The 110,902-nt window shown below is 74.5% G+C and carries 101 protein-coding genes and 3 pseudogenes (2 of these 104 running past the window's edge); 52 read left to right on the top strand and 52 right to left on the bottom strand.

Translation table 11 applies throughout. From position 1 onward, the window contains the following. The 3 genes from ACNJ93_RS01100 to ACNJ93_RS01090 form a co-directional block, all read right to left on the bottom strand. A protein-coding gene (locus tag ACNJ93_RS01100) for a terpene synthase family protein (RefSeq protein WP_418955385.1) crosses the window boundary here: on the bottom strand, positions 1-1,631 show its 5' portion. Its footprint begins 565 nt before the window's first position; the window shows 1,631 of its 2,196 coding nt (coding positions 1-1,631); it begins with the start codon at positions 1,629-1,631; its stop codon lies off the left edge, out of view. Positions 1,632-1,781: 150 nt separating this feature from the next. Beyond that, positions 1,782-3,704, bottom strand: a complete 1,923-nt coding sequence (locus tag ACNJ93_RS01095) for an N-acetylmuramoyl-L-alanine amidase (RefSeq protein ID WP_418955384.1) — start codon at positions 3,702-3,704, stop codon at positions 1,782-1,784. Positions 3,705-4,043: 339 nt separating this feature from the next. Further along, positions 4,044-5,165, bottom strand: a complete 1,122-nt coding sequence (locus ACNJ93_RS01090) for an aminoglycoside phosphotransferase family protein (protein WP_418955383.1) — start codon at positions 5,163-5,165, stop codon at positions 4,044-4,046. Between the two features lie 232 nt (positions 5,166-5,397). On the opposite strand from ACNJ93_RS01090, the gene ACNJ93_RS01085 reads away from it, so the two are divergent. Beyond that, a complete protein-coding gene (locus tag ACNJ93_RS01085; RefSeq protein ID WP_418955382.1) occupies positions 5,398-6,894 on the top strand; it encodes a hypothetical protein in 1,497 nt (498 codons plus the stop codon). Positions 6,895-7,025: 131 nt separating this feature from the next. On the opposite strand, the gene ACNJ93_RS01080 is transcribed toward ACNJ93_RS01085, so the two are convergent. Then, positions 7,026-8,450 carry a PP2C family protein-serine/threonine phosphatase gene (locus ACNJ93_RS01080; protein ID WP_418955381.1) on the bottom strand — a complete coding sequence of 475 codons (1,425 nt, stop codon included), beginning with the start codon at positions 8,448-8,450 and terminating at the stop codon, positions 7,026-7,028. Between the two features lie 219 nt (positions 8,451-8,669). On the opposite strand from ACNJ93_RS01080, the gene ACNJ93_RS01075 reads away from it, so the two are divergent. The 3 genes from ACNJ93_RS01075 to ACNJ93_RS01065 are packed head-to-tail and all read left to right on the top strand — an operon-like array spanning position 8,670 to position 13,619. After that, a complete protein-coding gene (locus ACNJ93_RS01075) occupies positions 8,670-11,834 on the top strand; it encodes a hypothetical protein (protein ID WP_418955380.1) in 3,165 nt (1,054 codons plus the stop codon). Continuing rightward, positions 11,831-13,057, top strand: a complete 1,227-nt coding sequence (locus ACNJ93_RS01070) for a threonine synthase (protein WP_418955379.1) — start codon at positions 11,831-11,833, stop codon at positions 13,055-13,057. The genes ACNJ93_RS01075 and ACNJ93_RS01070 overlap by 4 nt, the downstream gene beginning before the upstream one ends. A 1-nt stretch (position 13,058) precedes the next feature. After that, entirely contained in the window at positions 13,059-13,619 is a 561-nt protein-coding gene (locus ACNJ93_RS01065; protein WP_418955378.1) for a GNAT family N-acetyltransferase, read from the top strand. Between the two features lie 10 nt (positions 13,620-13,629). Here the strand turns inward: ACNJ93_RS01065 and ACNJ93_RS01060 are convergent, their stop codons facing one another. The 4 genes from ACNJ93_RS01060 to ACNJ93_RS01045 form a co-directional block, all read right to left on the bottom strand. After that, positions 13,630-14,208 carry a YdeI/OmpD-associated family protein gene (locus ACNJ93_RS01060; protein ID WP_418955377.1) on the bottom strand — a complete coding sequence of 193 codons (579 nt, stop codon included), beginning with the start codon at positions 14,206-14,208 and terminating at the stop codon, positions 13,630-13,632. A 37-nt stretch (positions 14,209-14,245) separates the two neighbouring features. Then, positions 14,246-15,520, bottom strand: a complete 1,275-nt coding sequence (locus ACNJ93_RS01055; protein WP_418955376.1) for an ATP-binding protein — start codon at positions 15,518-15,520, stop codon at positions 14,246-14,248. A 253-nt stretch (positions 15,521-15,773) separates the two neighbouring features. Continuing rightward, a complete protein-coding gene (locus tag ACNJ93_RS01050; RefSeq protein WP_418955375.1) occupies positions 15,774-16,136 on the bottom strand; it encodes an SPW repeat protein in 363 nt (120 codons plus the stop codon). A gap of 252 nt (positions 16,137-16,388) precedes the next feature. Continuing rightward, positions 16,389-16,778: a VOC family protein gene (locus tag ACNJ93_RS01045; protein ID WP_418955374.1), complete on the bottom strand. Its 390-nt coding sequence runs from the start codon at positions 16,776-16,778 to the stop codon at positions 16,389-16,391. A gap of 213 nt (positions 16,779-16,991) precedes the next feature. Here ACNJ93_RS01045 and ACNJ93_RS01040 point away from each other — a divergent pair, with 213 nt between their 5' ends. Next, entirely contained in the window at positions 16,992-17,357 is a 366-nt protein-coding gene (locus ACNJ93_RS01040; RefSeq protein ID WP_418955373.1) for a cupin domain-containing protein, read from the top strand. Here ACNJ93_RS01040 and ACNJ93_RS01035 read toward each other — a convergent pair. After that, positions 17,339-18,316, bottom strand: coding sequence for a hypothetical protein (locus ACNJ93_RS01035; protein WP_418955372.1), 978 nt, complete (start codon positions 18,314-18,316; stop codon positions 17,339-17,341). The two genes, ACNJ93_RS01040 and ACNJ93_RS01035, sit on opposite strands and share 19 nt — an antisense overlap. Further along, positions 18,313-18,696, bottom strand: coding sequence for a hypothetical protein (locus ACNJ93_RS01030; protein ID WP_418955371.1), 384 nt, complete (start codon positions 18,694-18,696; stop codon positions 18,313-18,315). The genes ACNJ93_RS01035 and ACNJ93_RS01030 overlap by 4 nt, the downstream gene beginning before the upstream one ends. Positions 18,697-18,767: 71 nt before the next feature. On the opposite strand from ACNJ93_RS01030, the gene ACNJ93_RS01025 reads away from it, so the two are divergent. Next, positions 18,768-22,550 carry a CHAT domain-containing protein gene (locus ACNJ93_RS01025; protein ID WP_418955370.1) on the top strand — a complete coding sequence of 1,261 codons (3,783 nt, stop codon included), beginning with the start codon at positions 18,768-18,770 and terminating at the stop codon, positions 22,548-22,550. A gap of 40 nt (positions 22,551-22,590) precedes the next feature. Here ACNJ93_RS01025 and ACNJ93_RS01020 read toward each other — a convergent pair whose 3' ends face one another. Together ACNJ93_RS01020 and ACNJ93_RS01015 are read right to left on the bottom strand one after the other, a co-directional pair. Further along, complete coding sequence (locus ACNJ93_RS01020; protein WP_418955369.1) at positions 22,591-23,919, bottom strand: serine hydrolase domain-containing protein; 1,329 nt, start codon at positions 23,917-23,919, stop codon at positions 22,591-22,593. Between the two features lie 163 nt (positions 23,920-24,082). Then, positions 24,083-25,249, bottom strand: coding sequence for a winged helix DNA-binding domain-containing protein (locus tag ACNJ93_RS01015; protein WP_418955368.1), 1,167 nt, complete (start codon positions 25,247-25,249; stop codon positions 24,083-24,085). Between the two features lie 133 nt (positions 25,250-25,382). Between ACNJ93_RS01015 and ACNJ93_RS01010 the strand changes: the two genes are divergently transcribed. The 6 genes from ACNJ93_RS01010 (at position 25,383) to ACNJ93_RS00985 (ending at position 31,519) form a co-directional block, all read left to right on the top strand. Next, the gene (locus tag ACNJ93_RS01010) at positions 25,383-26,729 is read left to right on the top strand and encodes a 6-phospho-beta-glucosidase (RefSeq protein WP_418955367.1); all 1,347 of its coding nucleotides are present in this window, start codon (positions 25,383-25,385) and stop codon (positions 26,727-26,729) included. A gap of 187 nt (positions 26,730-26,916) precedes the next feature. Then, entirely contained in the window at positions 26,917-27,708 is a 792-nt protein-coding gene (locus ACNJ93_RS01005) for an ABC transporter substrate-binding protein (protein ID WP_418961277.1), read from the top strand. 2 nt (positions 27,709-27,710) lie between these two features. Beyond that, positions 27,711-28,499, top strand: coding sequence for an amino acid ABC transporter permease (locus ACNJ93_RS01000; protein WP_418955366.1), 789 nt, complete (start codon positions 27,711-27,713; stop codon positions 28,497-28,499). 9 nt (positions 28,500-28,508) lie between these two features. After that, on the top strand, positions 28,509-29,249 hold the full coding sequence (locus ACNJ93_RS00995) for an amino acid ABC transporter ATP-binding protein (protein ID WP_418955365.1): 741 nt from the start codon (positions 28,509-28,511) through the stop codon (positions 29,247-29,249). A gap of 141 nt (positions 29,250-29,390) precedes the next feature. After that, a complete protein-coding gene (locus ACNJ93_RS00990) occupies positions 29,391-30,155 on the top strand; it encodes an alpha/beta fold hydrolase (protein WP_418955364.1) in 765 nt (254 codons plus the stop codon). 167 nt (positions 30,156-30,322) lie between these two features. Then, complete coding sequence (locus tag ACNJ93_RS00985) at positions 30,323-31,519, top strand: FAD-dependent monooxygenase (RefSeq protein WP_418955363.1); 1,197 nt, start codon at positions 30,323-30,325, stop codon at positions 31,517-31,519. Positions 31,520-31,543: 24 nt separating this feature from the next. Here ACNJ93_RS00985 and nadE read toward each other — a convergent pair whose 3' ends face one another. Beyond that, complete coding sequence (gene nadE / locus ACNJ93_RS00980) at positions 31,544-32,374, bottom strand: ammonia-dependent NAD(+) synthetase (protein WP_418955362.1); 831 nt, start codon at positions 32,372-32,374, stop codon at positions 31,544-31,546. A gap of 166 nt (positions 32,375-32,540) precedes the next feature. Next, entirely contained in the window at positions 32,541-33,269 is a 729-nt protein-coding gene (locus tag ACNJ93_RS00975) for a tyrosine-protein phosphatase (protein ID WP_418955361.1), read from the bottom strand. 70 nt (positions 33,270-33,339) lie between these two features. Between ACNJ93_RS00975 and ACNJ93_RS00970 the strand changes: the two genes are divergently transcribed. The 4 genes from ACNJ93_RS00970 to ACNJ93_RS00955 all read left to right on the top strand — a co-directional run bounded on the left by ACNJ93_RS00970 (position 33,340) and on the right by ACNJ93_RS00955 (position 36,681). Further along, a complete protein-coding gene (locus ACNJ93_RS00970) occupies positions 33,340-34,548 on the top strand; it encodes a hypothetical protein (protein ID WP_418955360.1) in 1,209 nt (402 codons plus the stop codon). A gap of 44 nt (positions 34,549-34,592) precedes the next feature. Then, entirely contained in the window at positions 34,593-35,078 is a 486-nt protein-coding gene (locus ACNJ93_RS00965) for a GNAT family N-acetyltransferase (RefSeq protein WP_418955359.1), read from the top strand. An 86-nt stretch (positions 35,079-35,164) separates the two neighbouring features. Beyond that, on the top strand, positions 35,165-35,746 hold the full coding sequence (locus ACNJ93_RS00960; protein ID WP_418955358.1) for an RDD family protein: 582 nt from the start codon (positions 35,165-35,167) through the stop codon (positions 35,744-35,746). Between the two features lie 44 nt (positions 35,747-35,790). Then, a complete protein-coding gene (locus tag ACNJ93_RS00955; protein ID WP_418955357.1) occupies positions 35,791-36,681 on the top strand; it encodes an ATP-grasp domain-containing protein in 891 nt (296 codons plus the stop codon). A 1-nt stretch (position 36,682) separates the two neighbouring features. On the opposite strand, the gene ACNJ93_RS00950 is transcribed toward ACNJ93_RS00955, so the two are convergent. After that, positions 36,683-37,501, bottom strand: coding sequence for an isocitrate lyase/PEP mutase family protein (locus tag ACNJ93_RS00950; protein ID WP_418955356.1), 819 nt, complete (start codon positions 37,499-37,501; stop codon positions 36,683-36,685). A gap of 173 nt (positions 37,502-37,674) precedes the next feature. Here ACNJ93_RS00950 and ACNJ93_RS00945 point away from each other — a divergent pair, with 173 nt between their 5' ends. Next, entirely contained in the window at positions 37,675-38,322 is a 648-nt protein-coding gene (locus tag ACNJ93_RS00945; RefSeq protein WP_418961276.1) for a DUF6197 family protein, read from the top strand. Between the two features lie 49 nt (positions 38,323-38,371). On the opposite strand, the gene ACNJ93_RS00940 is transcribed toward ACNJ93_RS00945, so the two are convergent. The 5 genes from ACNJ93_RS00940 to ACNJ93_RS00920 form a co-directional block, all read right to left on the bottom strand. Then, positions 38,372-39,175, bottom strand: a complete 804-nt coding sequence (locus ACNJ93_RS00940) for an endonuclease I family protein (protein ID WP_418955355.1) — start codon at positions 39,173-39,175, stop codon at positions 38,372-38,374. Between the two features lie 253 nt (positions 39,176-39,428). Further along, positions 39,429-40,226, bottom strand: coding sequence for a hypothetical protein (locus ACNJ93_RS00935; RefSeq protein WP_418955354.1), 798 nt, complete (start codon positions 40,224-40,226; stop codon positions 39,429-39,431). Then, entirely contained in the window at positions 40,226-41,524 is a 1,299-nt protein-coding gene (locus tag ACNJ93_RS00930; protein WP_418955353.1) for a VWA domain-containing protein, read from the bottom strand. The genes ACNJ93_RS00935 and ACNJ93_RS00930 overlap by 1 nt, the downstream gene beginning before the upstream one ends. A gap of 58 nt (positions 41,525-41,582) precedes the next feature. Further along, positions 41,583-42,584, bottom strand: a complete 1,002-nt coding sequence (locus ACNJ93_RS00925; RefSeq protein WP_418955352.1) for a GNAT family N-acetyltransferase — start codon at positions 42,582-42,584, stop codon at positions 41,583-41,585. 41 nt (positions 42,585-42,625) lie between these two features. Next, positions 42,626-42,790 (bottom strand): hypothetical protein, encoded by a 165-nt coding sequence (locus tag ACNJ93_RS00920; RefSeq protein ID WP_418955351.1) that lies wholly within the window; start codon positions 42,788-42,790, stop codon positions 42,626-42,628. A gap of 132 nt (positions 42,791-42,922) precedes the next feature. On the opposite strand from ACNJ93_RS00920, the gene ACNJ93_RS00915 reads away from it, so the two are divergent. The 4 genes from ACNJ93_RS00915 to ACNJ93_RS00900 all read left to right on the top strand — a co-directional run bounded on the left by ACNJ93_RS00915 (position 42,923) and on the right by ACNJ93_RS00900 (position 46,390). Beyond that, positions 42,923-43,477 carry a hypothetical protein gene (locus tag ACNJ93_RS00915; protein ID WP_418955350.1) on the top strand — a complete coding sequence of 185 codons (555 nt, stop codon included), beginning with the start codon at positions 42,923-42,925 and terminating at the stop codon, positions 43,475-43,477. Between the two features lie 250 nt (positions 43,478-43,727). Further along, positions 43,728-45,287 (top strand): M4 family metallopeptidase, encoded by a 1,560-nt coding sequence (locus ACNJ93_RS00910; protein WP_418961275.1) that lies wholly within the window; start codon positions 43,728-43,730, stop codon positions 45,285-45,287. 124 nt (positions 45,288-45,411) lie between these two features. Further along, positions 45,412-45,873, top strand: coding sequence for a membrane protein insertion efficiency factor YidD (gene yidD / locus ACNJ93_RS00905; RefSeq protein WP_418955349.1), 462 nt, complete (start codon positions 45,412-45,414; stop codon positions 45,871-45,873). A 43-nt stretch (positions 45,874-45,916) separates the two neighbouring features. Continuing rightward, positions 45,917-46,390 (top strand): SRPBCC family protein, encoded by a 474-nt coding sequence (locus tag ACNJ93_RS00900; protein WP_418955348.1) that lies wholly within the window; start codon positions 45,917-45,919, stop codon positions 46,388-46,390. Between the two features lie 24 nt (positions 46,391-46,414). Here the strand turns inward: ACNJ93_RS00900 and ACNJ93_RS00895 are convergent, their stop codons facing one another. Next, positions 46,415-47,509: a hypothetical protein gene (locus tag ACNJ93_RS00895; protein ID WP_418955347.1), complete on the bottom strand. Its 1,095-nt coding sequence runs from the start codon at positions 47,507-47,509 to the stop codon at positions 46,415-46,417. 169 nt (positions 47,510-47,678) lie between these two features. Between ACNJ93_RS00895 and ACNJ93_RS00890 the strand changes: the two genes are divergently transcribed. Next, entirely contained in the window at positions 47,679-48,761 is a 1,083-nt protein-coding gene (locus tag ACNJ93_RS00890; RefSeq protein ID WP_418955346.1) for a dihydrodipicolinate reductase, read from the top strand. Further along, complete coding sequence (locus ACNJ93_RS00885; RefSeq protein WP_418955345.1) at positions 48,758-49,237, top strand: carboxymuconolactone decarboxylase family protein; 480 nt, start codon at positions 48,758-48,760, stop codon at positions 49,235-49,237. The genes ACNJ93_RS00890 and ACNJ93_RS00885 overlap by 4 nt, the downstream gene beginning before the upstream one ends. Positions 49,238-49,244: 7 nt before the next feature. Here the strand turns inward: ACNJ93_RS00885 and ACNJ93_RS00880 are convergent, their stop codons facing one another. From ACNJ93_RS00880 to ACNJ93_RS00870, 3 genes are all read right to left on the bottom strand, one after another. Continuing rightward, complete coding sequence (locus ACNJ93_RS00880) at positions 49,245-50,891, bottom strand: GMC oxidoreductase (protein WP_418955344.1); 1,647 nt, start codon at positions 50,889-50,891, stop codon at positions 49,245-49,247. A 175-nt stretch (positions 50,892-51,066) separates the two neighbouring features. Then, on the bottom strand, positions 51,067-53,823 hold the full coding sequence (locus ACNJ93_RS00875) for a SpoIIE family protein phosphatase (protein ID WP_418955343.1): 2,757 nt from the start codon (positions 53,821-53,823) through the stop codon (positions 51,067-51,069). Beyond that, positions 53,820-55,916: a SpoIIE family protein phosphatase gene (locus ACNJ93_RS00870; protein ID WP_418955342.1), complete on the bottom strand. Its 2,097-nt coding sequence runs from the start codon at positions 55,914-55,916 to the stop codon at positions 53,820-53,822. Before ACNJ93_RS00870 ends, ACNJ93_RS00875 begins: the two co-directional genes overlap by 4 nt. A 208-nt stretch (positions 55,917-56,124) precedes the next feature. Between ACNJ93_RS00870 and ACNJ93_RS00865 the strand changes: the two genes are divergently transcribed. Beyond that, complete coding sequence (locus ACNJ93_RS00865) at positions 56,125-56,505, top strand: STAS domain-containing protein (protein WP_418955341.1); 381 nt, start codon at positions 56,125-56,127, stop codon at positions 56,503-56,505. Between the two features lie 29 nt (positions 56,506-56,534). Here ACNJ93_RS00865 and ACNJ93_RS00860 read toward each other — a convergent pair whose 3' ends face one another. Genes ACNJ93_RS00860 through ACNJ93_RS00850 form a run of 3 tightly spaced genes read right to left on the bottom strand, consistent with a single transcriptional unit; the run spans position 56,535 to position 57,321 of the window. Next, positions 56,535-56,687, bottom strand: a complete 153-nt coding sequence (locus ACNJ93_RS00860; RefSeq protein WP_418955340.1) for a DUF6126 family protein — start codon at positions 56,685-56,687, stop codon at positions 56,535-56,537. A 53-nt stretch (positions 56,688-56,740) separates the two neighbouring features. After that, on the bottom strand, positions 56,741-57,085 hold the full coding sequence (locus ACNJ93_RS00855; RefSeq protein ID WP_418961274.1) for an ArsR/SmtB family transcription factor: 345 nt from the start codon (positions 57,083-57,085) through the stop codon (positions 56,741-56,743). A gap of 5 nt (positions 57,086-57,090) precedes the next feature. Further along, complete coding sequence (locus ACNJ93_RS00850; RefSeq protein WP_418955339.1) at positions 57,091-57,321, bottom strand: hypothetical protein; 231 nt, start codon at positions 57,319-57,321, stop codon at positions 57,091-57,093. Between the two features lie 222 nt (positions 57,322-57,543). Between ACNJ93_RS00850 and ACNJ93_RS00845 the strand changes: the two genes are divergently transcribed. After that, positions 57,544-59,595: an ATP-binding protein gene (locus ACNJ93_RS00845; protein WP_418955338.1), complete on the top strand. Its 2,052-nt coding sequence runs from the start codon at positions 57,544-57,546 to the stop codon at positions 59,593-59,595. A 62-nt stretch (positions 59,596-59,657) separates the two neighbouring features. Here ACNJ93_RS00845 and ACNJ93_RS00840 read toward each other — a convergent pair whose 3' ends face one another. The 3 genes from ACNJ93_RS00840 to ACNJ93_RS00830 all read right to left on the bottom strand — a co-directional run bounded on the left by ACNJ93_RS00840 (position 59,658) and on the right by ACNJ93_RS00830 (position 63,743). Continuing rightward, on the bottom strand, positions 59,658-61,703 hold the full coding sequence (locus ACNJ93_RS00840) for a hypothetical protein (RefSeq protein WP_418955337.1): 2,046 nt from the start codon (positions 61,701-61,703) through the stop codon (positions 59,658-59,660). A 124-nt stretch (positions 61,704-61,827) separates the two neighbouring features. Beyond that, positions 61,828-62,460, bottom strand: a complete 633-nt coding sequence (locus tag ACNJ93_RS00835; protein WP_418955336.1) for a DUF4232 domain-containing protein — start codon at positions 62,458-62,460, stop codon at positions 61,828-61,830. A 23-nt stretch (positions 62,461-62,483) separates the two neighbouring features. After that, a complete protein-coding gene (locus tag ACNJ93_RS00830) occupies positions 62,484-63,743 on the bottom strand; it encodes a cytochrome P450 family protein (protein WP_418955335.1) in 1,260 nt (419 codons plus the stop codon). A 281-nt stretch (positions 63,744-64,024) separates the two neighbouring features. Between ACNJ93_RS00830 and ACNJ93_RS00825 the strand changes: the two genes are divergently transcribed. From ACNJ93_RS00825 to ACNJ93_RS00815, 3 genes and pseudogenes are all read left to right on the top strand, one after another. Next, a complete protein-coding gene (locus tag ACNJ93_RS00825) occupies positions 64,025-66,862 on the top strand; it encodes a hypothetical protein (protein WP_418955334.1) in 2,838 nt (945 codons plus the stop codon). A 196-nt stretch (positions 66,863-67,058) separates the two neighbouring features. Next, positions 67,059-68,305 (top strand): annotated as a pseudogene (locus tag ACNJ93_RS00820) (amidohydrolase); the annotation flags it as partial. A gap of 225 nt (positions 68,306-68,530) precedes the next feature. Next, positions 68,531-69,226 (top strand): PP2C family protein-serine/threonine phosphatase, encoded by a 696-nt coding sequence (locus ACNJ93_RS00815; RefSeq protein ID WP_418955333.1) that lies wholly within the window; start codon positions 68,531-68,533, stop codon positions 69,224-69,226. A 13-nt stretch (positions 69,227-69,239) separates the two neighbouring features. Here the strand turns inward: ACNJ93_RS00815 and ACNJ93_RS00810 are convergent, their stop codons facing one another. From ACNJ93_RS00810 to pstS, 3 genes are all read right to left on the bottom strand, one after another. After that, positions 69,240-69,989: a hypothetical protein gene (locus tag ACNJ93_RS00810; RefSeq protein WP_418955332.1), complete on the bottom strand. Its 750-nt coding sequence runs from the start codon at positions 69,987-69,989 to the stop codon at positions 69,240-69,242. Positions 69,990-70,193: 204 nt separating this feature from the next. After that, positions 70,194-70,667, bottom strand: coding sequence for an N-acetyltransferase family protein (locus ACNJ93_RS00805; protein ID WP_418955331.1), 474 nt, complete (start codon positions 70,665-70,667; stop codon positions 70,194-70,196). 75 nt (positions 70,668-70,742) lie between these two features. Further along, on the bottom strand, positions 70,743-71,870 hold the full coding sequence (gene pstS / locus ACNJ93_RS00800; RefSeq protein WP_418955330.1) for a phosphate ABC transporter substrate-binding protein PstS: 1,128 nt from the start codon (positions 71,868-71,870) through the stop codon (positions 70,743-70,745). 230 nt (positions 71,871-72,100) lie between these two features. Between pstS and ACNJ93_RS00795 the strand changes: the two genes are divergently transcribed. Together ACNJ93_RS00795 and ACNJ93_RS00790 are read left to right on the top strand one after the other, a co-directional pair. Continuing rightward, complete coding sequence (locus ACNJ93_RS00795; protein WP_418955329.1) at positions 72,101-73,132, top strand: phosphotransferase; 1,032 nt, start codon at positions 72,101-72,103, stop codon at positions 73,130-73,132. Positions 73,133-73,184: 52 nt separating this feature from the next. Continuing rightward, positions 73,185-74,468, top strand: coding sequence for a cytochrome P450 (locus ACNJ93_RS00790; RefSeq protein ID WP_418955328.1), 1,284 nt, complete (start codon positions 73,185-73,187; stop codon positions 74,466-74,468). 66 nt (positions 74,469-74,534) lie between these two features. On the opposite strand, the gene ACNJ93_RS00785 is transcribed toward ACNJ93_RS00790, so the two are convergent. From ACNJ93_RS00785 to ACNJ93_RS00775, 3 genes are all read right to left on the bottom strand, one after another. Next, positions 74,535-74,927 carry a VOC family protein gene (locus ACNJ93_RS00785; protein ID WP_418955327.1) on the bottom strand — a complete coding sequence of 131 codons (393 nt, stop codon included), beginning with the start codon at positions 74,925-74,927 and terminating at the stop codon, positions 74,535-74,537. Beyond that, positions 74,917-75,204 (bottom strand): hypothetical protein, encoded by a 288-nt coding sequence (locus ACNJ93_RS00780; RefSeq protein WP_418955326.1) that lies wholly within the window; start codon positions 75,202-75,204, stop codon positions 74,917-74,919. Before ACNJ93_RS00780 ends, ACNJ93_RS00785 begins: the two co-directional genes overlap by 11 nt. 107 nt (positions 75,205-75,311) lie before the next feature. Beyond that, positions 75,312-75,779, bottom strand: coding sequence for a DUF6336 family protein (locus tag ACNJ93_RS00775; RefSeq protein ID WP_418955325.1), 468 nt, complete (start codon positions 75,777-75,779; stop codon positions 75,312-75,314). A 107-nt stretch (positions 75,780-75,886) separates the two neighbouring features. Between ACNJ93_RS00775 and ACNJ93_RS00770 the strand changes: the two genes are divergently transcribed. Genes ACNJ93_RS00770 through ACNJ93_RS00750 form a run of 5 tightly spaced genes read left to right on the top strand, consistent with a single transcriptional unit; the run spans position 75,887 to position 82,758 of the window. Further along, complete coding sequence (locus ACNJ93_RS00770; protein WP_418955324.1) at positions 75,887-77,044, top strand: acyl-CoA dehydrogenase family protein; 1,158 nt, start codon at positions 75,887-75,889, stop codon at positions 77,042-77,044. Then, positions 77,044-78,708 (top strand): thiamine pyrophosphate-binding protein, encoded by a 1,665-nt coding sequence (locus tag ACNJ93_RS00765; RefSeq protein WP_418955323.1) that lies wholly within the window; start codon positions 77,044-77,046, stop codon positions 78,706-78,708. The genes ACNJ93_RS00770 and ACNJ93_RS00765 overlap by 1 nt, the downstream gene beginning before the upstream one ends. Then, positions 78,705-79,889 carry a Glu/Leu/Phe/Val dehydrogenase dimerization domain-containing protein gene (locus ACNJ93_RS00760; protein ID WP_418955322.1) on the top strand — a complete coding sequence of 395 codons (1,185 nt, stop codon included), beginning with the start codon at positions 78,705-78,707 and terminating at the stop codon, positions 79,887-79,889. Before ACNJ93_RS00765 ends, ACNJ93_RS00760 begins: the two co-directional genes overlap by 4 nt. Beyond that, positions 79,886-81,958, top strand: coding sequence for an acetate--CoA ligase family protein (locus tag ACNJ93_RS00755; RefSeq protein ID WP_418955321.1), 2,073 nt, complete (start codon positions 79,886-79,888; stop codon positions 81,956-81,958). The genes ACNJ93_RS00760 and ACNJ93_RS00755 overlap by 4 nt, the downstream gene beginning before the upstream one ends. Beyond that, the gene (locus ACNJ93_RS00750) at positions 81,955-82,758 is read left to right on the top strand and encodes an SDR family oxidoreductase (protein ID WP_418955320.1); all 804 of its coding nucleotides are present in this window, start codon (positions 81,955-81,957) and stop codon (positions 82,756-82,758) included. The genes ACNJ93_RS00755 and ACNJ93_RS00750 overlap by 4 nt, the downstream gene beginning before the upstream one ends. Positions 82,759-82,823: 65 nt before the next feature. Here ACNJ93_RS00750 and ACNJ93_RS00745 read toward each other — a convergent pair whose 3' ends face one another. Then, entirely contained in the window at positions 82,824-84,377 is a 1,554-nt protein-coding gene (locus tag ACNJ93_RS00745; protein WP_418955319.1) for an APC family permease, read from the bottom strand. 135 nt (positions 84,378-84,512) lie between these two features. Here ACNJ93_RS00745 and ACNJ93_RS00740 point away from each other — a divergent pair, with 135 nt between their 5' ends. The 6 genes from ACNJ93_RS00740 to ACNJ93_RS00715 all read left to right on the top strand — a co-directional run bounded on the left by ACNJ93_RS00740 (position 84,513) and on the right by ACNJ93_RS00715 (position 89,759). Then, positions 84,513-85,133 (top strand): TetR/AcrR family transcriptional regulator, encoded by a 621-nt coding sequence (locus tag ACNJ93_RS00740; protein WP_418955318.1) that lies wholly within the window; start codon positions 84,513-84,515, stop codon positions 85,131-85,133. A gap of 86 nt (positions 85,134-85,219) precedes the next feature. Continuing rightward, positions 85,220-86,602 carry a flavin monoamine oxidase family protein gene (locus ACNJ93_RS00735; RefSeq protein ID WP_418955317.1) on the top strand — a complete coding sequence of 461 codons (1,383 nt, stop codon included), beginning with the start codon at positions 85,220-85,222 and terminating at the stop codon, positions 86,600-86,602. 43 nt (positions 86,603-86,645) lie between these two features. Further along, positions 86,646-87,602 (top strand): TetR family transcriptional regulator C-terminal domain-containing protein, encoded by a 957-nt coding sequence (locus ACNJ93_RS00730; protein ID WP_418961273.1) that lies wholly within the window; start codon positions 86,646-86,648, stop codon positions 87,600-87,602. Positions 87,603-87,712: 110 nt separating this feature from the next. Then, entirely contained in the window at positions 87,713-88,480 is a 768-nt protein-coding gene (locus tag ACNJ93_RS00725) for an NPP1 family protein (RefSeq protein WP_418955316.1), read from the top strand. Between the two features lie 12 nt (positions 88,481-88,492). Continuing rightward, positions 88,493-88,879 (top strand): hypothetical protein, encoded by a 387-nt coding sequence (locus tag ACNJ93_RS00720; RefSeq protein ID WP_418955315.1) that lies wholly within the window; start codon positions 88,493-88,495, stop codon positions 88,877-88,879. Between the two features lie 190 nt (positions 88,880-89,069). Next, positions 89,070-89,759 (top strand): DUF4232 domain-containing protein, encoded by a 690-nt coding sequence (locus ACNJ93_RS00715; protein ID WP_418955314.1) that lies wholly within the window; start codon positions 89,070-89,072, stop codon positions 89,757-89,759. Between the two features lie 22 nt (positions 89,760-89,781). On the opposite strand, the gene ACNJ93_RS00710 is transcribed toward ACNJ93_RS00715, so the two are convergent. After that, a complete protein-coding gene (locus ACNJ93_RS00710) occupies positions 89,782-90,375 on the bottom strand; it encodes a GNAT family N-acetyltransferase (RefSeq protein ID WP_418955313.1) in 594 nt (197 codons plus the stop codon). An 80-nt stretch (positions 90,376-90,455) separates the two neighbouring features. Here ACNJ93_RS00710 and ACNJ93_RS00705 point away from each other — a divergent pair, with 80 nt between their 5' ends. From ACNJ93_RS00705 to ACNJ93_RS00690, 4 genes are all read left to right on the top strand, one after another. Beyond that, a complete protein-coding gene (locus ACNJ93_RS00705) occupies positions 90,456-90,941 on the top strand; it encodes a GNAT family N-acetyltransferase (protein WP_418955312.1) in 486 nt (161 codons plus the stop codon). Further along, positions 90,938-91,132 carry a hypothetical protein gene (locus tag ACNJ93_RS00700; RefSeq protein WP_418955311.1) on the top strand — a complete coding sequence of 65 codons (195 nt, stop codon included), beginning with the start codon at positions 90,938-90,940 and terminating at the stop codon, positions 91,130-91,132. Before ACNJ93_RS00705 ends, ACNJ93_RS00700 begins: the two co-directional genes overlap by 4 nt. 31 nt (positions 91,133-91,163) lie before the next feature. Then, positions 91,164-91,727: a TetR/AcrR family transcriptional regulator gene (locus ACNJ93_RS00695; RefSeq protein WP_418955310.1), complete on the top strand. Its 564-nt coding sequence runs from the start codon at positions 91,164-91,166 to the stop codon at positions 91,725-91,727. A gap of 222 nt (positions 91,728-91,949) precedes the next feature. Continuing rightward, entirely contained in the window at positions 91,950-92,507 is a 558-nt protein-coding gene (locus ACNJ93_RS00690; protein WP_418955309.1) for a GlcG/HbpS family heme-binding protein, read from the top strand. 130 nt (positions 92,508-92,637) lie between these two features. On the opposite strand, the gene ACNJ93_RS00685 is transcribed toward ACNJ93_RS00690, so the two are convergent. Then, positions 92,638-92,901: a hypothetical protein gene (locus ACNJ93_RS00685; protein WP_418955308.1), complete on the bottom strand. Its 264-nt coding sequence runs from the start codon at positions 92,899-92,901 to the stop codon at positions 92,638-92,640. Positions 92,902-93,136: 235 nt separating this feature from the next. Between ACNJ93_RS00685 and ACNJ93_RS00680 the strand changes: the two genes are divergently transcribed. Continuing rightward, on the top strand, positions 93,137-93,895 hold the full coding sequence (locus tag ACNJ93_RS00680; RefSeq protein ID WP_418955307.1) for a beta-glucanase: 759 nt from the start codon (positions 93,137-93,139) through the stop codon (positions 93,893-93,895). On the opposite strand, the gene ACNJ93_RS00675 is transcribed toward ACNJ93_RS00680, so the two are convergent. Beyond that, positions 93,834-94,421 (bottom strand): DUF2867 domain-containing protein, encoded by a 588-nt coding sequence (locus ACNJ93_RS00675; protein WP_418955306.1) that lies wholly within the window; start codon positions 94,419-94,421, stop codon positions 93,834-93,836. The two genes, ACNJ93_RS00680 and ACNJ93_RS00675, sit on opposite strands and share 62 nt — an antisense overlap. A 208-nt stretch (positions 94,422-94,629) precedes the next feature. Here ACNJ93_RS00675 and ACNJ93_RS00670 point away from each other — a divergent pair, with 208 nt between their 5' ends. Beyond that, positions 94,630-95,373: an SDR family oxidoreductase gene (locus ACNJ93_RS00670; protein ID WP_418955305.1), complete on the top strand. Its 744-nt coding sequence runs from the start codon at positions 94,630-94,632 to the stop codon at positions 95,371-95,373. A 21-nt stretch (positions 95,374-95,394) separates the two neighbouring features. Here the strand turns inward: ACNJ93_RS00670 and ACNJ93_RS00665 are convergent. The 4 genes and pseudogenes from ACNJ93_RS00665 to ACNJ93_RS00650 form a co-directional block, all read right to left on the bottom strand. Next, positions 95,395-96,319, bottom strand: a pseudogene (locus tag ACNJ93_RS00665) (IS5 family transposase); the annotation flags it as partial. A 194-nt stretch (positions 96,320-96,513) separates the two neighbouring features. Beyond that, positions 96,514-97,053 (bottom strand): hypothetical protein, encoded by a 540-nt coding sequence (locus ACNJ93_RS00660; protein WP_418955304.1) that lies wholly within the window; start codon positions 97,051-97,053, stop codon positions 96,514-96,516. A gap of 201 nt (positions 97,054-97,254) precedes the next feature. Beyond that, positions 97,255-97,497 (bottom strand): hypothetical protein, encoded by a 243-nt coding sequence (locus ACNJ93_RS00655; RefSeq protein WP_418955303.1) that lies wholly within the window; start codon positions 97,495-97,497, stop codon positions 97,255-97,257. Next, the gene (locus ACNJ93_RS00650) at positions 97,494-97,739 is read right to left on the bottom strand and encodes a hypothetical protein (protein WP_418955302.1); all 246 of its coding nucleotides are present in this window, start codon (positions 97,737-97,739) and stop codon (positions 97,494-97,496) included. The genes ACNJ93_RS00655 and ACNJ93_RS00650 overlap by 4 nt, the downstream gene beginning before the upstream one ends. A 258-nt stretch (positions 97,740-97,997) precedes the next feature. On the opposite strand from ACNJ93_RS00650, the gene ACNJ93_RS00645 reads away from it, so the two are divergent. Then, complete coding sequence (locus ACNJ93_RS00645; protein WP_418955301.1) at positions 97,998-98,273, top strand: isoamylase early set domain-containing protein; 276 nt, start codon at positions 97,998-98,000, stop codon at positions 98,271-98,273. Between the two features lie 117 nt (positions 98,274-98,390). Here the strand turns inward: ACNJ93_RS00645 and ACNJ93_RS00640 are convergent, their stop codons facing one another. Then, entirely contained in the window at positions 98,391-99,815 is a 1,425-nt protein-coding gene (locus ACNJ93_RS00640; RefSeq protein WP_418955300.1) for a sensor histidine kinase, read from the bottom strand. Between the two features lie 24 nt (positions 99,816-99,839). Beyond that, complete coding sequence (locus ACNJ93_RS00635; RefSeq protein WP_418955299.1) at positions 99,840-100,775, bottom strand: RNA polymerase sigma-70 factor; 936 nt, start codon at positions 100,773-100,775, stop codon at positions 99,840-99,842. Between the two features lie 212 nt (positions 100,776-100,987). On the opposite strand from ACNJ93_RS00635, the gene ACNJ93_RS00630 reads away from it, so the two are divergent. Further along, positions 100,988-101,473 (top strand): carboxymuconolactone decarboxylase family protein, encoded by a 486-nt coding sequence (locus ACNJ93_RS00630; protein ID WP_418955298.1) that lies wholly within the window; start codon positions 100,988-100,990, stop codon positions 101,471-101,473. Positions 101,474-101,495: 22 nt separating this feature from the next. Here ACNJ93_RS00630 and ACNJ93_RS00625 read toward each other — a convergent pair whose 3' ends face one another. Next, a complete protein-coding gene (locus ACNJ93_RS00625; protein WP_418955297.1) occupies positions 101,496-102,275 on the bottom strand; it encodes a lysophospholipid acyltransferase family protein in 780 nt (259 codons plus the stop codon). Between the two features lie 340 nt (positions 102,276-102,615). Here ACNJ93_RS00625 and ACNJ93_RS00620 point away from each other — a divergent pair, with 340 nt between their 5' ends. Next, entirely contained in the window at positions 102,616-103,011 is a 396-nt protein-coding gene (locus ACNJ93_RS00620) for a nuclear transport factor 2 family protein (protein ID WP_418955296.1), read from the top strand. A 78-nt stretch (positions 103,012-103,089) separates the two neighbouring features. On the opposite strand, the gene ACNJ93_RS00615 is transcribed toward ACNJ93_RS00620, so the two are convergent. Continuing rightward, positions 103,090-103,737, bottom strand: coding sequence for a DUF305 domain-containing protein (locus ACNJ93_RS00615; protein ID WP_418955295.1), 648 nt, complete (start codon positions 103,735-103,737; stop codon positions 103,090-103,092). Between the two features lie 124 nt (positions 103,738-103,861). Next, positions 103,862-104,335, bottom strand: coding sequence for a DUF6153 family protein (locus tag ACNJ93_RS00610; protein WP_418955294.1), 474 nt, complete (start codon positions 104,333-104,335; stop codon positions 103,862-103,864). Between the two features lie 204 nt (positions 104,336-104,539). Here ACNJ93_RS00610 and ACNJ93_RS00605 point away from each other — a divergent pair, with 204 nt between their 5' ends. Continuing rightward, positions 104,540-105,286, top strand: coding sequence for a class I SAM-dependent methyltransferase (locus ACNJ93_RS00605; protein WP_418955293.1), 747 nt, complete (start codon positions 104,540-104,542; stop codon positions 105,284-105,286). A gap of 8 nt (positions 105,287-105,294) precedes the next feature. Beyond that, a pseudogene (gene mgt / locus ACNJ93_RS00600) lies at positions 105,295-106,579 on the top strand (macrolide-inactivating glycosyltransferase). 15 nt (positions 106,580-106,594) lie between these two features. On the opposite strand, the gene ACNJ93_RS00595 reads toward mgt, so the two are convergent. The 3 genes from ACNJ93_RS00595 to ACNJ93_RS00585 form a co-directional block, all read right to left on the bottom strand. Further along, positions 106,595-107,551: an immunity 49 family protein gene (locus tag ACNJ93_RS00595; RefSeq protein WP_418961272.1), complete on the bottom strand. Its 957-nt coding sequence runs from the start codon at positions 107,549-107,551 to the stop codon at positions 106,595-106,597. 162 nt (positions 107,552-107,713) lie between these two features. Continuing rightward, a complete protein-coding gene (locus ACNJ93_RS00590) occupies positions 107,714-110,731 on the bottom strand; it encodes a hypothetical protein (protein ID WP_418955292.1) in 3,018 nt (1,005 codons plus the stop codon). Further along, on the bottom strand, positions 110,731-110,902 hold the 3' portion of the coding sequence (locus ACNJ93_RS00585; protein ID WP_418955291.1) for an HSP90 family protein. 1,691 nt of this gene lie beyond the right edge of the window; the window shows 172 of its 1,863 coding nt (coding positions 1,692-1,863); its start codon lies beyond the right edge, outside the window — the gene reads right to left on this strand; the stop codon is at positions 110,731-110,733. The genes ACNJ93_RS00590 and ACNJ93_RS00585 overlap by 1 nt, the downstream gene beginning before the upstream one ends.

Genomic DNA, 110,902 nt, shown 5'->3' with positions numbered 1-110,902 from the left:
TCGGGCACCCGGTGCTGGGCCATGTTGTGCAGCTCCCACAGCCAGCTGTCGAGCATGACGTCCAGGGCGTTGCGCAGCTGCCCCCGCGCCTCGGGGCTCATCGGCGTCGCGGTCCGGGCCCACAGGTCGGCGAGCGAGCGTTCGAGCGGGGCGACGGCGAGCGCGAGCCCGGCCGCCGGCTCCTCCACGGGCATGCACGCCTTGAGGCGCTCGTTGCACTCCTTCGCACCGGCGAGATTGCGCGGCCGGCCGAAGACGACCGGGTAGTAGTCGTCGCCGTACGTGCCCCAGGTCAGCCACTCGGCGCTGAGCTCCAGCTCCTCCAGGGTGGCGTCCGGGTCGAGGCCGGACGAGCACAGGGCGAGGTCGAAGCCCTCGCACATCTCCCGGTCCCAGATGTCGTCGAGGAGCCCCATCCGCTCGGCCCAGTCGACCGACAGCCGCTTCGCCTCGGCGTGGTGCGGGCTCAGCGACAGCGGGTACGGCAGGTCGAAGTCGGGCAGCAGCGAGGGTCCGACCTTCTGGTGCGGCACATGCGTGTGGGCGCGCTGCCGGGCCGCCGCCGGACGGCCGAACAGATTGCGGATGTCCAGCGCGGAGGTGCCGAGCACGCCGTCGAGCCGCGAAGGCCCGGTGTCCAGGCCCTCGTTCATGTACCGGCTGGAGCGCATGTGCCACTCGTGGCCGCCGGACTGCCAGTCCTGCAGGCCCTTCGCGTAGGCCGCGACGGCCGCGCACTCCTCGGGGCCGAGCCCCTGCTCCACGCAGAGCGCGGGCACCTCGGTGAGCGCGGTGTTCTCGAACTGCTGCAGCCGCGAGGTGAGCAGGTCGTTGACCGCCTCGGCGGCCTCCTGCGTGGAGCAGCCGAGGAACTTCTCCAGGACGAGCACGCCGTTGCTGTTCTCGCCCTCGTCCTCGACCTCGCGCTGGTACGAGAACAGGTCGTTGCGCAGGTGCACGGCGTCCGAGAACGCGTCCCGCAGCACCCGCAGCGGCCGGGAGTGCGCCACCCGCGCCGGCACCTCGGCGCCCGCGGCGTACTCCACGAGCCCGGCCGACCAGGGCGCGCCACCGACCTTGCGGCGCATCTCGATGTACTCGACGGGGTTGGCGATCCGCCCCTCGTTGATGTTGTCGAGCTCCCAGAGGGACTCGTACAGCAGGGCCTCGGTGGCCTCGGCGAAGCGCTCCCGCCAGGACTCCGACATCGCCGGCACCGTCCGCCGCCACAGGTCCGCGAGCCCGGCCTCCACCGGGTTCGTCGGCTCCGGCATCCCGGCGGCCGGGTCCGTGGGCATGAACAGCGGCAGCCGGTCGAGGTACGCCTTGCTGCCGGGCCGGTCCTGGGTGCGCTTGAAGACCTCCAGGAAGTGGTCGTCGAAGAAGAAGACCCAGACGTACCAGTCCGTGACGAGGGACAGGGCCTCCGAGTCGCAGTCGGGGTGGGTGTAGGAGCACAGCAGCGCGTAGTCGTGCGCCTCGAGATCGCTCTCCTCCCAGACGCCGGACCCCTCCAGCATCCCCATGGCCCGCGCCCACTCCCGGGTGTGGGTGCGGGCCTCCTCCAGATGGGGATTGAGCCGTGCCGGATACGGGACGTAGAAGTCCGGCAGAACGAAGGGCTGTGCCATGGCCAGCGGGGCCTTTCGGTGTAGGAGGCGATCTTCCGGGCCAGCCTTACCCGTCGCTCGGGAGGCGCACGCGAACCCCGTATTAGTCATATGAACGGCAAAGGGTGTCGAGGGGCGCTCCCGCCCGCCGACACCCTGCCGCCCGATCCGTCAGCCGGCGAAGACCCGCACGTCAGCGGCCTTCACGAAGGCCACCCGGTGCCCGAACTGGATCTCGTAGTACTCCTCCTGACCCCGCACCACACGATGCCCCGTGGTGTCGAACGTCGGAGCGAAGTAGTACTCCCCGGGGGTCCGGTCGCCCACCACGTACCGCTGCCCCGCGAGCAGCTTGTACGGCAGCGGCGACACCGACTGCACCGGCACGCCCGCCGGGTACGCGGCCGCCTCCGGGTACGCCCTGCCGTACACCGGGACCTCCGCCAGGCCCGCGCGCGGCGTGAGCAGCAGCCCGCGCGCGTTCACCGCCGTCGGCCGCTCCACCGGGTTGCGGAACCACGCCTTCTGCCCGAGGTACCAGATCGCCGTCCAGTCGCCCCGGCGCTCCGCCACCGCGTACTGCTGTCCCGTCGACGCCCGCGCCCCCGTGTCGTTCACCCCCGTCGTGGAGTCCTGGCCGCCCGGCCGCAGTCCCACGTCCTTCACCAGCGGCGCCGCGTCGCTCGGCGCGGTGTGCAGCCGCACCGCACCGCTGCCGTGCGGCGCGCATGCCTCCCCGGCCTTCGCGCAGCCGGTGTACACCGGCTGGTGCGCCGCGTACTGCGGCCGGATCGTCACCACACCGGCGTCCGGGCCCGCGCTCGGGGTGAACGGCCGGCCCAGCAGCCTGAAGTAGTGCGCCCAGTCCCAGTACGGGCCCGGATCCGTGTGCATGCCCCGGATCGTCGCGGCCGTCGTGCCCGGCACGTTGTCGTGCCCGAGGACGTGCTGCCGGTCGAGCGGGATGTCGTACCGCGCCGCCAGGTACCGCACCAGGCGCGCCGACGTCCGGTACATCGCCTCCGTGTACCAGGAGTCCGGCGCCGTCAGGAAGCCCTCGTGCTCCAGGCCCACCGACTTGGCGTTGACGTACCAGTTGCCCGCGTGCCAGCCCACGTCCTTCAGCGGCAGGTGCTGCGCGATGTGCCCGTCCGAGGAGCGCAGCGAGTACTGCCACGACACGTACGCCGGGTCCTGCACCAGCCGCAGCGTGACGTCCCAGGTCGCCTCCGTGTCGTGCACCACGATGTACTCGATCTTCTGGGAGACCGGCCGGTCCGCCTTGTCGTGGTTGCCGTAGTCCCCGTCCCCGAACTCCTCGTACGGCGCCGGGATCCACTCGCAGGCCACCGTCGGCGGGCACTCCGAGGGCCCCCGGTCGGCCGTGCGCAGCCCCAGCGCCGCCGCCTGCGCCGGGTCCGGGGTCACCTCGGGCGCCGGGGCGAGCTCGACCGTCTGACCGCTGTCCGTGGTCCGCCGCTCGCCGGTCCGCAGCACGTCGAACACGTCGTTCGCGTACGTCGTCGCCGTCGCCGTGTCGTCCGCGCCCGAGAACCGCGCCACCGCGCCGAACCAGTCCGCCGGATCGGCGCTCGGCGGTCGCCCCGACTCCCGCTGCGCCGCCGCCAGCAGCGCCGCACCGCCCTGGATGTTCGCCGCGGCGCTGGTCCGCAGCTCGTCGGGCGACAGCCCCGACAGCGCGGCCGCCCGCTCCAGGGTCCGCAGCCGCGCCGGCAGCTCGGCCGGCTCCGGCAGCCCCGCCGGCTCCGCCGCCACCCGCACCGGACGGGACTCGTCGCCCCGGGCGTCCTCGTCGGCGTCCGCATGGTGCTGCGCACCGGCCAGCGCGGAACGCAGGTCCGTCAGGTGCATCGGACCGTAGCCGCCCGACACGCTCGGCGCACCGCCGTGCCCGTCCCAGCGCGACTGCAGGTACGACACGGCCAGGAGCACCCGCTCCGGCACCCCGTACCGCTCGGCCGCCGCGGCGAACGCGCGCTGCAACGCCCGCGGATCGGGCGGCTCCTCCGCGGTCGCGGCCGGACCGGACGACAGGAGCGGGAACAGCAGAGCGGCGGAGGCCAGGGCCCCCACCGCTCGACGGGCACGTCTGCGGGACGCGGTACTGGGCAATGCAGCCTCCGGGGACGAGGGGGACGGTGGGGCGTGCGGTGCCTGACCCGTACAGGGGTAGCGGCTCCCCGACCATCCGTCAATCACCCCTCCCGACCGGCGATTTGCCACGTCAGAGCGGTCGCCGCGGACTTTCGCGTCGGCGGCGCGCGGGCCTGCGGCGCGTCAGTGGAGTGGACCAATGCCGCGCCTGGCGAGGCAATTCCGGCCGCACACACGACAGTGCGCCGCGCCCCCGGTGTGTCGGCACCGGGCGCGCAGCGCACTTCCCCCTCGTCGGCGGCGGGCCCGCCCGTCGCGCTAGCGCGTGCCCACCGCGGCGCGCACGGCCCGCCGGGCCAGCGCGCAGTCGTCGTGCAGCCGCCGCAGCAGCAGCCGCTGCTCCTCGCCCGGCGACAGCGCCCCGGACGGCACCGGAGCCGAACCCGCCGGCGGGGCCTCGCGGATGGTCCGCTGCACCGCCGTCTCGTACGTCCGGATCTCCCGGGTCAGCACGATCATCAGGTTCACCAGGAACGCGTCCCGCGAGTCCGGGCCCGCCTGCTGCGCCAGCTGACTGATCTGCCGCCGCGCCAGCGGAGCGTCGCCCAGGATCGTCCACAGCGTCGCCAGGTCGTAGCCGGGCAGGTACCAGCCGGCGTGCTCCCAGTCGACGAGCACCGGACCCGTCGGCGACAGCAGGATGTTCGACAGCAGGGCGTCACCGTGGCAGAACTGCCCCATGCCCTGCCGCCCGCCCGCGTGCGCCAGGCCGTGCAGCAGCTTCTGCAGGTCGTCCCGGTCCCGGTCGGTGAACAGTCCCAGCTCGTGGTAGCGGGAGATCCGGGAGGCGTAGTCCAGCGGGGCGTCGAACGTCCCGGCCGGGGGCCGCCAGGCGTTCAGCCGGGCGACCGCCCCCAGCGCGGCCCGCACGTCGGCGCGCGGCGGGGCCTCCACCGGATGCCGGCTCAGGGCCGCGGCCCGGCCCGGCATCCGCTCGATCACCAGGACGCAGTTCTCCGGGTCGGCCGCGATCAGCCGCGGCGCGCGCACCGGGGGCCGGTGCCGGACGAACGTGCGGTAGGACGCTATTTCGTGGCGGAACCGCTCGGTCCAGGCCGGCGAGTGGTCCAGTAAACACTTGGCGACGGCGGTGGTGCGTCCGGTCGTCCCCACGATCAGCACGGAGCGTCCGCTGCGGCGCAGCACCTGGACCGGGTTGAACTCGGGGCAGATCCGGTGGACGGAGGCGATCGCCATCCGCACCTGGGCGCCCTGCGGGCCCGAGAGGTCGATCCTCCCGCTGAGCTGCTGGGGCGCCGTCGTCCCCGGCCGCCGCCGGGCCGGGCCCGCCTGCACGGGAGCGAGATACGGTCCGCTGCCGGCCGGGACGGAACGGTAGGGCCGGGGCGGGGCGGACACGGAGGACGATGCTGTGTACATGGGCGAGACAGATCCCTTCGTGTGCCGACAGTCGCGTGCGTCGCCCCGCCCGGCTCCCGTCCGCACCCTGGGGAATGAGGGCCGGTCGCCGGGGCGGGGTGGCGCGTTCCTACCTGACACCGAGTGACCCCTGGCGGAACATCGGGCGTGCCCTGGCGAACCCTGGCGAATAGTCGCCAGCCCTATGCCATGGGGCTACTGTCAACTCAGCCGAGAACCTGGGGGCTTAGACGTGACAGGGCAGACCAACACCCGCCTGGCAGACCTCTTCGGCCTCGCCGGCTGGTCCAAGGGCGAGCTCGCGAGGCTCGTGAACCGGCAGGCGGCGGCCATGGGCCACCCGCAGCTGGCGACCGACACCTCCCGGGTCCGGCGCTGGATCGACATGGGGGAGATCCCACGCGATCCCGTACCGCGGGTGCTGGCGGCCCTGTTCACTGAGCGACTCGGCCGTGTCGTGACCATCGAGGACCTCGGGTTCGTACGACACGGGCGCGCCGGACGACGGCGGAACGTCAGGTCCACCGAGAATCCTGACGGGCTGCCCTGGGCGCCCGACCGTACGGCGGCGGTCCTCACCGAATTCACGGGAATGGACCTCATGCTCAACCGACGCGGCCTGGTGGGCGCGGGCGCCGCGCTCGCCGCCGGCTCCGTACTCAGCAGCGCCATGCACGACTGGCTCCACGCCGACCCCGCACTCGCCAAGGACGCCCCCCGCTCCATCGATCCCCTGCACGCCGACCCCGCTGGGTTCGACCGCTACGAGGCCGCCCCCATCGGGTCGCAGGAGATCGAGGCGCTGGAACGCTCCGTCGAGGTCTTCCGCGCCTGGGACGCGGCCCGCGGCGGCGGACTGCAGCGCAAGGCAGTGGTGGGCCAGCTCAACGAGGTGGGCGGCATGCTCGCCTACCGTCACCCCGACCATCTGCAGCGCCGCCTGTGGGGCGTCGCCGCCAACCTCGCCGTCCTCGCCGGCTGGATGTCCCACGACGTCGGCCTCGAACCCACCGCCCAGAAGTACTTCGTCATCGCCGCGCACGCGGCCCGCGAGGGCGGCGACCGGCCCCGGGCCGGCGAGGCGCTCTCCCGCGCCGCGCGCCAGATGGTCCACCTGGGCCGGCCGGACGACGCCCTGGACCTGATGCAGCTCGCCAAGTCCGGCTCCGGCGACGAGGTGCTGCCCCGGACGCAGGCCATGCTGCACACCATCGAGGCCTGGGCACAGGCGTCGATGGGGCGCGGCCAGGCGATGCGGCGCACCCTCGGCGAGGCCGAGGAACTGTTCGTCTCCGACAAGGGCGACGTCCCGCCACCGAGCTGGATGCAACTGTTCGACGAGGCCGACCTGCACGGCATGCAGGCCCTCGCGTACCGCACCCTCGCCGACCACGACCCGGCCGCGGCCGTCCCCGCGCAGCGACACGCCAAGCTGGCGCTGGAACTGCGCGAGGGCGGCCGTCAGCGGTCCATGCTGTTCGACTACATCTCCCTGGCGTCCGCCTGCTTCATCGCGGACGACCCCGAACAGGCCGACCGCTACGCCCGGTTGGCGCTGGTGTCGATGGGCGAGACGTCCTCGCACCGGACGTGGGACCGGCTGCGCGAGATGTACCGGCTCACCGGTCAGTACGCGGGCTACTCGAAGATCGAGGACCTCCGCGAGGAGATCCAGCTGGCGCTGCCGAACGACCCGACGTCCCGGAAGCCGGGCAGCAGGAGGGTCTGAGCGGAAACCGACTGACAGTCAAGCCCCGGAGTTCGAAACCGAGGGCCTTGTCGAACCGTGCCGCGAGTCAGGAGGACCGCACGAGACCGAACCCGGAACCTGGCCGTGACGCCCGCGTGCGGGCAGGGAGCTCAGTGCCCCACACGCACGGCCATCACACAGGCGTCGTCCTCGCGGGAGGACTCGCCGCACTCCTCCACCACCGTCCGTACGCAGTCCTGCGCGTCCCGCGCCCCGGTCAGCCGTGGCGCGAGCCCCAGCAGGCGGCGCGTACCCGAGTCGTCGTCCGGGCTGCCACGCGTCAGACCGTCCGTGTGCAGCAGGAGCAGGTCGCCGGGGAGCAGGCGCACCGAGGCCTCCTCGTACACCCCGCGCGGCGTGGCGCCGAGGAGCACGCCCTCGGGCCGCCGGAGCGCCCGCCCCGTCCCTCCGCGGAACAGCAGAGGGGCGGGGTGTCCGGCCTGCGCCCAGGTCAGGACCTGGTCCACCGGGTTGTAGCGGCAGCACATCGCGCTGCCCAGGGCGGGCTGGCCCGACGTCTCCAGGAGCCGGTTGAGGTGTCCCAGCAGGGCCGCCGCCCCGATCCCCGCGATCGCCATGCCGCGCAGCGCGCCGAGGAGCATGGCCATCGAGGACGTCGCGGCGACGCCGTGGCCGGTCAGGTCGCCGACGGTCAGCAGCGCCTCGCCGTCGGGCAGGGCGAGGGCGTCGTACCAGTCGCCGCCGATGAGGCCGGTCGTGGTGGAGGGGAGGTAGTGGCCGGCGACGTCCAGCGGGGCCGGGCCTTCGTGCGCGAAGCGCAGCGAGCCGCGCCACGGGGGCAGGACCGCCTCCTGCAGTTCGACGGCGACGCGGCGCTCGGTGTGCTCCATCTGCCGCCGCCACCGGAACGAGTCGCGGGTCTCGCTCAGCGTCCGCTCGCTGCGCCGCAGTTCGCTGACGTCGCGTAAGACGGCCCACATGGAGGCCGTGCGGCCGTCGGGGTCGAGGACCGGCTCGCCCATCATGTGCACCGTGCGGACCAGACCGTCGCGGCGGACGATGCGGAACTCGCCGTCGATCGGACGCCCGTCCACCAGACAGCCCGTCACCATGCCCTGGAGCAGCGTCTGGTCCTCGGCGTGCACGACGGAGGGCAGCTCGTCGAGGGTCATCGGGCCCTTGGCCGGGGTGCGCCCGAAGATCTGGTACAGCTCCCCGGACCAGCTGACCTCGTCCGTGAGCAGGTTCCACTCGGCGCTGCCGACCCGGCTGAGGAGCGATCCGGTACGCGCTGCCGAGGCAGGGGGAGCGGCGGGTGCGGGGATCGCCGGCGGTTCGTCCGGCACGCCGGCTCTGAGTTGCCCCAAATGGCCATCGACGTCGTCGAGGTGATGCATCGCCAGCTCGCACAGGGCCCGGTGCCAGCGGCCCTGCGGGGTGTCCTCGTCCGTCCCCGCGCCCCGGCGCACCGCGTCCACGTCGCCCCGCAGGCGGCGCGTCCGCGAGATCAGCGCGTCCACCGTGCCGGGGTCCGGGTGCTGCGCGGAAAGGTCCGCGGACAGATGGGACGGCATGACGTACTCCGATACAGGCGGCACGGCGGCACGGGCCGGGTCCGGGGGAGGAGACAGGACCGGCTATGACTTTCGCACAGGGCGGGACCGGCCGTAAGCCGTTTGGCAACACTCGATCCGGTGGTGCTTCTGGCATATGTCAACGGCTCGCCGGTAATCGGCCACGCGGACGACATCAGGAAACGATGGCGATGCGCCGGCGGGCGCTACCGTGCACGTGTGGCGGATGCACTGATCGAGGAACAGGACGAGGGCACGGTCGTGCTGCTCGCGGCGGCGCCGACGGGGCGGGGGAGGCTCGTGGACGCGACCGCGGTGTCGCAGGCGTTCGCGGCCGTGCCGCCCGCGGCGCTGGCCGGCACGAGGGTCGCGACCGTCGTCGAACTCGTGGACCCCGTGGACCCCCAGGCCGTGCTGACCCGGCTGCGCGCGGCGGCGGACGGCGCGGGGCGGCTCACGGTGTACCTCGCCGGGCAGTTGCACGTCGACCAGCGACAGCACCTGCCGCATCTCGCGCTCGCCCGTACGTCCGCCTCCACGCTGCGGTACACGGCGCTGCCGTGGCACTGGCTGGCCGACACGGTCAAGGAGCGCCGCCCGGGCACGACGAGGGTCGTGGCCGACCTCGTGGCGGACGCGGGGACCTGGCGGGCGCTGCAGGAGACGCCTGCACTCCTCGAACTCCCGTCGGGTACGACACTGTACGGGCGCGTCGTCCCGCCGCCCGGGCGGCGCGCGGGGCGGGCGACCCCGGAGTACCTCCGCGCGTACGCCACGATCTGGCGCGGCGGCGACCGGCCGCCGCTCGCCTCCCTCCACGCCCAGGCCGCGGCCCGCGCGGCGGCGGACCCGGCGGTGTGGCTGGCCCGCGAGGCCGAACCCCCGGCCGGCCCCCGCCCGGGGTACGTCCGCCCCGCGGGCGGCGAGGCATGGACGCCGCGGCGCACGGAGCCTCGCCCGGCGGAGGCGGACCCGTTCCCCCTGCCCCGCTCCCTGGCCCACCCGGCAGAGCCCGCCCCTGCGGTCGCCGCCGAGGCGTCGGCACGACCGGGCCCCCTGGCCGAGGCGCCCACCCCTATGACCCCACCGCACTCCGTGGCGCCTCCGACGGGCCAGGCGCACCGAGAAGTCCCGCACCCGACCCCAGAGCCGGTCACCGCGTCCCCCGTTCTTGCGGCCCCCGCGGCAACGCCCGAGGCCCACCCACGGGCCGAGGGCGACGTGCCCGAGCCGCAGCCTCAGGTCGCCCGCGAGTCCCTGCCTTCGGCGGAAGTGCCGGAGGTCCGGCCCTCGGCCGAGGGCGACGTGCCCCAGTCGCGGCCTCAGGTCGCCCGCGAGTCCCTGCCTTCGGCGGAAGTGCCGGAAGTCAGGCCCTCGGCCGAGAGCGGGACAGCCCATCCGCAGCCCGACCTCGTCGCGCCTCTGACTGCCCCCGAGCCACAGGCCCCGGCGGAAGTGCCCGAGGTCCGGCCATCGGCCGACAGCGACGTGCCCCAGCCGCGGCCTCAGGCCGCCCGCGAGCCCCTGCCCTCGGCGGAAGTGCCCGAGGTCAGGCCATCGACCGAGAGCGACGTGGCCCAGTCGCAGCCTCAGGCCGCCCGCGAGCCCCTGCCCTCGGCGGAAGTGCCCGAGGTCCGGCCATCGGCCGAGAGCGACGTGCCCCAGCCGCGGCCTCAGGCCGCCCGCGAGCCCCTGCCCTCGGCGGAAGTGCCCGAGGTCCGGCCATCGGCCGAGAGCGACGTGGCCCAGTCGCGGCCTCAGGCCGCCCAGGAGCCCCTGCCCTCGGCGGACGTCCCGGACACCGGACAGTCGCTGGTGGCTGCGATGCCCGCTCCCGGTCCGCGCCGACAACTGGCCGACGGCGACGACTCCGCCCCGGCGCCCGCGGCCGGCCTGGCCGGAGTCGGGCAGCCGACGGGGGCGGGGGTTCCCGTTGCCGGTCCGCGCACGCGTCCACTGAACCCGCCCACCGCGCCGTCTGCGGCGGACCTGCCGGAGGGGGGACAGCCGGCCGACGGCGAGGGCTCCGCCGCGGCTCGTCTGTCCGGCGTCGGGCAGGCCGCCGAGGCCGCGCCGCGCCCGCAGCCGGTCGTCCCGTCCGCCGTTCCCGACTTGCCGCCTTCGGGCGAGCGACAGAAGGTTGACGGCGATGTCTCCGCGACGGTCGATCCGCCGGTCGTCCCCGAGTCGGCGTCCTCGCCGGACGGGTCCGATCCCGGGCAGCCGGATGTCGTCGTCGTGCCCGTCCCGGAACTGCGCCCACGTCCCGTGAACCCGCCGGTCGCCGACGGCTCTGCGTCCTCGGCGGACCTGACCGACGGCGAGGCGGCAGCGCCGCAACTGCCTCCCCAGCCGGTCGCCCCGCCGGGCATCCCCGAGCCGTCGCTCACGGCGGGTGTGCCCGATGCCGCGGAGTCGACCGGGGCCACCCCGCCCGCCCCCGAACTGCGCCCCCGGCCGGTCACCCCGCCTCCCGTGCCCGACTCGCCGCCTTCCGCGGGTGCGGCCGGCGGCCGACAGTCGGCCGAGGGGGACCTTCCCGGCCCCCACCCGCGCCCCCGGCCCGTCACCCCGCCTCCCGTCCCCGGCTCGCCGCCCTCCGTGGAGGCGCCCGGGGACGGGCAGTCGGTCGGCGGGGACCTCCCCGGGCCCCAGTCGCGGCCCCGGGCGGTCACCCCGCCCGCCGTCCCCGCCGGGCTCACCGATACCCGCCGGCCGGCCGATGTGGCCGCCCCCGACGCACGGCCCCGGCCCGTCGACGCGGCCGGCGGGGGCGAGGTCCCGCCTGCTCCGGACGTGCCGCGGCGGGCCGTCGGTGCGCCCGCTTCGGCGCAGGTGCCCGGGACTCGGGGGGCCTGGGGGAAGGTGCGGGCCGTGGCGCGGGCGTGGCGGGGCGGGCGTGAGGACGAGGCGGCCGACGGGCCCGCCGCGCCGGCGCTCGCCGCGCCTGGGCAGGGCGACCCGCACCCCGGAATCCTCGCTGCCGCGCAGGCCGGGCGGCACAGCGAGGCCGCGGCGGCGGCCGCCGCGTGGGAGCTGGACGCGCTGCGCCGGCACGGGGCCGGGTCCGGTGCGGCGATCCACTGGCTGGAGGTCCGCGCGGACCTCGCCCGGCTCGCCGACGAACCCGCCCGCAGCTGCGAGTTGTGGATCGCCGCCGCCCGCGCGCGGATCGGGCAGTGGCAGGACCTCGGCCACCCCGACGTCGAGGGTGCCGTCGACCGGGCGCATCATCAGTGGGAGCAGGTCTCCGACGAGGCGAGGGCGCGTGCGCTCGCGCCCGAACTCATCGAGCTGCGGCGGCAGGTGCCGGGGCGTCGGGCCGGGGCCCTGCAGGCGATCCGGCGAAGGCTGGACCGCTTTCCACGAGAGGACCCCGCATGACGTCGTCGCTCGCCACCGCCCAGCGCTCCCTCGCCGATCCCGCGGTCCGCCACCCCCTGTGGCCGCCGCTCACCGCCGGCTGCCCGGTGACCTCGACCGACGAGGTCGCGTACCCGCTGGACGTCGACTACGACTACGCACGCGTCCCCGCCGGCCTGTTCACCGATCCCCTGCCGCCCGGTGCCGCGCACGGCCTGGACCGCTGGGCCCCGCTGCTGCCGCCGCTGGCGTCGCCCGGCCTCGGGGAGGGCGGCACGCCGCTGGTCCGGCTCGCGGACGGCGTGTACGTCAAGGACGAGTCCCGCAACCCGACATGGAGCCACAAGGACCGGCTCAACCGGGTGGCCGTCGGCGCGGCCAAGGCCGCCGGCGCCCAGGGCATCGCCGTCTCCTCGTCCGGCAACCACGGCGCCTCCGCCGCCGCGTACGCGGCCCGCGCGGGGCTCCCCTGCGTGGTGTTCGCCTCCCCGTACGCCCCGCCCGCCGTCGCCTCGTTCGTGCGGGCGTACGGCGCGGCCGTGCTCACCGTCCCGTTCGAGGCGACGCGTTCGCTGATGCGGCGCATGGTCACGGAGCTCGGCTACCAGCCGGTCAGCAACCTCACCGACTCCGCCCACACGGGCCACCCCTTCGGCCCCGAGGGCTACAAGACCCTCGCCTACGAGCTGTTCCTGGACCTCGGCCGCGTCCCCGCCGCCGTCTATCTGCCCACCGGCTACGGCGAGTTGCTGTTCGGCGTGACGAAGGGCTTCAGGGAGCTGGTCACGCTGGGCCTCGCCGACTCCGTCCCGCGCGTGTACGCCTGCGAGCCCGCCGCCCGCGGCCCGCTCGCCGCCGCCGTGCGGACCGGCCGGCCCGCCGCGCACGTCGAGTTCGCGCCGACGGACGCGTACGCCATCGGCTGCACCGTCGGCAGCTACCGCGGGGTCGTCGCCCTGCGCGACAGCGGCGGCGCGGCGCTGACCGTGACCGACGAGCAGATGGCCGCCGCGCGGGACGAACTCGCCGCCCAGGGCCTGTGGTACGAGCTCTCGTCCGCCGCCGGGCTCGCCGCGCTGCGCGCCCACGGCTCCGCCGCCGACGCGGACGGCCCGGTGGTCTGCGTCGCGACGTCCAGCGGCTTCAAGGACCTCGCCACCGCCCGGCGGGACGTCGCCCATGAGCTCATGGCGGGGGATTGGGACAGTGTGCTCACCGCCCTCAAGGCCGCGGGCCACGCCTGAGATGACCGAGGCCACCCCCACAGCCCCCGCCGCCCCGGCCCCCGTCGGCCCCGTCGCCCCGGTCGCCTCCGCCCCGCCGCTGCCCTGGCCGGTGGTGCTCACCACGGAGCGGCTCGTCCTGCGGCCGGTGGAGCGGGGGGACGTCCCGGTGCTCACCCGACTGTGGACCGACCCGGAGGTCCGGCGCCACCTGGGCGGACCGGTCGCCGCGACCGTGGTGGAGATCAGACGGCGCCGCTGCGTCGGCGCGCGCGGGGTCTTCGCGGCCGTCCGCTGCGACGACGGGGAGGTCGCCGGTCTGGTGACCGTCGGCTGGGACGCCGGGCGCGGCGAGCGGGAGGTCTCGTACCAGTTCCTGCCCGAGCAGTGGGGCCGCGGGTACGCGCGGGAGGCGGTGACCGCGGCGGTCGGCTGGGCGCTCGCGGACGCGCCCTCCGTCGTCGCGGTGACCCAGCAGGCCAACACCCGCTCGCGCCGGCTCCTGGAGGCCATCGGCATGGCGCACGTGGAGTCCTTCGTCGAGTGGGACGCCCACCAGGTGCTCTACCGCGTCCGCGCCTGACGCGGCCGGCTCAGAGGGGCCTGCGGCCCTCGGCCAGGGCCGCCGTCATGCGCTCCAGGCGCTGCCGGCGGCCCTTCGGCGTCCGCGCCTGCCAGAGGCGGAGGATCACCAGGTACCGGTCGGTCTTCCCGAGCGCCTCGAACGCCTCGCGCGCCCGCTCGTCCGCCGCCAGCGCGGCCGCCAGGTCGTCCGGCACCGTCGCGTCCGCCTGCGCGGGGTACGCGTCCGCCCACCGGCCGTCCGCCTGCGCCGCGCGGACCTCCGCGAGGCCCGGCTCGCGCATGCGCCCCGCGGCCAGCAGCGCCTCTACCTTGCGCACGTTGACCTGCGACCACAGCGCCCGGGGCCGTCGGCGCGTGTACTTCTGCAGGTAGTACTCCGTGTCCTGGGCCCGGCGCTGCCCGTCGATCCAGCCGAAGCAGAGCATGCAGTCGAGCGTGTCGGCCAGGGAGAGGGAGCGGCCCGCCGAGCCCTTCCGGGCGATGCGCAGCCACACCCCGGGCGCGTCCGCGCCGTGCTCCTCCAGCCAGCCCTCCAGCTCCGCCCGTTCCGTGAACCGCATGACCGGAAGGCCCTCGAACTCGTCCATGGTGCCACCCTAATGACGCCCGCCGGCACCCGCCGGGTCAGAACCGCGCGTGCGTGGTGATGTCCGACTCGAATTCGCCGATCATCTCCGGCGTCACCGTCGGCCGGCACTGCCCGATCGCCGCCAGATAGTCGGCCGTCGTCGCGCCCGGCGCGCGGTCGTCGGCCGCGGCCAGGTCGCGTTCGAAGGAGTTCTGCGCGGCGATCCGGGCCGCGTGCTCGATGTCCGCCGGGGTGAAGAGCTCGCTCGCGGCGACCAGTTCGTCCACGTCCACCTCCGGCCGGCCGTCGGTGTACCGGGCCCAGATCGCCGCCCGGGCCGCCTTGTCGGGCGTACCGATCGGGATCAGGTAGTCGAACCGGCCGGGCCGCAGGAACGCCGGGTCCAGCGAGCGGATCGAGTTGGTCGCGCAGACGAGCAGCCGCTCGTCGCGCTCGCGGAAGCCGGGGATCAGCTTGAGCAGTTCGTTCGTCACGCCGTGCATCCCGCCGGGCTGGGCCGGCTCCGAGCGCACCGGGGCGATCTCCTCGACCTCGTCGATGAAGACCAGCACCCGCTCCAGCTCGGCGATCCGGGCGAAGGCGCTGCGCAGCGCCGCCGCGAGGTTGCCCTCGTCGGCGAGGCGCGAGGGCAGGATCTCCACGAACGGCCAGCCGAGCCGGGAGGCGATCGCCCGGGCGAAGGTGGTCTTGCCCGTGCCGGGCGGCCCGAACAGGCCCACCGCCCGCGGCGGCCGCACCCCGTGCCGGGCCGCCCGCTCCGGCTCGGCGAGCGGCAGCACGACCCGCCGCTCGATCAGGTCCTTCTCCGCCTCCATGCCGGCCACCTTGGCCCACAGGTCGGTCGGCAGGAACCGGCCCCCGAGGTCGTCGAGCAGGCCGGCGGCCGGTCCGTGCAGCGGCTCGGCCTTCTCGAAGTACGCGACGGCCGGCTGGCGCGTGTACCCGGCGTTGAGCAGGCCCTCGCCGTGCAGCTCCTCCTCCGGCAGCACGTACGCGATCCGGCCGACGCGGGCGGCGAGCAGCCGCCGCTCCAGCTCCACGAGCAGCGCGCTGGCCAGTCCGCGGCCGCGCCAGCCCGGCTGGATCGCGATCCGCATGACCCAGGCCCGCTCGCCCGCGACACAGGCGAGCGCCGCGCCGATCGGCGCGCCCTGGTGGACGGCGACGACGGCGGGCTGCCGGGAGGTGAGGGCGCCGATGCACTCGGCGAGGGAGAAGACCGACTCCTGCCCGAGCTCGGCCGTGGTGTCGATCAGGTGGACGACCGCGGCGAGATCGCTCTCGCGGTAGTCGTGGATGAGCCAGTTCACCGGTACCGCCCCTCGTTCGTGCAGCACGCACGTGCTGTGCTGATGCGGTGACGCTAGGGGGCGGCCGGGTCGGCGGTCCTCCGCCACCGTGCACAATCCGCGCGGTTCGAACGCTACGAACCGTCACTGGCGGTGGGCGCGGAGAACACGCAGGGCACGGCAGCAGGGGAACGGCGCCGCGCCCGGAACGGCGGACGGCGCCGCCGCTCCACCGGGGAGGGCGACGCCGTCGGGATGAGGGAACCTCCGGTCGTCAGCCTGCTCTGCGCTTGCTCATCAGCAGGCCGCCCGCCGTGAGGGCGAACAGACAGACGCAGGCTCCGGTGATGACGTTGGAGAGGATCGCGCCGGTACCGGCGTCCCGGGAGACCACCCAGGGGGCGATGATCAGCCATACACCGAGTGCGAGGACGACGAAGTTGAGGTCCTGCGACCTTTCCGGGGCCATCGACATGCACAGGCCCAGCGCCGCGATGGTCAGTCCGACGACCAGGTTGCTGATGGCCAGTTCGGGCTTGGCGGCGGAGAAGTGGACCGTCCATGCGGAGACCGCGGCCCAGAGTCCGGCGAGGATCACGAGTTCCTCGACCGCTGCGACACCTCGGGTCTCGAGCATACGGGCGTAACGCTGGCGCATTTCCGGTGCGTCGGGGTGTCCTGCGATATCTCCTGGACGGTGAGAGACGTCGGCCATACGACTCGCCTCCTTCGGACGTCGGACCGTGTGGCCGTGGTGCGGCATGGTGCCGCCGTTTCATTGTGCCCTTATCTACCCTTTATGTGTAGATCTGGGCCCTGGGGGATTCATACAGAGTTGCGGCGGCGATTCTGCGCTCACCGGCCAAACCGTGCACCGCCGGCCACCCCCTCACGAGGAGGAGGACCCGTAGGGCCGGGTCATGATCTCCATGTTGTGCCCGTCCGGATCGTCGAAGTACGCGCCCCGGCCGCCGAAGTGGTGATTGATCCGGCCGGGCTGCGTGTGCGAGGGATCGGCGTAGTACGGCACGTCCGCCGCCCTGATCCGCTCCATCATCGCGTCGAACTCCTCCTCGGAGACGAGGAACGCGTAGTGCTGGCCCGTCACCGGCCGGCCGGGGTTCTCGTAGTAGTCGAGCGTCACCTCGTTGTCCGTCGCCACCGGCAGGAACGGGCCGAACGGGGCGCCCACCTCCAGGCCGAGGATGTGCGCCAGGAACTCGGCCGAGGCTCGTTTGTCGGTGGCGTGCACGATCGTGTGGTTCAGCTGGACGGCCATGCGTGGTCCCTCCCTGTCCGTCGGGCGTCACCGCGCGTGTCCGCCGGACGCCCTCTCGCGTGAAGGTCTCCGCCCTCATCCCAAGATCCTTCGGCGCGGCCGTATTCCCGCCCGCGGGACCCGGGGCGTCCGGACCGCCGCGCGGCAACTCCCGGGCGTAGCCTGGAAATGGACTCGGGGGTCCGTACGTCCACCGCCGGGAGGCGGATGACCATGACCGGAATCGTGACCCGGAGTTTCGACTCCGCCGACGAGACCCGCCCGTTCCAGGAGGACAAGGGCAGGATGGACCTCATCGTCTCGGAGACCGGACCGGTCGGCCGGGCCGTGTTCGAGCCGGGCTGGCAGTGGTCCAAGCACGTCAAGCCGATCGTCGGCACGGATAGCTGCATGACCCACCACGTCGGCTACGTCGTCAGCGGCCGGATGAAGGTCGTCATGGACGACGGCGCGAGCGGCGAGATGGGACCCGGGGACTTCATCGACATCCAGCCCGGACACGACGCCTGGGTCGTCGGCGACGAGCCCTGCGTCGCCATCGACTGGGCCGGGGCCGCGCACTACGCCAAGTCCGGCTGACCCGCCGGACCGGGCACCCCGGCCCGCCCCTCGGCGCCGGGGTGCAATGCCTCGTCCTTGCGCAGCAGCGCGCTCACCGCGTCGCCCGAGACGCGGTCCAGGCCCTCGTCGGCCGGCAGCACCCCCAGCGCGGCGGCGACGTCGCGCCCGTACAGGTCGACCGCGCCCTCCACGAGGTCCGCCAGCGACTCCGCCGCACCCCGCGCCCGCACCCAGGCGGTGCCGGACGTGACGACGGCGATCACCACCGCGGGCCACCACCAGAAGGCCACCAGCAGGTACAGCAGCCCCCAGCCGGTCAGCCGGGCACTCGCCCGGTACGCGGCGTACGCCTCCGTCAGCTCGGCCCGCGCCGGGTCCGGCAGCGCCAGCCACAGCCGCGGCCACAGCGCCGCCAGGTCGACCCGGTACGCGTGGTGCACCCGCAGGTCCGCCGCCCGCAGCCGGTCCCCGATCCAGGTCGGCCGGTCGGCCGGCACCGGACAGATCCGCCGGCACCGCTCCAGCGCCGCCCGCAGCGCCGCCCGGGCCTCCGGGTCGGCCCCGTGCGGCGGCACGGCGCTCAGCGCCACCGCCCGGCGCGCCGCGACCACCTCCGCGTACGCCCGCCGCCACCGTTCCCGTCGCCGCGCGGCGAGCCGGCGCCCCGGGCCGCGCCGCCCCTCCGCCGCCCACAGCAGCGCCACGCCCTCGCCCAGCGCCGCCGCGGCGAGCCCCGTGCCCGCCGCGGCCGCGAGGCCGCCGGCCGCCACCAGCACCACGATCCCCGGCTGCCCCGCGCCCCGGGAGGCGGCCAGCCCGTCGATCCAGGCACTCAGCCCGCGCAGGTCCAGCGCCCGCCCGTGCCCCAGCACGGACGCGACCGTCACCACGGCCACGAACAGTGCGCCCGGCAGCAGGAGCAGCGTCACCCAGCGCTCGGCGAGCCGCCTGCCGAGCTCCCCGAGAAAGGCGTTCACAGCGGGATCTCCACCCCGACCAGCGCGGTCCCCAGCGCCTCGCACACCGGCCCGGCGGCGCCCTGCTCGTGCTCGGTGAAGCGGGAGCAGCGCCGTGCCGCCGGGCACACCCAGCCCCGCAGCACCGGATGCCCGACGGTCCCCGACAGCCGCTGGTAGGCCCGGGTCCGGGTGGTGAGCCCGTCGACGCCGTGCCGGGCGAACCCCTCGTCCAGCGCGTCGAGATCGGCCCGCATCCGCTCCGGATCGGTCCCACCGCGCACCGCACCGAGCACCCGCTCCAGCTGCTCCGCCACCCCGTACTCCTGGGCCCGGCGGGCGAGTTCACCGCCGCCGAGCAGGCGGCACAGCCGGTCCAGCCGGTCCGCAACGTCGTGCATGCGCCCTCCCGTCCAAGGTCGTCATGCCAGAGAATGGCAGATCGCGGCCGACGAGGGGACGGGAGCGACGCATGGCCATCGAGTTGAGTCTGTACGCCGAACTGCGCTCCCGCGTCAGTCACTTCGAGGACACCGGAGACCCCGGTCCGCTGCTCGACCCCACGACGGCCCGGCTCCTGGAGCTCACCGACCAGGCGTTGAAGGACCATCCGCCGCCCGAGGCCGACATGGCGCTCACCGTCGCCGTCGCGTGCTGGCGGCTCCACCGCGAGGCCGTCCCGCCGCTCGGCGGCGCACGCGCCCTGCGGAAGCGGGCGCTGGGGCTGTGCGCCTGGCTGGACGCCCTCACGCCCCGGCTCGTGCCCGACGACGTCCGGGCCGAGGTCCGCCGCCTGCCCCGGCTGCCGCGGAACCTCGCCCGTCTCGTCCGCGACCCCGACCTGCGGCTGGAGGCGCTGTACGACCACGCGGCCATCGCCGTCGAGCGGTACCGCGTCATCCGCGACCCGGCGACGCTCGGCGTGGCCGTCGCCCTGCTGCGCGACCTGGTCGCCGCCACCCCCGGGATGTTCACGATCCTGCCCGAGGAGCAGCGCTCCCGCAGCGTCCGGGCCCGCACCGCGCTGGGCGTCGCCCTCCAGATGGAGCTCGCCCGCACCGACGACCTCCGCTTCCTGGAGGCGGCGCGCGGGTGCAGCGAGGAGGCCGCCCTGCTCTGCGCACAGCACGATCCGCAACGGCCCCTGGTGCTGTTCAACCACGGCTCGCTGCTGATGGACGCGTACACCCGCACCGGCGACGAGGCGGCCCTGGAGGAGAGCCTGAAGGTCAGCGTCGTCGCGCTGAACCTCACGCCGCCGCACGATCCCCTGCGCGCCGTCCGCCTCTGCCACGTCCAGAACCTGTACGCGGCGCTCTACCGGCGCTCCGCCGACCCCGACGTCCTGCGCTCCGCCGTCGACTTCGGAGCCCAGGCCGTGCGCAGCGTGCCCGACCGCGAACCGCAGCGGGCGGCGATCTTCTTCAACTACGGCAAGGACCTCCAGGACCTCTACCTGGAGACACGGGACCCGGAACTGCTGCGCCGGTCCGCCGACGCGCTGCGGGTCTCGGTGGCGGGGTCCGCCGCCAACGACCCGAAGCGGCTCAACCGCCGGCTGCTCCTGACCCGCTGCCTGATCGGTCTCGCCGAACGGGAGCCGGCCGGCCCCGACCCGGCGCTCCTGCGCGAGATCCTGACCGTCGCCGAGGACACGGTCCGCCTCGCACCGCCGGGTCACCCCTCGTACGCCGACGCCGTCGACCTGCTGCGGGAGGCCGAGCAGCTGGCGCGGCGCGGGCAGGTCCCGGTCGACCCCGTGGAGGAGGCGCGGTGGCAGGTACGGACCGAGGCGCCCGGGCCGCGGCTGCGGCAGGCGCGGCGGGTGCTCGCCGAGCGCCTGTTGGAGCGCCACGAGGACACCGGCGACCTGGCGGCGCTCAGCGAGGGGATCGAGCTGCTGCGGGAGCTCGACGACGGCCCCGGCAGCCCGGACCCCGACCTCGGCGCCGCCGGGCGGCTCACCGCGCTCGCGAAGTTGAGCGAAGGGCTCTTCCTGCTGTATCAGCACCGCCGCGACCTCGACGCGCTCCGTGACGCGGAGGCATACGCCCGGCGCGCCGTGGCCGCCTCGCCCCCGTCGGGCGTGCGGCGGGCCGCGGCGCTGGCCCACCTCGGCCAGGTGCTGCTGCGGGGCGCCGACCGGCTCTTCGACGAGGACGCCTACACCGAGCGGATGTCGGAAGGCGTCGCGTGCTGCCTTCGCGCGAAGGAGACCTGCCCCGACGACCATCCGCTCAGGCCCTCGTTCGCCTGCCAGGCCGGCCAGGCGGTCATGGAGCTGTGCCGCGGGCCCGAGCCCCAGCCGGCCCTGCTCGAACTCGCCCTCCTCCTGCTGCGCGAGGCCGTCGCGGAGATCCCGCTCGACGCGCCCAACGGACCCATGGCGCGGATGGCCCTCGCCGGATGTCTGCAGGCCCGTCACCGGGCCGCGGCGGTGCTGGAGACGCCGGAGCCGGACGCCCTCGGTCAGGCTGCCGCGCTGGCCCGCGAGGCGGCGGCCGCCGTGCCCGAACAGCACCCGGACCGCATCGAGTTCCTGCTGACGCTCGCGGAGGTCCGCCAGGACGACGCCCGGGACGCACGGGCCGACGACGACGCGGAGCGCACCGCACGTGCGGCGGAGGAGGCCGAGGAGGCCTACCGGAAGGCGGCCGCCATCGGTGCGGCCCGGCCCGCGGCGCGCCTCCACGCCGCAGCCGGCGCCGGGAACCTGGCGATGGACCGCGGAGACGCCGCGGCCGCGCTCGCCGACTACGAGACGGCCGTCGCTCTGCTGCCGCTGGTCGCGCCGCACGAACTCACCCGCCCGGATCGGCAGTACACCCTGGTCCGCACCGCCGGACTGGCACCGTCCGCGGCGGCCGCCGCCGTCGCGGACGGCCGCCCCGAACGGGCCGTGGAACTCCTCGAACGCACCCGGGGGGTCCTGGCGGCGGACGCGCTGCGCCTGCCCGACTCCGCGCCGGCCGCCCTGCGGCGCGATCATCCCGAACTCGCCGCGGAATTCGAGGAGCTGAGCACCGCCGCACTGACCACGTTCGCCGCCACGGCCGAAGAGCGGCTGCGGCACGGCGTCCGCTGGACGCACCTGCTCACCCGCCTGCGCGCGTTGCCCGGCCACGCCGACTTCCTGACCGGGCCGACGATCGACGAGCTGCGGGAGGCGGCGGACGAAGGCCCGGTCGTGCTCGTCTACAGCGCCGCCTGGCGCTCCGACGCCCTGATCCTCGACCCCGGGGCGCCGGTCGCCGTCGTCCCGCTCCCGGACCTGGTCGCACAGGACGCGGCCGCCCGCACGCTCCGGCTGCGGGACGCGCTGCGGGCGAGCGAGGACTCGGGAGACGACCCGTTCGCCGTCTTCGCCGCCCAGGAGCGTGCGCAGAGCGAGCTCCACGACACCCTCGCCTGGCTCTGGGACGCCGTCGCCGCCCCCGTACTCGACCGGCTCGGCGTCGACGGTGCGGCCGACCGGCCCGCGCCCCGCATGTGGTGGTGCCCGGTCGGCTTCCTCGCCGCGCTGCCGCTGCACGCGGCCGGCCGCCACCGCGAACCCCCGCCCCCCGGCCGGCGTCGCGCCACGCTCCTCGACCGGACGGTCTCCTCCACCACCTCCACCCTGGGCGCCCTGACGCGGGCCCGGTACTGGCCGGGCGCGTCCCCGGCCGCCGGGACGCTGGTCGTCGCCGTGCCGGAGGCCCCGGGCGCGCGGCCCCTCGGCCATGCCGAGACGGAGGCCGCACGGGTGGCCGAGCTGCTGCGGCCCGCCGGCCCCGTCACCGTGCTCAGCGGCCCGGCCGCCACCGCGTCCGCCGTGCTCGACGCCCTGCCCCGGCACGGCGCGGTCCACTTCGTCTGCCACGGCCTGACCGAGCTCGATCCGTCCGCGAGCCGGCTGCTCCTCGCCGACCACCGCGACCACCCGCTCACCGTCGAGACGCTCGCCGGGCTGCGGATGCGCGACACCGAGCTGGCGTACCTGTCCGCGTGCAGCACCGGCGTCACGGCCCCCCGGCTCGCCGACGAGTCCGTGCACATCACCGCGGCCTTCCAGCTCTGCGGCTACCGCCAGGTCGTCGGCACCCTGTGGCCGGTCACCGACGCGGCCGCCGCCGCGGTCGCCGAGGCGTTCCACGCGCGGCGCGCCGCCGGTCTGCCCGGAGCCCAGGCCCTCACCGAGACGCTCCGGGACCTGCGCGACCGCTACCCCGCCACCCCCACCCGATGGGCCGCGCACGTCCATACGGGCGCCTGAAGCGCCCGGGACGTGCGGGCCCGCCGGGCGGTACCCGCGGCTAGCGCCGCGCCGCCGCCCGCAGCTGCTCGGGGGCGACCGGCGCGTGCGCCGGCGAGGGGCGCACGACCCCGGCGGCCTTCGGGGTCCCGGCCGGGGCGCCCAGTGCCTTGTCCATGTACGCCACGAGCGCGTCCGTGACCGGGTCCGGCTTCGGCTTCCCGTCCTCCTCGAAGCGCTGGTACTTCATCAGGTTGTAGGCGATGGCGACCTGCCGCCGGCCGTCCTCCGTCGACAGCGCCCACGTGCCCGCGCCGAACACGCCGCCGTCGTGGCCCCAGTACCAGCCGCCGCTGGGCATCTTGAGCGCGTACAGGCCGAGCCCGTACCGCATGGCCGGCTCCTCCCCGGGCTCCGTCTCGTACGCGGGCACGGTGGTCTTCATCTCCTTCAGCTCGGCCGGAGCGAGCAGCCGGCCGCCGAGGAGCTGCCGGTAGAACGACACCAGGTCGGACGGCGTGGACACCATCGCCCCGGCCGTGCCGGCCCACGACATGTCGTAGACGCTGTAGTCGCGGGCCGGTTCGATGGCGCCGAAGAACGACTCGTACATCTTCGGGTGCGGACCGGACAGCCGCGGCGAGGCGGGGAAGTACGTGTGCTGCAGCCCGGCCCGGCGTATGACGTTGCGGGTGATGTACGCCTCGGCGTCCTGGCCGGTCACCTTCTCCAGGAGCAGTCCGGCAAGGACGTAGTTGGTGTTGGAGTAGGCGTGCTTGCCGAGCGGCTGGGCGGCCGGGGCGGCCAGGCCGAGGCGGACCAGCTCCTCGGGCTCGACGTGCCGGAACCGGCCCGCGTCCAGGGCCTTGCCGGGGTCCTCCAGGATGCCCGGGAAGGCGGGCAGCACGTAGTCGCCGATGCCGCTGGTGTGGTTCAGCAGCATCCGCACGGTCACCGTGCGCCCGCGCTCGCCGGGCACGAGCTCCGGCAGGTAGCGGCCGATCGGCGCGTCGAGGTCGATCCGGCCGCGGGCGGACTGCTGGAGCAGCGCGACGGCCGTGAAGGTCTTCGTGATGCTGCCGATCCGGTGCCGCATGTCCGCGCGCATCGGCTGCTTCGTGTCGATGTCCGCGTAGCCGGTCGCCCCGCGCCAGCGCGCGTGACCGTCACGGACCGCCGTGTGCGCGCCGTACATGCCCGCCTCGTGGAAGGCGTCCAGTGCGGCCCGCAGCATGGCCCGGTCCAGCGGGGCGGACTGGGCCACCGCCACGGCGGCGGCGGTACGGGCCGGGGCCTCGGGCCCGGCGGCCTGCGCGGGCAGCGGCCCGAGGGCCAGGGATGCCAGGGTGACCGCGGCGACGGCCGCGAGGCGCGGAGAGGTCAGGCGCATGGAACGGGTCCTGTTCTCGTGGGGAGTGGACTGTGCGTCCATCCTCACCGCGCCGACCCGGCCCGTACGTCCGCCTCCCGGACGATCCGACACCCGGGTATCCGATGACAAATGTCATGCGGTGGAGCCGGGGTGACGCGTTATCAGGAGCCGCCGACGTCTGTCAGGCCGTCAGTTCCTTGGTGAGCGGGGCCGGGAAGCGGGCAGCCATCCGGTAGTGCGCCAGCCACTCCTGCAGCGCCGCCGCCTCGGCCTCCACCGCCGCCCGGGCCTCCGCGCCCCGGTCGGCCAGCAGCCGCCAGGCGATCTCGCCGTCCGCGCGCTGCGCCCAGGCGCCGACGATCTCGCCGTTCCACCACACCGTCGGACCGCCGTTGCCCGCCGTGTCGTACAGCAGGGGCCGGTGCTCGGGGTCGACGTACCAGTCGCGATGCTTCCAGCCCATCGTCGCCGGGTCCAGACCCGGGAGGAACGCCGCCCACGGCGCGTCGTCCCGCGACAGCGCCTCGTCGAGCCGGTGGTCGGCGAGGACCAGACCCGTGCCCTCGTCCAGCTCCACCTCGGCGGTCGGGATCCGGCCCAGCGCCTCGCGCACCTGACCGTTCGGCCAGCCCGTCCACCACGCGAGGTCGTCGGCCGTGCCCGGCCCGTAACAGGCGAGCCAGCGGCGCACCAGCTCCGCCCGCGCCTCGGCCGGGTCCATCGGCGGCATCTCCGGGGCCACCGAGTAGCGGAACTGGTTCGACGTCCAGCCGCCCAGCGGCCGGCCGCGCCGGATCCGCCCCTCCATCGCCAGCAGCCGCAGCACCCACCCGCCGACCCGCTGCGTCGCCTGGTACGGCTTGCCCGGCGAGAGCACGATCGTCTCCTGGAGCGCCGGGACCTCGGCCGTCAGCTCGACGGCCCCGGCCTCGCCCAGCCGGGTCAGCGCCTCCAGGGCGGCCTTCTCGGCGGTGTCCAGCCAGCGCCCGTCGCGGGCCGGGCCGGTCGCCGCCAGGTGCTTGAGCAGCGCCGCGCGCTCCCGCCGCGCGATGGCCTCGGAGGTCGAATGGTGGAAGACGGGCACGAGGTCGGTGGGCACGACGAACAGGGTGCGCCGCATGCAGTGCATCCGCAGCAGCGTCCGGTCCTCGTACAGCGCCCGGTCCACGTCCGCCGGCGAGGGCTCCCGCACCCGCGCCCGCGCCGACAGGACCACGCTGGCGGCGTCGGTCGCGTGCAGCCCGACCAGCGTCTCGGCGACGTCCTCGACGAGCCCGGCCCGTTCCCCGGGGGCCAGCAGATGACGGTGCCCGAGCAGTCGCCGGCGTTCGGCAGGGGTGATCCGCATGCTCCCAGCGTAGGCCGCGGGGGCCCCGGCGCGCCGTCCGCCGCCGCCCGCCCGCGTCGGCGTGTCCGCCGCTCCGTGCGGCGCGCGGACCGGCAGTAGGGTGCACGGTGTGCTTGCCGAACGACGACACCGGGTGACCCTGACCATCCTCGGCGGAGGCGGCTTCCGCGTCCCCCTCGTGTACGGGGCGCTGCTGCGCGACCGGCGCGAGGGCCGGGTCACCCACGTCACCCTGCACGACGTCGACCCGGCCCGGCTCGCGGCCGTGGCCCGGGTCCTGGCCGAGCAGGCCGCCGACGTGCCCGACGCTCCCGAGGTCAGGGTCACCACCGACCTCGACGACGCCCTGCGCGGCACCGACTTCGTGTTCTCCGCCATCCGCGTGGGCGGCCTGGAGGGGCGCGCCGCCGACGAGCGCGTCGCGCTCGCGGAGGGCGTGCTCGGGCAGGAGACGGTCGGCGCCGGGGGCATCGCGTACGGGCTGCGCACCCTGCCGGTCGCCGTCGACATCGCGCGCCGGGTCGCCCGGCTCGCGCCCGACGCCTGGGTCATCAACTTCACCAACCCGGCCGGCCTGGTCACCGAGGCCATGGCCCGGCACCTCGGCGACCGCGTCATCGGCATCTGCGACTCGCCCGTGGGCCTCGGCCGGCGGCTCGCGCGGGTGCTCGGCGCGGACCCGGACCGGGCCCGCGTCGACTACGCGGGCCTCAACCACCTGGGCTGGGTGCGCGGCCTGTACGTCGACGGCCGCGACGAGCTGCCCCGGCTGCTCGCCGACCCGAAGCTGCTCGAATCCTTCGAGGAGGGGCGGCTGTTCGGGGCGGACTGGCTGCGCTCGCTCGGCGCGGTCCCCAACGAATACCTGCACTACTACTACTTCAACCGGGAGGCCGTCCGCGCCTACCAGGAGGCCGAGCAGACGCGCGGCGCCTTCCTGCGCGACCAACAGGCCCGGTTCTACGCGGAGATGGCCGACCCCGGGGCGCCGGCCCTGCGGACCTGGGACCGGACCCGCGCCGAGCGGGAGGCCACGTACATGGCGGAGAACCGGGACGTCGCGGGCGCCGGCGAACGCGCCGAGGACGACCTGGAGTCGGGCGGCTACGAGCAGGTCGCGCTGGCCTTGATGCGGGCCGTCGCCCGGGACGAGCGGACCACGCTCATCCTCAACGTCCGCAACCGGACCACCCTCGCGGGCCTGGACGCCGACGCCGTGGTGGAGGTGCCGTGCGTCGTCGACGCGAACGGCGCCCGACCGCTGGCCGCCGAGCCGCTGCCGTACCACGCCGCCGGTCTCGTCACCGCCGTGAAGGCGGTGGAGCGGGAGGTCATCGCCGCGGCCGCGAGCGGCTCGCGCGCCGCGGCCGTGAAGGCGTTCGCGCTGCACCCGCTGGTCGACTCCCTGGCCGTCGCCCGCCGTCTGCTCGACGGCTACACCGCGGTCCACCCGGGTCTGGCGTACCTCCGCGAGCGGTAGGGGACGCGGGGCGGGGCCGACGGTGCGTCCGGAGAGATCGCGGACGCCCCCTGGCGTTTCCTGATCGACTCCGACATTCTGTGCGTCATTCGCGCACGCGGACCGTCGCCGATCCGCACCGTTCCGGCTTTCAGCGCAAGGGGAATGCATGAGCTCGTTCCGCCTGTCCTACCGCCGTATCGCTGTCATGTCCCTGCCTTTCGTGCTCGCCGCGCCGCTCACCGGCTGCGGCAGCGGCGACGAGGGCGCCACCGTCAAGGGAGCCGAGCTCGTCAAGGCCGGTCAGCTGACCACCTGCACCCATCTCCCGTACGCGCCCTTCCAGTCCGAGAAGGACGGCAAGGTCGTCGGCTTCGACGTCTCCATGATCGACCTCGTCGCCGAGGACCTCGGCGTGAAGCAGGTCGTCGTCGACAAGTCCTTCGAGACCATCAAGACCGGCGCGGACCTCAACGCGGGCGTCTGCGACGTCGCCGCCGCGGGCATGACGATCACCGACGAACGCAAGAAGAACCTCGACTTCTCCGTCCCCTACTTCGACGCCACCCAGGCGCTCCTGGCCCGCAAGGGCGTCAAGGCCGCCACCGTCGAGGACATCGTCGCGCAGAAGCTCAAGCTCGGCTCCCAGTCGTCCACCACCGGCGAGGACTTCGCCCGCGAGCACGGCGCCGACCCGCAGTCCTTCGAGAGCTCCGACGCCGAGCTCAACGGACTGCGCACCGGCCAGGTCGACGTGATCGTGCAGGACTACCCGGTCGTCCAGAACTGGCTCAAGGACCCGGCCACGGCAGCCAAGTTCGAGATCGTCGGCAACCTCGACACCGGCGAGCAGTACGGCTTCGCCGTGAAGAAGGGCGGCAACCCCGAACTGCTCAAGCTGATCGACAAGGCCATCACCGACGCCAAGGCCGACGGCACCTACAAGAAGCTGTACGAGCAGTGGATCGGACCCATGCCGAACGGCGCCGACGCGTCGTGACCATGTCGCCCCGTCGCCGGCGGCGCCTCGTCCGTGCCGTCCAGTACGCCGTCTTCGCCGCGGTCCTCGCGGCCGTCGTCGCGCTGGCCGACTGGCAGCGGCTCCAGGAGCAGTTCCTGGAACCGGACGTCGCCCGCCGGCTGTTCCCCGACCTGATCACGGTCGCCCTGCTCAACACCGTGGTCTACACGCTCAGCGGCTTCGCCGTCGGCCTGGTGCTCGGCCTCGTCGTCGCCCTCATGCGGCTGTCGTCGGTCGGTCCGTACCGCTGGCTCGCCATGGTGTACATCGAGCTGTTCCGCGGCCTGCCCGCCCTGCTGATCTTCATCTTCGTCGGGGTCGGCGTCCCGCTCGCCTTCCCCGGGCTGACGTTCCCCGGCGGCACGTACGGCCAGGTCGCCTGCGCCCTCGGCCTGGTATCCGCCGCGTACATGGCCGAGACCATCCGGGCCGGGATCCAGGCCGTGCCCCGCGGCCAGCTGGAGGCGGCCCGCTCGCTCGGCATGTCGCAGTTCACCGCGATGCGCTCGATCGTCATCCCGCAGGCCTTCCGGATCATCGTGCCCCCGCTCACCAACGAACTGGTCCTGCTCTTCAAGGACTCCTCGCTGGTGCTGTTCCTCGGCGTCACCCTCCAGCAGCGCGAACTCACCAAGTTCGGCCGGGACCTGGCGAGCACCACCGCCAACACCACCCCGATCTTCGTGGCCGGCCTGTGCTACCTGCTGGTGACGGTGCCGCTCGGCCAGGTGGTGCGCCGGCTGGAGGCCAAGCATGCGAAGGCGAGGTGAGCGGCGGCCATGACCGCGGCCATCGAGATCAGAAACCTGCGCAAGTCCTTCGGCGACCACGAGGTGCTGCGCGGCATCGACTTCACCGTGGCCGCCGGCGAGGTCGTCTGCGTCATCGGACCCTCCGGCTCCGGCAAGTCGACGCTGCTGCGCTGCGTGAACCTCCTGGAGGAGCCCACCGACGGCAGCGTCACCGTCGACGGGGTCGACCTGACCGACCCGAACGTCGACCTCGACGCCGTCCGCCGCCGGATCGGCATGGTCTTCCAGCAGTTCAACCTGTTCCCGCACCTGAACGTGCTGGAGAACCTGACCATCGCCCAGCGGCGCGTCCTCGGCCGGGGCAAGGAGCGGGCGGCCGCCGTCGCCCGCGACAACCTGGCCCGCGTCGGTCTCGCCGACCGCGCCGACAGCTACCCGGCCCAGCTCTCCGGCGGCCAGCAGCAGCGCGTCGCCATCGCCCGCGCCCTGTCGATGGGCCCCGCGCTGATGCTCTTCGACGAACCCACCAGCGCCCTCGACCCCGAACTCGTCGGCGACGTGCTCGCCGTCATGCGCGCCCTCGCCGCCGAGGGCATGACCATGATGGTCGTCACCCACGAGATGGGCTTCGCCCGCGACGTCGCCGACCGGGTCGTCTTCATGGACGACGGCCGCGTCGTGGAGGAGGGACCGCCCGCGCAGGTCCTCGGCGACCCGGCGCACGAACGCACCCGCGCGTTCCTGGCCCGCGTCCTGCACACCGGCTGAGGCGCGCACCGCGCACCAGCGCACCGCGCACCGGCGCACCCCGCGACGCGCTCCCCGGCGCGGTTGACCCGACCCGGGGAGCCCGCGAGACTCGGGCCGCCGGGCACTCCGCGCCGACCACCGCAACCCCAGGGAGCCTTGATGGCAGGTCAGATCCTTCCGCACGACGTACACGGCACCGGCCCGGCCCGGGTGATCGTGCTCCACAACTGGTTCGCCGACCGCTCCAGCTTCGACGCGTTCCGCGCGCACGCCGACCCCGAGGCCCACACCTACGCCTTCCTGGACTGCCGCGGCTACGGCGACGCGATCGACGCCGAGGGCGCGTACACCATGGAGGAGGTCGCCGAGGACGCCCTCGCCGTCGCCGACCACCTCGGCTGGGACGAGTTCTCCGTCCTCGGCCACTCCATGGGCGGCAAGGCGGCCCAGTGGATGCTCCTCCGGGCCCCCGGGCGGATCCGCTCCCTGATCGGCGTCGCCCCCGTGCCCGCCGCCGGCTTCCCCTTCGACGAGCAGAGCTGGGAGCTGTTCAGCAAGGCCGCCGAGGAGCCGGGGAACCGCCGCGTCATCATCGACCACACCACCGGCGGCCGGCACGACGACGCGTGGCTCGACGCCATGGTGGAGCGCTCGCTCGCCCGCTCCTCCCAGACCGCGTTCCGCGCCTACCTGGACTCCTGGTCCGGCACGGACTTCCATGAGCAGATCAAGGGCAACCCCACCCCCGTCCTCCTGGTCGCCGGCGCCCACGACCCGGCGCTGGGCGCCGCCACCATGGAGGCCACCTGGCTGCAGTGGTATCCCAACGCCCGCCTCGAGGTGTTCGACGAGGCCGGCCACCACGCGCCGGAGGAGACCCCGGCCGAACTCGCGACCGTCGTCGAGCGTTTCCTCGCGAACTGACCGGCGCAGCGACCCGCCGACCGGCCGGCGAACGGACCCGTGAACCGGCCGGCGAACGGACACGCGAACGGACCCGGCGCACCCCGTGCCGCAACGCCGTCGACGCCCGGCCGGACTGCTACCCTGCGCTGTCGATTACTCACCACGTGTCATCGCCGGGAGCATCCTTGAAGGTCGCCTGCGTCGGCGGCGGTCCCGCCGGCCTGTACTTCTCCATCCTGATGAAGCTGCAGGACCCGTCCCACGACATCACCGTGTACGAGCGGAACCCCGCCGGATCCACCTACGGCTGGGGGGTGACCTACTGGGCCGGGCTGCTCGACCGGCTCACCGCGCACGACCCGGAGTCGGCCCGGGCGATCGCCGAGAGTTCCGTGCGCTGGAGCGACGGGACCGCCCACGTCGGCGGCGTCACCACCACGCACCACGGCGACGAGGGCTTCGGCATCGGCCGGCACCGGCTCCTGGACATCCTCACCGAGCGCGCGCGGTCCCTCGGCGTCCGCGTCGCCTTCGAGCACGAACTCGGCCCGGACGACGTGCCCGACGCCGACCTCGTCGTCGCCGCCGACGGCATCAACAGCCGGCTGCGCGAACGGCACGCCGACCACTTCGGGGCGCGGATCGCCGTCGGCCGCAACGTCTACACCTGGCTCGGCACCACCCGCGTCTTCGACTCCTTCACCTTCTCCTTCGTCGAGACCGAGCACGGCTGGATCTGGTGCTACGCCTACGGGTTCAGCGACGACCACAGCACCTGCGTCGTCGAATGCGCCCCCGAGACGTGGACCGGCCTCGGCCTGGACGCGATGAACGAGGCCGACGGACTGCGGTCCCTGGAGAAGCTGTTCGCCGACGTTCTCGACGGGCACCCGCTGATCGGCCGGGCCCAGGCCGACGACGCCGTGCAGTGGCTGAACTTCCGTACCCTGACCAACGACACCTGGCACCGCGGCGACCTCGTGCTGCTCGGCGACGCCGCACACACCACGCACTACTCCATCGGCGCCGGCACCACCCTCGCCCTGGAGGACGCCGTCGCCCTCGCCGAGGCGCTGCGCACCACCCCCGAGCTGCCCGCCGCGCTCGCCCGCTACGAGCGGGAACGGCGCGACGCGCTGCTGTCCGTGCAGAGCGCCGCGCGCCACAGCGCCCAGTGGTACGAGAACCTTCCGCGGTACATCCACCTGCCGCCCGCGCAGATGTTCGCGCTGCTCGGCCAGCGGCACTCCCCGCTGCTGCCGTACGTGCCGCCACAGCTGTACTACCGGATCGACCGGGCCGTCGAGCGGCTCGACGGCCTGCGCCGGCTCAAGCGCCGGCTGGGCCCCCGCGTCGCCCGCGCCCTGCACGCGCGACGCTGAGGCCCGCCGGCCGGAGCGGACGGATCAGGGCGCGATCGGCAGCTGCCGCTTGTGCTCCGTGAGCCGGTACCGGCGCACGATCGACGCGTACGCCGCCTCGGAGACCGGCTTGCCCTCCAGGAAGTCGTCGATGTCGTCGTACGTCACGCCCAGCGCGTCCTCGTCGGGCTTGCCCGGGTCCAGGGTCTCCAGGTCCGCGGTCGGGGTCTTCCACACCAGCTCGGCGGGCGCGCCCAGGGCGTCCGCCACGGCGCGCACCCGGCGCTTGGTCAGGCCCGTCAGCGGCACCACGTCGGCCGCGCCGTCGCCGAACTTCGTGAAGAAGCCCGACACCGCCTCGGCCGCGTGGTCCGTGCCCACCACCAGACCGTCGTGGGCGCCGGCCACCGCGTACTGCGCGATCATCCGCTGCCGGGCCTTGATGTTGCCGTGCACGAAGTCCTGGTGGTGCGCGTTCCGGAAGGTCAGGCCGCCCGCGACCGCCGCGTCCAGGGCCGCGTCCGAGGCCGGCTTCACGTCCACGGTCAGGACCTGGTCGGCCCGGATGAAGGAGAGCGCGAGCTGCGCGTCCCGCTCGTCCGCCTGCACGCCGTACGGCAGGCGCATCGCGTAGAAGACGGCGTCGTGGCCGGCCTCCCGGGCCCGCTCCACGGCGAGCTGGCACAGCCGGCCCGTCGTCGTGGAGTCCACACCGCCGCTGATGCCGAGGACCAGGGAGCGCAGCCCGGTCGACGTCAGCCGGTCGGCGAGGAACGCGACCCGGCGCTCGATCTCGGCCGCCGCGTCGAAGACGTCGGCCACCTGGAGTTCTGCGGCGATCTCCTGCTGCTCTGCGGTGGGGACCGGCTCGGTCACGGATGCTCCTCGGGGTACGTCGGTGCTGGTACGTCCCCGACTCTATGCGCCCCGTCCCGCACCCGGCCCCGGCCCTCCCGTGACCCCCGTCACGAGCGGGCCGGCGCCCGCGGTCGAGGGGCCCTCACGCGCCCATGCCGCCGCCGAAGAAGCCCCGGCCCGGTGCTCAGTCGGTCAGCAGGCGGGCGCGCAGTCGGTCGACCGTCTCCTCGTCGGCGCCCACGTGGTCCCGTACGTATCCCTCCACCGAGCCGTACGTCCGCCGCAGATCGCCGAGGAACAGCCGGATGACGTCCTCCGGGGCGCGCCCGTAGCCCGGCCAGCGGAGCTTCCGGCCCGGGTGCGCGGCCTGCCAGTCGGCGACGAGGCGCTCCGTCGCCAGCTCGGTGAGAGCGAAGTCCGCCGCGACGGTGTCCTCGTCCACCCCGACGAGGGTGAGGACCAGCGCGGCCAGCAGACCCGTGCGGTCCTTGCCGGAGGCGCAGTGGAACACCTGCGGCCCCTCGCCGTCCGCCAGGAGCTCCAGCGCCCGGCGCAGCTCCACCGCCCCGTCGAGGGCGACCTCCGCGTACCGGTCCGCGAGGTACCGCCACGGGTCGAGCGCCGGATCGATCTCCGCCTGGTCGTAGGGCCGGTGCTCGATGCTGAGATTCGCGTACGCGAGCCCCTCGGCCTCCGGAACCCGCCCCTTGGCCTCGATCTCCCACGGGTACCGCAGATCGATCACCGTCCGCACGCCCAGCTCCAGGAACCGTTCCCAGTCCTCGCCGCGCAGCTTGCCGAGCGAGTCGGCGCGGTACAGCCGCCCCCACCGGACACTGCGGCCGTCGCCGGTCCGATAGCCGCCCAGGTCACGAAAGTTGTGCAGCCGCGCGAAGGGTATGTGTCGTCTCATCCGGTCACCCTAGACCGGCTCGTCCGACCTGCGGCCGAAGGGCGCGCGGGGGCGTGGTTAGGGTGTGGCCATGCCTCTCCCCGAAGACTTCGCCGAGCTGACCGCACACCCCGACTTCTGGGGGGTGTACCTCTTCGAGGGCGAGGACGCCGGTCCGTTCGAGGACGACGACGAGGACGGCGACGGCGACGGCGTCGAGGCCGTGTCGGCCGCGTTCGGCGCCGGGGGCGGGCACGCGCTCGTGCTGGACGTCGACCTGGGTGCGGAGTCCGTGGAGCTGGGGCTCGCGGTCCCCGGCCGCGAGGAGGCCGCCGAGCTCGGCTGGGACGACCGGGCCCACTGTCATCCCCACGTCATGAGCTGGGCCGAACTCGACCTGTTGGCCCGCGCCGTCGCCCTGCACGACCCGGAACTCCGGCACCCCGGCCCCGTGCTGGCCCTGCTCGCCCGGTTCGCCTTCCTCACCGAGGGCGACGACCCCGACGGCGTCGTCCCGTACGTCGACGCCGCCTTCGGCGCGGTCCGCCCGGGCGGGGAGTGCGGCGTGCGCGCCGACACCCGGGACTGGTTCGAGGCCCGCGACCTGCGCGACGAGCCGGTGCGGTGGACGGCCGGCCCCGGCGGCGTGCCGGCCGCCCTCGCCGAGGGCGAGTCCTCGCTGGACACCCTGCGCACCGCCGACTCCGACTTCCCCTTCGCCGCGTGGGGTGCCCTGCTCGCCGAGGCCGAGGAGACCGTCGCCGCCGCCGTCCGGCAGCCCGCGCTCGCCGACCCCGCCGTCCGCGAGGCGCTCGACCGCGCCTCCGCACCCGGCGGGCACGAGGCGGCCGCACCGCTCGCCGACGCCCTGCGCACGGCGGGCTACGAGCAGCCCGTGCTGCTCCGCGCCCTCACCGAACCCGTCGGCCGCGCCGAGACCGCCTGGGCCGTGGCGACCCTCGCGGGGCTTCCCACCGGGACCGTCGCCGGCCGCTGGTACGGCCGAAGCCCGCTGACCGGGGCCCGCTCCTGGGACCTCGTGCTGCGCCTCGCCACCCCGGAGCCGGTCGTCGGCCTGGCCGAGACGCTGGACGAGGCGCTCAGGGAGGCGCGCCTCGGCAGGGCCGAGATCGCGGGCGGCGGCAGCGACCACACCTCCCTGGACGTCCTCGTCCGTGACGACCTCGACGGCGGCGTCTCCCTCGTCGCCGAGTCCCTCGTCCGCCACGGACTGGCCCCGGTCGCCCGGCTCCACCACGCCGCCGCGCCCCACGAGCCGGTCGCGCTGCCCTCGCCCTGAATCTCCTTGGCCCGGAGCCCGCTCCAGGACGTAGCCTGCGCCCCATGCCCGAACTCCAGCGTCTGCGCGCCGACCACGCCCCCGCCCTGCTGGCCTTCGAGCGGGAGAACCGCGCCTACTTCGCCCGCTCCATACCCGACCGGGGCGACGCGTACTTCGCCGAGTTCGCGGAGCAGCACCGGGAGCGGCTCGACGAGCAGGACGCCGGCGGCATCCACTTCCACGTGCTCGTCGCCGAGGACGGAGAGATCCTCGGCCGGGTGAACCTCGTCGACGTGGCGGACGGCTCCGCCGAACTCGGCTACCGCATCGCCGAGAAGGCGAGCGGCCGCGGCCTCGCCACGGCGTCGGTGCGCCGGATGGTGGAGCTGGCCCGCACCGCGTACGGGCTCCGCCGGCTCACGGCCGTGACCACCCTCGACAACCACGCGTCACGCGCCGTGCTGGCGCGCGCGGGCTTCGTGCCGACCGGCGACCTCGTCCTCGACGGCCGTCCCGGCACGGCGTACGAACTCCTGCTGGACGCCTGAACGCGCGGCCGATTGGACAAGGAGGCGGCCGTACGGGAACGATGACCGGCCGTCCCGTACCCGAGAACCCATGGAGGGGCAGCGCCATGAGCTTTGGCGACCCGAACGATCCCTACAACCAGCAGCCGCCGCAGGGGCAGCCGCCCTACGGCTACCCCCAGCAGGCCCCGCAGGGCGTCCCGCCGCAGTACGGCTACCCGCAGCAGCCCGCCCAGCCGTACGGCGCGGCGTACCCGCCCGTCATCGGCGGCTTCCCCGAGCTCGCCCACTGGGGCCTGCGGGTCGGCGCGTACATGCTCGACGGCCTGATCATCGCGGGGCCGATGTACGCCCTCGGCTTCACGGAGCTGGCCCTCAACGGGAGCGACGAGCCCGGCCCCATCTTCGCCGTCGGCGTCGTGTACGCCCTCTGCATGGCCTTCTTCCAGCTGTACCGGGAGGGCAGGACCGGCCAGTCCACCGGCAAGAAGGTCATGGGCATCAGCCTGCTCCGTGAGCGGGACGGAAGCCCGCTCGGCTTCGGCATGGCGTTCGTGCGCAAGATCGCCCACATCGTCGACTCCCTCGCGTGCTACCTCGGCTGGCTGTGGCCGCTCTGGGACGAGAAGAAGCAGACCTTCGCCGACAAGATCTGCGGCACCGTCGTCGTCCGCGCGAACCGGGGCTGACCTTGCCGTACGGCGCGCCTGTCGGAGACCGTAGAGTCTCCGGCATGCCGCCGTCGCTCCTCTACTGCGCCGACCCGCTCGACCCCCGCCGCGCCGACGCCCATTTCGCGGCCGAGGCGGGCGCGGCGCGGGCGGGCGGCGGCACGGTCGCCCTCGTCGACCACGACGCCCTGCTGGCCGGCGAGCCGGAGCGGGCCGTGGCCCGCGTGCCCCGGGGCCTCGGGCCCTGCTGGTACCGCGGCTGGATGATCCCCGCGGACCGCTACCGGGATCTCGCCCGCGCCCTGGAGGGGCGAGGCGCCTCGCTGCTCGTGACACCCGAGCGGTACCGGGCGGCTCACGAACTGCCCGGCTGGTACGAGGAGTTCGCGGAACTGACGCCGCCCAGCGTCTGGACCGAGGGGGTCTCCCTCGCGGACGTCGGCGCGCTGGCGCGGCGGCTGCCGCCCGGTCCCGGGATCGTCAAGGACTACGTGAAGTCCCGCAAGCACGAGTGGGACGAGGCCTGTTACGTCCCCGACCTCCACGAGCCCGCCGGACTCGCCCGCGTCGTGGGGCGGTTCGCGGAACTGCAGGGCGAGTGGCTGGCCGGCGGCGTGGTCCTGCGGGTCTTCGAGCCGTACGAGCGGCCCGCCTCCGTGGCGACCGAACTGCGGGTCTGGTGGCTGGACGGCGCGCCCCGGCTGGTCACCCCGCACCCGGACGGCCCCGCCGCGCATGATCCGGTCCCCGCCGCCGCACTCGACCGGTACGCCGACGCCGTGGCCCGGCTCGGCTGCCGGTTCGTCACCACCGATCTGGCGCGCCGCACCGACGGGGTGTGGCGCGTGGTGGAGGTGGGCGACGGACAGGTCAGCGACGCCCACGCCGCCACCGACCCGGGCCTGCTGCCGCGCCTCCTGCTCGACGTCCCGGAAAGCGGCGGCCCCCGCTGAGTCAGACCTCCGGTCCCGGGGCGAACGCCTCGGCGAGGCGGTCGGCCTCGGCGTAGCCGGGGACCCCGTCCACCGCGAGCGGCGTCCCCTCGGCGACCGCCCGCGCGGCGGCCACGGCTCCGTGCAGGGCCGTGCGGAACAGCAGTGAGCCCGTGCTGACCCGGCCCACGCCGAGACCGGCCAGCTCCGGCACGGAGGCGCCGCCGGGGGAGTACAGCACGTTCAGCGGGACGCGCAGCACCGAGACGAGCCCGGCGAGCGCCGGCCGGTCCTGGAGACCGGGGACGAACAGGCCGTCCGCGCCCGCCTCCTGGTACGCGAGCGCGCGGGCCTCGGTCTCGGCGGCGTGGCCGGGGAGCCAGTACGTGTCGGTGCGGGCGTTCAGGAACAGCGCGGGGGCCGCCGCCTTCACCGCCCGGATCAGCGCGCACTGCTCCTCCGGGCGGGCGAGGGAGCCGTCCGGCCGGCCGTCCTCCAGGTTCACGCCGACCACGCCGAGGGCGGCCAGTTCGGCGGCCAGCGCGCCCACCTCGTCCGGACCGCCGCCGAACCCGCCCTCGATGTCGACGCTGACGAGCGCGTCCAGCCGGCTCAGGCCCCGGGCCAGGGCGAGCGTCTCCGCGCGGGTGTCGCCCGTGGCGTCCGGTTTCCCGGCCGCGGCGGCCACGCCCAGACTCGTCGTGCCGACGGCCCGGAACCCGGCCGCGACGAGCGCGGCGGCCGAGGCGTGGTCCCACGCGTTCGGCAGGACGAGCGGCGCGCCGGGCCGGTGCAGGGCGCGGAACTCCGCGAAGCGGTCGGTGGCGTGTGTGTCGTTCATGCCGTCGACGGTAGGCCCACGACCGTTCGGCGTTCGCCGAAGCGTGGCCGGGGCGGGCGGACGGTGCGGGCAGCGTGCTCAAGCCAGGGCGGGAGATAACCGACATTCTCCTCATAAGGGACGACCCTGGAGGAGTACGCGTGCCGACCGACATCCAGATCCTGACCGACACCCTGAGTCCCACTGACGCCCTGAGTCCCACCGGCACTCTGTGCCCGACCGACGCCCTCGACCGCGAAGCGGCCGCGCTCTACGACACCGCGGCCTGGCGGGAGCTCGTCGCCCACTGGGAGCTGACGGCTCCCGAACCGGCCCCCCGCGCGCCGGAGCCCCAGCCGGCCCCCGGCGACGACTGGCGGGCCCTGCTGTCCGTCCCCGTCGAGCGGCTCGTGGCCTCCGCGCTCGACGCGCTGCCGCCCGCCCCGCCCGCCGAACGGCCGCTCCCCGGCCGGCTCGGGGCGATCCTGCCCGACCGCCTCCATGCCTGGCGCCGCATCGGCCAGCCGGACGTGCGGCCGTCCGTCCACCTCGGCCACGCCCGCCGCGTCCTCGTCGAGTGGGGCTGGCAGAACCGCCCGTACAAGCTGCGCGACGTCCGCGGCGCCCGCTGCGTCTGCGGTGCGCTCCTCACCGCGCACCGCCTCGGCTACGGCAGCGCCGACACCATGAACCGCGCCGCCGCCTGGATCGTCACCGAACTCCGCGCGCAGGGCTGGACGGACCTCATCGGCCCCTGGAACCGCGCCCCGGGCCGTACGGCCGCCGACGCCCTGTCCCTCGTCGACGCCACGATCCGCCGCGCCGCCCTGGCGGGGGAGTGACAGGGCTGCGCCGGGCCCCTGGGGAGCCCGGCGCACCCGGCGTCCGGGTCTACCAGATCGCCTCGACCCACTCCGGGTGGTCGATGAACGGGTTCCGGTTGCCCTGGTACGAGTTGTGGATGACGTCGTTGCGGCGCTTCTCGAAGGTGCTCGGCGGGTCCAGCTCGTTCCACTGCTTCAGGACCGCGAGACGGCCGTGGAACGGCACGCTGCCGTTGGTGGTCGACTCGTTGGGCTCCAGGTCGGCCCAGGCGTCGTCGCCCTCGTAGCGGACGGCCATGTACAGGATCATGCGGGCCACGTCGCCCTTGTCGGCGTTGCGCGGCTCGAACGAGTTGGAGTCCGTGTAGCTGCCGGAGGCGCCGCTGACCGGGCTGCCGCCGAAGTCCCAGTCCTTGTTGCCGCGGATGCTGTTGACCTGCACGTCGCACGCGCGCAGGTGGTGCAGGTCCGTGCCGGGGCCGGCAGAGGTGCCGAAGCTGCCGTGGGACTGCGCCCACACGTGCTCGCGGTTCCAGTCGCCGAGGTCCCCGCCGCTCAGGGACTTGCTGCGGGAGACGCCGCTGTACATGAGGAGGACGTTGGCGGTGTTGTTCGGGTCCTGGTCGGTGACCTTCAGCGCGTTCCACACCGCGTCGTACGAGATCTTCGACTGGTTGCGGATGATTCCGTGCAGCGAGGACTTGAGGGCGGTGCCCGTCTTGCCCATCGCGCCCGCGTAGTAGGTGTCGTCGTACGGGGTGGTCGTCGCGGCGGCCGGGGTCGCGGTGACGGCCGGCAGGGTGAGGCCGACCAGCACGGCGGAGACGGCGGCCGCCGTCGCCTTCCAACTGCGTATGCGCGCAGCGAACATGGGGGGTCCCTCTCTCGGGGGCGGGGGGTGCGCGGACCCCGGCGCTCGGCTCGGCGCGCCGCGATCTACGCGTGTTGACATGTACCGCCAGGCAGGGTGGCACGCGGAAAGGGCCGCCTGTGTGACGCGCAGGAGTTTTTTCTGTGACGTTCTCGCATACGTCGCCGCGCCCCGCGCGGCGCAGAACGCCCGAGGGCGGCGCATCCGGACGTATCACCGGACGCGCCGCCCTCCAGCGCGCGTTGTCGTACCGTCAGGCCGTCGGCGGCACGTGCGCCGGCCGGCCGCGGCCACGCGTGAGCGCGTAGCCCGCGACGCCGGCGAGCGCGCCCAGCACGCCGCCCGCGGCGGTCCACAGCCAGCGGTCGGACCACCAGCCGGCCGACCAGCCCTTCGCCAGCGCCCGTTCCTCGGCGCGGGCCGCCGACCCGGCAGGGCCCAGCGGGGCGGCCAGCGCGCCGTCCACCGCGTACGCACCGCCCGCGTCGGCCGCGTCCGCCTCGACCTGCGCCGAGATCGGCAGGCCGTGGTCCTGCTCGGGGAGCCGGGTGACGGTCAGCCGGATGTAGTAGCTGCCGGGCAGCGGCTCGTTCGACCAGGTGTCGGCCCAGGCGCGGACCGGCCGCAGGGTGCAGGAAAGCTGCACCGTGGCGGCGTCCGCGGCGGCCGTGCGGGTCTGCATGCCGTACATGCAGGGCTGGCGGCGGCGCAGCCCGTCGTACACGTCGACCTGCCAGGTCGACGCGCCGTGCCGGGCGGCGGACTCGGGCAGCTTCACGGTCGCGCGGACCGTGGTCCGCTGTCCCGCGTCGGCCGGGAACACCCAGTACAGGTAGTCGCCCGCCGAGGCGTCGGCGGTGGCCCGCTGCCCCTGCGTGAACGCGGCGGCGGTACGGAAGGTGGTGCCGGCCTCCGTGGGGCCGGCCGTCGCGCCGTCGGCGCTCGGGTCCGGCGACGGGGCCGGGGTGTCCGCGAGGGCCGCCGGGGCGGCCGGGGCGAGCAGGGCCGCGCCCGCGAGGAGCGCGGCGGTCACCAGACGTGCGGTGCGCATCAGTTCGTCCTCCAGACGGCGATCCGCCAGCGGGACAGCCAGCCCCAGACCAGGCCGGCGAGGAGTCCGGCGAGCACCAGCACGCCGAGCAGCCACCAGCCGCGGCCGAGGCCGAACGAGGCCACGTCGGAGGCCGCGTCCGGCGCGTCGACCAGGTCGACGGTCAGCTCGACCGGCATACCGGGGGTGGTCTTCACGGACGGCGGGGCGGCGAAGGCGTTCGAGACCTCCAGGCACACCGTCTCGGCGGCCGGCTTGACCTCGGCGTCGTCGTCCTCGTCCGGGTCGAAGTCGATGCCGTCACGCGGAGCCTTGGGGTAGCGCAGGCCCGTCGAGATCGCGTCGGTGCGGCCGTGACCGGACTCGGAGCCGCGGACGATCTCCCGGCCGCGGACGGTCACGGCGCGCAGCATCACGCCGTAGTCGTTGTTGACGGCCCGGTCGGCGGAGACGGTCACCGAGGCGCGCAGCTCCTGGCCGGGCAGCACGTCGACCCGGTACCAGCGGTGCTGGCCGAAGGAGGCGCGGTCGGTGTACAGGCCCGGCTGCAGCTGGGGCGCGTCGGTGCACCGCTCCGCGCCCCGGGTGGCCACCGGGGTGACGACCGGGTCGGCCGCCCGCTTCACCAACTGCCGGACGCGGCCGGACAGTTCGTCGGTGTGCTGCACGGTCGTGTACGTGCCGCCGGTCGCCTCGGCGATGCAGGTCAGCTGCTGCCGGGTCTTCGCGTCGGGCACGAGGCCGAGGGTGTCGATGACGAGGTGGATGCCCTGCGCGGCGATGTCCCGGGCGACCTGGCACGGGTCGAGCGGGGCGCAGGTGTCCTCGCCGTCGGTGATCAGCACGATCCGCTTGGTCGCCGCACCGCCCTTGAGGTCCTCGGCGGCGCCGAGGAGCGCGGGGCCGATCGGCGTCCAGCCGGTGGGCGCGAGCGTGGCCACCGCGGTCTTCGCCTCGGTCCGGTCCAGCGGGCCGACCGGGTACAGCTGCCGGGTGTCCTTGCAGCCGCGCTTGCGGTCGTCGCCGGGGTAGTCCGCGCCGAGGGTGCGGATGCCGAGCCGCACCTCCGCGGGCACCGCGTCCAGGACCTCGTTGAAGGCCTGCTTCGCGGCGGCCATCCGCGTCTGCCCGTCGATGTCGCGGGCCCGCATGGACCCGCTGACGTCGAGCACCAACTCCACTTTGGGGGCTTCCTTCGCGGCCGGCTCGTCGGCGGCGGCGCTCACCGGGACCGGCCCGGCGCCCAGGACGGCGAGCAGGATGCAGACCCTGGCCGCCCATCGTCGTTTCGTGATCACCGGCGGATCGTATTGATGATCGTCCGACAATCCCAAACCGGCGGCCCCGTGCGGGGCTTCAGACGGCGGCGACCGGCGCGCGTTCGGGCTCGTCGGTCCACAGCAGCGACTCGATGAGCCAGGCGCCGTCCGCCGACGCCCGGAACTGCAGCACCTTGCGGCCCCAGGCGGAGAACGGCTCGCCGTCCCGGACGCCGTACGTGACGTACTGCGAGGTGCGCACCGCGCGCGGACCGGCCACGAGGGTCGTCGCCGCGGCCTCCACCTCGCGGAACTCCGTCAGCGAGGGGCCGTTGAGCAGGGCGAGACGGGGGGCGAGGAAGGCGTCCACGTCGCCGCGGTCCACCGTCCCGTCCGCGGCGACCCGCTCGATCACCGCGTCCGGCGCGAGGACGCGCCGCGCCGCCGCCAGGTCGACCGGCTCGCCGGGGCGGCGGGTGAAGGAGGCGAAGAAGGCGCGGGCGGCCGCGTCGACGGCCCTCTCGGCCGGTGAGGGCGGCGGGGTGCGGCGCCATTCGGCCGCGAGCACGGCGAACTGGAGGGAGTCGTGCCAGCGCTCCTTGTCGAAGCCGTCCTTGCGCCACACCCCTTCGAGCCGCATCCCGACGCGTCGCATCAGGTCGGCGGAAGGGGTGTTGAGCACATCGCAGATCCCGATGACCCGGTGCCAGCCGAAGCCGTCGAAGGCGAGGTCCAGGGCGGCCGTGACGGCCTCGGTGGCGATGCCGGTGCCGTGCACGTCCGGGTGGAAGGCGTAGCCGACCTCCCCGGTGAGCGGCGCCGCGTCCCGCTTGAGCAGCACCTCGCCGACGACCCGCCCGGACGGGTCCTCCACGGCCAGGTCGAGCCAGTCCCCGGGCTCGGCCAGCGCCTCACCGGCGATCACGCGGCGCAGGGTGTCCGCCGTCATCTCGCGGGTGTGCGGCTCGTGCGGCAGGTACAGCGCGACCTCGGGCAGCGAGCGGTGCGCGTGGATCGCGTCGAGGTCCTCGACGCGCACCGGCCGCAGCGTGAGCCGCTCCGTGCGGATCGGGTACGACGGGTGGGCGGGGCCGGTCATGGGTGCTCCTCCGGAGTCCGACGAACAGTCCGAATGGCCGGTCAGCGGTGCTGCCCGTCCACGGAACGGCCCAGCGGCGGCAGGACCATGACCCGCCCCAGGTCCGCCTGGATCTGTTCGGCGGCCCTCCGCACCTCGGCGGGCACGTCACCGCGCTCCTTGACGAGGCGGTAGTAGATCGGGGCGCTGGACTCGAGCGTGTTCATGATGTCCGTACCTTCTGGGCGAGCGACCGGCCCTTGCCGGCCGGTCCGGAGGACCGCGAGTCTACGGGCCCGCACAGACACTCCCCGAACTGGTTTCCGCCACAGGGGCCGTCCGGGGTCATACTGCCCGCCGTGACCACAGATGGAGCGCGCCGGACGTACACCTACCTCGGACCCCCGGACCTCGTCCCGGCCCGGCCGGGCGGCGGGGGCCGCGCGGTGCCCTCGCCCGCCGCCTTCGCGCAGTGGGCCGCCGGCCGGGCGGCGGGGGAGTGGGAGGAGCCCTTCACGTACGTGGTGGGAACGGACGGTGTCCTTCGCCTGGCCCCTCGCCGGAGCGAGCACGTGGACTGTGCGGGCGGCGCGGCCGTGCTCGCGGCGGGGGAGCTCGGCTTCGGCCGGGCCGGCGACGGCCGGTGGACGGTGACCGAGGTGAGCAACCTCTCCACCGGCTACTGCCCCGACCCCGACTGCTGGCCGGCCGTGGAAGAGGCCCTGGACAGGGCCGGTTTCGGACGGCGTGACCGGCCCGACGGGTTCACGCAGCCGATCGTGTTCCGGCGCTGCGCGTCCTGCGGCGAGCGGAACGTCGTGCGGGAGGGCTTCTTCGTCTGCGCGGTCTGCGACGCGGATCTGCCGCCCGACTGGAACCTCGGCCGGTGCAGCGGGTCCCGCCCCGCGCGATGACGCGCTGGGCGAGTCGGCCGAAGCGTACGTATATCGGACCGAGTTGGCCACCCAACGGACAAGTCATGGTCAAATTCTTGTTGCAGACCTGTCAATCGCGGGCCGACGCTGGCACGCTCGCTGCCGCTGTGCCAACCCCCACACCTCCAGTGAAGGAGCCTGCGTGACCCGCCAGCAGTCCTCGCCCCGCACCCCCGCCCGGAACCGCGCGCGAACCGCGCGTGCCGCCGCGCTGCTCGCCTCCGCCGCCATGGTCGTCGTCGGCATCCAGAGCGGATCGGCCACCGCCGGCACCGCCGGAGAGTCCGTCTCGGCGCGCGAGGCCGCCGCCACGCCCGTCGTCCTGACCGCCTCCGAGCGCACCGCCGCGCTCAAGGGCGCGCAGGCCGGCGCCGCCGCGACCGCCCGCGCGATCGGCCTGTCCGCGCACGAGGGCCTCGTCGCGCGCGACGTCGTCAAGGACGCCGACGGCACCGTGCACACCCGCTACGAGCGCACCTACCAGGGCCTGCCCGTCCTCGGCGGCGACCTCGTCGTGCACCAGAAGAAGAACGGCGCCCGCTCCACCACCAAGGCGACCTCCGCCCGGATAGCCGTCGCCGGCACGGAGGCCGCCGTTCCGGCCGCCGCGGCGAAGAAGTCCGCCGTCGCCTCCGCCGAGGCGGAGAACGCCGCCGCGACCTCCGCCCGCAAGGTGATCTGGGCCGCCTCCGGCAAGCCCGTCCTCGCCTGGGAGACCGTCGTCACCGGCGTCCAGGCCGACGGCACGCCGAGCGAGCGCCACGTCGTCACCGACGCCGCCACCGGCAAGGAGCTGTACGCGTACGAGGCCATCGAGACCGGCACCGGCCACAGCCAGTACGCCGGCACCGTCACCCTCGGCACCTCCCCCTCGTACAGCCTGACCGACGCCCTGCGCGGCGGCCACAAGACGTACGACCTGGGCGGCGGCACCAGCGGCACCGGCACGCTGTTCACCGACGCCGACGACACCTGGGGCGACGGCTCGCCGACGAACCGTCAGACCGCCGCCGTCGACGCCCACTACGGCGCGGCCCTGACCTGGGACTTCTACAAGAACGAGCTGGGCCGCAACGGCATCCGCGGGGACGGCGTCGCCGCCTACTCCCGCGTCCACTACGGCAACGCGTACGTCAACGCCTTCTGGTCCGACCAGTGCTTCTGCATGACGTACGGCGACGGCGCGGGCAACGCCAAGCCGCTCACCTCGATCGACGTGGCCGGCCACGAGATGACCCACGGCCTGACCTCGGCCACCGCCGGTCTGCGCTACAGCCGCGAGTCGGGCGGCCTCAACGAGGCCACCTCCGACATCCTCGGCACCTCGGTCGAGTTCTTCGCGAACAACGCCTCCGACGCCGGCGACTACCTCATCGGCGAGAAGATCGACATCCGGGGCAACGGCACGCCGCTGCGGTACATGGACAAGCCCAGCCGCGACGGCAACTCCAAGGACTACTGGGACCGCAACCTCGGCCGCCTCGACGTCCACTACTCCTCCGGCCCCGCGAACCACTTCTTCTACCTGCTCTCCGAGGGAAGCGGCGCCAAGACGGTCAACGGCGTGAGCTACGCCTCCCCGACCTACGACGGCTCCACCGTCACGGGCATCGGCCGGGTCGCCGCGTACAAGATCTGGTACAAGGCCCTGTCCACGTACATGACCTCGTCCACCGACTACGCGGGCGCCCGCACGGCGACCCTCCAGGCGGCGGCCGACCTGTACGGCGCGGGCAGCGCCCAGCACACCGCGGTCGCGGCGGCCTGGAAGGCCGTCAACGTGAACTGACCCGGCACACCGCCGAACCGGCAGGGCCGCGCACGAGCGAGCGCGGCCCTGCCCCACGGCCGACCCCCGGCCCCGCCCCTTCTCCCGGCCGTCGTTAAGATCCGGACGAACGGGAGGATCGGACGTGTCGAAGGACGAGCGCCGGCCGCGCGCCGCGCGCCGGAAGGAACGCGGGGACGACGAAGAGGGCTGCTGCGCCGGCGCGTTGGACACCTGCACGCACCCCTGCTGCGCGGGCTGGGCGTCCACCGCCCTGCTGATGGCGCTGGTCCGCCCCGGGCGCACGGCCCGCGGGACGCAGCACGACCCGGTCGCGCCGCGGCCCCAGGGCCGGGTGGCCGGGCGGATGTACGACGCCCTGCGGTACTACCGCACCGAGGTGAGCCCCGCACGGCCCGCCCGCTGCCCCTACACCCCCACCTGCTCCACCTACGCCGTCCGGGCGCTGCACCGGCACGGTGCCCTGCGGGGCGCCCGGCTGGTGCTCGGCCGTCTGCTGCGCTGCCGGCCGGCGGTCGTCCGGCGCCGGGGCCCGCACGATCCCGTGCCGCACCGGACCTCCCCGGACCGGGCCTCCGGCCGATAACCTACCCGCGAGTAAGCCGGGGCGGCGGAAGGGGAGCAGGGGCATGGAGCGGTTGCGGAGCCTGGAGGAGAGCGCGGTCGTCGACGCGTCGCCGGAGGCCGTCTACCGGCTGGTGTCGGACCTGCGGAACATGGGCCGCTGGAGCCCGGAGTGCCGCAAGGTCCTCGTGTCGTCGCCGCCCGCGCGCCGCGGCACGCGCTTCGTCGGGCTCAACCGGCGCGGGCCCTTCGTCTGGTTCACCACCGGACGGGTCACGCAGGCCCGCGAGGACCGCGAATTCACCTTCGAGGTCAGCGCCTTCGGCCTGCCGCTGGCCCGCTGGGGCTACCGCTTCGAACCCGAGGGCGCCGGCACCCGCGTCACCGAGTTCTGGCAGGACCTGCGGACCGGCAGGCTCGGCGACACGCTCGGGGCGGTCTTCGCGGGGACGAACCCCGAGCGCCGCGTCGCCGTGAACCGGGCGGGCATGCGCACCACCCTGGAGCGGATCGCACGCGAGGCGGCGCAACGGGGATGAGCCCACGAACGCCGCCTCACACGCTCAGGGCGCCTCGGAGGAGGCCTTCCGCAGCGCGCTGATGCAGCTCGCGATGGCCTGCTGCAGCGCCTCCAGGCGCTCGACCATGTCGTCCTCGTAGATGGCGTCGAAGTCCATGGCGTCGTCGAGGGTCAGCTCCTCGAAGACCTTCGTGGCCTTCTGGAGACTGCTGTAGAACTTCGTCCGGCGCTCCTGGACGCGGAGTTCGGGGTCCTCGTCGACCGCCTTCGCCACCAGGCCCTTCATCGTCTCGTACGCCTCGCCGGCCCACTCGCCGGCCTCCTCCGAGTCGTCGAGCTCGTCGATCAGCGACAGGTGCCGCTCGGCCTCCGCGCGCAGCTCGGCCGGAGCGGCCACCGTCTGGCCGGCCGGGGTGCGGATCTGGCCCTGCTCGGCGATCTGGCGCACGTACCCGATGCGGTCCGCCGCCTTGCTCTCCTGCGCCACCGCCTTCTTCAGGCCGTCGGCGCGGGCGAGGGCGCGGGCCATCTCCGTCTGCAGCGCCGGGTCCTCCTTCATCCGGTCGAGCAGGGCCGTTCGGGCGGCCTCCGCCGTGCCCGGGTCGGCGAGGATGGCCGCCCGCAGCGCGGTCGGGTTCTCCGCCACCTCCAGTGCCTTCGTCGGCCGGATCCCCTCCGCCTCGGCCGCCGCCGTGATCGCGTGGCCGCGGACCGTGCCGGCGCTGGAGCGGGAGGAGTAGTACGACAGCCACACGTCCGCGTCCGGGAGCTCGACCTCCTCGCCCGGCACCAGCGCCTCGAACTGCGGGACGAGGCCGTCGTCCGCGGCCAGGTCCCACGCCTTGTAGTAGCGCAGCACCCGCTCCGCCGAGCAGCCCGCCAGCTCCCCGAACGCCTTCGCCGAGACCTTGGGGGAGTCCGCCGCGGACTGCCCGCCGGGCCGGACGCTGCGCGCCACCTTCAGCGCGAAGGTCCAGCCGCCGGTCCGCGCGTACGCGCCGAACTCGCGGGCGTCGCGCACGATGACCTCGGGCACGGGACGGGCCTCCGGCTCCACCCACTCGTCGGCCTGGGCCGGGACCGAGGCGGACTCCGACGGCACCGCGGCGGACTCGGACGGGTCGACTGCGACACTCACCGATGACTCTCCAGAAGGCTCGGGGAAACGAATCTGCCCCGACACCCTATACGCACCCAATGCGACGATAGATCCGAATCCCCCGTGCGCGTCCCCGGCCGAGCCGAGCCGTCCGGAATCCCCGTGCACGGCTCTGGGAACCTCGGCCCCCCGCGGCTATCTTCCGCGCATGATTTCCACGGTGGTGTGGGGCACGGGCAACGTCGGCCGCGCGGCGATCCGCGCCGTCGCCGCTCATCCGGCGCTCCGGCTGGACGCCGTCCTGGTGCACAGCCGCGCCAAGGTCGGCCGGGACGCGGCCGAACTCGCCGGTCTCGACGGGAAACTGGGCGTCGGGGCCACCGACGACGTGACCGCGACGCTGGCCTCGAAGCCGCGCGCAGTCGTCTACGCGGCCTCCGGCGACCTGCGGCCCGACGAGGCCCTGGCCGACGTCGTCCGCGCGGTCCGGGCCGGCGCGGTGGTCGTCACGCCCGCGCTGTACCCGCTGTACGACCCCCGGAGCGCACCGCCCGAGTGGCGCGGGCCGGTCGAGGCGGCCGTCGCGGAGGGCGGCGGCTCCCTCTTCGTCTCGGGCGTCGACCCCGGATGGGGCAACGACGTGCTGCCGCTGCTCGTCAGCGGACTGGGCACGACCGTCGACGCGGTCCGCTGCCAGGAGATCTTCGACTACTCCACGTACGAGCAGGAGCAGTCCGTCCGCGACCTCATCGGCATGGGCCACCCCCTGGCGTACGAACCGCCGATGCTGCTGCCCGGCGTGCCGACCATGGTGTGGGGCGGGCAGCTGCGCCTGATGGCCCGCGCGCTCGGCGTCGAGCTGGACGAGATCCGCGAGACCCTGCTGCGCCGCCCGCTCGACACCACGGTCACCACCCGCACCATGGGCGTCTTCGAGGCCGGCACCCAGGGCGCGGTCCGCTTCGAGGTCCAGGGGATCGTCGCCGGAGAGTCGCGCCTCGTCATCGAGCACGTCACCCGCATCCACCCGTCCTGCGCCCCCGACTGGCCCGCGCCCCCGAACGGCGCCGGGGCGCACCGGGTGATCGTCGAGGGTCGTCCGCGCATCGAGGTGACCGTCGAGGCCGTCGACGAGGACGCGAACCGTTCCGCCGGCGGCAACGCCACCGCCGCCGGCCGCCTCGTCGGCGCGATCGACTGGCTCGCCGCCGCTCCGCCCGGGCTCTACGACGCCCTGGACGTCCCGCTCCGCCCCGCCGTCGGCCGACTCGGAAGGAAGCCGCAGTCATGATCATCGACATTCCCGAGGGCAAGGACCCGATCCTGTACGTGTGGGGCGAGATGGTGCCCGGCATCGGCCCGGCCGCCTCCGCCTTCTCGCTCGCCGTCTACGAGCACACCACCCTGGGGCTGCGCGAGTTCGAGGCCGCCCGGCTGCGGGTCGCCCAGCTCAACGGCTGCGCCTTCTGCCTGGACTGGCGCACCGAGCGGGACGGGGAGAAGGTCGAGGAGGAGTTCGCGGACGCGGTGAGCGCCTGGCGCACGACGGGCGCCTTCGACGAACGGACCCGGCTGGCCGCCGAGTACGCCGAGCGGTACGCGCTCGACCACCACGGCCTGGACGAGGAGTTCTGGTCCCGGATGTCCGGGCAGTACAGCCAGACCGAGATCGTGGAGCTCACCATGAGCATCGGTTCCTGGCTGGCGTTCGGCCGGCTCAACCGCGTCCTCGGCCTCGACACCGTGTGTGTACTGCCCGGGCATTGACGGCCGCTCAGAGGTCGGCGGCGATGATGTGCTCGATGTTGCGTTCCGCGAGGGCGGTGATGGTCACGAACGGGTTCACGCTGGTGTTGCCGGGGATCAGCGCCCCGTCGATCACGTAGAGGCCCGGATGGCCGTGCAGGCGGCCGTAGTTGTCGGTGGCCCGGTTCAGCACCGCGCCGCCGAGCGGGTGGTAGGTGAGGTGGTCGCCCCAGATCTTGTACGCGCCGAACAGGTCGGTGCGGTAGATCGTGCCCTCCTTCGCGTTGATCGGGTCGAAGATGGTCTTCGCCGCGTCGATGGACGGCTGCTTCCACGCGGTCTGCCAGTCCAGCTCCACCCGGTTCGCCGCCGCGTTCCAGGAGAACCGGGCGCGGTGCGGGTTGCGGGTGATCGACAGGTAGAACGAGGCGTAGGTCTCGATGCCCGTCGGCAGCGGCGCGACCTCGGCGAACGCCCCGCCCGCGGCCCAGTTGTCGATGCCCGCGGTGGGCATGGACGCCTGGAGTTTGCCGGTCGGGTCCCACATGTGGTTGGCGCGGCCGCACATCACGTTGCCGTTGTCGCCCCAACCCTGGCCGATCTCGTCGTTGAGACCCGGCAGCGCGCCGGTGGCCTTCAGCCGGGTCAGGAGCTTGCTCGTGCCGACGCTGCCCGCCGCGAAGAAGACCCGGTCCGCGGTCACCGTCTTGGTGGCGGTGACGGCCCCGGCGGTGTCGAGCTGGTCGATCAGGACGGTGTAGCCGCCGCCGGCCGCCGGGGTGACCGTGGTGACCTTGTGCAGGGGTGAGACCGTGACCCGGCCGGTGGCGCGGGCCTGTGCCAGGTAGGTCTTCTGCAGGGTCTTCTTGCCGTGGTTGTTGCCGTACAGCACCTCGCCGTCGAGCGCCGAGCGCGGTACGGCCCCGGCCGCCTCCTGCTTCATGTACTCCCAGTCGTACACGTTGGGCACGAAGACGAAGGGGAAGCCGGAGCGCTGGGCGTGCTTGCGGCCCACCCGCGCGTACTGGTAGCAGGCCGCGCCCTCCCACCAGGCCGGGTCGACCGGGGTGACGCCCAGGCCGGCGTTGGCGCGCGGGTAGTACACCGCGTACATCTCGGCGGGGTCCACCGACGGCAGGATCGCCGGGAAGTTCTCCCGCCGGGGCGTGACCGCCATGCCGCCGTTGACGAGCGAGCCGCCGCCGACGCCGCGGCCCTGGTAGACGGTGATGCCGGCGAACTCCTCGGCGTCGAGGATGCCGGTGTAGCAGGGGATGTCCTTGTCGAGCGGATAGCCGAGGAACTGGCTGAGGGGCTGCCGGGTGCGGGTGCGCAGCCAGAAGGACCGGTGGTCGGGGCGGGTGGTGTTGGCGAAGATCTTGCCGTCGGCGCCCGGGGTGTCCCAGGCCATGCCCATCTCGGCCATGTGCACCGGGACGCCCGCCCGCGCGAGGCGCAGCGCGGCGACGGAACCGCCGTACCCGGTGCCGATCACCAGCACCGGGACCCGGTCGCCCGAGGCGAGCGCCGGGGCCTGCGCGGGGGCGGCCTGGGCGCCGGTCGGAAGGAGAGGGCCGGTCAGCGCCGCGGCACCGAGAAGAGAACCTGTTCCTGTGATGAGTCTTCGCCGTGAGACGCCCGTCGGGCGCTCGTCGTGCAAGGTGGAGTCACTCATGTGACCTTCCTCACGTGCGACGGAATGGGAGCCCGTTCTACTTCTGTGAGCATGCGAAGTCACGACAAACCGACCGGTAACTTATGGCGGGATTCCGGCTGTCGTCATGCGGGCGTACCGGGTAATGGGCCGGATCCGTGTCGCCGGTCCCCACGCCCCCGGCGCGCAGGGCCGGTCACCAGGCCAGGTTCTCGAAGGCGTCCAGATCCGGTACCGGCCCCTCCGCGCCGCCGCCCCCGTCACCGGTCTCCATCTCGGCCCAGATCACCTTGCCCCGCTCCGTGTACCGCGTGCCCCAGCGCTCCGCGAGCTGCGCCACCAGGAAGAGCCCGCGTCCGCCCTCGTCCGTCGTCGCCGCGTACCGCAGGTGCGGGGAGGTGCTGGAGCTGTCCGAGACCTCGCAGATCAGACCGCGGTCGTTCAGCAGCCGCACCCGGATCGGCTCGCCGCCGTACCGGATCGCGTTCGTGACCAGCTCGCTCAGGATCAGCTCCGCGGTGAACACTACCTCGTCAAGACCCCAGGCGGCCAACTGCGCCGACGCCTCCTGACGGATCCGGGCCACCGCCGCCGGATCCGCCGGCACGTCCCAGTGCGCGATCCGGTCGGGCTCCATCAGCCGCGTCTCCGCGACCAGCAGGGCGATGTCGTCGCTCGGCGCCGGCAGCAGCAGGTTCGCCAGCACGTCCACGCAGGTCTCCTCCGGCGTACGGCCCGGCCGGGCCAGCGCCTCCCGCAGCAGCCGCAGCCCCTGGTCGAAGTCCCGGCCCCGGTCCTCGAGCAGCCCGTCGGTGAACAGCACCAGCCGGCTCGCCTCCGGCAGCGTCAGCTCCACCGACTCGTACGGCACCCCGCCCACGCCCAGGCCCAGCGGCAGCCCCGCCGGCAGGTCCGGGAACTCCACCCGCCCGTCCGGGCGGACCAGCGCCGGCCCGGGATGGCCCGCACTGGCCATGACACAGCGCCCGTCCGTCGGGTCGTACACCGCGTACAGGCAGGTCGCGCCGGTGATCCGGCCGCGGATCATGGCCTTGTCCGCCCCCCACTCCTCGTCCGCCGCGGGGGACGAGTGGTCGATGTGGTCGATCCGGTCGATCAGCTCGTCCAGATGCCCCAGCAGCTCGTCCGGCGCCAGGTCCAGGGTCGAGAAGTTCACCACCGCCGTCCGCAACCGCCCCATCGTCGCCGCCGCGTGCACCCCGTGCCCCACCACGTCGCCCACCACCAGCGCCACCCGCGCCCCGGGCAGCGGGATCACGTCGAACCAGTCGCCGCCCACGCCCGCCTCCGCCGGCAGGTACCGCGAGGCGACCACGACCGCGTTCTGCTCCGGCAGCGCCCGCGGCAGCAGACTGCGCTGCAGCGCCACCGCCATGGAGTGCTCCCGGGTGTACCGGCGGGCGTTGTCGATCGACACCGCCGCCCGCGCCGTCAGCTCCTCCGCGAACGACAGGTCCTCCTCGCCGAACGGCTCCTGGGTGTCCGCCCGCCAGAAGTTGGCCATGCCCAGGACCACCCCGCGGGCCTGCAGCGGGGTGGTGATCAGCGAGTGCAGCCCGTACGCCAGCGCCTGCGCGGCGCCCTCCGGGTCCTGCATCCGCCAGCCCTCCGCCGTCGTCAGATCCGCGACCAGCACCGCCCGCAGACTGTCCAGCGCCACCGCCATCGGCGTCGTCGGCACCACGAACCGGATGACGTCCCCGACCGGCTGCAGCGGGGTCTCCTCCCGCACCCCGGACAGCGCCGCCCGCCGCATCTCCGTGTACGCGCCCGACGGCTCCTCGCCGCGCAGCACCGGCTCCAGGAGCTCCACCGTGACGAAGTCCGCGAACCGCGGCACCGCCACCTCCGCCAACTCCTCGGCGGTCCGCGCCACGTCCAGCGTGGTGCCGATCCGCACCCCCGCGTCGTACAGCATGTGCAGCCGCCGGCCGGTGACCTCCGCCCGCCCGGACACCGCCGCCAGCTCCGTGGAGTCCCGCAGCGTCATCACCGTGCCGGTGTGCCGGCCGCCCAGGCCGTGCGTCGGACGGACGTTCACCGCCAGCAGCCGGTCGCCCGACAGGTGCACCTCGTCCGTCGCCTCGCGCCCCGACGCCAGCAGCGCCGCCGTACGCGGCTCCAGGCCCAGCTCCGTGACGTGCCGGCCCTCCGCCTCGGGCGTCAGGCCGAGCAGCCGGCGCGCCTCGTCGTTGGCGAGCATCAGCCGACGGTCCGGGCCGATGATCAGAACGCCCTCGCGGACCGCGTGCAGCACCGCCTCGTGGTGCTCGTTGATCCGCGACAGCTCGTCCGGCCCCAGGCCGCGGGTCTGCCGCCGGAGCCTTCGGCTCACCAGGAACGCGCCGCCGATGGCGAGCAGCAGCGTCACCACCCCGGCGCTGACGATCAGCGGCAGCTGACCCTCCACCACGTCCGAGATGTTCTCCAGCTCGATCCCCGTCCCGACCAGGCCGATCACCACGCCATGGGTGTCGCGCACCGGCACGAGCGCCCGCACGCCGTCCGCCGGCGCGCCCGTGTACAGCTCCGTGAACGACTCGCCGCCCGCCGCGCGATGGATGTCGCCGGCGGCGCGCCGGCCGATCAGCTCCGGGCGGGCGTCGGTGTAGCGCAGCCCGTCCGGCGTCATCACCGTGATGTAGTCCAGGCCCGACGCCAGGCGCGCCGCCTCGGCCCGCGGCTGCAGCACCGCCGTCGGATCCGGCGACTTCAGAGCCGCCTCCAGGCCGGGGGAGTGCGCCAGGGCCTCAGCCGCCGCCAGGCACCGGTTGCGGGCGTCGCGCTCACTGTCGTACCGCGCCTGGAGGACCAGCGCCGCCACCGCCGCCGTGCTCAGCAGCACCACGATCACCGCGGTCAGCACGAAGACCTGGCCGGCGACGCTGCCCAGCAGGCCGGGTCCCTTCGCGCGCTCACTGCGCATGATCATCCGGCCCCACCTCCCGGCGGCCGGGTCCGGGCCACCAGCAGCGCCACGTCGTCCGGGTCGTCCGGGCGGCGCATCGCCTCGATGAGCCGGTCGCAGGTGGCCTCCAGCGGGCGGTGGCCGTCGTCGAGCAGCGCCACCAGGGCGGCCATGCGCTCGTCGAGCGGATCGTCGCGGGTCTCCACCAGTCCGTCCGTGTACAGCACCAGTTCGTCGCCCGGGGCGAACGGCACGCGGGTGGTCTCGAACTCCACCCCGCCCACGCCCAGCGGCGCGCCCGTCGGCAGGTCCACCAGGGCGGCCGGGCCGCCCGTCGCCGGCACCAGCACCGGCGGGAGATGACCGGCGTTGGCCATCAGCAGCTCGCCGAGCCGGGGGTCGTAGACCGCGTACAGGCAGGTCGCGATGTAGTGCTCCAGCTCCTGCGTGATCCGGTCCAGATGCAGCAGCACGTCCGCCGGATCCAGGTCCAGGTCCGCGAACGCGCAGGTCGCGGTCCGCAGCCGGCCCATCGTCGCGGCCGCGTCGATGCCGCTGCCCATGACGTCGCCCACCACGAGCGCCGTCTTGTCGCCGGACAGCCGGATCACGTCGTACCAGTCGCCGCCGACCTCGCTGGACGCGTGCGCCGGCACGTAGCGGGCGGCCACCTCCAGACCGGCAGCGTCCGGCGGGCGGCCGGGCAGCAGACTGCGCTGCAGCGTCACCGCGGAGTTGCGCACGCTCTGGTACCAGCGGGCGTTGTCGATGCTCACCGCCGCCCGCGCGGCCAGTTCCCCGGCGAGCAGCACGTCGTCCTCGTCGAACGGCAGCGGATTGTCGGTCCGCTTGAGATCGAGAGCCCCCAGCACCTCGCCCCGGGCGATCAGCGGCACCGCCAGGTACGAGTGCACCCCCGCGCGCCGCAGCAGCTCGGCGGCCTCCGGGCTGCGCGCGATCCGCCCCAGGTCGGCGGGCTCCACCCGCGCCACCAGCACCGGCCGGCCGGTGCGCGCGCACTGGGTGACCAGGCGGTCGGCCCCGTACATGGCGGGGCTGCCGACCGGGTCCGCCGCCGCCAGCGCCTCCCGCCGCCCGTCGCCCTTCACCGCCAGCGCCCGGAACAGCTGCGGGCCGCCGTCCGAGGCGCCCGTGCGGCGGCGGGACAGCACATGGTCCAGGATGTCCACCGCCGCCACGTCGGCCAGCTCGGGCACGGTCACGTCCACCAGCTCCCGCGCCGTGCGCTCCACCTCCAGCGTCGTGCCCACCCGCACGGACGCGTCCGCGATCAGCGCCAGCCGGCGGCGGCTCCGCTCCGCCTCCAGGGACGCCCGGTGGCGTTCCGTCACGTCCACGACCGAACCCGCCACGCCGAGGACCTGCCCCTGGCCGCCCTCGAGCCGGTAGAACGACACGGACCACGTGCGGTCCTCGTCGGGGTTCGCGGGCGTCCGGCCGGCGATGTACCGCTCCACGGTCGGCACCCCGGTCGTCAGGACGTCCTGCGCCAGGCCCTCCAGCAGCGCGGTGTCCAGGTCCGGCAGGACCTCGCCGATGCGGCGGCCGATGTGCGCCTCGGCCGGGACCCCGTTCATCCGCGCCAGCGCCGGATTGACCAGCGCGTACCGCAGGTCGGCGTCCAGCATCGCCAGACCCGTGGGGGACTGGGCGACCAGCTGCTGGGAGAGCGCCAGATCCGTCTCGACCCGCGTGACGGTGGAGTGGTCGACGGCCATGCCGAGCGCGTAGAAGTCCCCGAGGTCGTCCTGGAGCCGCATGTTGCGGAACTCGACCAGCCGCTCCTCGCCGTTCTTGTGCCGTATCGGGAAGGCCCCCGCCCAGCTCTCGCCCCCGGCGAGCACGCGGGTGAACAGGTCGACCACCTCGTCGAGGTGTTCGGGCCCCACCAGCAGCCGGGCGCCGTACTGGCCGAGGGCCTCGGCGGCGCCGTACCCGAACAGCGTCTCCGCCTGCGGGCTCCAGAACACGATCCGCCCCTGCACGTCCAGCACCACGGCCGCGACGCCGAGGACGTCCAGCAGTCCCTTCGGTGCCGGTGCCGACGGCACGCCCGGCCTCCCCTCCTCCGGCGCCCGGAAGGACTCGGCCGTCACCGTGACTCCCTCCGCCCGCCGACGCGTGTGCTAACTCCATGCTGCGCCCCTTCCCCGCCCTTGCGCAGCACGGCTTGGGCCGGGCGCGGGGTCGGCGGGCACGCGGGCGGGGTTCGGCGATCAGGCCACCCCCGGGGTTCGGCGAGCAGGCCACCGGCGTCCGTGGTCGAGTGGAGGGGGAGCGCACACGGCGGACGGAGGCGACGCGATGACGCTCGAATGGCGCTACACCACCCGCACCGGGCTCGGCGTGCTCTCCCTCGCCGGGCACCTGGGCGCGGCCGCGGTGCCGCGGTTCACCGGGGCCGTGGGCTGGGCGCTGGCCCGGGGGAAGGGGCCGGTGATCCTGGACCTGGCCGAGCTGCGGGGCTGGTCGGAGACGGGTCAGCTCGCGGTCGCCGAGGCGGCGCGGCGGCTCGCCGCCGAGGGGCGGTCCCTCGAACTCGCGGCCGTCCCCGAGGGCTCCCTCGTCCCGGACGGGGCGGGACCGCCGGTGAAGGTCCACACCGACCTCGCCGCGGCGCTGGCCGCGCACGAGGACTGCGGCCAGGAGCAGCGGGAGTGGCGCAGCGACGCCTGGCCGGAGTGAGGGCCCGCGTCCGCTTCCCGGTCCGGGGCCTACTTCTGGGCGTTCTGCCCGACGTAGAAGAGCAGCCACACGAACCCGGCGAAGGCGTGCGTGGCGAAGACGTACACGAAGACGCGCAGCATCACCCCGCGCTCCTTCCAGCGCTCGACGTCCTTCGCCCGTGCGCTCTCCTGCTCCGTCATGCCCGTGTCCTCGTCTTCGTTCTCGTTCGTCGTCGGTCGTCCCGGTGCGGGGCTCATCGGCCGTCCCGGGGTTCGGGGGTGCGCAGTTCGGCCAGCAGTTCCTGCTGCCCGGCGAGCAGGTCGGACAGGATCCGCCGGGCGGCGGCGAGGAGCTCGGCGACGTCGCCGCCGGCCAGCTCGTACACCACCGTGGAGCTCTCGCGGGTGGCCGTCACGATGCCCGAGCGGCGCAGCACGGCCAGCTGCTGCGAGAGGTTCGACGGCTCGATCTCGATCGCCGCGAGCAGATCGCGCACGGGCATCGGCCCGTCCTGGAGCAGTTCGAGCACGCGGATGCGCACCGGGTGCCCCAGCATCCGGAAGAACTCCGCCTTCGCCTGGTAGAGCGGAACCGGCACCGCCTTCACGCCTCACCCACCTCTTCCTCGGCCGAGCCGGCGCCGCCCGCGCCGCCGGCTCCGGCGTCGCCCGGCGCGTCCGGGTCGATGCCGTGCTTGCGGGCCAGCCGCAGCGCGTCGTCCAGTTCGTCCTCGGCCAGGGCCGCGTCGTACGCGTCGCCGGCCGCCCGCGCCTCCTCCAGCCGGGAGCGCGCCGCACGGACCCGCTGCCGCACCGCTTCGCCGAACGTGCTCACGACACCCCTCCAGCTGACGAATTGAAGAACTCTTCAAGTGTAGGGGGCGGGCCAATCGGTCGGACGTTCGGGCAATCCGTGACACGAGTGGTCCTCGGCGTGCGGACGACACCCCCCGGGCCGCTGCGGCGTTGGGGTTGCCGTGACGCCCGTGCAGTGACGGTTCTGCAGAGGTGGCGTCACTGATCGTCGACGCGAGGCACAGCACGGGGAGTGGCACACGTGGGGACACCGCAGCGCGGGCAGAGGGCGCCGCACGGCCTGGTGGGCAGGGACGAGGACACCGCGGAGCTGCGCCGGCTCCTGGAACGGCACCGCCTCGTCACGCTCGCCGGTCCGGTCGGCATCGGCAAGAGCCGGCTCGCCGCGACCGTACGCGCGGCCGGCGCGGGGCCCGCGCCGCGGGTCGGACGCCCGGCGCGGACGGCGCGCCCCCGGGGGCGGCGCATCGTGCTCGTCCACTGGCGCGGCACCCGCCCCGGCGCGCCCGGCGCACTCGCCGCCGCCGTCCTCGACGCGGCCACCGGCAGCCGCCGGCCCCGCCCGAGCGGCGCCGCGTCCCGCCGGCCCGGTCCCCGCCCCGGCGCGCCGGCCGCGGCCCGCCCCGCCGGGCGGCCCGACGTCCGGGTCCTCGCCGCGCACTGGCGCGACACCGACGTCCTGCTCGTCCTCGACGACATCGACCCCGTGCACACCGAGTGCGTCGGACTCGTCCAGACCCTCCTGGAGCACGTGCCGTCCCTGCGGGTCCTCGTCACCGCCCGCAAACCCCTCGGCCTGGGCGGCGAGGCCGTGCTCCGCCCCGCGCCCCTCGCCGTGGAACCGGCCCCCGGCCGCCGCCTCGCCCCCGCCGTCGAACTGTTCCTCGCCGGGGCGCGCGCCGCCGGCGTCGACGCCGGCTCCGTCGACCTGGGCGCCGCCACCGACATCTGCCGCGCCCTCGACGGCCTGCCGCTCGCCGTCGAACTCGCCGCCGCCCAGCTCGACCGCCACGACGCCACCGACCTGGCGCACCGCCTCGAAGGCCACCAGGTCTGGCTGAGCATCCCGCACGCCGCCCTGCCCCGCCACCGGTCCCTGCGCGACGCCCTCGCCGCCGCCTACGTCGTGTGCGACCGGGAGGAACGGATCGCCTGGGGCCGGGCCAGCATCCTCGCCGGCGCGTTCGACGAGTCCACCGCCGTCTTCGTCTGCTCCGGCGGCGGCCTCGACGCCTCCCGCGCCGCCGCCTGCCTCGCCCGGCTCGCCGCCGTCGGCGTCCTCACCCACGAACGCGACCCCGGCGGCATCCGCGAACCGCGCTACCGCATGACGGCCGCCGCCCGCGACTTCGGCCGCGAACGGCTCGCCGCCGCCCGCGAGTCCGAGGTCGCCGCCGAACGCCGTGCCATCCACGTCCAGCGCACCGCCGCCGTCGCCGAGAGCCTGTGGAGCACCGGCAGCCAGCGGCAGGCCGTCCTCCTCCTCCAGGACGAGGCCGAGGACCTGCGCGCCGCGCTCGCGCACGCCCCGCAGCAGCCCGACCGCGCCGAGGCCGCCCTGGAGACCCTGCTCGACCTGTGGTTCTGGTGGGTGGTGTACGACGCCCGCGACGAGGGCCGCCGGCACCTGACGCACCTCCTGCCGCTCTGCCGCCCCGACAGTCCGCTCACCGCCCGCGGCATGTGGCTCGCCGCCTGGCTCGGCGCCGCCGGCGGCCCCGAGGAGGCGGCCGAACTCCTGCGGCGCGCCTGGCCGCCGGCCGTCCTCGCCGGCGACGACGCCACCGTCGGACGCATCGCCCACGTCCAGGGCCTCCTGGCCCTCTACGGCGGCGACCCCGAACGCGCCGCCGACTGCTTCCGGGCCGCCGCCGACACCATCCCGCCCTCGGCCCCCGGCGGACTGTCGCCCGCCGTCAGCCTCGCCGCCCTCGCCGTCACCCTGGCCGGCCACGCCCCCGAGGCCGCCCGCCGCACCGCGCGCCGGGCCCTGCGCCAGCCCGGCATCCGCTCCGACGCCTGGGCCTGTCTGGTCGCCCGCTACGCCCGCGCCTTCGTCGACCACAGCGAGGGCCGCAGCAGCCGGGCCTGGCGGCGTGCCCGGCGCGCCCTCGCCGGCCTGGACGAGCGGCTGCCCGAGCCCGACGGCACCGCCGCGCTGCGCCAGTTGCTCGCCGACGTCGAGTCGGGCGCCCCGAGCGCCGTCCACGTCCCCGCCGGCCCGCACGCCCTGCCCCCGCCCCCGCTGCCCGCCCTGGCCGCGACCGGCACCGCCGACCCGGCGCGCACCTGACGGCGCGACGCCGACCGGCACCGCCGACCCGGCGCGCACCTGACGGACGGACGGATACGCCCTCACGCCCCGTCGTGCAGGCCCAGCCAGGCTCGCGCCCGCGCGACCTCCGCCTCGGTCGGCGCGGGGCGGGCCCGCTCGGGGGCCCGGACCAGGCAGTGGGCGCGGGCGACGGCGAGCGCCATCTCCCGGGCCCCGGCGGAGAGCCGGGCGTCCTCGGCGACCTCCCGCGCCCGCAGCCACCACGACAGGGAGCCGTCGTCGACGCTGTAATGCCACAGCGGCTGCGCCGGATCGGCCGCCCCGAGCAGCGCGCGCTTCAGCGCGTGGTCGGGCAGCTCCCCGGCCGCCACCAGACGGTCGGCGACGAGCAGCGGGTGCACGCCGTCCAGCCGGGCGCGCAGCAGGACCCACGTCAGCAGATGGCCGGTGTCGTGGCCGCGGCCGGTGACGAACCGCCACAGCTCGTCCGCCTTCGCCTCGTCCGGCGCGCCGAGGTGGGTGAGCAGCCGCAGGTCGTTCTTCCACAGCGGCTTGGGCTTCGCCCACCAGGCGAGCAGTTCCCCGGCGACCGGGTGGCCGAGCTCCTGGGCCAGGCAGGTCAGCGTGACCAGCGGGTGCCGCCACTCGGTGTACGTCGTCCGGTACTGCTTGGTGAGCGTCTTCTTCCAGCGCGGCACCAGCGCGTCGACCTCGGCGGCGCCCGCGAGGCCGTGGGCGTACAGCAGCTCCAGGCAGAAGCCGAGCCCCTCCATGCCGGTGCGCCCGTCGGCCACTCGGGCGCGCAGCCACTCCACGTCCGGCTCGCTCGGCGTCCGGTACCGGTGCCAGGCGGAGGTCAGTGCGCTCAGGTCCGTGAGGTCGGGACCGGTGCCCGCGAGCAGGTCGTCCCGGGCGGCCTCGTACCGGTCCGCGACGGCGAGCGCGTCCTCGGTCTTCGTGCCGGTGAGGTCCTCGTAGGCCGGGCCGAGCCGGAGGGCCTCCTCGCGGACGTGGCCGAGCCGTTCGCCCGCCGTCGACGCGATCAGCACGCGCAGTGCGCGGGGGAGCCGCTCGTCGGTGCTGAAGCGGAGCCGCGCGAGAGACGTGAAGGCCCGGCTCTCGTGGTGGCCGACACCCGAGGCCCCGCGCCACTCGTCCGTCGCGGCCGCGGCGAGCGCCACGGCCAGCGACCGCAGCGCGCCCTCCGGGGCGTCCGGACCGGCGAGCTCCGCCGCGACGGCGGCCGCGGCCGCCGACCAGTCCGGCTCGCCCAGCGCGTGGCGCAGCCGCAGCCAGGGCGCGACCGCCAGGAGGTCGCCGGCGAGGGCCCGCTCGCGGACGAACTCCAGCCCGCGCGCGGACGGCACCTCGGCGACCACGGCGGACGCCCGGTACCCCACGGCGGCCGCCGTGTCCCAGGCGTCCGGGTGCCCGTGGCGCAGCAGGGCGCGCAGCACACCGGACCAGCCCGTCCACTCGGCGAGCCGGCCCTCGTACGCGCCCCGCCACGCCTCCAGCAGCCGGGACGCCTCGTCGGCGGTGAGCGCGTCCCGGTGCTCCAGGGCGAGGGCGTACCGCGCGGCGGCGGGCAGGTCCACCGGCCCGCGCAGCCGCTCGTGCAGCCAGCCGGCCTCCGCGCCGGTGAGCGGCGCGTACCGCGGCGGCCGCAGGCTCGCGTCGAGCGGTGCGCCGAGCCGGGCGAGGAACTGCCGTACGCCGGCCGGGTCCTCCGGGTCGGGCAGCCCGTCCGCGTCCCGGCGCGTCACGAGGTCCAGCCGGAAGGCCTGTCGGGGCCCCGCGTCGACCAGCCGGTACCCCTCCGGCACCGGACCGAGCCCGGCGGCGACGGCCGCGTGGTCCCCGCCCCAGTGCAGCAGCAGCTCGCCGGTCAGCGTCCCGGAGCGGTCGAAGGCCGCCTTGTGGGACGGCCACAGCCAGTACGCGAACGAGGTCGCCTCGTCCAGGCCCCGCTCCGCGCACAGGTCGGCGGCCTCCACATGCCCGTCCTCCTGCAACTCCCGGCCCCGCCTCGGCGGGGCCAGCACCACGAACCCGTCCCCGCCCAGCGTCCGCCACCAGGCCGTCAGGGTCTCGAGATCGGACGGCGCGCCGGCTCGAACGGGCATGGGTGTGCTCCTCGGGGTGTGCGGTGTGAAGCGCTCAGCCTAATCAGGCCGCCCGCAGACCCCCGCGATCAGGCCGCCCGCAGATCCCCGCGCGGCCTGATCGCGGGGGGATCTGCGGGCGGCCCTACTCCACGACCTTCTGCCAGGCGGTCGTGCCGAGCAGCCCCGTGGTGCCGATGTCGAGGCCGCCCTCCGGCTGCACCGTCTGCCGGGCCTCGCCGACGGCCGGGGCGATCTCGACGTACACGCCGCTGCCGTGGAGGTCCGCCGGGTCCACGGCCGCGTACCGCCAGACGAACACGCTGCGCGCCGCCTCGCCGGGCCGCAGGGTCACCGGGCGGGGGCCGGGGTCGTCGAGCGTGGTGATCGGACCCGGGCCCTTGAGGACCGTGACGTCCATGGGGCGGCGCTCGACGTCGCGCACGCGGACGTCCGGGTAGCCGTTCACCTTCCGGTGCGTGCCGCCGCAGTTCGTGAGCGTCACCGGCATGGCGCGCAGGCCCATCGCCGCGTTCACCGCACCCGTCGTCACCCGCACGCCCGTGGCGGGGCAGCCGGCGGGGCTCGCCGCCGGCGCCGGGGGCGTGCCGACGGCGCCGGGGGCGGCGGAGGACGGCGCGGCCGGGGAGGGCCGCAGCGCCGCCGCCGTACGGGCCGGGTCGGCCTCGCGGTCGAGTTCGGCCGAGAGCCCGCACCCGGCGGCGAGCAGGGACAGCGCCGCCAGGAGCGTGGCGTGCCGCGGAGAGATGCCGGTCATGCGGCGATCATAGGGACGGCGGTTCAGCCCGCGTCAGGGCCCCTGCGCGGCCGGAGCCGGACCGGCAGCGTCTGGTGCCCGTTGCTGATCAGCGAGGGCAGCGGCCGCAACTCCTCCGGGGTGACGGCCAGTTCGGCGTCGGGGAAGCGCTCGAAGAGCGCCCGCAGCGCCGTGGCGACCTCCAGCCGCGCCAGTGGCGCACCGAGGCAGAAATGCACCCCGTGGCCGAAGGCGAGGTGGTCCGTGTTCAGCCGCGTCACGTCGAAGTCGTCGGCGTCCGGGCCGTGCCACTCGGGATGCCGGTTGGCGGCGGCGTACGAGGCGAGGATCGCCTCGCCCGCCGCGATCCGCCGCCCGTCGGGCAGCGCGATGTCGGTGACGGCGTAGCGCAGCGGCAGATGGGCGACGGCCGGCTCGTGACGCAGCGTCTCCTCGACGACGTCCGTCCAGTCCGCCCGCCCCGCCCGGACATGGCGGAGCTGATCCGGGTCGAGCAGCAGGGCGGTGATCGCCTGGTCGATGACGTTCACGGTCGTCTCGTACCCGGCGCTGATCATCAGCAGCAGCGTGTCGAGCAGTTCGGCGTCGGTGAGTCCGGAGCCCTTCGCCTCGCCCTCGCCCTCGTCGTCCCGTGCCGCGATCAGCAGCGACGTCATGTCGTCGCCCGGCGAGGCCCGCTTCGCGGCGACGAGCGCCTCCAAGGCCCCGTACAGGCGAGCCGTGTTCGCCGTCTGCTCCTCGTGCGTCAACGTCGTGTCGAAGACCGCGTCGACCAGTCCGCCGAAGTCCCGCCGCTGCTCCGCCGGGACGCCCATCAGGAGGCCGATCACCGCGATCGGCAGCGGCCGCGCGAACGTCGCCCGCAGGTCCACCGTCTCCCCGGGCGGTACGGCGGCCAGGGCGTCCAGCAGGTCCGCGGCGAGGTCCTCGACCGTGCCGCGCAGCGCGGCCACCCGGCGGGCGGCGAAGGCGGGGGCGATCAGCCGGCGCAGCCGCCGGTGGTCCGCCCCGTACGCCGTGAACATGTTCCGCACCGCGACCCACAGGGCGAGCGGCCAGGTCTGCACGACCTCCTCGAACGCGGGCCAGTGCGCGCGGGCGTCCTTGGAGACGTCGGGGCTGGTGAGCAGCCGCTTCAGGAGCACGGGATCGGAGACCGCCCAGGCCGTCACGCCGAGCACGTCGACCCGTGCGGCGCCGCCCCGCGCGTTGAGCAGCCGGTGTTCGACGTGCCGGCCGACGCCGGTGGGGTCGAGGACGAGGGGAGTCTCGGACTGCGTCACGGCGGTCTCCTTCGGGCGACGGGAGCGGACCCCGCGGGTCGTCGGCCGCAGTCTGACCCGCGGCCCCGCGCCCGGCAAGGAGGGGCATCCGGCCACGCCTGGCCGACGACGGACCGTCAACCGGCTTGCGTGACAAGCGCGATGGTCTCTCCGACCGTCGGATTCCGCTTCCTGCCCGCCGCGTGAGGCAACCGCGTCCCGGCCCGCGTCATCTCCCGGAAGGAGAGGGGCGCCGGGGGAACAGGCGCGCCCCGACGAGACCGAGGACGAGGAACCCCATCTTGATACGTGTGACACGTGCGGCTGCCACCGCGGTGGCCCTGCTCGCACTGGCGACGGCGGCGCCCGCGCCGGCGTTCGCACAGCCGGCGCCCGAGCCCCCGCCCCTCGGGTCCGCCGCGACGAACCTCCCGAAGGGATGGCGGATCACCACGGGGACCGGCGGCGAGCGGCAGCTCGTCTGGACCGCGCCGAAACGCGTGCCGATGGGCGACGCGCGCATCGAGTTCCACAGCGGCGACCGCCTGCTCGGCCGCCCCCAGGCGGCCCCCGACGGCCGGACCTTCCGGCTCCCGCTGACCGGCGCCGAGGCGGGCGCGCCCGGCGACCTGCGCGTGGTCGCCGCCGGCCGCCGCCTCGACGCGAACGCCCCGACCCCGCCGCCGCGTTCGGGCTTCGGCGCTCCCGGCGTCCCGCGGCAGCAGGCCCCGCTCCCGGCCAACGACGTCGACCCGGGCCTCCCGGGCACGTACCGCACCGCCGCCGGCGAGTACGACCTCCCCGCCGTCCGGCTGCCCGGCTTCCCGAACCCGGTCGAGATGCGCGCCCACGTCGTCGGCCCGACCGACGCCCCCGGCAAGCGCCCCGTCGCCCTCTTCCTGCACGGCCGCCACTACACCTGCTTCGCCGCCGACGGCGAACGGGCCATGGGCTGGCCCTGCCCGTCCGGTTTCAAGCCCGTGCCCGGCCACCGCGGTTACCGGCAGAGCCAGCAACTCCTGGCCTCCCAGGGGTACGTGACCCTGTCCGTCTCCGCCAACGGCATCAACGGCCAGGACGACGTCGCCGAGGACGGCGGCGCCCAGGCCCGCTCCTCCCTCGTGCGGCAGCACCTCTCCCGCTGGGCGGACTGGGCCGCCGACCCGGCCGCCGCCCCCGCCGCCGTACGCTCCGTCGCGCCGGCCGACCTGACGCGCGTCCTGCTCGTCGGCCACTCCCGGGGCGGCGAGGGCGTCAACCGCGCCGCCCTCGACAGCGTGTACGCGCCGCCCGCCGACCAGGACGGCGCACCGGGCGCGGCCCGCTGGACGATCCGCGGCAACGTCCTGATCGGCCCCACCGTCTTCGGCCACAACCCGGCCCCCGACGTCCCGTCCCTGACCCTGCTGCCCGGTTGCGACGGCGACGTCTCCGACCTCCAGGGCCAGATCTACGCCGACGGCACGCGCGGCGTCAGCACCGGCGCGGCCCTGCACAGCGCGGCGTACGTCGTCGGCGCCAACCACAACTTCTTCAACACCGAGTGGACCCCCGGCCAGGCCGAGGCCCCCGCGGACGACGACTTCTGGTCCGACGACACGCCCGACAAGGTCTGCTCGCCCGGCACCCCCACCCGGCTGACCGCCGCCCAGCAGCAGACCGCCGGCGCCACGTACATCGCGGCCGCCGCCCGGCTGTTCGTCGCGGGCGACGACAAGGTCCGCCCGCTGCTGGACGGCACCGGCCGCCGCGCCCCCTCGGCGGGGCCCGCCCGGGTCCTCACCCACGCCGTCGGCGCGCACCGCACCGCCGCCTTCCTGTCCGGCCCGGACCTCAAGGTGAACGGCGCCGGACGGCTCTGCGCCCAGATCGCCGCCGAGCCGGCCCGCGCCTGCCTGCCCTCCGGGGACCAGGGACAGTCGCCGCACTTCGCCGGCTGGGAGGTGAGCCCGGAGCCCGGCCGCGACGCCGTCGCCATGGTGTGGCCGCGACCCCGGCCCACCCCCGGCACGACCACCCCGCCGGCCGGCGCCCGGCCCACGACCGGACGGCCCGTCACCGTACGCGCCGCCGCCCCCGTCCCGCTGGCGTCCGCCCAGGCGCTCGCCCTGCGGGTGATCGTGCCGCCGAACGCCACCGGCTCCGCGTTCGACGTCGCCCTGGCCGACGCCTCCGGCCGGCGCGCCGCCCTCGGCCGGTACGCCGTCGAGGGGCTGCCCGGCACCGACCGCACCGCCTCCTTCTGGGCGCGCGAGGTCCGCGTCCCGCTCGCGAAGGCGCGCGAGGCCGGACTCGACCTGACCAGGATCCGGACCCTGGAGCTGACCCCGCACGGCACTGCCGGCCGGGCCTGGCTCATGGACGCCTGGGGCTGGCGCCCCGGCACGCCCGCCGTCCGGCCCGCGGTGCTGCCGCGTGTCGACGTCGGGCGCACGACCGTCGCCGAGGGCGACTCCGGCGAGCGCGTCCACCGCATCCCGGTCCGCGTGACCGGGTCCGGCACCGGCCAGATCCGGCTCTTCGTGCCGCAGCCCGGCACCGAGGGCGCGTACACCTCGCGGCTCGTCACCGTCGGCGCGGGCGGCACGACCATCGACCTGCCGGTGACCGTGCGCGGCAACACCCGCTACAGCTACGGGTCGCGCCACGACGTGCTGGTGAAGGCCGTCCGGGGCGCGGTCGTCGGCGCCCACCGCGGCGGGCTGACCGTCCGCGACGACGACCCGATGCCGACCGTCACCCTCAAGCCGGTCGCGTCCGACGTCACCGAGGGCCGCCCGCTCGTCTGGCGGATGACGCTGTCCGCGGCCGCGGACGTCGACCTCACGGGCGACCTCGGCTTCCTGCCGGCCGCCTCGGGGACGGAGCTGTCCACCCGGGACGTCGACCCGGTCTGGCTGGGCGAGCAGTTCGGCCAGTCGCCCGATCCGGCGCGGCCGCTGTCCGGCCTCGGCGAGGGCGCGTCCCTGTGGGTCTCCGTGCCGGCCGGCCGGCTCACCGCCGACGTCGGCGTGCCGACGATCGCCGACCGGGTGCGCGAGCCCGCCGAGACGGTACGGGTCCGGCTCACCACGTACGACGAGGAGTGGCAGCCGCAGCACGGCCCGGCCCTCACCGGCACCGTACGGGACGCTTCCTGACCCGGCGGCCGCCGGAGGTGTGACGTGGCGCCGGTTCCCGTACGGGGGCCGGCGCCACGCGGCGTCTATCCTCGCCGGAGGCGGGATCCGGTGGACGGAGGACGGACGAGGTGGCGGAGAACAGCAGGCGCGGCACGGCGACGGCCCCCGCGGACGGCGCGGCGCGCACCGCGTCCACCTCGCTCAGCCGAGCCGCACGGGGGCCGCGGCCGGAGCGGCCCCCGGCGCCGCGACCGGCGCCGACGCCCGGCAGGGCAACGGCCGTCCCGGTGGGCCGGTCGTCTTCAAGAACGTCCGCCCGCACGGCGCGGCGAAGGCCGTGGACCTGGTCGTCGTCGACGGGCGCATCGCCGCGGGCCCCGCGCCGCGCATGTCGTCGACGGCGGCGGCCGCATCGCCCTGCCGTCCCTGATCGACGCCCACATCCACCCCGACAAGACGACCTGGGGCGGCTCGTGGGTGTCGCGCAAGCCGGCGAGCTCCCTCGCCGACTTCGTCGCCCAGGACGTCGAGCTGTTCCGCGCCCAGACCCGTTCGGTCGCGGACCGCGCGTACGGTCTGATGTCCCACGCCGTCACCCGCGGCACCCGCGCCATGCGCGCCCACGCGGACATCGCCCCCGCCTACGAGCTGGCCGGCGTCGAGGGCCTGGCCGAGGCCCGCCGGCGGCTGAGCCACGCGCTCGACGTCCAGATCGTGGCGTTCCCGCAGCACGGCGTCGTCCGCACCCCCGGCACGGCCGAACTCCTGGAGGAGGCGGCCCGCTCCGGCGTCGTCGACATGATCGGCGGCATCGACCCGATCGGCTTCGACAAGGCGCTCGACGAGCAGCTCGACCTCGTCTTCGGCATCGCGGACCGGCACGGCATCGGCGTCGACATCCACCTCCACGACCGCGGCGAGACCGGTCTCACGACGCTGCGCGCCATCATCGACCGCACCCGCGCCCTCTCCCTCCACGGCAAGGTGACGGTCAGTCACGTCTTCTGTCTGCCCGCCCTGTCCGACAAGGACCTCGGCGCGATCGCCGCCGACCTCGGCGCTCTCGACATCGCCCTGACCACCGTGGCCTACTCCGGCAGCCTCGTCCTGCCGATCGCGCGGCTGCGCGAGCACGGCGTGACCGTCGGCCTCGGTTCCGACGGGGTGCGCGACTCATGGAGCCCGTTCGGCAACGCCGACATGCTCCACCGCGCCCACATCCTCGGCTGGGTCGACGACGTCCGCCTCGACGACGAGCTGATGGACTGTTACACCACCGCGGCCCCCGGGGGCGCGGACGTCATGCACCTGCCGCACGCCGACCTCCGGCCCGGCGCGCCGGCCGACTTCGTGCTCGTCCGCGCCGAGTGCCTGCCGCAGGGCGTGGTCGACATGCCGCAGCGCGACCTCGTCGTGCGCGGCGGCCGGATCGTGGCCCGCGACGGCGAACTCGTCGACTGACGAACGGTCGCCGGACGGACAGCGGCTGCGCGTCCTCCCGGCACGCCCCGGCGTGTCCCCCGCCACGGCCCGACGCGGCCCGGCTCGCACCCGGCGCGAGACCCGGCACGCCCGCCGCGACGCCGCGCGGCGGGCGTGCTGACGCTCCCCGTATGCCGGGGATGACACAGTTGTCCTGTGTCCTGTGCCCCGAGGGCGGGCAGCCCGCATCCACCAGGGAGCGTCATGCGTACTCACGCGACCGCACAGCTGATCGGCGGCCGCTCGCACCAGTGCGACGCGACCGCCACGTACTCCACCGGCGGCGGCGCCCGTTCCTACGCCCTGCTCGACGGCATCGGCAGCTCCGACGAGGTCCGCGACTGGGCCCGGGTGTACGCCCGCCGCCTCGCCCGCGCCGCCGCCCGCGAGGGGGCCGAGGCCGGGCTGCGGGCCGTGCACGCCCTCGCCGCCGCCGAGCCGGACCGCGACACGTGGAAGGCCGCGCATCTGCCCGCCGCCGTCGCGGTCGTGGCCGTCCAGGCGCCCGGCGCGCCGCTCTCCGTCGCCTGGTGCGGCGACGCCCGCGCGTACCTCGCTCCCGAAGGGCTGCCGCTCGTCCGCCTCACCACCGACCACAACATGCGCCAGGTCCTCATCGATCTCGGCGCGATCCCCGGGCCGTACGCGCGCAACACGGTGACCTCGTACCTCGGCGACATCCGCGACACGCCGGCCATCGGCGTCGTCACCGCGGCGGCCGAGGGCCGGCTGCTGCTGGCCAGCGACGGCTGCTACGAGCCCCTGGAGGACCATGACCTGGATCTGGCGGCGTATCTGACGGGCACTCCGCACCAGGCGGCCCGCGCCCTCGTCCGGGCCGCCGTCTCCCACGCCGGGCCGCACGCCGACAACGCCACGGCCCTCGTCGCCGACCTCTGACCCCGCGCGTCGCTCAGGTCTCCGTGCGCTCCGGCTCGAAGGACACGGTGACGAGGCGGTCGCTGACCCGGTCGGCGGGCTCGCCCGTGGCCGCCGCCCGGTACGCGCGGATCGCCGGATCGGTGAACGTGGCGGTGACCACCGGGCAGTCCTGGGCGTCGTTCGTCCCCTCGGGGGAGCACGAGCCGACCGTCATCAGCTCGTAGCCGGGGCAGAGCGCCGCGGCGGGCAGTTCCACCTCCAGGTACAGCACGTCCCCGGGGGAGACGCGGTGCACCCCGGAGCGGGGTTCGGGCAGGAGCCGGTCGGGGTCCTCCGGGTCCTTCACGCGGGGCGTGAGCCCGCGCGCCGAGGCGCGGCGGCCCTCGCCGTGCGGGCCGTACACGTCGACGGTCACCCCGCCCCGGGCGAGCGGCGCGGGCAGCAGGAGCGGGGCGCCGCGCACGCTCAAGGCGAGGTGGACCTTGAACGTGGTGCGTCCGGGCTGCTTCGCGCCGGGGGACTGCGCGGCCCAGCCGCCCAGCCCCAGCCGCGGATCCCCGTCCCGCTCGCCCAGCCCCTTCGGGGCGGGCCGCGGCCCGTCGTCCTTCCGGCACCGCGACAACTGCCCGACGCCGCCGCCCGGCAGCGGCCGGTCGGCCAGGGGCACCGCGGGCAGCGGCGGCAGCTTCGGGCCGCGCTCGACGGGGAACGCCAGCACCAGCCCCCAGGCGACGAGCGCGACGACGGGGACCGACAGAATCAGCCACGAACGCGGCGACAACCGGAACACTCAGCCCCGCCCTTCCACGGCGTGTCCGGAACGTCCCGTCCGGCTCGCCCTCCGGGCGGACGACGTCACGCCCCGGCCACCCCCTGGCGCGCGCACCCGGCCCCGTACTCCCCGCTCCACACCCTTCACGATCTTCTCAGCGTGCTCCGGCCGGCGAGCGTTACCCGGGCGTGCCCGCCCCGTGCGCCGCCGGAGTCACTCCAGCCGCAACCGCTTCGCCATCAGCCGCTGCCCCGCCGCGTCCGTGCCCGTGAAAGCGAAGCCGTTCCGCCGGTACAGCGTCACCGCCGACTCGTTGTCCGGCCGCACCGCAAGTTCCAGCGTGTCCGCCTCCGTGCGCAGGGCCCATGCCTCGACCGCCGCGATCAGCCGGTCGCCGACGCCCCGGCCCCGCGCCCGCGGCCCCACCCACACGGACCGCAGCTCCACCACGCCCCCGCCCGCGCCGCGCGGCACCCCGCGCGCGACCCCCACCGCCCGCTCGTCCAGGACGGCCACCAGGTTGTACGTCCCCGGCGCCGTCAACCGCTCCCGCCACTGCTTCTCCCCGCCCCGCGACCAGTCGTCCAGCCGCGCCCGGAAGGCGTGCGGGGAGTCGGCGAGCGCCGCCAGGCGGACCTGCCGCCACATCGGCCAGTCTTCCGAGGTCATCACGTGCAGGCGCAACATGCGGACGAGTCTGCCCCAGCGGCCGTGCCGCCGGAAGGAGCCCGCACCCGTGCGCCCCCCGGTCTTGACAGCACGTCAGGACAGGGTGGCGACGACCTCCCGCACCCGCTCCGCCACCGACCGGGGGAGCGGGGCGTAGTGGATGGCGTGGAGTTCCTTCTGGCCCTCCTCGCTCGCCGCGTACCCGAGGAAGGACCTCAGCGCGGGCAGGGACTCCGGCCGGTTGCCGTCGGCGCAGACGATCTCGTACGTGACCTGCACGATCGGGTACGCGCCCGCCGCCTTGGTCCGGTAGTCGAACTCCAGGGCCAGGTCGCCGTCCTCGCCGGCCACCTCGGCCGTCGCGATGCCCAGCGACGCGCTCTCCGTCGTGGGGGCGACCGGCTCGGGCGCGCCGGTCGCGATGCGCACCGTGTCGATCTTCCGCTTCTTCGCGAAGGACAGCTCGAAGTAGCCGATCGCGCCCTCGGTCTGGGCCACCGCCGTGGCGACGCCGTCCGAGCCGTTCGCCGAATGCCCGCCGCGCGCCTGCCACTTCTTCTCCGCCGGGTACGGCCAGGCCGAGCCGGCGGCGCCCTTCAGATACGCGTTGAGATTCTGGGTCGTACCGGAGTCGTCGGCGCGGTGCACCGGCACGATCGTCAGATCGGGCAGCTCCGCCGCCCCGTTGAGCCGCTTGATCGCGGGATGGTTCCAGCGGGTGATCCGGCCGTCGAAGATCTTCGCGAGCGTCGGCGCGTCCAGGACGAGGCCGGGCACGCCCGGCACGTGGTAGCCGAGCGCGATCGGGCCGCCGACCATCGGGAGGTCGATCGCCCTGCCGCCCCCGCACACGTCCCGCGAGACCTCGCGGTCCTCGTCCGACAGCGCCTGGTCCGTACCGCCGAAGGTCGTCGCGCCGCGCCGGAACTGGGCCACACCCGCACCCGAACCCAGCGGGTTGTACGCGAGCCGCACGCCCGGGCAGGCGCGCTGGTACTGCTGCATCCAGCGCTTCATCGCGTTCTGCTGCGCGCTGGAACCCGAGCCGTTCACCAGGCCGTTGTCCGCGCACGCGATGTCGGGGGCCGACTCCTCGGCGGACGGCTCGGCGTCCTGCGCCGCCCCGCCGGTTCCGCAGGCGCAGAGCAGCAGCGCCCCCGCCAGAACGGCCGCAGCCCCCGCCCGGCGGGAGGAGGCCCGCCCCGAATCTCGCAGCAGCACCGTGAATTCCTTTGTGGTCGAGCAGTTGAGCGTCCGCGGAGGGTTCCGCGGACCGGTCGCGCACCGCATGCTCGGACATCCCGGAACGCGGCACGTGGCTCCGAGGAGAACGGAAGGTGTCATTCTCCCGACGTTTGGGTGCGCGGCGCGGCGGTGTCGTGCCTCCGCGACGGCCGTCGCCCCCGGAAAACCCCAGGAGAGCCGCACCGCCGGGATGATGGGATGGGCCCATGCGACACGACACCACCACGACCGTGGACCCGGCTGACCACCCCCACGGCGTCACCCCCTGGGAGGACGCGGGCTGGCGGGACGCCGCCCTGGACTGGGCCCGCGAGCGGCTCGCCGAGCACGGGCTGCGGGAGCGGGGTCCGGCCGCCGAGGTCCGGCTGCGTCCCTGGTCCGTCCTCGTCCGGCTCCCCGTCGACGGCGACGGCCACCGGACCGTCTGGTTCAAGGCCAACCCGCCGTCCAGCCGCTACGAGGCGGGCCTCGGGCAGGCCCTCGGCGCCTGGGTCCCCGAGCACGTCCTCGTGCCGCTCGCCGTCGAGGCCGAGCGCGGCTGGTCCCTGCTCCCCGACGGCGGCGGCCTCTTCCGCGACGAGCTCGACCGCGGCCTCGCCGACGCGCGCGCCTGGGAGGAGCCGCTGCGCCAGTACGCGGCGCTGCAGCGCGCCCTCGTCGGCCGTACCGGGGACCTGCTCGCCCTCGGCGTGCCGGACGGACGGCCCGCCGCTCTTCCGGCAGTCTTCGACCGGCTCGTCGAGGAGTGCGGAGCCCTGGACCCGGCCGCCCGCGCGGCGCTGCGCGCCCGGCGGCCTCGCCTGGTGGCCTGGTGCGAGGAGCTCGCCGCGACCGGCGTGCCCGACTCGCTCGACCACTCCGATCTGCACGAGTCGCAGGTTCTGGTCCGCGGGCAGGACCGCTACACGTTCTTCGACTGGGGCGACGCGGCCGTCGCCCACCCCTTCTCCACGCTGCTCGTCACCGGCCGTCTGATCGCCCGCCGCTTCGGGACGGACCCGCTGCCCCGGCTGCGCGACGTGTATCTGGAGGCGTGGACCGGCGACGGGACGCCCGTGGCGGAACTGCGGCGCACGGTCGCGCTGGCGTCCCGGCTCGGGGCGATCGGCCGGGCCCTGTCGTGGGCGCGCGTGTTCCCCGTGCGGGACGGCGCCGCCGGCGGCGGCGACACCGCCGAGGCGACGGCGCGCTGGCTCCATGAGCTGTTCGCCGAGCCGGGCCTCTGGGACACCGAGTGATCCCGGACACGCGCAGGTCAGGGGCGGTGCCGGAGCGTGTTAGCGTCCGGCGGTGACTTCCGCTGCCCTGCCGGCCCCCGCCGACCTCTCCGCCGAGGACGACGCGCCCGACCTGCTCGGGCTCGACGTCTTCGGCGACGGCTTCGTACGCGACCCGTACCCGTGGCTCGACGCGCTGCGCTCGCACGCTCCGGTGCACCGGGACCCCGTCACCGGCCTGTGGCTGGTCAGCCGGTACGAGGACATCCGCGCCGTCCTGCTCGACCCGGCGGCCTTCCACCCGGACAACGCCCAGCACGCCGTCGTCCCGCTGCCCGTCCCCGTGCTGCGGGTGCTGGCGCGGGCCGGCTTCAAACTGCCGCCGGCGCTCGCCAACAACGGCACCGACAGCCACCCCGGGCTGCGGCGCGTCGTCACCCGCTTCTTCAACGCCCAGCGCGTCGCCGCCGCCGTCCCCGTCGTCGAGCGCCTCGCCGACGAGCTCCTGGACGCCGCGCGGGCCCGGCTCGACGCCACCGGCTCGTGCGACCTGTTCACCTCGTACGCGCAGATCCTGCCCTGCCGGGTCCTGATGGAACTGCTCGGCATCGACGGCGTCGACCCGGCCACCCTGGTCCGCTGGAGCGACGCGTCGCTGGAGCTGTTCTGGGGCCGGCCCGGCCTGGAGCGCCAGCTGGAGCTGGCCGCGCTCGTCGGCGCGTTCCACCAGTGGCTCACCGCCACCGTCCGCGACTCCGCCGCACGGCCCGGTTCCTTCGTCGAGGCGCTGCGCGCCCACCGGCTGCCCGACGGCCGGCCGCTCGACGTGGAGACGGCGGTCGGCGCCTGCTTCTTCGTCTTCATCGCCGGGCAGTCCACCACCGGCCAGCTCATCTCCACCACGCTCCACCGGGCCCTGTCCGAGCCGGGCCTGTGGCCCCGCGCCGCGCACGAGACGGGCCTCGCGGAGGCGTGGGTGGAGGAGGTGCTGCGCCGCGAGCCGCCCGTCACGACCTGGCGGCGGGTGACCGCGCGCCCGGTCACGCTCGGCGGCGTCGCGCTGCCGGCCGGGGCCCAGCTGCTGCTGATGCTCATGGGCAGCGGGTCCGATCCGGAGGTGTTCGACGAGCCGGAGCGGATGTGCCCGCACCGGGCCAAGGCCCGCCACCACCTGTCCTTCGGCGTGGGCCGGCACCGCTGCCCGGGCGCCTCCCTGGCCCGTACGGAGGCCGCCGTCGCCCTGCGCGCGGCCGCGCGTCGGCTGCCCGGGGCGCTGCTGCTCGCGGCCGACGAGGACCCGCCGGTCCTCGGCCTGCTCTCGTTCCGGGCGCCGCTGCGGGTGCGGGTCACCCGCTGACGCGGAGGCTCCCGCCGACGCTGGACCACCCCCGGACGCCGAGGCGCCCGCCGACGCGGACGCGCCTCAGCGGGGCGTCTCCTGCAGGACGGACAGGACGTTGCCCGCCGGGTCCTTGAACCAGGCGATGGGAGGCCCCTCGCCGGCGTGGTCGCGCAGGATGCCGCGGTCGTCCTGCGGGAACTGCTCGTACCGCTCCATGGTCACGCCGCGGGCGACCAGGTCGTCCACGGTCCTCTCGACGTCGTCCACGACGAAGTTCAGCACGGTGAACGTCGCGGGCACGTGGTCGTCCTTGGGATACACCAGCACGTCCCGGTCCCCTGCGAGCTTGAGGAACAGGGCGTCCATGCCCTCCTCCTCGGCGACGCGCAGGCCGAGCGTGTCGGCGTAGAAGTCCCGCGCGGTGTCGAGGCGGTCGACCGAGAAACTGCCGAAGGACTTGCTGTCACCCAGCATGACGGCTCCCTTGGGTTCGCGTGGCACCCCCGCGTCCATCGTCCCCCCGACCGGCCATCCGGCGCAGCAGCAGCGCCCGCCCGCGCTGCACCCGCGGCAGCACGAAGTACACGACCAGCGGGACGACGATCGCGGTGAGGATCAGCAGCCGCAGGATGACCGGCAGGGGCGCGAGCAGCGGCCGGAGCGCCAGCTCCAGGACGGCCAGGGTGGGGAAGACCGACAGCCAGATCATGAGGGCCATGTGGTGCTTCGGGGGCGCGACCTGGGCGGACATGGGCACTCCTTAACAGCGGGGCTTACGCGAACGGTGATCACTGCGGGAAACTCCCGCAACCACCGCGGAATTCCCGGCGGCGGCCCGCCCGTCCGGCGCCGGCCGCGTCAGCTGCCGAACAGCCAGCTGTCGTACGGGGCGGCGTCCACGAGGTGGTACAGCCCGTACGGCCCGGGGAACAGGACCAGGCCGAGCACCCCGGTCCGGACGAGGGAGGGCGCCATGATCGTGACGGCGTCCGTCTGGCCGGTGATTGTGCGCAGGTCCCGCCAGCGCCGGACGTCGCCCACGCAGCAGGCCCAGAAGAACAGGCCGGTCACCAGGAACAGGCCCCCGGCGATCAGGGCGAGCCCGGACACCACCGCCAGGTACTCCTCGCGGTCGCTGTGGCCGGGCACGAAGAACATCCCGAGCGCCGCGAGCACCTCGGCCGCGAGCCCGAAGAGGGCTCCGCGGCGCACCACCTCCCAGAAACGCAGGCGCGGCAGGAGCACGCCGTCCTCGTCCCGCTCCCCGCCGCCGGGGCCGTGCGCGCCGCCCGTCGCCGGCGCCGTCCTGTGCTGAGTCGAAGCCATGGTCGTCCAGGCTATCCAATGCGTTGACAGCCTCGGCCGGGGGTCCGGATACTGACTGACGGTTCAGTCAATAGTCGTCCCGTTCGCCCCGTGCGTCTGGAGGCACCATGTCCGACCTCCCCACCGAGCTGGTCCCGTTCACCCCCGAGCAGCGCGGCATCGTCGAACTCACCCGGGCGTTCGCCCGCGACGAGATCCGCCCCCGGGCGCGCGCCGTCGACGAGGCCGACGTCGAGACGCCGTGGGACCTGTGGCACAAGGCCGCCAAGGTCGGCATCACCGGCTTCATGCTCCCCGAGGAGTACGGCGGCGGCGGTTTCACCGACGTCTTCACCCAGTGCCTGGTGCAGGAGGAGCTCTGCGTCGGCGACCTCGGCATCGGCAACCTCCTGTGCTCCAACGGCTTCTTCGCCGACCCGCTGCTCGAACTCGGCACCGAGGAGCAGAAGCGGACCTGGCTCACCCCGCTGACCGGCCCCGACACCCCCATGACCGCCCTGGCCACCACGGAGCCCGGCGCCGGCTCCGACGCCGCCTCGATCGTCACCACCGCGACCCGCACCGCCGGCGGCTACCTGCTCAACGGCCAGAAGGCGTGGATCTCCAACGCCGGCGAGGCCGAACAGTACGTCGTCTTCGCCAAGACCGACCCCGCCCTGCGCTCCCGCGGCGTCACCGCGTTCCTGCTGCGCAAGGACACGCCCGGCGTCACCTTCGGCGCGCCCATGCGGAAGATGGGCCAGCGCGCCATCGTCTGCCGGGAGATCTTCTTCGCCGACGCCTTCGTGCCCGAGGAGCACCGGCTCGGCGACGAAGGACGGGGCTTCCACGGGCTCATGCGCACCTTCGACGTCTCCCGCACGGTGCTCGGCGCCGCCGCGACCGGCGTGGCCCGCGCCGCCTACGAGTACGCCCGCGACTACGCGCGCACCCGCGAGCAGTTCGGCAAGCCGATCGTCGAGCACCAGGCGGTCGGCTTCCGGCTCGCCGACATGCGCACCCGCGTCGAGCAGGCCCGCCTGATGACCTGGCGCGCCGCCAAGCGCCTCGACGCCGGCCTGCCCGCCGCCACCGAGGCCGCCATGGCGAAGCTGACGGCCTCCGAGACGGCCGCGTACTGCACCTGGGCCGCCGTGCAGACCCTCGGCGGCTGGGGCTACTCGCGCGAGTACCCCGTCGAGCAGTGGATGCGCGACGCCAAGCTGGAGGAGATCGAGGAGGGCACCTCCGACATCATGCGGCTCGTGATCTCCCGGGGCCTGTGATGACGACCGCCCTCACCGGCGGCGAGGCCGTCGTCCGCGCCCTCGCCGCGCACGGCGTCACCGACGCCTTCGGCATCCCCGGCACGCACAACCTGGAGCTGTACCGGCACCTCCCCGTGTACGGAATCCGACATGTGACGCCCCGTCATGAGCAGGGCGCCGGGTACGCGGCCGACGCGTACGCCCGGGTGTCCGGCCGGCCCGGCGTGGCGCTCACCACCACCGGACCCGCCCTGCTCAACATCGCCGCCGCCGTCGGCCAGGCGTACTCCGACAGCGTGCCGCTGCTCGTCGTCTCGCCCGGCATGCCGCTGCGGCACCCCCGGCAGTCCACCGGCCTGCTGCACGAGATGCGCAGCCAGACCGAAGCCCTGCGCGGCGTGGCCGCGTTCAGCCACCGCGTCTCGTCCGTGGCCGAGATCGACGCGGCGGTCGCGCGCGCCTTCACCCTCTTCCGCACCGGCCGGCCCCGCCCCGCCCACCTCGAAGTGCCCCTGGACCTGCTGGAGTCGGTCGAACCGACGGGGCCCGTACGGCTCGCCCCGCCGGCCGCGCCGCAGGCTCCGGAACCGGCAGCCCTGCGGCAGGCCGCCGACGCCCTGCGCACGTCCCGCCGCCCCGCCATGGTCCTGGGCGGCGGTGCGCGCGCGGCGGCCGGGGAGTGCCTCGCGCTCGCCGAGGCGCTGGGCGCGCCGGTCGTCACCACCGCCAACGGCAAGGGAGTCGTCGACGAACGGCATCCGCTGTCGCTGGGCGTCGCGCTGCACAGTCCGGCCGTGCGGAAGTGGCTCGCGGAGCGCGACACGATCCTCGCCGTCGGCACCGAACTGGCCGAGTCCGACACCTGGACGCCGCTGCCGCCGCCGGCCGGCACGCTGATCCGCGTCGACCTCGACCCGGCCCAGATGTACGCGGGCCTCCCCGCCGACGTCCCCCTGACCGGCGACGCGACCACCGTCCTGCGCGCGCTGCTCGCGGCGTACGACGCCGGTGCGCCGCAGCAGACGCCGGGCACCGCCACCCGTACCCCCGGCGAACCCGGGCCGACGACCGACGTCTCCGCCGAACGCCGGCCGGCGGCCGACGTCCCCGCCGTCCGCGCCGCCCGCGACGACGAGACCCGAACCAGGGACGCCCGCTGGGTGCCGTACCTGCGCGCCCTGCGCGAAGTCCTCGCCGAGGACGCCGTGTTCACCTCCGACAGCGCCCAGTGCTGCTACTACGGCGCCCTGCCTCACCTGCCGGTCGGCCCCCGCGGCCGCTACCTGCACCCCACCGGCTTCGGCACCCTCGGCTACGCGCTGCCCGCCGCGATCGGGGCGAAGACCGCGCACCCGGACCGGCAGGTCGTCGCCCTCAGCGGCGACGGCGGCCTGCAGTTCTCCGTCCAGGAACTCGCCACCGCCGTCGCCCTGGGCGCACCGCTGCCCGTCGTCGTCTTCGACAACGGCGGCTACGGCGAGATCCGCGACGAGATGGAGGCCCGTGGCGACACCCCCGCCGCCGTCGGCCAGCCGCCCGTCGACCTGACCGCGCTCGCCCGCGCCTACGGCGGCGACGGCGCCACCGCCCGCACCCCCGCCGAACTCGCCCGTGCCGTGGCACGCGCGCTCACCACCCCCGGACCGACCCTCGTCACCGTTCCCGAGGAGCTGCCCCGATGACGACGCCCACCCCCCTCCTCTCCGTCACGTGGACGGACCACGTCACCGGCCGCCAGGGCCATCTGGTGATCGACCGGCTCGTGCGCGGCGTCGCCAGCGGCGGCCTGCGGATGCGCGCCGGCTGCACCCTCGACGAAGTCACCGGACTGGCCCGCGGCATGACGATGAAGGAAGCCCTCCACTACGACCCCGAGGCGCGCTACATCCCCCTCGGCGGCGCCAAGGGCGGCATCGACTGCGATCCGCGCGACCCCGAGGCGTACGGCGTCCTCGTCCGCTACCTGCGCGCGATGCGGCCGCACATCGCATGCTTCTGGACCACGGGCGAGGACCTCGGCCTCACCCAGGACCTCGTCGACCGCGCCGCCGCCGAGGCCGGGCTCGTCTCCTCGATCCAGGCCGTCTACCCGCTGCTCGACGACGAGGCCGCCGCCCGCCGCCGGCTCGCCGACGCCTTCGCCGTGGACGTCGACGGCATCGGCCTCGACGAACTGGCGGGCGGCTGCGGCGTCGCCGAGTCCGTCCTCACGGCCCTGGACCGGGCGGGCGTGCCCCACGCGGGCACCCGCGTCGCGGTGCAGGGCTTCGGGACCATGGGCGGCGCGACCGCCCGCTTCCTGGCCCGCGCCGGGCTGACGGTCGTGGCCGTCGCCGACGTCAAGGGCACCGTCGCCAACCCCGCCGGCCTGGACGTCGAGGCGCTGCTCGCCGCCCGCGACGCGTACGGCACGGTCGACCGCGCCGCCCTGCGGGAGGGGGACACGGAACTGCCCGGCGACGCCTGGCTGTCCGCGGACGCGGACGTGCTGGTGCCGGCGGCCGTCTCGTACGCGATCGACGCGGACAACCAGGCCGCGATCACCGCCCGCTGGATCGTCGAGGCGGCGAACATGCCGGTGCTGCCGGAGGCCGAGGAGCTGCTGACCGCGCGCGGGATCACCGTCCTGCCGGACGTCGTCGTCAACTCCGCGACCAACGCCTGGTGGTGGTGGACCCTGTTCGGCGACATCGGCGCCGACGCCGACGAGGCGTTCGCCCACATCCGGCGCTCCATGCGGGCCCTCGTCGAGCAGGTCCTCACCCGCGCCGAGGCCGACGGGACCACTCCGAGGACCGCCGCGCACGGCGTCGTCGCGGACCGCCTGCCGGTGATCGCCGAGCGCTACGGCTGGTACGCATGAGCCTCGACGCCCTCTTCGACCCGCGCTCCGTCGCCGTCGTCGGAGCCTCCGCCAACCCCGCGAAGTGGGGCTACTGGCTGGCCGCCGGGGCGCTCGCCGGCCGGCGCCGGCGCACGGTCCACCTGGTCAACCAGCGCGGCGGCGGCCTCGACGGCGTCCCGTTCCTGCCGGACCTGGGCGCCGTGCCGACCGTGCCCGAGCACGTCGTGGTCGCGGTGCCGCCGCAGCAGGTGCGGTCCGTGGTGGTGGACGGGCTCGCGGTCGGCGCACGCTGCTTCACCGTCATCACCTCGGGCGGTTCCGACCCGGCCGAGGAGCGCGAACTCGCCGCGCTGGTCACCGCGCACGGCGGGCGGCTGCTCGGCCCCAACTGCATGGGCGTCGTCGACACCACGACGGAACTGTGCCTGAGCTGGGGCGAGTTCCCGGCCGGATCGGTGGGACTGGTGTCGCAGAGCGGTAACCTCGCCCTCGAGATCGGCCGGCTCCTCGGCCGCGCCGGACAGGGCTTCTCCCGGTTCGTGTCGCTCGGCAACCAGCGCGACATCGACGCGGCGGACGCCCTCGACGCGCTGATCGCCCACGAGCCCACGCGGGTGCTCGCCGCGTACGTCGAGGACTTCCGCGACGGCCGCCGCCTCGCCCGTACGCTGGCCGCCGCGCACGCCGCCGGCAAGCCCGTACTCCTGCTCACCCTCGGCCGCAGCGCCGCCTCCGGGCGCGCCGCCGCCTCCCACACCGGCGCGCTGGTGAGCGCCCGCGCGGTCGTGGAGTCCGTCTGCCGCGACACCGGCGCGGTGCTGCTCGACTCCGCCGGCGAACTCGTGGACGCGGCCGTCCTGTTGACGGCGGCGGGGGAGCGGCTCGCGGGGCAGGCCGATGGCGTCCCACGTCCCCAGCGGCCGCTGCGCGTCGCCGTCGTCGGGGACAGCGGCGGCCAGGGCGCGCTGGCCGCCGACGCGCTGGTCGCGCGCGGGCTCGACGTGCCCGTGCTCGACGAGCCCACCCGGGGCGCCGTCGCCGCCCACCTGCCCGGCCGCACCGGCGGCGGCAACCCCGTCGACCTCGCCGGCGCGGGGGAGGCCGATCTGCGGAACTACGCCCGGATCACGCGCGCGCTGCTCGACGCCGGGGACACCGACGCCACCGTGCTCACCGGCTACTTCGGCGACTACGCCACCGCCAATCCCGCGCAGGCCGAGGAGGAGTGCGCGGTGGCCGGCGAGCTGGGCGAGGCCGCCCGGCAGGCCGGCCGGGTGCTCGTCGTGCACACCATGGCCCGCGACACCCCCGCCCTGACGGTCCTGCGCGAGTACGGCGTCCCCGTCTACGAGCGCATCGAGCAGGCCGCGACCGCCCTGGCGTACGCGGCCCGCCGGGGCAGCGGCGGCGTCCGGCCGCCGGCCGCGCTGCCCGGTCCGCCGCCCGGCCACCGGCTCACGAGCGGCGGCTACGAGTCCGTCCGCGAGCTACTCGCCGCCCACGGACTGGACTTCCCCGTCGCCGAGTTCGTCACCACCGCCGACGGCGCCGCCGACGCCGCCCGCCGCCGCACCGGCTACCCGCTGGTCCTCAAGGCGATGGACCTCGCGCACAAGACGGAGGCCGGGGGCGTGGCCCTCGGGATCGCGGACGAGGCCGCACTGCGCGCCGCCTTCGCGCGGATGCGGACGGCCACCGGCGCGGCCCGGTACGCCGTGGAGCGGATGGTGACCCCTCCGCACGCGGTCGAACTGATCGCCGGCGTCCGGCACGACCCCGCTTTCGGCCCGGTCGCCATGGTCGGACTCGGCGGCGTCACCGCCGAACTCCACGCCGACACCGCCCTCGCCCTCGCCCCGCTCACCCCGCACCGCGCCCGGGACCTGCTCCTCTCGCTGCGCCACGCGCCCCTGCTCACCGGCTGGCGCGGCGCGCCCGCCGTGGACCTCGACGCCGCCGCCGAGGCGCTGTGCGCGCTCGCCCGGGCGGCCGTCGCGCACCCCGAACTCGGCGAACTCGAAGTCAATCCGCTGCTGGTCCACCCGGGCGGCGCCGTCGCCCTCGACGCCCATGGAGTGCTCACGTGACGACTGCGCAGACCGGCCGGTTCGCGGGCCGTACCTATCTGGTGACCGGCGGCGGCAGCGGCATCGGCCGCGCCGTCGCCCTCGCGCTGACCGCCGAGGGCGCGCGCGTCGCCGTCGCCGGCCGCACCCCGGAGCGGCTGGACGAGACGGTCGCCCTGGCCGCGAAGGCCGGTGGCGAGGCGCTCGCCGTACCGACGGACGTCCGCGACCCGGAGGCCGTGGACGCGCTGGTGGCTGCCGCCGTCGAGCGGTTCGGCCGCGTCGACGGACTGGTGAACAACGCGGCCGGGAACTTCGTCGTCCCCGGCATCGACCTGTCCCCGGGCGGCTGGCGGGCCGTCGTCGACATCGTCCTCAACGGCTCGTACTACTGCACCCGCGCCGTCGCCCGCCGGCTGCGCGAGCAGGGCACGGGCGGCTCGATCCTCTCCGTCATCGCCACCTACGCCTGGCACGGCCACCCGGGCACCGTCCACTCCGCCGCCGCCAAGGCCGGAGTCCTGGCGATGACGCGCACCCTCGCGGTGGAGCTCGCCCCGCTCGGCATCCGTCTCAACTGCATCGCCCCCGGCCCGACGGAGACGGCCGGCGCCGGAGCGGCGCTGTGGGCCGGCGACGAGGCCCGCGCGGAGGTCCTGGCGACCGTGCCCGCGGGCCGCTTCGCGGACCCGGCGGAGATCGCCGACGCCTCCCTGTTCCTGCTGGGCGACGGCGCCTCGTACCTGACGGGGGAGTGCCTGACGGTCGACGGCGGGCAGTGGCTCGGCAAGCAGGTGTACGGCCGGACTTCCGCGGTGTAGCCGACGGACACGGAGGATAGGGGGCGGCTCCGGCCGCCCCCTTCCTCCTTGCCTCCGTGCGGTGTTCAGCTCTTGGTGCGGCGGGTCTTCGCGCCCAGCGCGTAGAAGACGAGGCCGATCACGGCGATGATCAGCAGCGGCACCACCTGGCTCAGCGTGTACGCGAGGCGCTGCCCGGCGAAGGCCTCCGGCAGGGAGTCGGCCGGGGAGCCCTCCGTGCCGAACCAGCCCACGCCGAAGCCCGGCCAGATCAGCACGACCACGGTGAACGCCACGAGCCCGGTCGCCAGCGCCGTCACGATCCACGCGCCGGCCCGGCCGCCGGGCACCGAGTACGGCCGCGGCGCGTCCGGGTACTTGCGGCGCAGCGCCAGCAGGCTCGGGAAGGTGATCACGTACGAGATGAACGTCGTGCAGATCGTCAGGCCGATGCCCGCCGCGAAGTACTTCTCGCCGTCGCCCTCGGTGAGGTCGAGCGCGACCACCAGCAGGATCGAGGCGAGCACCGCCGACAGCAGGTTGACCCGCACCGGCGTGCTGTGCTTCTCGGATATCGTGCCCAGCCAGGCCGGCCCGGCGCCGTCCGCGCAGGCCACCGCCTGGGCGCGGTGGGCGCCCATCGCCCAGGTGACGCCGGAGGTCAGCAGACCGATGATCAGGCCCGCGGCGGCGATCCCGCCGAAGACCGCGCCCGCCCCGGTGAGCGTGACGGTGCCGTCGGCGGCGATCGAGCCGCCGTAGACGGTGAACACCGCCTTGCAGGCGTCGATGAACCCGCCCAGACTGCCGATCCGGTCGCTCGGCAGCACGAAGAGGATGCCGAGGATCGGGCCGCCGTACAGCACCAGCGCGGCGAAGCCGGAACGCAGGATGGAGAGCGGGATGTCACGGCGCGGGTTGCGCATCTCCTCGGCGGCCGAACTGGGCAGCTCGAAACCGACGTAGTTGAAGATCAGCACGGGGACCAGGGCGACGAAGCCCGCGTACGTCGGCGCGAACTCGTCGAGCGGCAGCGGGTGGACGCCGTTCCGCACGGCGAACACGACGACGGAGACGAGGAAGAAGCCGAGCAGCACGATGCGCGCGAACGCCCCGGCGATCGGCACCCATTTGCCGACCCGCACGGACTGGACGACGGCCAGCGCCCCGCCCCAGATGAACACGAGCCCGGCGACGTACTTCCACAGGCCCGGCAGCGGAGTGAAGAACTCCTCCCAGGTGGTGAGGGCGATGATGCACAGACTGCCGCCCACCCAGACCGGGTTGGAGATCCAGTACAGGATCTGGTTGAGGCCCGCGGTGAGCCGGCCGAACGCGAGCCGGGTCCACACGTACGGGCCGCCCTGGACCGGGAACGCGGAGCCGAGCTCGGCGACGAGCAGCCCGTACGGGAGGAAGAACAGCAGGGCCAGGACGGCCATCCAGGTCAGCCCCTGCGGGCCCTGCGCCGCGACCGAGCCGATCGTGTCGAGGCCGACGAGCGTGCAGATGAGGAACAGCAGGACGTCGAAGCGGCGCAGCTCCTTGCGGAGCCGGCCGCGCTGTTCGTCCCAGCCCTCGGAGAGGTCGGGGGTCGCGGGTTCGCGGTCTCTGCTGGAGGTGACGGGTGTCTGGGTCACGGGGCGGACTCCTACGGCGGCACGGGGAGGGGCACGTACGGGAGCGGCACAGTTCTGCTGACTGAACGGCCAGTCAGTAGCCAGCACTGTGAGCCCGGCCACACGACACTGTCAAGGGCTGTGTAGGGTGAAGCCGTGGCCAGAGTGCGGTTGAGCGTGGAGGAGCGGCGCGCGGAGATCCTGCGCGTCGCCGTCGAGCAGATCGAGGCCCGTGGCGTGAGCAACGTCCGCCTCGCGGACGTCGCCTCGGAACTGGGCGTCAGCAGCTCCCTGGTGCTGTACCACTTCTCCAGCAAGGAGCTCCTCGTCGCCGAGGCGTTCGCCCACGCCGCGGCCGGCGACCTCGAGCAACTGCGCACCCTGCTCCGCAAGCCCCGCACCAGCGCCACCCGGCGACTGCGCGCGGCCCTGCGCTGGTACGCGCCCACCGGCCAGGCCAAAGGCTGGCGGCTGTGGATCGAGGGCTGGGCCGCCGCACTGCGCGAACCGGCCCTGCGGAAGGTCACCCACGACCTCGACCAGGAGTGGAAGTCCGCGATCGCCGAGGTCGTCGCGGAGGGCGTGGCGGCCGGCGAGTTCCAGTGCACCGACCCCGCCGACGCGGCCTGGCGGCTCACCGCGTTCCTCGACGGACTGGCCGTCCAGACCACCTCCTACCGGGCGCCGCTCACCCGCACCCGGATGCAGGAGTGGGTCGACGACGCGCTGGTGCGCGAACTCGGCGTCTCCCACGAGACCCTGACGACCGCTCGCTGAGCGGACCCCTCCTCCATCCGTCTCGGGAAGTCGTCCGTGTCGCAAGCATTGACGCGTACGTCAGCGTTGCTCCATCCTCTCGGCCCATGGAGAGACGGAGCGCACCGCATCTGCTCGCATCCGAAGTCGTCGTCGTGGGCGGCGGATACGCCGGTCTGTCCGCCGCGCTCCGACTCCACGACCACGCCGTCGACGTCACCCTCGTCGAGGCCGCCGACCGGGTCGGCGGACGGGTCCTCAGCGAGACCCGCCCCGACGGGACGATCCTCGACCACGGCGGCCAGTGGGTCGGCCCCACCCAGACCCGGCTCCTCGCCCTCGCCGCCCGCTTCGCCTGCCCGACCTTCCCGACCTGGGAGAAGGGCAGTCACATCGAGGTCCGGCACGACGGCGCCCGCGTCCCCTACACCGGCGCCGCGCCCGCCGGCGCGCCGGGCGTCGCCGCGTACGCGCGCGTCACCGGCCTGCTCGACGCCCACGCCCGCACCGTGGACACCGCCCGCCCCTGGCGCACCCCCCGCTTCGCGGAGTGGGACGCGCTCAGCGCCGGGGACTGGTTCCACGCCGAGATCGACGACGCCGACGCGCTGCGCCGGCTCGCCCTCGCCGTCCAGGGGCTGTGGTGCACCGAGCCCGACGAGATCTCCCTCTTCCACGTGCTCTTCTACATCGCCGCCGCAGGCGGCTTCGAGCAGCTGATGGAGACCCGGGGCTGCGCCCAGGACAGCCGGTTCACCGGCGGCGCCGCGGCCCCGGCGCGTGCGATCGCCGACCTGCTCGGCGACCGCGTCCGGCTCGGCGAGCCCGCGCGGGCGATCACCTGCGACGCCGACGGCGTCCGCGTACGGACCCGGAGCCTGGAGATCCGCGCCCGCCGCGCCGTCGTGGCCCTGCCCCCGCACGCCGTGCGCGACGTGGAGTTCGGCCCGCCGCTGCCGCGGGCGCGCGGGGGCTGGCTGGAGGGGAACCCGATGGGCCGCGTCGCCAAGGTCCACGCCGTCTACGCCACGCCGTTCTGGCGCGAGGCCGGTCTCTCCGGCGTGGCGACCCTCTACGACGAGGGGCCGGTCGGCGTCGTGTTCGACAACTCGCCGGAGGACGCGTCCTGCGGGATCCTCGTCGGCTTCGTGTACGGGCGCCGGCTCGACGCGTTCACGGCCCTGGACGCCTCCGCCCGGCGCTCCGCCGTGCTGGCCTCCTTCACCCGGGTAGTGGGCCCGCGCGCCGGGTCGCCGCGTCTGTACACGGAGCAGGACTGGACGCGGGACCCGTACGCTCGCGGCGGCTACGAGGCGTACGCGCGGCCGGGCGCGTGGAGCCGTCACGGCGAGGCCGGCTGGCGCACGCCCACCGGCCCGCTGCACTGGGCGGGCACGGAGACCGCGTCGGAGTGGAACGGCTACATCGACGGCGCGGTGTCGTCGGGCCTGCGTGCGGCCGACGAGGTGCTCCGGGCGGTGCGGGGGTGAGCCGGGCGGAGGGGGACGGCGCGGTGGAGGGGCGGTGAGCCGGATGAAGGAGGACGGCGCGGGCGGTGGCGCGGTCGGCCCGGCGGTGGAGGACGGCGCGGTGGTGAGCGGGGCGGAGGGGGACGGCGCGGTCGCGGGTCGGGCAGACGGGGACGGCGCGGTCGTGGCGCGGGCGCGGCTCGTCGTACGGTCCGCGGGGCTCAGCCAGCGCGCGTTCGCCGCCCGCATCGACATGGATCCCACGGCCCTGTCCAAGGCCCTCAACGGCGGCCGCCGGCTCGCCGGCCACGAACTCGCGGCCATCGCCCGTGTCGGCGGGGTCTCCCTGCGCTATCTGCGCACCGGCCAGGGGCGCGGCCCGGCCGCGCCGCCGCAGGGCGCGGCGACCGGCGCGCGCGGCCGGGCCGAGGCGCTGGACGCGGAGGCGCGGCGGGCCCAGATCCTGGAGGAGACCGCCAGGCTGATCGCCCGCCGGGGGTTCCACCGGGTCCGGGTCGCCGACATCGCCGCCGCCTGCGGCACCAGCACCGGCACGATCCACTACCACTTCCCGACGAAGGCCGACGCCCTGCGCGCCGCCCTGCGGCACTACGCGGACCGTCTCCAGCAGCGCATGGAGGCCGAGTTCAGGGACGCGCAGGGGCCGGCCGAGAAGCTGCGCCGGCTGGTCGAGCTCCAGCTCGTCGCGGGCGACGAGGACCACGACGAATGGTCGGTGTGGATCCAGTCCTGGAACGAGGCCGTCGTCGAGCCCGCGCTGCGTGAGGGCCAGCGACTCGTCTACGCCCGCTGGCGGCAGACCGTACTCGACCTCGTGCGCGAGTGCGGGCGCGCCGGGCTGCTCGCCCCCGGCGCCGATCCCGAGGCGCTCACCAGCAGGTTCACCGCCCTGACGGACGGTCTGGCGATCCAGGTCCTCGCCGGGAACGGCGAGATGACGCTGCCGCGGATGCGGGAGCTGCTGCTCGACGCCTTCGAGCCGCACCTGAGTCTCCGCTGAGTCCGGCCGGAGGGCATTCACCGCGCTCGGAATGGGCATGTCAAGTGCGGCCCCGGTGCGCCCGCGTGAACGCGGGTGCACCGACCCCCCATCCGACCAAGGGAGCCGCAGTGAAGTACAGACGCCCCCTCGCCAAGGCAGCGCTCACGCTGGGCAGTTCGCTCGCCCTGATCGTCGCCCTCCCCGGCACCGCCCTCGCCGCCCCGCCCCCGGCCCTTCCGGCCAACGCGGACGGTCTGGAGCAGACCTTCCAGCCGGCCTACGACTACGACACCGACGGCTGCTACCCCACCCCGGCGATCGGCCCCGACGGAACGCTCAACCCCGGCCTCAACCCCACCGGGGCCCTGAACGGCCAGTGCCGCGACTCCTGGGACCTCACCAACACCAACGGCTACTCCCGCTCCACGTGCAACAACGGCTGGTGCGCCGTCCTCTACGCGCTCTACTTCGAGAAGGACCAGGCGCTCCCCGGCAGCAGCCTCGGCGGCCACCGCCACGACTGGGAGCACGTCGTCGTCTGGATCCAGAACAACCAGGCGCAGTACGTCGCCACCTCGGCCCACGGCGACTTCGACGTGTACGCGCGCGACCGCATCCGCTGGGACGGCACCCACCCCAAGGTCGTCTACCACAAGGACGGTTGGAGCACGCACTGCTTCCGCCCCGCCAACACCAACGACGAACCGCCCGAGAACCACCAGCGCACCTGGCAGTTCCCCGCCCTGGTCGGCTGGAACGGCTACCCGGCCGGCATCCGGGAGAAGCTCAGCGCGGCCGACTTCGGCAGCGCCCACTTCGGCCTCAAGGACGGCAGCTTCAAGGACCACCTGGCGAAGGCCAAACCGGCCGGAATCCCGTTCGACCCGTATGCCTGACACGATGGCGGGATGAAGCCACCCGGAGCAGCGTCCCGCCGCCGTCTGCTGATCGATTCCCTGACCGTCGTGGCGGCCGCCGCCCCGGAACAGGAGGCGTGGCTGGCCGCGTACGGCGTCGTGGCCGACGAGATCGCCCTGGACTTCGACCACGCCGTCCGCCTGGCCGACGGCCTCGTGGCGGACGGCGCGCTCGATCCGGCCGTGCTGCCCGAACTGCGGGAACTGGACCTGCTCTTCGCCTCGATGAGCGGCGAGGAGCAGGCGGACCGCTGGACGACGGACGCCCTGGCGGTCGACCCGGGCTGGAACGAGGCCCGGCGCCTCGCGCGCCGGGTTCTCGTCGCGGAGCTGGGGGAGTGGCGGCGGCCGCTGCCGGAGATCACCGTGATCCGCTGACGGCCGCGCGCCGCAGGCTCCATGCCGCACGCCTCCCGCGTCGCTCGTCGCCCCGGCGGTCACACGCGCCCCGTGCCCCGGCCCCGCCGTGGTGGAGTCGGGAAGGCGTCATGACGATTCCGTGAAACTTGCCCGTCACTCTGGTGCTCACGCCAGCGCACTTCGCGCTCTTCGATCGGGGGAACCGCACATGAGCACCGTCCTGAGAGCAACCGTCGCCCTCGCCGCCCTGTCGGCGCTGACCCTGACGGCCTGCGGCCCGTCCGAGGACGGCGCGGCCGGCGCGCCCACCGCCCCGTCGACCTCCGCGCCCGCCACGCCGGCGGAGGACCCCGGCACCGCGGAGCCCACCGGCCCCTCGGAGCCGTCGAAGAAGCCGGCAGGGAAGCCGGCGGGCAAGCCGGCGGGCAAGAAGCCCGCGAAGAAGCCGGGCGGTACCGGTGGCGGGGGCTCGACGGACCCCGACTTCGACGTCTTCCCCTGCAGCACCTTCGACGTCACGTTCACCGCCACCCTGGCGGAGCCCACGACCAGCAGCTACCTGCTGAAGATCACCAACAAGAGCGGCAGACCCTGCAAGGCCCTCGGCCACCCCGTCGTCACCTTCGGCAGCCTCGACGGCGCGGCCACGGAGCGCGGGACGGCGCCCGGCATCGAGGACGCCATCCGTCTCGCCCCCGGCCAGTCCGCCTACGCCGGACTCATGGGCGGGCTCGCCGACGGCACGGGCAGGACGGTCGACTCCATCGCCATGACGATGAACACCGAGTCGGACCTGGAGCAGATCCCGCTCAAGGCCGCCACCCCCGGCCTGTACGTCGCATCGGACAAGAACTCCGTGACCGCTTGGGCCACCAACGCCGAGGACGCCCTCAGCTGAGGGCCCGCCGGTACGCGGTCGCTCAGCGCGCCTCGCGCCACATGCCCCACAGGACGGGGCCGCCGCCCGGCAGCCGCACCTCGTGGCGGACGGTGAAACCGAAGTGGGAGTAGAACGGCAGGTTGGACTCCTTCGAGGACTCCAGGTAGGCCGGCAGGCCCGCCGCGTCGGCCTTCGCCAGCCCCGAACGCAGCAGCGCCGCGCCCTGGCCCTGTCCCTGCGCGGCGGGGTCGGCCCCGATCAGCGCCAGATACCAGTGCGGTTCCTGCGGCGTGTGCTGCGCGGCCGCCCCGACGGCGTCCCGGAACACCCCGGCGCGGTCGCCGAGGATGTTCTGCAGCTCCTGGATCGTCTCCGCGTCCGGGACCGCCTTGTCCTGGGCCTCCGGCGGCACCCAGAAGGCCGCCGCGTCCGCGGTGCGCTCGCAGACCGCGTTGCGCAGGTACTGGCGGGTGAACAGCGTGCCGAAGTAACTCGTCAGCGACGCCTCGCGGGTGGCGGCGTCGGGGAAGAACCACCGCATCATCGGGTCGTCGTCGAAGGCCAGGGCGAGGGACCGGCTGATCCGTCCGGCATCGTCGATTGCGGCCGCTCGGGGCGTATTCGTGTTCGACATGCGGACATTGTGCACCTCGTGATCTTGGTCGGTGCGGGTGGGGTCGGGTGGCCGTCGGGGCGGCTGACATACTCCCGTCCATGGACACCGGGCTGATCGACGACGGGGCGCGCACCGCGGACTGGACGCTGCGGGCCGCGACTCCGGCGGACGTCGAGGCCGTCGCGGAGCTGCGGGCCGTGGTCCTGCGCGCCGACCTGGAGCGGCTCGGCCGGTACGACGAGCACCACGTCCGTCAGCGGCTGCGGGACCACTTCTCCGTCGACCACACCCGCGTCGTCCTGGTGGACGGCGCGTTCGCCGGGAGCATCGCGCTGCGGCCCCGCGACGGCCGCGAGTGGCTGGAGCACTTCTACCTCGCACCCCGCCTTCAGGGCCGCGGGGTCGGCACGGCCGTCCTCGCCTCCGAGCTGCGGGCCGCCGACGCGCGCGGCGCGACCGTGGCCCTCCAGGTGCTGCAGGGCAGCCCGGCCCGCCGCCTGTACGAGCGGCACGGCTTCACCGTCGAGACGGAGGACGCGATCGACGTGTTCATGGTCCGCCCGGCAGGGGGACGGGTCCGGTGACCGCCCAGGACCCCACCTGCTGCTTCTGCGGCCGGATCGTCGACCTCGCCCAGGACGCGGCGGCCACCGAACTCAGGCTCGGCGCCGTCGACCCGGCGCGGGGCGGCGACGTCCGGCAACGGGCCTACGCGCACTCGGCCTGCCTGCGCGCACGGGTCCACCCCGACATCGACCTCTGGTTCGAGTTCTGAGACGGCCGGCCGAGGGGACAGGAGAACGACCATGGCCACGGCACGCACCCCGCGCGCCAAGTGGATCGAGGAAGGCATGCGGGCGCTGTCCGCCGGCGGCCCGGAGGCCGTCCGGATCGAGGCGCTGGCCCAGGCCCTCGGCGTCACCAAGGGCGGTTTCTACGGGTACTTCCGCAACCGGGGCGCGCTGCTCACCGAGATCCTCGACACCTGGGAACGCGAGGTCACGGAGAGCGTGATCGCACGCGTCGAGGCCGACGGGGGAGACGCCCGGGAGAAACTGGTCCGCCTGTTCGAGCTCGCCAACTCCGCCGAGGCCGCCGACGGCATGACCGGCCTGGCCGCCGAACTGGCCGTCCGCGACTGGGCCCGGCGCGATCCGGCCGTTGCCGAACGCCTCCGCCGCGTCGACAACCGCCGCATCGCCTACCTCCGCAGCCTCTTCGGCGCGTTCTGCCCCGACGAGGCAGAGGTCGAGGCCCGCTGCCTCCTCGCCTTCTCCCTCCGCATCGGCAACCACTACATCGCCGCCGACCACGGCCCCCGCAGCCGCACCCAGGTCATCGCCCTCACGAGGAGCTGGCTCCTCGCCTGACCGGCGGAAGTCAGCACTGACCTGCGGGTACGCCGGCGGGGTCAGCCGATCGGTGGATGCCCGGGTCCGCCATGTCGCCCGGCGGGCGCGGTCGGCGGGCCGACCGGGCGGCGGCGGCGGGACCAGGGTGGAGGACAGAGCGGGACGGCGTGACTGCCGCCCGGTCTCCGGTCCCGGACGATTCCGGGGCGGGACCCCGACGGCCGCGAGGAACCAGCGACCATGAAGAAGATCTCGATGCGGACCCATGTCCTGACCGGCGGCCTCACTCTGGCCGCGCTCGGCGCCGGCGCCTTCGGCGCGGTGTCCGCGAACGCCGCCACCCCGGCCGCCGCGCCCGCCGCCGCGGTCGCGAAGGCGGATGCCGCCGCCGGGAACACGACGCAGTCGACGCACCTGACGATCGAGGCCGCCACCGAGGCCGCGCAGGCCGCCCTGGACGCCGCGAAGGCGGAGAACCAGCACGTCTCCGTCGCCGTCGTCGACCGCAACGGCAACACCCTCGTCACCCTCCGTGGCGACGGTGCCGGCCCGCAGTCGTACGAGTCCGCCGAGAAGAAGGCGTACACCGCCGTCTCCTGGAACGCCACGACCTCCACCCTGGCCGGCCGCCTCGCCCAGACGCCGAACCTGAAGGACATCCCCGGCATCCTCTTCCTCGGCGGCGGCACCCCGATCACCGCCGAAGGCGCGCCCGTCGCCGGCATCGGCGTGGCCGGCGCCCCGTCCGGCGACCTGGACGAGAAGTTCGCCCGGGCCGGTGTCGCCGCCATCGACTGACGCCACGTACGTGGAAGGGCAGCCCCCGCCGCCCGACTCGTGGCACACTCGCGGAAGAGCCTGGTGTTCCCCGTTCATCAGGCTCCCCCGCAAGGCCCCACCGGCCTCCCCCGTCCGGTGGGGCCGCCCGCTATCTGCCGGTCACCGTGACGCGCAGCGTGTACGGGCGGCCGGTGCTGATGGCCTCGGCCTGTTCCCGCAGGTCGCTCCACGAGAACCCGAGCAGCGCGCGATCCGCGGCGTCCTTCAGCGCAGGCAGGATCTCGTGCGGCGGACGCCCGCGATATTCGGCGGCGAGCTCGGCGAACGCCTGCTGATAGGGGACACCGTGCCCGTCCGCACTGTCGGCCAGCAGACGGTTGAGGTGCTGCCGGTTCACACTGATCTTGCCCATGACCGCTCCCTGCGCCGGTGGACCAGCACCCTGCCGGCCCTTCACCGACGACGTTACGAGGGGGGTCTGACAGTCCCCGTCCGTCACATCGTCGGCGCCTCGAACACCGGAGCGGGGGCGCCGTGGCGACCTCATGCCAATGAGTGACCGGTGTGCGTAGGCGTCGCGGACGGGGGCAGGACTTTTCTGACCAGTGGATCATCGCTGGACGAAACGCACGCTCGGGGGTACCGCCATGTCTTCGTCGATCCCGGCCGTCGAGCCGGTCTTCACCGCCGACTTCACGTCCACGCAGCAGTGGGTCGCCGGCCGCTCCTGGGCCTATCCCGACGGCGGACCGGTCAACCCCGGCGACAACAAGCTCGACCATCTGACCGCCGACCCCGACTACAGCCGCTCGGGGGTGTTCCGGGCGCGCCGGCGCCGGGACGGCCTGTGGGACGCCGGGCTGCTCACCACCGAGGGCAGTGCCGAGGGCTTCCAGGTGCGCGCGGGCGACATCCTGGAGGCCCGCGTCCGGCTGCCCGAGGAGTTCGGGGCCTGGCCGGCGATCTGGACCTGGCGGGACGGCGGCCAGGAGATCGACGTCTTCGAGTACCACCCGGACAACCCCGACCTGCTGGAGCTGTCGAACCGGGTCCGCGGCGGGTACCACTACCACCGCGACCCCGGCATCCGGCCCGGCGGCTGGGTGCGGCTGCGCACGGAGTTCGGGGCCGACTCGGTGGTGTGGTCCGTCGACGACACGGAGGTGTACGCGGACGGGCGCGGCGTCGGCCGCTCCTGGCACGCCTACCTGATCGTCAACCTCTCCGTCTGCGCGGGCCGTTACCACCCGGCGCCGGACCCCGAGGCCACGGAGATGTCGTACGAGGTCAGGGACCTGCGCGTGCTCCGCGGCCCCGGCTCGCGGCCAAGCGGCCCGCAGCCGCCTACCGTGCCCGCTCAGCCCACGCCCGCTCCCACTTCCGGGTCAGGGCCGGGTAGACGATGAGGTACCGGAACGGGGCGATGGCGGCCATGTAGGCGCGTCCGAAGCGGCCGTTGGGCTTCACCAGCACCGCCATCCGCAGCTCGTGGTCCCCGTCGTCGCCGGGGGCCCAGCCGAGGTGCATCACGGTGTGCACGGTCTTGTTGGCGAGTTCCCGCGCGGCCTCGTCGGCCAGTTCGTACACGGGCTTGAGCGGCATCGCCGGATCGTCCGGCCCGCGCGGCGCGGCGAGCAGGTCGTCCGGCAGCCGGTCGCGCAGGGAGCCGACCCGCCGGCCGATGCCCGCGTCCGGCCGGTCCCAGCCGAGCAGCGCGCCGAGCTTCCACCGCACGGCGAACAGGAACCGGGCGGGCAGCGGCTGTTGGCCGAGCCCGCCGGTGGCGCGCATCGCGGCCAGCATCGCCGGGAAGTCGTCGGGCCCGGCGCCCGGGGTGCGGAAGGACCACACGTCCTCGACGACGAAGTCGCGGGCGAGTTCGTGGATACGCCAGGGCAGTTCGGTGTAGGCGGTCGTGGCACGTTTGGGCACGGTGCGACCTCGCTTCTATACGGTGCCGTATAAGTAAGGAGCACGCTAGCGGACACCGCCCGGCGACGCTGCGGCGGGGGTCAACCACCGCCGGACGCATGCGGATTCGCGTCCACGCTGTTTGGCCCAGGAGGCCGGGACGATCTAGCGTCGGGGCAGCGATGGTGCCGCACGTCCGCGCGCACCGCCATCGGCCCTCGGGGAGACCATGTCCAACGGGAACGTGTCCATCGACAGCACCCAAGCGCCCGTCACCTTCATCACGGGCGGGTCGAGCGGGATCGGCGCCGAGACCGTGCGCCGCCTGCTGGACCTCGGCCACCGGGTGGCCGCCACCGGGCGCAGCGCGAAGAAACTCGCCCTGCTGGCCGAGGCGGCCCAGGACGCGGGCGCCGGGGACCGGCTGCTGACGTTCGAGAGCGACGCGGCGGACTGGGAGCAGGTGTCGTCGGCGGTCGACGAGACGGTGCGGGCGTTCGGACGGCTGGACTACGCGATCGCCAACGCCGGGTACGCGACCAACGGCACGGTCGAGACCGGCGACCCGGAGGAGTGGCGGGGCATGGTGCTGACCAACGTCCTCGGCCCCGCCCTGCTGGTACGGGCCGCCCTCCCCGCGCTCAAGGAGTCGAAGGGTCGCGTGGTGCTGGTCGGCAGCGTCGCCGGCTTCAAGAACACGCCCGGCAACCTGTACTCCATGACGAAGTTCGCGGTGACCGGCCTGGCGGAGAACGTCCGCATGCTGGTGACCGGCTACGGCATCGGCACGACGCTCATCGCCCCCGGCCGCGTCCGGACCCCCTTCTGGGACCCGCGCCCCGGCGGCGCCGACGCGGCGGGCGTCATGATCTCCGCCGAGCAGCTCGTGGACACCGTCGTCTGGGCGATCTCCCAGCCGCGCGGCGTGGACGTGAACACCCTCGTGGTCCGGCCGATCGGCCAGTCGAACTAGGACTTGTCCGGCCGATCGTGTACGGAGCCAGATGACGAGGGTTGCGGCAGTCGCGGTCCCGAGGAAGACGTAGCCGCGCTTGTCGTAGCGGGTGGCTACTGCTCTGGCGTGCTTGAGCCGGTTGATCGCCCGCTCGACGGTGTTGCGTTCCTTGTACCGCTCTTCGTCGAAGCCGGGTGGCCGTCCGCCGCGTGACCCTTTGCGCAGGCGGGCGGCCTGACTGTCGCTCTTCTCCGGAATCGTGTGCCGGATGCTCTGGCGCCGCAGATACTCGCGGCATGGGCCGTTGCTGTAGGCCTTGTCGGCGGCGAGGCTGTCAGGCTTCTTGCGTGGCCTGCCCGCCCGATGCGCGGGACTCGGATCTTCTCCAGCACGGGCTTGAACTGGGTGCAGTCCGCCCGCTGCCCTGGCGTGATGATCAGGGACAGCGGGCGGCAGCGGCCGTCCGCGCTCAGGTGGAGCTTGGTGGTGAACCCGCCGCGCGAGCGGCCCAGGCCTTCACCTCCTGCACCGCCTCCACCAGGCGGGCGGCGAGGCTCTGCCACGGTGTTTCGCCCTGGTGTTCTGCCGCTGCGTCCCCCTTTGAGGCGGGAGTCGGCGGTGGTTCTGTGCGGGCGCCGGCGGCGTGCTGATGTGCCCGCACGATGGTGGAGTCGATCGAGATGTCCCAGTCGATCTCCCCGGCCGCGTCGGCCTCGGCCTGGACTTGCTGGAGCAGGCGTTCCCAGGTTCCGTCGGCCGACCACAGGCGATGGCGTTCATAGATGGTCTTCCACGGGCCGAACCGTTCGGGCAGGTCACGCCACTGAATGCCGGTCCGCACCCGGTGCAGAATCCCGTCGATCACCTGCCGGTGATCCCGCCACCTGCCACAACGCCTGTTGCCGACCGGCAGGAACGGCCGCAGCCGTTCCCACCCGGCATCCGACAGATCTCCCCGCCCCATGTCCACATCAACGACACAACGGCGGAGCAGTCACATGATCGGCCGGACAAGTCCAAGCCTCCTCGACAGTCCTCACCGAGCCGGCAGCCGAGGCAGTACCGGCACAGCAGCTCCGGGAGTATGCGTCAGGGAGAAAGCAGAATCCCATGGATGCGATGTCGACAGGATTCTGTGCCGACTGGGCGGAATGGCCTTCAGCTGTGCTGGTCGCAGTCCTTTGCCATCAATGCCTTTGCTTGGCCGCTGTCGACAGGGATGAGCTGGACCTGATCGATCGAGTAGTGGAAGGTGTATCCGAGCGTGATCATATCACTCGTGATCGAAAGCGCGCCTGATCCCGGGTCGGTGCCCGTCTGATCAGAGCCGTTGACATCGTTCCAGAGCACGCTGGTCCGGCCGTCGTTGATTGTGCCGGTCGACAGGACCTGGTACTGCCCTTCGTCGGTTCTACCGCCTTTGACGATCGCGCGGTGTTTGATGTCGTCGAGGGCCATCGTGGTCAGCTTGCACCGCAGGTCGCCACCAGGGACGTTGATGTACGTGATCTCGTGACCGTCGATGGCTGCAATCTCCCCGCGGGCCCCATCGGTGATGGAGATGTAGGCACCGTCGAAGCTGGAGGCCTGGCTGCTGCTGGGGCCCTTCGAGGAAGCAGCGTCACTACTCGCGCCGCAGCCCGTGAGCATCAGTGGGGCCAGAGCCGCGATGGATGCGGCTATCCCGGCCCGCGTCACATATGTGGTCCTTGCGGAGTTCACAGTGTTCTGCCTTCGTTCGTTCTGGATGGTCGGCCGGCGTCAGCTCTGCGGTGGCTGGGGCGCCGGCAGCAGCACTGCCAGTACTGCTGGTTGCTATATCAGAGGTACCACGCAAACAGCAGAATATCTGTCAGAGTCGGCCCTCACAGGCACCCTTGAGTGGTCGAAGCTCAGTCGTCAGACGTCTTCGGGGAAGTTGTCGAGCCGCTGCGCCGTCAACGCCAGTGCGGCCTCTGCCTGATTGAGCGCGTGCTCGCCGTCCCGGATTCGGAACTGCAGACACTGGACGGGCAGGGCATCCGCTTCCTGCAGCGTCAGGTCGCCGAGCTCACGCAGCTCCGCGTGCGCACCTTGCAGCTGCTCCTCATGATGCGCAGCCCGGACCCGGAGACGGGCGACCCGCTCCTTCCACCAGTTCACCCGCGCCTCGCGGTCGAGCGTGGTGCCAGCCAGGCACGCAGCTCAGCCTGGTCGACGTCATTCGGCAGCCCGGTGGCGAGGGGCCCATCAGGTTCCGGCACGTCGATGGGGACGTGCGACAGCATCACTGCGGGCGTCGTCTCGAGCACGTAAGCGATCGCCACAAGATCGTCAACGGTCACGGGGCGAACACATCGCTCCATCTCAGCGAGGACGTCGGCAGAGATCGGGTGGTCGAGCATCAAGAGCACGTAGGCCAGCTCGTCGATGGTCAGCTCGCGCAGCTGGCGGTAGTGATGGCGTCGGACACAGCAAGGGACGTGGGAACCCTCGTCATCTGGCTCCGTACATGATCGGCCGGACAAGTCCTAGCCGCCCCCGTTGCTCGGGTGGCGGTATTCCACCGTGGCCGTCGGCCGTGTCGGCGGTCCGGGTGGCCGGGCGGGGCGCAGGATGGCCCCACGTTTCCCGCCCGTCGAGTCGACAGGAGTCGCACCGCCATGCTCGAACGCAAGCAGCGGAAGAACCGTACCGAGATCACCTTCGTCCTCCCCGCCGACGTCCCCCCGGGCCCCGTCAGCGTCGTCGGCGACTTCAACGGCTGGGACCCGTACGCCCACCCGCTGCGCGCCCGGGAGGACGAGACCCGTGCGGTGACGGTCGCGCTGCCCCGCAAGACCAGCCACTCGTTCCGCTATCTCGCGGCCGGCGACTACTGGTTCAACGACGACCACGCCGACGCCCAGGACGGCCCCAACAGCCGGGTGCACACCTGAGGGCCCACGGGCGGAACCGGCGGGGGCGACGCCGACATCCGGTCGGCGGCGCAACGCCTTGGGTCACACCTGACTCCGGGAGCTGCGCCGCCCGACCGGCATGACCAGGGCACGGCGTCACCGCGCCGAGGCTGAGGGCGCGCTCGCGGGGACGATGTCCTTCGTCAGCAAAGTGTCGCCCGACCAGCAGAGCCTGTACAGGTCGACCTCGTGCAACAGGTCGCCGCCGGAACGGTAGAACTCGCACCGGGCACCGGCCGGCCGGGGCGCGAAGCGGGCGTGGTCGGGCGGGTGGCGGAAGGCGCGGGCCGGCAGCAGCGTGTCGAGCTCGGCGCGCGGCCGGCCGGTCGTCAGCTCGTCGAAGCGGGAAGGCGGCAGCACACTCGTCGTCAGCTGCCAGGCCAGGAACACGGCGGAGGGCAGGAAGAACGCGGCCGCGACGACCGGCGCCGCGAACGCGGCGACAAAACGGCGGCGGGCGGCGCTCCGTGCGGAGGCGAGCCGTCGGGCGGACTCGGTGTGCCCCCTGCCCCGACCCTCGAGATTTGCGGACGGCGGCGGTGCCGCCGCACGGGCCGTGGCCCGGTGCGAGAGGACCGCCGTGACCCGGAACCCGCCCCGGTACGGGCCGGTCTGCAGCGAGCCGCCGAGCACCGTCACGCGCTCCCGGAGCCCCGTCAGGCCAAGGTGCCCAGCGCCGGCCGCAGGGTCCTGGGCCGAAGGCCCCGCCGGTGCGCCGGCCGCGGGAGCGCCGTTCACGACGGTCACGCGGGTACGGTCCGCCCCGTGTGTGATCCGCACCCGGATCACACTGCCCGGCGCGTGCTTCACCGCGTTGGTCAGGGCCTCCTGCACCGTCCGGTACAGGCCCCGTTCGATCAACGGAGGCAGCGTGGGCGTCACCCCGCGCCGCTCCCAGCGGACCGGAACCCCCGAGGCGACGGCCCGGCCGAGTAGGTCCTCGACGGTGTCGGTCACGGGCAGGCCGGGACCCGGCGCCGTTCCGCTGGAACCGTGTTCGTGCCCGGTCGGGTCGTGCAGCACGGCCACGGTCTCCCGCAGCTGCTCCACCGCGTCCGCGATCGTCCCGCGCAGTTCGGCCAGGTCGGCGCGGTCGCGGTCGGTGAGATCGGGGGAGAGTTCCAGCGCCCCGGCGCGCAGCGCGACCAGGCTCAGGACGTGCCCGAGCGAGTCGTGCATGTCGGCCGCGATGTCGGCGCGTTCGGTCAGCCGGGCCCGTTCGGCGACCAGGTGCTGCCGCTCCTCCAGGCTCCGGGCCAGCAGCCAGCCCTCGCGCACGAGTTCGCGCCGCCCGCCCCAGTGCCGTCCGGCCAGCCAGGGCAGCAGGAGCGCGGCGGGCAGCACGGTCAGTGCGTAGAACCACCACACCGCCGGGGTCCGCAGCACCGCGCAGGTCACGAGATCGGCCGCGAGGCACCCGGCGAGCACCAGGAGCGGGCGCCGCGCGCCGGCGCCATCGCCGCGTACGAGGCGGGCCTGGTCCCGTCCCGCCGTGGCTGAACCTTCGTCAGCACCTTTCACCGGCGTGCGGTACGGATCCGGGGATCAGCGGCTCACCGCGGTCGCGCGTGCGAGCCGTGACAGCTTCTCCGGGTTGCGCACCGCGTAGAGGCCCGTGATGCGACCGTCGTCGATGCGCACCGACAGGACGGTGTCGATCTCGCCGCCGAGCCGGAGGATCAGCGCCGGGCCGCCGTTGACCAGCGCCGGCCGCAGTGACGCCGCGTCGCCGAACCGGGCGAGCCCGGCGAGCAGAGGGGCCACCTCGGAGGCCCCGACCACGGGGGACAGCACGGCCTGGACGACTCCGCCGCCGTCGCCGACGAGGACCACATCCGGCGCGAGGATGTCGAGCAGCCGCTGCAGATCGCCCGTCGTGGCCGCCCGCCGGAAGGCGTCGAGCGCGTCCCGGGCCTCGGCCGGGGAGACGCTCCCGCGCGGTCGGCGCGCCGCGACGCGGGCCCGCGCGCGATGCGCGATCTGGCGGACCGCGGCCGGGGTCCTGTCCACGGCCTGCGCGATCTCGCCGTAGTCCAGCTCGAACACCTCGCGCAGCACGAACACCGCGCGCTCGGTCGGGCCGAGCGTCTCCAGGACCAGCAGCATCGCCATGGAGATGCTGTCCGCCAGCTCCACGTCCTCGGCCACGTCCGGGGCGGTCAGCAGCGGTTCGGGCAGCCAGGGGCCGACATAGGACTCCTTGCGCCGGCGGAGCGTGCGCAGCCGCATCAGCGCCTGCCGCGTGGTGATCCGGACCAGGAACGCACGCGGCTCCCGCACCTCGTCGAGCTCGACGCCCGCCCAGCGCAGCCAGGTCTCCTGCAGGACGTCCTCCGCGTCGGCGGCCGAGCCGAGCAACTCGTAGGCCACCGTGAACAGCAGGCTGCGGTGGGCGAGGAACACCTCGGTGGCGGCGCTCATCCGGTCGCCCCGGACCGCCGGCTCCGCCGTGTCCCTCGTCCGCGTGCCGCTCTCGCTCATGGCCGACTCCCGCCCGTCCCGTACCCGTCACGTCCGTTGTGCCGCACACGAGATGCCGACGGGGCCTGCTGTGTGACAGCCGGTCAGGGTGACGCACGCCACACGCCCGCCGGTGTCACGCGACGGCGGGCGCCGGCATCCCGTGTTCGTCAGCACGCCGCGCGGACGATCCGCCGCGGCACGCCAATGCCCTCACGAGGACGGACGAAATCATGGAACCCCGCATCAACCTGATGACCAACGAGCTCGGCGCCAAGATCAGCAAGCGGTTCTACAACGTGGGCCTGGCGATCCGGGAGTCGTCGCTGCCCAGGGCCCTCCCGGAGCTGGTGGAGCTGCGCGCCAGCCAGATCAACGGCTGCGGCTGGTGCGTCGACGTGCACACCAAGGAGGCGGCCGCCGCCGGCGAGAGCGCGGTGCGGCTCAGCCTGGTCGCCGCCTGGCGCGAGTCGACCGTGTTCACCGAGGCCGAGCGGGCGGCGCTGGCGCTCGCCGAGGAGGGCACCCGGCTCGCCGACGCCCACCAGGGCGTGTCCGACGAGACCTGGGAGCAGGTGCGCAAGCACTACGACGAGGACGAGATCGCCGCGCTGGTCTCCCTCGTCGCCATGATCAACGCCGCCAACCGGCTCGGCGTGATCACCCGCATGCGGGGCGGCTCGTACGACCCGGGCGTGTTCGCCACGCTGGAGCGCTGACCGGCGCGCCCCGCGGCCTGCCTCAGGACGCACCTTCGCGACCCGCGCCTTCGCCGGCGCGCCCGTGGGACGGCTGCCGGGCCGCTCGGCCGGCGCGGGGCTCGGACGGGCCGGCCAGGTGCGCACAGCAGGAGACGTGCCCGTCCGGGCCCACCGGAAGCCGGGCGCGCCGGTGGGCGGCGGACTGCCAGGCCGCCGTGACGGCCTGCCGGGCGAGCCGGGTCGCGACGGCCGTGTCCCGGGGCAGCTTCGCCGGCGCGCCGACGTGCACATGGAGCCGAGGGCGGCGCAGCGGCGCGGTGAACAGGCCCGCGAGCTGCTTGGCGGTACTGCCCGAGGTGATCCGGCGCGCCCCCGCCTGCCCGAGCGGGATCAGCGGCACCCCGGCCGCGGCCGCGAGCCGGGCCGGCCCGGTGCGGAACTCCTCGGGCGGCGCGTCCGCCGAGTCCGGCCGGTCGGGGATCCGGCCCTCGCCGTACACCAGCACAAGACGGCCGGCGCGCAGCGCCTCCTCGGCCACCGCCAGCGCGTCGGCGGCGTTCGCCGTGCCCCGGTGCACGGGCACGTACCCCTCCCGCGTGAGCGCCCGGCCCAGCAGCGGGATCCGCCACAGCCCGGCCGCGCACAGCACCACGGGCTCGGCGCCCAGCCGCCGCAGCGCGGCCAGCACCACCGCCGGGTCGGCGAGGCTGGTGTGGTTGGCGACGATGACCGCGCCGCCCTCGGGCAGCCGCGGGAGGTCGGCGGAGACGGTGAGCCGGCCCACGACGGGGACGAGGGCGGCAGCGAGGCGACTGAGCACGTGGACGACTCCTGGCTGGTGCGGTGTGATCTGCCTCCATCGTCGGCCGCCCGCGCCCGCCGCGCCTGGGTGCGCGTACTCAACTCCGCGTGCCGGCACGTCCCATGACGCCTGAGTACCTCACCCCCGCGCGTCAGCCGCGCGCAACGCGGGCCGCCAGGTCCCGGGTACGCGGACGCCGTCCGCGTCGCGGTGGATGAGCCGTTTGCCGATCATGGCGTGATTGTGTCGCACCCCTGCCGCGCGTCGCCTGGCCTTTCGGCCTTGTCAGGTGCCGTGCGCAACATTTACTCTCGCACGCACCTATTAAATTTGTTGACTAGGTCGAGCGAGGGGTTCCATGCATCCGTTCCGCACCGCCGTCGAGAACCGCGACGCCGCCGCCATCGAGGCCCTGCTCGCCGACGACGTCGTCTTCACCAGCCCGGTGGCGTTCAAGCCGTACACGGGCCGGGCGATCACCGCGGCGATCGTGCGCGGCGTCATGCGCGTCTTCGAGGACTTCACGTACGTGCGGGAGATCGCGAACCCCGACGGCCGCGACCACGCCCTCGTGTTCACGGCGACCGTCGCCGGCAAGCAGATCCAGGGATGCGACTTCCTCCACTTCGACGAGGAGGGCCGGATCGACGACTTCATGGTGATGGTCCGCCCGCTCTCCGCCGCCCGGGCGCTCTCCGAGGCCATGGGCGCCCAGTTCGAGCAGATCGCCCGGGAGGCCGCCGGGGCGGCGTGAACGGGCCCGAGGGCCCCAAGGCTCCGGAACGGAGGGGCGGGACCGCGCGCGGCGGTCCCGCCCCTCCCCGCTACCCGGTCACGAGCGGCCGAGCAGCTTGTTCATCTGGGCGATCTCGGCCGACTGCGAGGTGATGATCGCCTCGGCCATCTTCTTGGCCTCGGGGAAGGCGCCCTGCGCCTGCTCCGTCTTCGCCATCGCGACCGCGCCCTCGTGGTGCTTGATCATCAGCTCCATGAAGGCCGTGTCGAAGGCCTTGCCCGACGCCTTCTCGAGCCGGTCCATCTCCTCCATGGTCATCATGCCGCCCGCGCCGTGGGCGGAGTGGTCCATGGCCCCGGCGGCGGGCACCTGCTCGCCCCAGGAGGTCAGCCAGCCGGAGAGGGTCCGGATCTCGGGGTCCTGGGCCTTCTTGATGTCCGCGGCGAGCTTCTTCACGGCCGGGGACTCGGCGCGGGTCGGCGCGAGGTCGGCCATCTCCACGGCCTGCCGGTGGTGCGGGATCATGCCCTTCGCGAAGGCGACGTCGGCCGCGTTCCGTCCGTCCTTGGCCGCGGTGGCCGGGGCCGACACGGACGGCGAGGGGGACGAGGCACCGTGGCCGCCGTGCCCGCTGCCGCTGCTGTCGCCGTCACCGCTTCCACCGCAGGCGGCGAGGACGAGGGCGGCGGCTCCGGCCGCGAGGACGGCGGCGGTGCGACGGGTGCGGGTGCGCGTGCTGGTCATGGTGATGCAACTCCTTGCCGCGCGGCCGGGTCTCCGGTGCCGCGCGCGTGTGGGATGTGCGGAAGTGAGGGAACGCCTCGGGGCACGGCCGGTCGCGGCAGGGCGAGGGACCGTGCGGGCGGCTCTAGATCCGCAGGAGTTGCAGTTCGGCGAGGTCGGGCGGCGCCCGTCCGGCCGCCGTCGACCTGGGCGCCACGGCCGCGAGGGCGCTCGGCGCGGGGGCGTCCACCAGGGCGGGACTCAGCGCGGGCGGCGCGTACGAGGCGCTCACCCCGGCGGCGGCGCAGGTCGCGTCTGCGTGCTCCAGGTGCCCGCTGGAACCGGCGCCGTGCGAACAGCCGTGCGTCTCCCCGGAGTCGGTGGAGGCGTGCGCGGTGGGGGCACCGTGGCCATGGTGACCGGCATTCTGCGCGTGGTGCCCGGCGGCCTGTACGTGATGACCGGCCGCCTGAACGGCGCCGCCCCCGCCCTGCCGTACAGCCCCTTGCGCGGGCGACAGCGCGTGCATGCCGAGCAGCCCGGCGAGCACGACCAGCACCAACAGGGCGAGGCCGCGCCCGGCAGGGCGGCGGCGCGTCGTCCGGCAGGCGAAGGTCATGCCGCCATCGTACGGGGCACGCCTCCACCGCCCCGTGCCGGACTGGTCCCTTCGCGGGAAGCCCCAGGTCGGCGCGGCACCGACGGCACCGTCGGCCGGCTCCGCGCAAGGGCACCGGGTCCCCGGGCCGGGATCCGGCCGAAATATGCGCCCCGCCCGCGCGAACGGGCTGTGCGCCGGAGCGCGTCGGCGCATCATCGCCGGATGACCTCCCCTTCGCAGGCCCTGTCCTTCGACGATGCCGCCGCCCTCTACGCCGCCAACCGCCCCTCCTATCCGCCCGCCCTGTTCGACGCCGTCGAGGAACTCGCCGGCCGTCCCCTGGCCGGGGCGTGCGTCGCGGACGTCGGCGCCGGGACCGGACTGGCCACCGCCCGTCTCCACGCCCGCGGGGCCCGGGTCGTCGCGGTGGAGCCCGGGCCGGGGATGGCCGCCGAGTTCCGCAGGGCGCTGCCCGAGGTCCCGGTGGTCCTCGGCGACGGCAACCGCCTGCCGCTCGCCTCCGCGTCGGTCGACCTGGTCACGTACGCGCAGTCCTGGCACTGGACGGACCCGCGCAAGTCCGTGCCCGAGGCGCTCCGGGTGCTCCGTCCCGGGGGCGCGCTCGCGCTGTGGTGGAACGACTCCGACGTCACGGTCCCGTGGCTCGCCGACCAGGACGCCCGCGTACGCGCACGCTTCGGCGTCGACGTCCGGGAGACCGACCCCCTGGTCCGGTTCCGCCGCCTGACGACCGACCTCGACTTCCGCACCTGCCAGGTGGCGTGGAGCCGCAGCGTCCCGCTCGACGTGCACCTGGCGAACCTCGCCAGTCACTCCGCCTTCCTCATGCTCGGCGAGCCCGGCACGTCGGCGTTTCTCGCCGCGGAGCGCGAGCTGCTGTCCGCGGAGTTTCCGGGCGGGACCGTCGAGGAGCGGTACGTGGTGTCGCTGGGGGTCGCCCGCGGCTGACGGGGCCGCTGCGCGCACCGTGCCCTCGCCCTCCTTCCTCGGAATCAAAACTGCTAGACGAGACGGTTCGTCTCGGTTACTCTCTCTCGCATGACGCCCGCACCCCGCTCCCACATCGCCATGTTCTCCATCGCCGCCCACGGCCACGTGAACCCCAGCCTGGAGGTCATCCGCGAGCTCGTCGACCGGGGCCACCGGGTCAGCTACGCGATCCCGGCCTCCTTCGCCGAGAAGGTCGCCACGACCGGCGCCACGCCCGTCGTCTACGACTCCCGCCTCCCGACCGACGACGACCCGGACGCCTGGGGCACCGAACTCATCGACAACATCGAGCCGTTCCTGAACGACGCGATCCACGTCCTGCCGCAGCTGGCCGAGGCATTCGAGGACGACCGGCCGGACCTCGTCCTGCACGACATCACCTCGTACCCGGCCGCCGTGCTCGCCCACCGCTGGGGCGTCCCCGCCGTCTCCCTGTGGCCGAACCTCGTGCCCTGGGAGGGGTACGAGGAGGAGGTCGCCGCGCCGATGCACGCCGAGCTGAAGGCCTCGCCGCGCGGCAAGGCGTACTACGCGCGCTTCGCCGACTGGCTTGCCGCGCACGGCATCGACACCGACCCCGACCGGTTCGTCGCCCGCCCGCGCCGCGCGGTCGTCCTCATCCCCGAAGCGCTCCAGCCGCACGCGGACCGGGTCGACCACTCCGTGTACCGGTTCGTCGGCGCCTGCCAGGGCGCGCGGGCCGACCAGGGGGAGTGGCGGCGGCCGGCCGGCGCCGGGAAGGTCCTGCTGGTCTCGCTCGGCTCCGCCTTCACCAAGCAGCCCGACTTCTACCGCGCCTGCGTGGCGGCCTTCGGCGGCCTCCCCGGCTGGCACGTCGTGCTCCAGATCGGCAAGTACGTCGACCCGGCCGAGCTGGGCGACGTGGCGGACAACGTCGAAGTCCGCTCCTGGGTCCCGCAGCTGTCGGTGCTGAAGCAGGCCGACGCCTTCGTCACGCACGCCGGCGCGGGCGGCAGCCAGGAGGGACTGGCGACCGGCACGCCCATGGTCGCCGTCCCGCTGGCCACCGACCAGTTCGGCAACGCCGACATGCTCCAGTCCCTCGGCGTCGCCCGTCACCTGCCGCTGGAGGAAGTGACGCCGGAACGGCTGCGGGAAGCCGTCCTCGCCCTGGTCTCCGACCCCGAGGTGGCCCGCCGGGGCCGGGAGATCCAGGAACGGATGGCCAGCGAGGGCGGCACCCGCCGCGCCGCCGACCTCATCGAGGAGGAACTCACACCGAAGGCGTGATCTCGTGGAGCACGCTCACTGCTTCGCGTGCCAACCGCCGAGGTCGTTCTCGCCCGACTCCGCCGCCCGCCGCATCGCGTCCGTCGTGCCCAGCAGCGCCGGCGGCAGGTAGGCGGAGCGGACGTCGAGCTCCCAGCCGTGCACCTGGACCGCCAGCGCGGCCAGGGCGAGGATGTCGAGCGGCAGCAGCGTCCGCGGAGCCGGGTCCTCGCCCACGCTCGCGCGGTACTCCACCAGCCGGGCGGCCAGGGCCTGTTCGAACGCGGCGCGGTCGTCGTCGAGCAGCACCCGCAGCAGCCGCTGGTCCGGCGTCAGATCCCCGACCGCGTCCAGCAGCCGAGCCGCCTCGGCCAGCTCCCCGGCCTCCGGCTTGCGCAGCGGCACCGTCGGCCAGTCGCGCGGCAGGTGACCGCTCGCCTCCCGCAGGTACAGGCACAGCGCGTCCATCGCGGCCATGCCGCCCGGGTCCTCGGGCGGGGTGAACTTCGAGTACGGCGCCCCCTTGCGGATCTCCGGGGCGCAATCGCCCCGCAGCAGCAGGCCGGTGACCCGCTGCCAGTCCCACATCAGCCCGCTGACCAGGGCCACCGCGAACGTGTCGAGCCAGGCGCGCGCCGACGGAGCCTCGTCGACTGCGTCGCTGAAGCTGATGTCCTCGCTGGTCAGCGCCGTACCCGCCAGCGGGAGCCGGATCTCCTGGTCACCATTGGGCCAGCAGTCGATGCTGAGCACGCCCAGCGAGCACTCCGCCGCCGTCCGCAGCGCGGACCACGCCGTGTCGTCCAGCACGGACTCCTTCACGACCCGCGCGGCGACATGGTCGAGCAGCTCGTCACCGAACGCGCGCAGCGTCCCCGGGGAGACGTGGTCGTAGAACATGCTGTGCCAACGGCCCCACGCCCGCCCCTCGATGTCCTCCAACGCCCGGGCGAGACGCTCCTCGCCGACCTCGTGATGCGCGACTTCCTGCACGGCTGTGTCCTCCATGATCGTTCCACCGGTGCGGGCACGCTATCAGCGGCCTCCGACAACGGCCGGAACGCGCCCCGGGCCCGGCCGTACGACACGGCCGGAACGCGCCCCGGGCCCGGCCGTACGACACGGCCGGGCCCGGGACGAAGGGACGGATCAGGCTCAGCGCCCGTGCGGCAGGCGCGACATGTACTCCTCCCGCAGGGAGTCGAGGATCTGCGCCGCCTCCGGCAGCCCCGCCTTCCGGCAGCGCGCCGCCGCCGTCGTCAGCCGCGCGATGGCCTCGTTGAACCGACCGAGCGCGTTGCCCTCGATCAGCGCCGCGATCCGGGTCGCCTCCGCACGCGGCGACTCCCCGTCCTCGCCGCCCTCCCCGTGGGACGCGACGGCGGCCTCCGCCTCGGCCAGCGCCTCCTCGAACCGCTCGGCCTGCGCCAGCACACGGGCCCGCCGGTAGTGCACCGTGCCCCGCTCGAACCAGGGGTAGAAGTCCTCCGTGCCCGCCGGCACGGACGCCACCAGCGCGTCGGCCTCCGCGAGGTGCCTCAGCGCCGCCTCCAGACCCTCCGGCCCCTCGGCGTCCACCTTCAGCCGCGCGAACTCGCACATCATGTGCGTGATCAGCGACGGGTTCGGCGCCTCGGCGTGCGCCGCGAGCGCCCGCCCGTACGCCGCGTCCGCCGCGTCCCAGCGGTCCGCGAGGGCCAGCGCGACGGCCGTGTCCGCCGTCACCATCGTGCGGATCGGGGCGTCGTCCTTCCAGCCGGAGACCGTGTCCGCCAGCTTCAGGAACTCCTCGGCCGACGGCAGGTACTCCTCCAGCTCGCGCAGCCCGCGCGCCAGCGACAGCCGGATCTGCGCGACCATCCGCTCGGGGAGCCGGTCCGCCGTCTCCTCGGCGACCAGCGACTCCAGGATCGCCACCGCGTCGGCCTGCTGACCGGTCCGCATCAGCACGTCCACCAGCTGCAGCCGCACGTCCGCGGCCTCGTCCGGCGCCCCGGACTGGTCGAACCGCGCGGCCGCCTCGGACAGGTGGCGCACCGCGCCCGCGTGGTCGCCGAGGTGCGAGACGGCGTGGCCGAGCATCGCGTACGTCGGCGCCATCGGGAAGTCCGCGTCGTCGTACCGCACCGCGTCCGCGATCGCCTGGTGCAGCAGGTCCACCGCCTCCGCCGCCCGGTCCTGCGCCATCAGGATCTGCGCGAGCAGGGCCCGCGGACGCGAACCGCGCCACGGCCGGCCCGCGGCCTCCAGGTCCTTCAGAGCCGCGCGCAGCCCCGCCTCGGCGCGCGCGAAGTCGCCGTGGCGGCCCGCCACGTCGGCGGCGAACTGCCGGGCGTTCGCGACCTGGTGGGGCACCGCCAGGCGCTCCGCCTCGGACTGCAGCGCCCGGACGCACGCCTCGAAGCGCTCGACGGCGGCGGGGGAGGGCTCGCCGTCCCCGCGGCCCAGCTCCCGGTAGGCCGCGTACGTGCGCGCGTAGTACACCGCCAGGTACGCGAGCTTGCGCTCCAGCGCCAGGTCGTCGCCGGCCGCCGCCTCCGCGGGGCCGAGCGCCTCGCCCGTGAACGGCGCCTCGGTCTCCAGCCGCCGCGCCTCGCCCAGCAGCTCGTCGAGCGCCTCCCGGATCCCGTCGGCGTCCAGCCGCGCGGAGCCCGTGGCACTCTCGTCCTCCCCGTCGGCGGGCGGGTTCGCCCACGCCAGCGCACGGGCCCGGGACGACAGCGCCTGCCACGGCATGCCGATCCGCGCGTACAGCTCCGCCGCCCGGCGCACCTCGACGCCGGCCTCGTCGTCGCGGTCGGCCATCGCCAGCTCGCCCGCCCGCTGCTCGGCGAGCTCCGCCTGCAGCAGCTCCGGCGGGCCGAGCCGGTCGTCGTGCACGGCGCTGCCGTCGGCCAGCCGCTCGGCGATCCGCTTCCACAGCCGGGAGTCACCCGGGTGCCCCGCGGTCGCCATCCGCCGCGCCTCGCGCACCAGTGCCACGAAGTCGTCGGGGATCTCGACGGAGGCGGCCCCCGCGGCGGCGGGCGCCGCGACCGGCGCGGCCGCGGCCGCCGCCGGGCGGGCGACCGACGTCCGCAGGCCGAGCGGCAGCGGCGCGTCCAGCAGCGGACGCTGCGCCAGCCGCCACCGGCGGCTGTCTCCGACCGTCGTGGTCCCGTTGCGGGCGTCGAAGGCCGCGGTCAGCCGGTCCGCCTCGGCGCGCACGTGGCCGAGCAGCTCGACGGCGGTCCAGTTCCGTCCCGGCGGGCCCGCGACGGCCGTGTCGGCGTGCCCGTCCTCCACGATGCGGGCGAGCAGCAGCTCGACGCCCGTCAGGAACCACAGATGGGCCAGCGGGGCGCCGTCCGCCTCGAACAGCGGCCGGTTCTCGGCCAGGATCTCCAGGCCCCGGCCCTCGTTGCGGGACAGGACGCAGAACTCCAGGTGCCGGCCGACCCAGGACTGCATGCCGGTGTTCCCGCGCACCCGGCGGTAACCGGTCAGGTGGTGCGAACGGGCCTCGTCGAGGCGGCCGGTGCGCAGCAGCGCCCCGAGCGCGAGGGCCTGGCTCATCTGCGGCTCCTCGGCGCAGCCCATCGCCCCCTCCAGCACCGGCCGCAGCGTCTCCAGGGCCTTGGCGTCGTCGCCCTCGCGCATCTGGTGCTCGGCCAGGTGCCGGGTCTCGCACGCCTCGCAGTCGCTCAGCTCGGTCCGCGGCCGGGTGACCCACAGGTCGTACGCGTCGGCGACGCCGACGCCCGTGTGCGCCGCGACGTGGTAGCGCATCGCCGCCACCGGCTGCATGCCGTGTCCCGCCTTCTCGTACCGGCGGCGCATCTCGTCGACCCAGCCGTGGATCGACGCCAGCGGCACCTCGGGCACGTGGAGCAGCGAGGTCGCGACCCACTTGAAGCGCCAGTAGACCTGGTGCGCCTCCCACTCGCTGAACTCCTCGGGCGACTCGTCCCAGAGCTTCAGCAGCCGGCCGAAGACGACCGGCGACTTGCGGTACTCGCCGGTGAACTCGTACGCCGTCATCAGCTCCAGCAGGGCCGTCACCAGGACGTCCGGCTTCTCGAACTGACCGGCGGCCTCGACGAGTTCCTCGGCGGTGACGGTGCGCTGCAGACCGTGCGGGCGGTCGTGGTTCTCACGCAGCGCCTCGATCACGGCCTCGGGGGTGTCCAGCATCAGATGTCCTTCCGGGGCCCGGCGCCGTCCGCGTCCGTGCCGGGGTTGTGCATGGCGTGGGTGAGCAGGCCGATGAAGGCCCGGTTCAGCAGGGCGCTCTCGCTCGCCTTCAGCGGACGTCGGCTGAGCAGCAGGGCCTGCCCGTAGAGCGCCTCGGCGGTGGTGACGGCC

It is taken from the genome of Streptomyces tritici (genome assembly GCF_048500665.1).
Taxonomy (GTDB): domain Bacteria; phylum Actinomycetota; class Actinomycetes; order Streptomycetales; family Streptomycetaceae; genus Streptomyces; species Streptomyces tritici.
This window is presented reverse-complemented; position numbering and strand designations above follow the sequence as displayed.

Bases quoted from the DNA above. Each gene is read 5' to 3' on its own strand.
- ACNJ93_RS00890 (WP_418955346.1), top strand. From the start codon at position 47,679: ATGATTTCCACGGTGGTGTGGGGCACGGGCAACGTCGGCCGCGCGGCG.
- ACNJ93_RS00950 (WP_418955356.1), bottom strand. From the start codon at position 37,501: ATGAACGACACACACGCCACCGACCGCTTCGCGGAGTTCCGCGCCCTG.
- ACNJ93_RS01070 (WP_418955379.1), top strand. From the start codon at position 11,831: ATGACGTCGTCGCTCGCCACCGCCCAGCGCTCCCTCGCCGATCCCGCG.
- ACNJ93_RS00940 (WP_418955355.1), bottom strand. From the start codon at position 39,175: ATGTTCGCTGCGCGCATACGCAGTTGGAAGGCGACGGCGGCCGCCGTC.
- ACNJ93_RS00835 (WP_418955336.1), bottom strand. From the start codon at position 62,460: ATGACCGGCATCTCTCCGCGGCACGCCACGCTCCTGGCGGCGCTGTCC.
- ACNJ93_RS01005 (WP_418961277.1), top strand. From the start codon at position 26,917: ATGTCCCTGCCTTTCGTGCTCGCCGCGCCGCTCACCGGCTGCGGCAGC.
- ACNJ93_RS00710 (WP_418955313.1), bottom strand. From the start codon at position 90,375: ATGTCGAACACGAATACGCCCCGAGCGGCCGCAATCGACGATGCCGGA.
- ACNJ93_RS00630 (WP_418955298.1), top strand. From the start codon at position 100,988: ATGGAACCCCGCATCAACCTGATGACCAACGAGCTCGGCGCCAAGATC.
- ACNJ93_RS01080 (WP_418955381.1), bottom strand. From the start codon at position 8,450: ATGCCGTCCCATCTGTCCGCGGACCTTTCCGCGCAGCACCCGGACCCC.
- ACNJ93_RS00775 (WP_418955325.1), bottom strand. From the start codon at position 75,779: ATGGCTTCGACTCAGCACAGGACGGCGCCGGCGACGGGCGGCGCGCAC.
- ACNJ93_RS00865 (WP_418955341.1), top strand. From the start codon at position 56,125: ATGACGCTCGAATGGCGCTACACCACCCGCACCGGGCTCGGCGTGCTC.
- ACNJ93_RS00715 (WP_418955314.1), top strand. From the start codon at position 89,070: ATGAGCACCGTCCTGAGAGCAACCGTCGCCCTCGCCGCCCTGTCGGCG.
- ACNJ93_RS00900 (WP_418955348.1), top strand. From the start codon at position 45,917: ATGGAGCGGTTGCGGAGCCTGGAGGAGAGCGCGGTCGTCGACGCGTCG.
- ACNJ93_RS00735 (WP_418955317.1), top strand. From the start codon at position 85,220: ATGGAGAGACGGAGCGCACCGCATCTGCTCGCATCCGAAGTCGTCGTC.
- ACNJ93_RS00760 (WP_418955322.1), top strand. From the start codon at position 78,705: ATGACGACGCCCACCCCCCTCCTCTCCGTCACGTGGACGGACCACGTC.
- ACNJ93_RS00880 (WP_418955344.1), bottom strand. From the start codon at position 50,891: ATGAGTGACTCCACCTTGCACGACGAGCGCCCGACGGGCGTCTCACGG.
- ACNJ93_RS00615 (WP_418955295.1), bottom strand. From the start codon at position 103,737: ATGACCAGCACGCGCACCCGCACCCGTCGCACCGCCGCCGTCCTCGCG.
- ACNJ93_RS00605 (WP_418955293.1), top strand. From the start codon at position 104,540: ATGACCTCCCCTTCGCAGGCCCTGTCCTTCGACGATGCCGCCGCCCTC.
- ACNJ93_RS00965 (WP_418955359.1), top strand. From the start codon at position 34,593: ATGCCCGAACTCCAGCGTCTGCGCGCCGACCACGCCCCCGCCCTGCTG.
- ACNJ93_RS00960 (WP_418955358.1), top strand. From the start codon at position 35,165: ATGAGCTTTGGCGACCCGAACGATCCCTACAACCAGCAGCCGCCGCAG.
- ACNJ93_RS00755 (WP_418955321.1), top strand. From the start codon at position 79,886: ATGAGCCTCGACGCCCTCTTCGACCCGCGCTCCGTCGCCGTCGTCGGA.
- ACNJ93_RS00785 (WP_418955327.1), bottom strand. From the start codon at position 74,927: ATGCTGGGTGACAGCAAGTCCTTCGGCAGTTTCTCGGTCGACCGCCTC.
- ACNJ93_RS00620 (WP_418955296.1), top strand. From the start codon at position 102,616: ATGCATCCGTTCCGCACCGCCGTCGAGAACCGCGACGCCGCCGCCATC.
- ACNJ93_RS00885 (WP_418955345.1), top strand. From the start codon at position 48,758: ATGATCATCGACATTCCCGAGGGCAAGGACCCGATCCTGTACGTGTGG.
- ACNJ93_RS00695 (WP_418955310.1), top strand. From the start codon at position 91,164: ATGGCCACGGCACGCACCCCGCGCGCCAAGTGGATCGAGGAAGGCATG.
- ACNJ93_RS00935 (WP_418955354.1), bottom strand. From the start codon at position 40,226: ATGCGCACCGCACGTCTGGTGACCGCCGCGCTCCTCGCGGGCGCGGCC.
- ACNJ93_RS00815 (WP_418955333.1), top strand. From the start codon at position 68,531: ATGCGTACTCACGCGACCGCACAGCTGATCGGCGGCCGCTCGCACCAG.
- ACNJ93_RS00995 (WP_418955365.1), top strand. From the start codon at position 28,509: ATGACCGCGGCCATCGAGATCAGAAACCTGCGCAAGTCCTTCGGCGAC.
- ACNJ93_RS01000 (WP_418955366.1), top strand. From the start codon at position 27,711: ATGTCGCCCCGTCGCCGGCGGCGCCTCGTCCGTGCCGTCCAGTACGCC.
- ACNJ93_RS01015 (WP_418955368.1), bottom strand. From the start codon at position 25,249: ATGCGGATCACCCCTGCCGAACGCCGGCGACTGCTCGGGCACCGTCAT.
- ACNJ93_RS01025 (WP_418955370.1), top strand. From the start codon at position 18,768: ATGGCCATCGAGTTGAGTCTGTACGCCGAACTGCGCTCCCGCGTCAGT.
- ACNJ93_RS01020 (WP_418955369.1), bottom strand. From the start codon at position 23,919: ATGCGCCTGACCTCTCCGCGCCTCGCGGCCGTCGCCGCGGTCACCCTG.
- ACNJ93_RS01090 (WP_418955383.1), bottom strand. From the start codon at position 5,165: ATGTACACAGCATCGTCCTCCGTGTCCGCCCCGCCCCGGCCCTACCGT.
- ACNJ93_RS00685 (WP_418955308.1), bottom strand. From the start codon at position 92,901: ATGGGCAAGATCAGTGTGAACCGGCAGCACCTCAACCGTCTGCTGGCC.
- ACNJ93_RS00765 (WP_418955323.1), top strand. From the start codon at position 77,044: ATGACGACCGCCCTCACCGGCGGCGAGGCCGTCGTCCGCGCCCTCGCC.
- ACNJ93_RS00610 (WP_418955294.1), bottom strand. From the start codon at position 104,335: ATGACCTTCGCCTGCCGGACGACGCGCCGCCGCCCTGCCGGGCGCGGC.
- ACNJ93_RS00650 (WP_418955302.1), bottom strand. From the start codon at position 97,739: ATGCTCGACCACCCGATCTCTGCCGACGTCCTCGCTGAGATGGAGCGA.
- ACNJ93_RS00920 (WP_418955351.1), bottom strand. From the start codon at position 42,790: ATGAACACGCTCGAGTCCAGCGCCCCGATCTACTACCGCCTCGTCAAG.
- ACNJ93_RS00770 (WP_418955324.1), top strand. From the start codon at position 75,887: ATGTCCGACCTCCCCACCGAGCTGGTCCCGTTCACCCCCGAGCAGCGC.
- ACNJ93_RS00680 (WP_418955307.1), top strand. From the start codon at position 93,137: ATGTCTTCGTCGATCCCGGCCGTCGAGCCGGTCTTCACCGCCGACTTC.
- ACNJ93_RS00840 (WP_418955337.1), bottom strand. From the start codon at position 61,703: ATGCCCGTTCGAGCCGGCGCGCCGTCCGATCTCGAGACCCTGACGGCC.
- ACNJ93_RS00730 (WP_418961273.1), top strand. From the start codon at position 86,646: ATGAAGGAGGACGGCGCGGGCGGTGGCGCGGTCGGCCCGGCGGTGGAG.
- ACNJ93_RS01030 (WP_418955371.1), bottom strand. From the start codon at position 18,696: ATGCACGACGTTGCGGACCGGCTGGACCGGCTGTGCCGCCTGCTCGGC.
- ACNJ93_RS00860 (WP_418955340.1), bottom strand. From the start codon at position 56,687: ATGACGGAGCAGGAGAGCGCACGGGCGAAGGACGTCGAGCGCTGGAAG.
- ACNJ93_RS00645 (WP_418955301.1), top strand. From the start codon at position 97,998: ATGCTCGAACGCAAGCAGCGGAAGAACCGTACCGAGATCACCTTCGTC.
- ACNJ93_RS01045 (WP_418955374.1), bottom strand. From the start codon at position 16,778: ATGGCCGTCCAGCTGAACCACACGATCGTGCACGCCACCGACAAACGA.
- ACNJ93_RS01040 (WP_418955373.1), top strand. From the start codon at position 16,992: ATGACCGGAATCGTGACCCGGAGTTTCGACTCCGCCGACGAGACCCGC.
- ACNJ93_RS01050 (WP_418955375.1), bottom strand. From the start codon at position 16,136: ATGCTCGAGACCCGAGGTGTCGCAGCGGTCGAGGAACTCGTGATCCTC.
- ACNJ93_RS00780 (WP_418955326.1), bottom strand. From the start codon at position 75,204: ATGTCCGCCCAGGTCGCGCCCCCGAAGCACCACATGGCCCTCATGATC.
- ACNJ93_RS00875 (WP_418955343.1), bottom strand. From the start codon at position 53,823: ATGATCATGCGCAGTGAGCGCGCGAAGGGACCCGGCCTGCTGGGCAGC.
- ACNJ93_RS00635 (WP_418955299.1), bottom strand. From the start codon at position 100,775: ATGAGCGAGAGCGGCACGCGGACGAGGGACACGGCGGAGCCGGCGGTC.
- ACNJ93_RS01065 (WP_418955378.1), top strand. From the start codon at position 13,059: ATGACCGAGGCCACCCCCACAGCCCCCGCCGCCCCGGCCCCCGTCGGC.
- ACNJ93_RS00590 (WP_418955292.1), bottom strand. From the start codon at position 110,731: ATGCTGGACACCCCCGAGGCCGTGATCGAGGCGCTGCGTGAGAACCAC.
- ACNJ93_RS00925 (WP_418955352.1), bottom strand. From the start codon at position 42,584: ATGACCGGCCCCGCCCACCCGTCGTACCCGATCCGCACGGAGCGGCTC.
- ACNJ93_RS00910 (WP_418961275.1), top strand. From the start codon at position 43,728: ATGGTCGTCGTCGGCATCCAGAGCGGATCGGCCACCGCCGGCACCGCC.
- ACNJ93_RS00690 (WP_418955309.1), top strand. From the start codon at position 91,950: ATGAAGAAGATCTCGATGCGGACCCATGTCCTGACCGGCGGCCTCACT.
- ACNJ93_RS00805 (WP_418955331.1), bottom strand. From the start codon at position 70,667: ATGTTGCGCCTGCACGTGATGACCTCGGAAGACTGGCCGATGTGGCGG.
- ACNJ93_RS00955 (WP_418955357.1), top strand. From the start codon at position 35,791: ATGCCGCCGTCGCTCCTCTACTGCGCCGACCCGCTCGACCCCCGCCGC.
- ACNJ93_RS00705 (WP_418955312.1), top strand. From the start codon at position 90,456: ATGGACACCGGGCTGATCGACGACGGGGCGCGCACCGCGGACTGGACG.
- ACNJ93_RS01060 (WP_418955377.1), bottom strand. From the start codon at position 14,208: ATGGACGAGTTCGAGGGCCTTCCGGTCATGCGGTTCACGGAACGGGCG.
- ACNJ93_RS00970 (WP_418955360.1), top strand. From the start codon at position 33,340: ATGCCTCTCCCCGAAGACTTCGCCGAGCTGACCGCACACCCCGACTTC.
- ACNJ93_RS00795 (WP_418955329.1), top strand. From the start codon at position 72,101: ATGCGACACGACACCACCACGACCGTGGACCCGGCTGACCACCCCCAC.
- ACNJ93_RS00975 (WP_418955361.1), bottom strand. From the start codon at position 33,269: ATGAGACGACACATACCCTTCGCGCGGCTGCACAACTTTCGTGACCTG.
- ACNJ93_RS00990 (WP_418955364.1), top strand. From the start codon at position 29,391: ATGGCAGGTCAGATCCTTCCGCACGACGTACACGGCACCGGCCCGGCC.
- ACNJ93_RS00720 (WP_418955315.1), top strand. From the start codon at position 88,493: ATGAAGCCACCCGGAGCAGCGTCCCGCCGCCGTCTGCTGATCGATTCC.
- ACNJ93_RS00670 (WP_418955305.1), top strand. From the start codon at position 94,630: ATGTCCAACGGGAACGTGTCCATCGACAGCACCCAAGCGCCCGTCACC.